Here is a 112,833-nt window from a genome sequence, read left to right on the forward strand (position 1 = left end):
GCATCAGCGCATTCAGCGATGCGCCGGAGACCGCGCGTGACTTCCTCGAGTTCATGCAGACGCGCCAGTCGCAGCTGTACTACGCCGAAGCCGGTGGCGCTCCCGTCCTCGCCGAGGTCTACGACGATGCAGCGATCATCGAGCAGTACCCGTACTTCACCACGCTGAAGGAAGTTCTCGAGGCTGCCAAGCCGCGTCCGGCGTCGCCGTACTACTCGGCCGTGTCGAAGGCGATCTCGGACAACTCCTACGCCGCGATCCGCGGTGAGAAGACCGTGCAGCAGGCGCTGGACGACACCCAGGCCGGCATCGCAACCGCCGGCAACTGATGCTCTAGGAGCAGTACATGGCAGAACCGCAGGTCGGTATTCCCGCGGATCCGCCACACGACACCGCGGTCGGGACCACATCAGGTTCCGACCGCGGGCATGTCGGTGGGCGGCATCGTGTGCCCAACGCGCCGATACCCGTGGTGAAGAAGCGACGCACGATCCCGATCTGGATGTTCGTCGCTCCGTCGATGATCGTCCTGGCCGTCATCATCCTGTATCCGCTCGGACGAGCGGTGTGGATGTCGGTACACGGTGACGCGAAGACCCTCGATCCCGAGACCGGTCGATTCGTCACCGGCGGCTTCGTGGGGATCGACAACTACACGCGCTGGATCACCCAGACCTGCGGGACTGCCACCGGCACGATCCCGTGTCCCCCGGGGACGCTCGGCTCCCAGTTCTGGCAGTCGATCTTCAATACGTTCTTCTTCACGGTCGTCACCGTCTCGCTCGAGACCGTCGTCGGTTTCGCGATGGCGCTGGTGATGGCCAAGTCGTTCCGCGGCCGCGGCCTGCTGCGCGCGTCGGTCCTGGTGCCGTGGGCGATTCCCACGGCCGTCACCGCCAAGCTGTGGTTCTTCATCTTCGCCAACGACGGTATCGCCAACAAACTGCTCGGCACCGACATCATGTGGACGGCCGATCCGTGGCCTGCCCGTTTCGCCATCATCGTCGCCGACGTCTGGAAGACCGCGCCGTTCATGGCGCTGCTCATCCTCGCGGGTCTGCAGATGATCCCGTCGGATGTGTACGAGGCGGCGAAGGTCGACGGAGCCAATGCGTGGCAACGATTCACGCAGATCACGTTGCCGCTGGTCAAGCCGGCATTGATGGTGGCGATCCTGTTCCGCACCATGGACGCGCTGCGTATGTACGACCTGCCGGCGATCATGATGGGCTCCAATCCCGCGACATCGACGATCTCGGTGCTCGTCGTGGATCAGATGCGGCAGGGTGCGAACTCGGCCTCGGCGCTGTCGACGATCACATTCCTCATCATCTTCGCGTGCGCATTCGTCCTTGTCCGGTTCCTGGGGGCCAACGCCGTCGATACCCAGGAGAAACAGCGGAAGGGAGAGGTCGCATGACCGCCGCGCGCACGTCCAAGCCCCGGTTGCGCTCGATCGGCACCTACGTCGGGGTCGCGATCATCGTGGTGTGGGGCCTCGCTCCGTGCTACTGGATGGTCGTCACCGCATTGAGGGACCCGCGGGAGACGTTCAGCACCTCCCTGTGGCCGTCGAACCCGACGTTGCAGAACTTCGCGGACGCACTCGACCCCGCCGCCAAGGTCAATTTCTCGCGCGCACTGCTCAACAGCGTGATCATCGCGGGTGCGACCACCGCGATCGCCCTGCTCATCGGCGTGTTCACCGCCTACGCGCTGTCGCGGTTCGACTTCCGTGGCAAGTACTTCGTCACGGGCATCATCCTGGGTGCGTCGATGTTCCCGGTCGTCGCACTCGTCACGCCGCTCTTCCAGTTGTTCACCGACATCGGCTGGATCGGCAGCTATCAGGCTCTGATCATTCCGAACATCTCCTTCGTGCTGCCGCTGACGGTGTACACCCTCACGTCGTTCTTCTCCGAGCTTCCCTGGGAACTCGAAGAGGCCGCCCGGATGGACGGTGCCACCCGCGGACAGGCCTTCCGCCTCGTGATGCTGCCGCTGGCGGCCCCCGCGCTGTTCACCACCGCGATCCTCGCGTTCATCGCCACGGTCAACGAGTTCCTGTTGATGTCGCAGCTCTCGAGCGAACGCACCGCACCGGTTACGGTCGCGATGGCCCGATTCACCGGAACCGACCCGTACGTCACCCCGTACGCGTCGATCATGGCCGGCGGCACACTCGTGATGGTGCCGCTCGTGATCATGGTTCTGCTGTTCCAGCGCCGGATCATCTCGGGTCTGACCGCAGGTGGCGTCAAGTCGTGAAACGTCTTCCGAAACGGCAGCGACTCGAGATGCTCCTGGGCTTTATCACCGTCTTCACCGTGCTGGCGGTGGTCGGCGCGGTGGCCGAGATGCGTTCTCCGGAGCCGGGGATCGTGCCGTCGCTGGTGCTCCTCGGTTTCGCGGTGGCGTGGTGGTTCGTGTTCCGGGCGTGGCGGCGCACCGGCCCCTGATCTGCTCGTAGATCATCTGTGCCGGGCACTTCCGTACCATTCCTAGGCGGGTGCGATTTGCCCTGCCCGCCCGGATTCCGGAGAAAGTGATACGAGTGACTTCCTCGAACAGGCACACAACCGGCAGGAACGGTTCTACAAAGTCCGCCGCGCGCGCAGGTGGGTGGCGGATCGCGCGGTGGGTAGTGCTCGCCGTCGTCGCGCTTCTGGTGATCGTGCCCGCGGGGTTCTTCATGTCGTCGTACACGGCGACGGAGGTTCCGCGTCCGGCCGACCTGAAGACGAACCAGATCGCGCGGATCTATGCCGCCGACGATACGACCGAGATCACGCGGGTCGTGCCGCCCGAAGGGAACCGCGTCGAGATCACCATCGACGAAGTGCCCGTGCACGTCCGCAACGCGGTGCTGTCGGCCGAAGATCGCAACTTCTACACCAACCCGGGTTTCTCGATCACAGGCTTCGCCCGCGCGGCCCGCGACAACGTCATGGGTAAGGAAAGCGCGGGTGGCGGTTCCACGATCACGCAGCAGTACGTCAAGAACGTCCTGGTCGGGGCGGACCGCACCCTCGACCGAAAGATGCGCGAACTCGTCATCTCCACCAAGATGGCCCGCGAATGGTCGAAGGACGAGATCCTCGAGGCCTACCTCAACACGATCTATTTCGGGCGCGGTGCATACGGAATCGCGGCGGCGTCGCAGGCATATTTCGGCAAGCCGGTCGGTGAGCTGTCGGTGTCCGAAGGGGCCGTGCTCGCGGGCGTGATCCAGACCCCGTCGACTCTCGATCCCGAGTACAACCGCCTCGCCGTCGAGGAACGGTGGAACTACGTGCTCGACGGCATGGTCGGTATGGGCGTGCTCGACGAAGGTGAGCGCGCCACACAAGTCTTCCCGGACACCGTGCCGTCGAACTCGCTGGCGCTCGCCAGCCAGGCGACGGGACCGGAGGGACTGATCCGGTCCCACGTACTGCGCGAACTGTCACAGGCCGGGATCAGCGAGCAGGTTCTCAACACCGAGGGCCTGCGCATCACCACGACCATCGACCCCGTCGCGCAGGAGGCTGCCGTCGGCTCCGCGCGCAGCACGCTCGAAGGCGAGAACCCCGACCTCCGCACCGCGGTCGTGTCGATCGACCCCCGTTCGGGTGCCGTACGGGCCTATTACGGCGGCGAGGACGGCGCCGGGTTCGACTACGCGCAGGCACCCCTGCAGACCGGTTCGTCGTTCAAAGTGTTCGGCTTGCTTGCGGCCCTCGACGAGGGGATCGGGCTGAACGCGAAGTTCGACAGCTCACCGCTGAAGATCGGGAACCTCGAGATCGGCAACGTCGAGGGCGAATCGTGCGGGCGGTGCACCATCGCGGAAGCACTCAAGCGGTCGCTCAACACCAGCTTCTACCGGCTCATGATGTCGATGAAGGACGGGCCGCAGAAGATCGCCGACATCGCACACCGGGCGGGAATCCCGAAGACCATTCCCGGCGTCGAAGGCACCACGCTGGGAACGACGAACGGGCCGCCGGAAGGCGGCATCGTGCTCGGCCAGTACGAGTCGCGGGTCATCGACATGGCATCGGCGTACGCGACGCTCGCGGCGTCCGGGACGTACCGTGCGCCGTACTTCGTGCAGAAGGTCGTCACGGCGGACGGTGTAGTACTTCTCGATCGGCCCGCCTCCCCCGCCGAGCAGCGCATCGATCCCGCCGTCGCCGACAATGCCACGCAGGCGATGCTGCCCATCGCGGCACACTCGCGCGGACATGCACTGGCCGGGGGACGCCCCTCGGCGGCGAAGACCGGCACCACGCAGCTCGGTGACACCGGGCTCAACAAGGACGCGTGGATGGTGGGGTACACCCCGTCCCTGTCGACAGCGGTCTGGATCGGAACGCCCGACGCCGGTCCCATCACCAACAGCTGGGGCGGATCGATCTACGGGTCGAGCCTGCCGGCGGACATCTGGAAGGGCACGATGGACGGCGCCCTCGCGGGCACCGAAGTGGAGAGCTTCCCGTGGCCGGAACCGATCGGCGGTCAGGCCGGTGTGCCGGCCGACGCGGGAATCGAGGCGCCCGAGCCGGAAGCCCCCGTCCCCGGGTTCCGGCTTCCGGATTTCTCGAACCTTCCGCCGATCACGATTCCGGCACCGCCGGTTCAGCTGCCCGTCCCCGTCCCGCCGCAGATCGAGGTGTTCCCCGGGGTCACGATCCAGATTCCGGGGCTGTGACCGCGCCGTCCGGTGTGAGGACGGCCGGTAGGAGCGTGCTGACGTAGTCGACCACGGCGTCGATGGAAAGCCCTGGGTCGACGGTGAGCCCCGGCTCGTGCAGCCGGTCGATCGCGAGGGATTCGACCAGCGACCACCATCCCCGCAGCCGCATCCGGGTGAGCGGGCTGTCCGCGCACCCGAGCGCGGAGATCACCCGATCGACGAGGGTGTTCTTCATCGACCCGTGGATTTCGCGGATCTGCGGATCGGATCCGTATCCGCCGTGGAAGAAGGTCTGGTAGTTGTCGCCGTGCCGGTCGATGAACGACACGAACGCATGCAGAATCGCTCGTAGCGGATCGGGGTCACCCGGTGCGGGTACCGCCGCGCGCAGCAGGCGGCGCGAGGCGGATCCGACGATCGCCACGTAGTAGTCCTGTTTCGTCGGGAAATACCGGAACAACAGGCTGCGGGAGATTCCGGCGATGTCGGCGACACGGTCGATGGAGAGTGCATGGATGGGTCGCGTCGCGAGTTCCTGCAAACCGATCGCGACGAGTTGCCGACGTCGTTCCTCGGGTGGCAGCCGTCGGCGTTGACCGACCTCTTGTCGCGGGGTACTCATCCGGTTAGCCTAACTGAGCATTGCTCATTACCGTTCCTACGGAAGGCGCACATGGATTTCGGACAGTCCGACCGCAGCCGCGACTATCTCGAGCGGCTCCGCACGTTCATCGCCGACGAGGTCGCGCCGGTGGAAGCCCGCCTCCACGCCACTCGCGGCGTCGCCCAGGCCCAGCGTCAGGACACTTCCGGCGCAGACGCGTGGGCGGTGAGCGACGAATTCCGCGAACTCCAGCGCGCTGCCCGCGCCAAAGGACTGTGGAATCTCTTCCTTCCCGACGCGGAACTCGGCGCCGGTTTGTCGAACGTCGAATATGCCTCGCTCGCAGAGGAAATGGGGCGATCACCGTTCTACTCCGCGGTGTTCAACTGCGCCGCACCCGATACGGGCAACATGGAGGTGCTGTACCACTACGGCAGCGCAGCCCAGAAGGATCAGTGGCTCCGCCCCCTGCTCGACGGTGAGATTCGCTCCGCGTTCTGCATGACCGAACCCGGCGTCGCCTCGTCCGACGCGACCAACATGGCCGCGACCGCCGTGGTGGAGGGTGACCAGGTGGTGCTCAACGGACGCAAATGGTGGAGCACCGGCATCGGACATCCGGACTGCAAGGTCCTGATCTTCATGGGCCTGACCGATCCCGAAGCTCATAAGTACCAACGGCATTCGATGGTCCTCGTTCCTGTGGACACCCCGGGTGTCACGATCGAACGCATGTTGCCGACCATGGGGTTCTACGACGAGCCCGCAGGGCACGGCGAGGTGTCGTTCACCGATGTGCGGCTGCCGCTCGACGCGATCATCGCCGGTCCCGGCCGGGGATTCGAGATCGCCCAGGGCAGACTCGGACCCGGCCGTATCCACCACTGCATGCGTCTCGTCGGCCTCGCCGAGCGCACTCTCGAACTCGCGTGCCGTCGCGGCCTCGAGCGCACCGCGTTCGGCAAACCCCTCATCGACCTCGGGGGTAATCGCGAGCGCGTCGCCGACGCCCGTATCGCGATCAATCAGCTGCGGCTGCTCGTCCTCCACGCGGCATGGCTGCTCGATACGCAAGGTCTCGCCGGTGCCCGGTCGGCAGTCTCGGAGATCAAGGTCGCGGCGCCTCGCGTGACGCAGCAGATCGTCGATTTCGCAATACAGATCCACGGTGGCGCAGGGCTATCCGATGATTTCCCCCTCGCCGGTGCCTGGACGGCGGCGCGGTCGTTGCGTCTCGCCGACGGGCCCGACGAGGTCCATCAGGGACTGATCGCGCGTGGCGAACTCGGTAAGTACAAGCAGGACGGGGTGCGGCAGAAGTGACGGTTCTTCCCGACAACGCGCGCGATGTTCGTGAAGAGGATGCGTTCGACGTCGCCGCGGTGGCGTCGTGGCTCTCCGAACATGCCGGCATCGACGGCGTTCCCGCTGTCCACCAGTTCGCGGGTGGCGCATCGAATCTCACCTATCTGCTGCGGTACCCGGACCGTGATCTAGTCCTACGGCGACCGCCGGTGGGCGCGAAACCGTCCTCGGGCCACGACATGGTGCGCGAATACCGCATCCAGTCGCTGCTCGCACCTGTCTACCCGTGCGTCCCGGCGATGATCGGCCTGTGCACCGACCACAGCGTTCTCGGCAGTGATTTTTACGTCATGGAGCGCGTACCCGGAACGGTCCTGCGCGCGAATCCGCCGTCGGACCTCGCACTCACGCCCGAACAGACCCGCGACCTCTGCTTGCGGATCGTCGATCTGCTCGTCGAATTGCACAGCGTCGACCCGGTCGCGACCGGACTGGACGAATTCAGCCGCGGCACCGGATATGTCGCCCGCCAGGTGGCCGGGTGGTCGTCACGGTACGAGAAGGCCCGCACCGACAATGTTCCCGACTTCGACCGGGTGCGGACATGGCTCGATCGAGCACAACCCGCCGACGTGGCGCAAACGGTCGTCCACGGTGACTTCCGCCTCGACAACGTCGTGCTCGACGAGAACGATCCGTGCACACCGCTGGCCGTTCTCGACTGGGAACTGGCCACCGTCGGCGACCCGCTGATGGATCTCGGTTCTTCCCTGGCCTATTGGGTGCAAGCCGACGACGATCCGATGCTGCTCGCGACCAAGCGACAACCCTCCGACCTTCCCGGGATGCTCACCCGGCAGGAGATCGTCGACTACTACTCCGAGAAAACCGGATTGCCGGTGGACAATTGGGGTTTCTACGAGGTATTCGGCCTGTTCCGGCTCGCCGTCATCGCGCAGCAGATCTATTACCGCTACCACCACGGCCAGACCACCAACCCGGCGTTCAAGGATTTCTGGGTCATCGTCGGCTATCTCGATACGCGCTGCAACGCGCTGATCGACCGAATCGAAAGCGAAGTGCGATGAGCCGACCGGAACGCCGCAACATCCTGATCACCGGTGCCAGTTCCGGCCTCGGTGCCGGGATGGCGCGCGAGTTCGCGGCGAGAGGACGGAATCTCGCCCTCGCTGCGCGACGCGTCGACCGGCTCGAGGCACTGCGTGCCGAGTTGCTCACCGAACACCCGCACATCACGGTGACGCTGCGTGCTCTCGACGTCGACCGGCACGAGGACGTCTTCACCGTCTTCCGTGAGTTCGACGAGGAACTCGGGGGTATCGACCGGGTGATCGTCAACGCGGGTCTCGGCAAGGGACAACCGTTGGGGACGGGCTATTTTCGTGCGAACGCGCAGACGGCCAACACGAACTTCCTCGGTGCCCTCGCCCAGAGCGAGGCCGCGCTCGAACTCATGCGGCCACGCAATGCGGGGCACATCGCGCTCATCTCCTCGATGAGCGCTCTACGCGGAATGCCGAGGAACATGACCACGTATGCGGCCTCGAAGGCCGCGGTGGCGTCGCTCGGCGAGGGGATGCGGGCGGACCTGGCGGACACCGGAATCGGTGTGAGCACGATCTACCCCGGCTTCATCCGGTCGGAGATAAACGAGAAGGTCGAGAACGTGCCGTTCATCGTCGACACGGAAACGGGATGTCGCGCACTGGCGGCGGCGATCGAGAGAGAGCCTGCCCGCGCCTACGTGCCTGCGTGGCCCTGGGTTCCGCTGGGCTTCGCGATGAAGGTGCTGCCGTTGTCGGTGGTCCGCCGGATGGTGTGACGCTCCTCCGGCCCCGAAAAGCAGAATGTCACATTCGGGCAGTGGTAGTACTGCCCGAATGTGACATCCGGTAGAGCGTGCGAATCAGGCGTCGGCGCCGATGATGAAGGCCTCGAGCTCGGTACGAGCCTTGTCGTCGGCCATCTGGACCGGCGGCGACTTCATCAGGTACGCGGAAGCCGGAAGGATCGGTCCGCCGATGCCGCGGTCCTTGGCGATCTTCGCCGCACGGATGGCGTCGATGATGATGCCGGCGGAGTTCGGCGAGTCCCAGACCTCGAGCTTGTACTCGAGGTTGAGCGGAGCGTCACCGAAGGCGCGGCCTTCGAGGCGCACGTACGCCCACTTGCGGTCGTCGAGCCACTGCACGTAGTCGGACGGACCGATGTGCACGTCGCGGTCGTGGACCTTGCCGGCGAGCGGACCGGTGAGGTTCGACGTGACGGCCTGGGTCTTGGAGACCTTCTTGGACTCGAGACGCTCACGTTCGAGCATGTTCTTGAAGTCCATGTTGCCGCCGACGTTGAGCTGGTACGTGCGGTCGAGCACGACGCCGCGATCCTCGAACAGCTTCGCCATCACGCGGTGGGTGATGGTGGCACCGACCTGCGACTTGATGTCGTCGCCGACGATGGGGACACCCGCGTCGGTGAACTTCTTCGCCCATACGGGGTCGGACGCGATGAACACGGGCAGCGCGTTGACGAACGCCACACCGGCGTCGATGCAGCACTGTGCGTAGAACTTGTCGGCCTGTTCCGAGCCCACCGGCAGGTAGGACACGAGGACGTCGACCTCGGCGTCCTTCAGAACCTTCACGACATCGACGGGCTCGGCCTCCGAGATCTCGATGGTCTCGGCGTAGTACTTGCCGATGCCGTCGAGAGTGTGGCCGCGCTGCACGGTCACACCGGTCGGCGGTACGTCGGCGATCTTCATGGTGTTGTTCTCGCTCGCGAGGATCGCCTCGGACAGGTCGAATCCGACCTTCTTGGCGTCCACATCGAATGCGGCGACGAACTGGACGTCGCGCACGTGGTACGAGCCGAACTCCACGTGCATCAGGCCGGGGACGGAAGCGGTGGCGTCCGCGTCCTTGTAGTACTCGACGCCCTGGACCAGGGACGAGGCACAGTTCCCCACGCCCACAATGGCCACGCGCACCGCGGTGCTGTTCTCACCCATGGTCGGGTTCTCCTTCTTTGTTGCGTGCTGCTGTCGACTGCTCGGCGGCGATCAGTTCGTTGAGCCACCGCACTTCGCGTTCGCTCGATTCGAGGCCGAGCTGATGGAGTTGACGGGTGTAGCGGTCCAAGGTGCCGCCGGCCCGTCCGATCGCGTCGCGGAGCGCTTCCCTGCGCTCCTCGACTTGGCGGCGCCTGCCTTCGAGAATTCGCATCCGCGCCTCGGCGGGGGTGCGACTGAAGAAAGCGAGGTGCACACCGAATCCGTCATCGGTGTAGTTCTGGGGTCCCGTGTCGGCGACCAGTTCGGTGAAGCGTTCACGCCCCGCCGGAGTGAGCCGATACACGCGCCGGGCGCGTCGCTTGACGGTCCCGGGAACTCCCGAATCCTCTTCGATGCGCCCGTCCGCCTGCATGCGTCGCAGAGTCGGATAGAGAGACCCGTAGGAAAAGGCACGGAACGGCCCGAGGAGCCCGGTGAGGCGTTTACGCAGCTCGTACCCGTGCATAGGCGACTCGAGGAGGAGACCGAGAATAGCCAGTTCCAGCACGAGTCACCTCCTTGTCCGAGTGAACCAACCGATGGATACGACACAAAACTATATCGCGCCGATATAAACGACGATACGCCTTGGTGAAATCGTCCGGAACGTCCGTCCCAGGTGGAAGCGGTTCCCGGACGGCGTTCGGTTGTTGCGGACACCTCCGGCGGGGCGAAGATTGCCGCGCGTCACAGGGTTGCTGATACCACTCCGCCCCCACCTGTCGCCCCGGCGCACGTACTCTGGGGTCCGTGCGAATTCAGCGGCAGGTGGTGGACTACGCGTTGCAGCGTCGGTCGCTGCTTGCCGAGGTCTACTCGGGGCGGCGCGGTGTGGCCGAAGTCTGCGACGCCGGCCCCTACCTGTTACGGGCGGCAAAGTTCCACGGCAAGGGCAGCGACGTCACCTGCCCGATCTGCCGCAAGGAGCAGGTGACCCTCGTCTCGTGGGTCTTCGGGGAAAAGCTCGGCCCGGTGTCCGGGTCGGCCCGAACGCCCGAAGAGCTGACCCGCCTGGCCGCCAGCCAGGAGGAATTCTCGGTCCATGTGGTCGAGGTATGTCGCACGTGTAGTTGGAATCACCTGGTGCAGTCGTACGTCCTGGGGTCGCAACCGGCCCCGAAACGCCCCCGTCGCCGGACGACGGGGCAGGACCGTCGCACCGCGAGCGAGTGAACGGGCGCCGGACGACGTGAGCGAACGCTGCCCGATGAAGTTCCTTCCCGCATACCGCCCGCACGAACGAATCCTCGCGTGCCCGTCTTCGGACGGGCATTCGAAGATGCGGCGTCACGCGTCGCGCAAACAGTTGGAGATGAGTACGTGAGTTCCCCCGACAACGAACCCGAGGGCAACAGGTCCAATCCGCCTCACCGGGACAACCCGGCAGGTCCGCCGCCGCAGCAGCGACCGGCGCCGCAAGGGGGACCCGCCCAGGGACGACCGTTGCCGCCTCAGCCGCGCCCCCAGGGCCGGCCCGGCCGGCCTCAGCCGCCGCAGTTCGGCGGCCGTCCGCCGTACCCTCCCCAGCCGTTCCCACAGGGCCGGCCGCAGCAGCCTCCGCAGGGACAGCCGTATCCCCCGCGCCGGGGTCCCGCGCCGTCCAACCCGAACGCCCAGAACCCGAACGCCCAGAACCCGAACGCCCAGAACCCGAACGCCCAGAACCCGAACGCGCTGCCGCCTCGGGGACCGGGCGCAGGTCCGGTGCCGCCGGGAGCGAATCCTCCGCAGCGCACCCAGCAGTTCCCGCCGGCTCCCGGCAACAACACTCCCCAGGGACGTGGACCGCAGCGGCCGCCGCAGGGTCCCGACGCGGCACGCGGTCCCCACGCCGGTCCGTCCGACCCGGGCGCGGCCACCCGCCGCGTGGCGTCCCCTGCCGGTCCGCCGTCTCGTTCTCCGCAGGACTCCCGGCCGACGACCGCTGTCGCGGGCGGTCCGCCCGGAACGCCGCCGCCCGCCCGTCGCGGCAAGGGCGGTGGCGGTCGTGGTGGCGACGGAAGCGGCGGCGGCAAGAACACCCGCTGGCGCACCATCCGTCGCATCGGTTACGGCGTCGTGGCCGCGGGCATCCTCATCCCCCTGCTCGCCTTCATGCTGGCGTACGTGGCGCAGGACGTGCCGCGTCCGGGTGAGCTCGTCACCAACCAGGCTGCGACGATCTACAACTCCGACGGGACCGGCGTCATCACCAAGGTGATCCCGCCGGAAGGCAACCGCCACGAGGTCGAACTCGACCAGATCCCGGTCCACGTCCGGAACGCCGTGCTCGCCGCGGAAGATCGTGACTTCTACTCCAACCCGGGATTCTCGGCGACCGGTTTCGCGCGGGCCGCGCGCGACAACATCCTCGGCCGCGAGAGCGCCGGTGGTGGTTCGACCATCACGCAGCAGTACGTCAAGACTGCTCTGGTCGGCAACGAGCGCAGCCTGACCCGCAAGATGAAGGAACTCGTTCTTTCGGTCAAGATGGCGAATCAGTGGTCGAAGGACGACATCCTCGCGGCCTACCTCAACACCATCTACTACGGTCGCGGCGCCTACGGCATCTCCGCCGCCTCGAACGCGTACTTCGGCAAGCCGGTCAACGAACTGACCGTCGAGGAAGGTGCGGTCCTCGCGTCGTCCATTCAGCTGCCGTCGCTGCTCGACCCCGAGCAGAATCCCGAGGGCGCCAAGTCGCGCTGGACCTACGTGCTCGACGGCATGGTGGCCGCCGGCACGCTCAACTCCACCGACCGCGCAGGCATGGAGTACCCCGCGTACGTGCCGCTGGCGGAACTCGACAACGGCGACCAGTCCTCGGGTCCCGAAGGTTTGATCAAGAACCAGGTCCTGCGGGAACTGGCATCCGAGGGAATCGACGAGACCCTGCTCAACACCGCGGGACTCGAGATCACCACGACGATCGATGCGAAGGCACAAGCCTCGACACTCGACGCCGTGCGATCCAACCTCGAAGGCGAACCGGAGGAATTGCGCACGGCCGTCGTCTCGGTCGATCCGCGGTCCGGTGCGGTGCGTGCCTATTACGGCGGTGAGAGCGGTATCGGTTACGACTTCGCCAACGCGGGCCTGCAAACGGGTTCGTCGTTCAAGGTGTTCGGTCTCGCCGCGAACCTCGAGCAGGGTGTGCCGCTGTCGAAGACCTACGACAGCGGTCCGCTGACCGTCAACGGCATCAAGATCGGCAACGTCGAAGGCCAGTCGTGTGGTGAGTGCACCATCGCGGAGGCGCTCAAGCGGTCGCTGAACACGAGTTTCTACCGGATGATGCTCGAGATGGACGACGGCCCGCAGGCGATCGCCGACATGGCGCACAAGCTGGGCATCCCCAAGGAGGTTCCGGGTATCGGTGAGACACTCACCGAGCCGAACGGAGCCGGCCCCAACTACGGCATCGTGCTGGGCCAGTACCAGTCCCGCGTGCTCGACATGGCATCCGCCTACGCGACCCTCGCAGCCTCCGGCCGTTACCACGAGCCGTACTTCGTGCAGAAGGTCGTCACGTCCGAGGGCGAGGTCCTGCTGGACCGCGGCAGCCCGGTCGGCGAGCAGGTGGTCGACGAGGTCGTCGCCGACAACACCACTGCCGCGATGATGCCGATCGCGGCCCACTCCAACGGGCACGCGCTCGCCGGGAGCCGCCCGTCCGCATCCAAGACCGGTACCGCGCAGCTCGGCGATACCGGGTCGAACAAGGACGCATGGATGGTCGGTTACACGCCGTCGCTGTCGACCGCCGTGTGGATGGGAACCGAGGAAGGTCTCCCGCTCGAGAACAGCTGGGGCGGGATGATCTACGGTTCGGGGCTTCCGTCGGACATCTGGAAGGACACGATGGACGGTGCTCTCGAGGGCACCGAGGTGGAGTCGTTCCCGAAGCCCGGAGCGATCTCGGGTGTCGCGGGTGTGCCCTCGTGGACGGCGTCGGAAACGGCGAAGCCCACCACGACCGCGCCCGAGACCACTCGCACCATTCCGACCATCCCGGAGATCCCGGAGATCACCACCCAGAACGTGGAGATCTTCCCGGGCGTCACGATTCCTGTACCGGGAGTCGCGCCGCAGACCACACGCCCGACCGTCCCCTCACGTCCGGGTTCCGGCGTCGAACAGGAAGAGGATGATTCCGGCGGAAACGTCGAGGACGACGCTCCTTCCGAGCCGACGACGCAGAACCGGGTACCGGGACAGAACGGGGCGGGACAAAACGGGCAAGCGGTTCCCGGCGCGCAGGCACAACAGCCCGAACTCGCGCCCGCACGGTAAAAAAGTCGCGTGACGGTCGAAGGGGAGCGCAAGAACCGGGAACCGGTGTCTCCGGTCCCACTCGCCGAGGACCGCCGATCGGTGGATTGGCGCGATACCCCGGGTCGCACAGACCCGATGGTGTCGCGCCTGACCACAGTGATCGGCGGTCCGGTGGGCCGGCACGCCATGATCGGCCGGACCCGCTTCTTCACCCCCGTGCGCGCGATGCTTCTGCTCGCCGTGGTGTTCCTCGCGTTCGGCTGGTTCACGAAAGCCGCGTGCATCCAGCAAGCGCCGATGGGCCCGGACGGCGCGCCGGGTCTCGACTGGAGCAACAACCGCCAGTACGTGGCGATGTGTTACTCCGACATCGTTCCCCTGTACGGCGCGGAGCGCCTCAGTGAAGGTGCCTTCCCGTACAAGACGTCCTGGGAGGAACCGGGTCCCGACGGGCAGATGCAGACCCGGTACATGGAGTACCCGGTCGTCGCGGGCATGTACCAGTACGCGTCCATGCGCATCGCGAAGGCGTGGGATGCGACGCCGTGGCTCCCCGGTGGTCTCCAGGTCGCGATCTACTTCAACGTCGTCGCGTGGGGGCTGGCGCTGGCGTGGCTGGCAACCGTCTGGGCGACCGCCATGTCTGCGGGGCGACGGGTGTGGGACGCCGCGCTGGTCGCGGCCTCGCCTCTCGTCATCGTTCACGCCTTCACCAACTTCGACGCGCTCACCACCGCGTTCGCCGCCGGCGGACTGCTCGCCTGGGCGCGGCGCCGGCCCGTCCTCGCAGGTGTGCTGCTCGGCCTCGGGGCCGCGACGAAGTTGTATCCCCTGCTGCTGCTCGGCCCGTTGTTCGTGCTGTGTCTGCGTACCGGGAAGCTTCGGCCGTTCGCGAAAACCGCCGGGGCGACGGCGGCCACGTGGCTGGTGGTGAACCTGCCGATCATGCTGCTGTATCCGGCGGGCTGGGCCGAGTTCTTCCGTTTGAACTCCGATCGGGGCGCCGATCCCGATTCGATCTACAACGTGCTGCGTTCGTTCGTCGGCTGGCCGAACTGGGCACCGTCCACCCTCAACTTCGTCTCGCTGGTGCTGTTCGCCGCAGCATGCGCCGGTATCGGACTGGTGGCGCTCACCGCCCCGCGCCGCCCGCGCCTCGCTCAACTGTGTTTTCTGGTCGTTGCCGCGTTCCTGCTCACCAACAAGGTGTGGAGTCCGCAGTACTCGCTCTGGCTCGTCCCTCTCGCGGTGCTCGCCATCCCCCAGCGCCGTGCGCTACTAGCCTGGATGACCGTCGACGCGCTGGTGTGGGTACCGCGCATGTACTACTACCTCGGTCCCGCGGAGAAGGGGCTTCCGGAACAGTGGTTCACCGCAACGGTGTTCCTCCGCGATGTCGCTGTGGTCGCGCTGTGCGCCGCGGTGCTGTGGCAGATTCGGCGGCCCGTCGGCGATCCGGTGCGATACGGATTCATCGACGACCCGGTGGGAGGCGTCCTCGACCAGGCACCCGACAAGCCGCCCTCCTGGCTCCCCGACCGATTGCGGCCGTCCCACCAACGTGTGGGAAAGCCGAAATCATCCAAATGGACTACGTCGCCGGTCGCCTCCGGGTCCTAGGGTCGGAGGGGAAGTGAGGAGGTTCTGTGACGACGGGCGGACGAACACCGGCTGTGGAAGTCGGTGGTACATCTTCGAACTTCACGGCGTGCGATCTGGCCTGGTCGGTCGCCGCAGGTGACGCGGCGGCGCTTCCCGTGCTGCTCCGGGAGTTGCACCCGGCCGTGTCGGCGTACAGCCGGGCGCGGGCGAAGCACGTGGGCCATTCCTTCTCGGACGCGGACCGGCTCGCCCTCGAGGCGTGCCGTTCGATTCTCGCCGCACTGTCCGCGCCGTCCGGTGCCGACCGGCCGTTCCTGCGTCTCGCGTACTCCCTGGCGGCCGAGACTGCCGACACCCGCTTCGCGGTCCGGCGCGACGCGCCCCTCACGCGCCTCCAGCACGACATTCTGATCCTCCGCACGATCGTCGGCCTCGATCCGGAACAGACAGCGGTCGCCATGGCTCTCAGCCCCTGCCGCGTCCGCGTCGAGCAACACGCTGCGCTGTCGTCGCTACGCGCGGCATGACGCTGCCAGCTCGCTTCGGACAGGTCAGATCCGCAGGGCGGTGAACGGCGCGACCGGAATGTTGCGCACCACGAACCACAGTGCGATCACTCCGAGTGCGAGGTGCGGAGCCCATCGGAACCTGCTCCAGCGCGGTCCCGGTGCGGTCCCGCGAATCCGGCCGACGGTCCACACCGCGAACGCCGCCAGTAGGCCCGCCACCGCGACGACACCCAACGCGTTGTAGTGCAGCGCCGCCGGGATATCCAGGTGCACCAGCGAATACAGCATTCGCGAAATCCCGCATCCCGGACAGTAGATCCCGAAGATCGTGTAGGTGGGGCACGGCGGGATCACGCCGCCCGGTGTGGTCGGGTCGGCCCATACGACAGCCGCGCACGCACACACCGCACCCGCCGCGACGAGTGCCGGCGCGGTCAGGCGTGCGAGCGCGGGTCGCAGGGTGTCGCTCATGCCGAGTCCGCCGGGGGTCGATCGGACCGCGCGAGGCTGTGCCCCTTCGGACGGTAGGTCCGCCCGAAACTACGCGGACTGTCCTCGTAGATGTCGATCAACTCCCAGTCGAGTCGTCGACCGCCCGGCACGTCGAAGATGCGGGTGCCGTCGCCGAGAAACGCCGGGGCGACGAAAACCTGCAACTCGTCGATCAGATCGTGTTCGAGCGCCTGCCGGGCGATATCGGCGCTGATGATCTGCACGTCCCGATCACCGGCGATCTCCTGAGCGCGACGAATCGCTTCCACGATGTCGCAGTTCATCGCGACGACGGCCGGATCGTCGGCGAGTTCCTCCGGCCGGTGCGTGAGGATGAATTCGGTTCCCGACCAGGCGCCTCCGTAGGCCTGGGACGTCATCTCGTCGCGTTCGTCCTGCTGCTCCTTCGCCGCGTCGTAGCCGGCGCGGCCGGAGACGATCACCGCAACATCCCCCGCCATGCGTTCCGTCGTGCCCTCGGCCGATGGTTCGGCCGCGGACAACCAACTCATGTCGTGTCCGGGACCGGCGATGAAGCCGTCGATCGAGGACGTGAATCCCCAAGCCACCTTGCCCATCTCTACTCCTTCCCGGTCGACGGTCCGGAGGTCACCGGGTCGCCCGCGCTTCCAGCCTCGCCCGCGCGACGGGCCATTCGTCGTCCGTCATCGAGAACAGCGCGGTCGTACGCCACGAGCCGTCACGGCGCCGGCGGTGTTTGCGCAGCAATCCTTCGTGCCGGGCACCGAGACGCGCGAGTGCCTCGCGCGAGCGACTGTTGAATTCGTCGGTGTGCCACTCCACGCGCACCGCACGAAGATCGTCGAAGGCGTGCCGCAACAACAGCAGTTTCGCTTCCGTGTTGACGTGCGTGCGCTGTGCCGACGTCGCCAACCAGGTATGGCCGATCGTGAGTTTGCGGTGTTCCGGTTCGAGCAGGTAGTACGACGTGGAACCGACGACGGCGCCCGTGTCCTTGTCGATCACCGCGTAGGGCTGCCGATCCGGATCGTCCACCGCACTGCGGACGAACGAGTCCGCGTCCGCGGGATTGCGGATCACGGCAGCGGACCAGCGGAAGATCTCGTCGGGATCGTCGGCCGCGTCGAGTAGTCGCGGCGCGTGCGCGACCGTGAGCGGATCGAGCCGCACGCGCGCGCCGTCGAGAGACGGGTGGTCGGACCAGATGTCGCTCATCGGACGCTTTCCGTGCCGAGGGCTTCCCGACCTCGCTCCGCGGGTGGAGTATCGGGCGGCGGACGCCGCGGTGCGCGCAGGAAGACGAAGAACAGTACGACCAACAGTATCGCGCGTCCCCACACACCGATCGTGGTGAGAAGGAGAGGTAGTTCGATCTCGATCGCGCCCCCGGTCGCGTAGAACCACCGGAAGACACCGATGCCGATCGCGAGGTCGACGACGAGGTAGGCCGCGACGAGCCGCCACGGAACCTGCAGCAGGACCAGCAGCGGCAACAACCAGAGCGTGTACTGGGGCGAGTGGACCTTGTGGAAGAGCATGAAGCCGCACAGCATCGCGGCCGCGACCGGCAGCCACGGATACGGGCCCCCACGGAGATACCGCCGGCGGCCGAGCCACAGGGCGAGGAGGAACGACGTGGCGATGAGCAGCGGAGACGCGACGGCGACGACCTCGTTGAATTCCGGTGTCACGCCCGTGCCCTCGTAACCCCCCAGCAACGGACGCAGCCCCCAGAACCAGACCGAATTGCTCGTTCCGTCGGCGGCGCGGTTCTGCTGGAACGTGAACGACGCACGCCAGCCCTCGTATCCGAGGACGGCGAACGGAAGGTTGATCGCGACAGTCGTCGCCACCGCGGCGCCGGCGACCGCAAGCGCGCCCCGCACGTCGCGCACCGTGCCGGCCGCACGACCGCCTGTGAACACGTAGATCATCAGCGGCAGGACGAAGATGCCCGGATAGATCTTCAGGCAGAACCCGACCGCGAGAAGCACGCCCGCAACAACGCCGCGCGTGCGCAACGACCAGCGTTCGAAGCCGACCACCGCGATCGCCAGGACGGTGACCGCGACGACCGGGAGATCCCAGTTGAGGAACGCGTAGAGCACCAGTGGCGGTGTCGCCGACCACGCCAGGGCGGCCCACCCGGCGAGGCGTGCGAGCAGCCACGCCGTGAGGAGACCGAACGGCGCCAGGAGCAGTGCGGACCGCAGCAGGAATTCGGCGTCGGTATGGACGCCGATCGCGCCCAGCCACATCAGCAGACCGCTGAGTACGGGATATTCGACGGTGCTTCCGACGAGATTCCCGGCCGCGTCGATGCTGCCGTCGACGAAGGGGAACTGGTGGAGATTGATGCCACGTCCGAGCCACAACTGCTGGATGTCGGAATAACAGACGTGCGCGTCCTTGATGTCCTCGAAGCGGATCGTGCGACCGAGTTCGTCGAACGGCGCACCCGCGCAGCGGGCCTTGTTGAGGTATCCGAGCCAGAGCGCGAACGCGCACGTCAGGACGGCGACGAGCGAGATCGTCCTGGGACTCGTGCGCATGTCCTCACCCTAGGTCAAATCCGCTGCCCGGGACGGAGGTCGATTTCCCTGGTCAGGGATGGCTCATGTACCCTTCTTGGGTTGCTGACGCAACGACCCTCCTGTCACGGATCGTCCGTGACCGTTCACAGTCCATAGGAGGTGATGAGGTCTTATGCGTCATTACGAATTGATGATTATCCTGGACCCCAGCCTGGATGAGCGCACTGTTGCTCCCTCGCTGGATACGTTCCTCAATGTTGTTCGCCAAGAAGGCGGCAAGGTCGACAAGGTCGACGTGTGGGGTAAGCGTCGTCTCGCATTCGAGATCGCGAAGCAGAGCGAAGGCATCTACGCGGTTATCGATATCAGCGCGACGCCCGCCACGGTTGCAGAGCTGGATCGCCAGCTCGGCCTGAACGAGTCGGTGCTTCGCACCAAGGTTCTGCGCCACGGCAAGTGAGCCTGTCGGCGCCTGGCCGTAGGCTCTGGCGCATCAGGTCTCCACACACAGCAGGAGGAACCACATGGCAGGCGATACCGTCATCACCGTGGTCGGCAATCTGACCGCCGATCCCGAACTGCGTTTTACCCCGGCGGGAGCTGCGGTCGCGAACTTCACAGTCGCGTCCACTCCCCGCATCTTCGACCGTCAGTCCAACGAATGGAAAGACGGCGACGCTCTGTTCATGCGCTGCAACATCTGGCGCGAGGCAGCGGAGAACGTAGCCGAAAGCTTGACCCGGGGCTCGCGCGTCATCGTGCAGGGCCGGCTCAAGCAGCGCAGCTACGAAACGCGTGAAGGCGAAAAGCGCACTGTCGTGGAGCTCGAGGTCGATGAGATCGGCCCTTCGCTCCGCTATGCCACCGCCAAGGTCAGCAAGGCCGGTCGTGGCGGCGGTGGCGGAGGCGGCTTCGGTGGTTCTTCCGGCGGATCGGGCGGTGGACGCCCTAGTTCCAACGCGAACGTCGGCGGCGACGACCCGTGGGGCAATGCCCCGCAGGCCGGCTCGTTCGGCGGTTCCGGGGACGACGAGCCCCCGTTCTGATCCGACCTTCGATCGGAACATCCAGAAGTACGGAGAAAGACCATGCCTAAGTCGCCCGCGCGCGAGAAGGTTTTGAAGAAGAAGGTCTGCGCTTTCTGCAAGGAAAAGAACACGCAGATCGATTACAAGGACACAACGCTGCTGCGTAAGTACGTCAGCGATCGCGGCAAGATCCGCGCTCGCCGCGTCACCGGCAACTGCGTGCAGCACCAGCGCGATATCGCTGTTGCTGTCAAGAACTCCCGTGAGGTCGCTTTGCTGCCTTACGTCTCGACGGCTCGCTAGGAAAGGGAGGGAACACGATGAAGCTCATCCTCACCGCTGACGTGGACAACCTCGGTGCGCCTGGCGACACCGTTGAGGTCAAGGACGGCTACGGCCGCAACTACCTGCTGCCCCGCGGCCTGGCGATCGTTGCCACCCGTGGTGCCGAGAAGCAGGTCGAGGGCATCCGCCGTGCACAGGAAGCGCGCGCTGTGCGCGGCCTGGAGCACGCCAAGGAGCTCAAGACCGCTATCGAGGGTCTCGAGAGCGTCTCGCTGAACGTCAAGACCGCCGGTGACTCGGGCAAGCTGTTCGGCTCGGTTACCGCGGCCGACGTTGCCGGCGCCATCAAGGCTGCCGGTGGCCCGGTTGTCGACAAGCGCCTCGTCGAGCTGCCCAAGGCTCACATCAAGGCGACCGGCAAGCACCAGGTCGTCGTGAAGCTGCACCCGGACGTCGTCGCGAAGTTCACGCTGGACGTCGTGAGCGCCTGATTTCCGGTTCGAGGAGCCCCGCGCGATGGTTGCGCGGGGCTCCTCGGCGTCTGTGCACAACCTGTGGATTGCGGGTGTGGGTAAACGCACCGGTGTGACTCGGGTCATATCGTTTCGGGAACGAACAGATGAACACGCCCGGGCGGCATTGTTACCGCGACACGCCGAAAATTCCTTCTTCCACAGGGCTGAACAGCCATTTTCCCTAGTTAACCTGCATCGTTATCGAATGTGAGATGCGTTCTCCCCAGGTTATCCACATCAGGTGCACAACCCTGTCCACCTGATTCCACAATCTATCCCCAACTGTGTGCACAACCCGATTTGGTCGCCCTCGAAATCCTCCCTAACGTCGAGCGCGCAACTCTCCCTCGTGGGGAGCGGCAGCCCCCTGCGGTGTCGGTGGGGACGAGTAGAACGTGAAGTGTTTCCCGGTGGCGCCCACCGGGAGTCGGTACGGGTCAACGGCCGGCGAACCACCGGGCGACGGTATTTGGATGGGGAAGGCGGCATCACGTTGGCTGTTGTGGACGATCGTGGCCATTCCGACTATCCGGGGTCCCCCGACGAAGACTCCGGTGGTGACTTCGGCCGCCAGCCCCCTCAGGACATGGTTGCCGAGCAGTCCGTCATCGGCGGCATGCTGCTGAGCAAGGACGCCATTGCCGACGTTCTCGAAGTGCTGCGCCCCGGCGATTTCTATCGCCCCGCCCACCAAGCCATCTACGACTCGATCCTCGACCTCTACAGCCGGGGCGAACCTGCGGACCCCGTCACCGTGTCGGCCGAACTCGACCGACGAGGCGAGCTCAAGCGCATCGGTGGTCCCGCGTACCTCGTCACCCTGACCCAGACGGTGCCTACTGCCGCGAACGCCGGTTTCTACGCGGAGATCGTCGCGGAGAAGGCCATCCTGCGGCGGCTCGTCGAAGCGGGCACGCGCATCGTCCAATACGGATATGCCGGCTCGGACGGTCAGGATGTCGCAGAAGTCGTCGACCGCGCGCAGGCCGAGATCTTCGATGTGTCCGAACGGCGCACCACCGAAGACTTCGTGGCCCTCGAAGAACTGCTGCAGCCGACGATGGACGAGATCGACTCCATCGCCAGTCGCGGCGGCATCTCGGTCGGCGTGCCCACGGGGTTCGCCGAACTCGACGAACTCACCAACGGACTGCATCCGGGACAGATGATCATCGTCGCCGCCCGCCCCGGCGTCGGCAAGGCTCTCGCCCTCGACACCCCACTCCCCACACCCACCGGATGGACCACCATGGGTGAGGTCCGCGTCGGCGACGAACTGCTCGCTCCCGACGGAAAGCCCACCCGCGTGCTCGCGGCCACCGAGATCATGCGCGACCGGCCCTGCTTCGATGTCGTGTTCTCCGACGGCACGGTGCTCGTCGCCGACGAACAGCACCAGTGGCGCACCGCCGACGGGGTGGTTCGCACCACCGGCGAACTCGCCGCATCCGTCGACGCCGCTCACGCGGTCCCCCACACGGATCCCTTGGCCCTCGCCCCGGCCGATCTGCCGGTGGCGCCGTTCACCCTCGGTGCGTGGCTCGGCGGTCCGCCCTCCGACGCAGAAGTACACATGCGGGTGGAGGGGGAAGGTGGGTTCACCGAAGAATTGATGTCGCTCGGGGCGCACATTCCCGTCGAATACCAGCGCGGATCGATCGTGCAGCGCCGCGACCTGCTCGCGGGCCTTCTCGACGCCGGCGGTCGCATCGACGACGACGGCACCATCCGCTTCTCCACCGGGTGCGAGCGCCTCGCAGACGACCTCGCCGAACTCGTTGCGGGCCTGGGCTACGCGTGCACCATCGACGACGGAGTGGTGTCGTTCACCGCCGACGACGACGTCTTCGTCCTTCCGAGCAAGGCAGTGCGCCACAAGGAATGCCGCACCGCCGTGGCTCGCGAACGGCGCATCGTGGCCGTGCGTCCGGTCGCGTCGGTGCCCGTCCGCTGCGTGGAGGTCGACGGCGACCACATGTACCTCGCGGGTCGTGCGATGGTGCCCACGCACAATTCGACTCTCGGCATGGACTTCATGCGGTCGTGCTCGATCAAGCACGGAATGGCGTCGGTCATCTTCTCCCTGGAGATGGGAAAGACGGAGATCGTCATGCGACTGCTCTCCGCGGAGGCGAAGATCAAGCTCGGCGACATGCGTTCGGGTCGCATGACCGACGACGACTGGACGCGTCTCGCCCGGCGCATGAGCGAGATCAGCGAAGCGCCCCTCTACATCGACGATTCTCCGAACCTGACGATGATGGAGATCCGCGCGAAAGCACGGCGTCTCAAGCAGAAACACGACATCCGCCTCATCGTCGTCGACTACCTGCAGCTGATGACCTCCGGTAAGAAAGTCGAGTCGCGCCAGCAGGAAGTCTCCGAATTCTCGCGTAGCCTCAAGCTTCTCGCGAAGGAACTCGAAGTTCCTGTCATCGCGATCTGTCAGCTCAACCGTGGTCCCGAACAGCGCACCGACAAGAAGCCGATGGTCTCCGACCTCCGCGAGTCGGGGTCGCTCGAGCAGGACGCCGACATGGTGATCCTGTTGCATCGCCCCGACGCATTCGAGCGCGACGACCCGCGCGGTGGTGAAGCCGACCTGATCGTCGGTAAGCACCGTAACGGTCCGACGGCGACGATCACCGTGGCCCACCAGCTGCACCTGTCTCGGTTCGTGGATATGGCGCGAGGCTGATTCGCCTGTTGTCGTGCCGCGTCGATCGGCCGCGTCAGAGACGCGTACGACAATGCTCTGGCCGAGTGCACGATCGGGTTGTTCAAGAACGAAGTGATCGTCAAGGGAAACCCGTTCCACCCGGGTCCCTACAAGTCCGTTGAGGACATCGAATACGCCACGATGGAGTGGGTCGACTGGTTCAATCGCAGTCGCCCGCGCAGCCGTCTCGGATACGGGCCGCCCGAATTCGAGGCGGCGTATTACGCTCACGTGTCGACTCAACAACCGGAGATGTCACCGATATAGGAGCGGCAAGAGACCCGAGACGGTTCAGTAATAGCGTGTTCTCTCGCCAGCCCAGTCGGTAGCTGTTCCGAAGAATCACGCGATGGCCTTACTTCGTTCGGTCTCTACGCACCTGCAAGCCCATTCAGCTGCAGCGCGTACACCACTTTGATGGACTCAATCCCGACGGCATGGAAGACGAACTACCCCTGGCGGTAGATTGCTATAAGTTGCTCGAATGACTAAAGCCGATCCGGTCGCGACGATAAACAAGTTTGAGCAGACATTGAGGGCGTCGGCTCAGATGCCGGGCGTGCAGATCAACCGAGAAGCATACCTCCGAAGCGAGTTGAAGCGATTCTGCTCCCAGGACCAGATCGAGCGAGCGATTGCCACAACGCCCGCCGAGGCGGGCGTGTCTCTCGCCGTGGTCGACAAGATCGCGAACAGCGTGATCAGGTACGAGACAAGCAAGGTCACCGCGATCTCGACACTAGCCGGCATCCCTGGAGGTATCGCTGCATTTGGCACAGTGCCGGCCGACATCGCGCAGTACTACGGGCACGTACTGCGCGTCGTCCAGAAACTCGCCTACATCTACAGCTGGCCTGAACTCTTCGACAGCAACGGCGACGGACTGGACTCCGCGACCGAGAGCATGCTCACTCTGTTTATCGGCGTGATGGTCGGGTTGAACGCGGCCCAGGTCGGTGTGGCGCAGGTGTCCGCGATGATTGCCAAGGAACTGACCAGAAAGCTGCCGCAGAAGGCCCTAACGAAGGGTGCCATCTACCCGGTGGTCAAGAAGGTGGCGTCACTGCTGGGCATTCAAATGACCAAGCAGGTCTTTGCGAAGAGCGCCGCAAAGGTCGTGCCGCTAGTGGGTGCGGCCGTCTCGGGGAGCCTTACCTTCGCCACCTTTAGGCCGATGTCGAAGCGGCTCCAGAAGCACCTCGCGACACTGCCGCTGACCAAACTGCGACACGAAGACCTGCCGACGAGCGTTTGGGACCCCCGGGACTGCCTTCCCAAACCGCTGTAAGCATGTCACCCGCGGCACGACAAGGTCCTCATCGCCGACCACGTACACTTCGCTCTTCACCGAGACTCAGGGCAGCTTGCCGTCGAAGATGGGCCGCATGAAGGTGCGTTCGTAGCGGAGCACGCAGCCGCTCCGGTCACGAATCGCGTTGGCTGCGCGAAACTCGTCGTCGGAATCGAACAACGCGCGGTACCGCTCGTAGGCGGCGAGGGACTCGAACGAGAAGAGAGCGAGCGCCCGGTCGCTGGCACCCTCACCGGGCAGAAAATACCCGTGATGGGTACCGCCGTGTTTGTCGACGAGCGCGATCCATGCGCGAGCGAACCGTTCGAACTCGTCGGTTTTCGCCGGGTCGATCGTGTACTCCACAACGCACGTGATCATGACGCGAGGGTAGTGCCGCAGGGGTGTACTCGGGCGGACGAATCACAATCTGGGCAGCGGCTTCCACATAGGCGCACCGGCCCGTCACCACGCAGATGCTCTCCGGCCGTACCGGGCGACGTAGTGCCACACTTTCTTCAGATCCTGTGGATCGACGCTCACCCGAGCTGGTCCGAGCGAATACGGCGTGATCCACCCCTGCCGGGCGACCGAGCGAGCCACCTCGACCACCGCATTCCCTCGGTACTCCGGATGAGTCTCGACTTGCTCTATCGCCAGTCTGTAACCGTCGTGCCACAGAACAGCACAGGGCATCGTCCTTGCGACATCCTCGAACCGAGTACCTCGGTAGCTCGGGTCCAGAACGAGTGCCTCGACGTCACATTCGATGTTGATGGGCCCGTGCACATGGGCCTCGATGTAGTGGTCGAGCGGATCGTCGAACTCGGTAACCGCCGCCGCCTCCAGCAAATGACTCGACGTCTCCGCGGTCCCGAACAACTGTGGCTCGTGCACGCTGTCGGGAAAGCAGAACGTTGTGCGCTCGAGAGTGCGTTCAGCCAGCACGAAGTACGACGACCCGAACCGCGGCGAACCCCCGTAACCGTCGCAATGACGGTCGAGGGAACCGTACTTGGGACGATCCGACGCCGGCCGTGCGTCGTAGACACCGCCGAACATCCGGCTTTCCCACCGCCACCGGTCACCGCCTGCGAACGCCGTGAGTCCACCGTTGCCCGTATTCGTCTCGAACTGCGAGAGATAGGCACCCCGATCGGCGATCGCGGACAGTGTCGACCGCCCACGGTACGGAGAATCCGGATGAAAATGCATCGTCACCCGCATCGAGCCGCCGATGCTCTCCCCCACAGCCAACGCGCGCACGTGGGCAACCGCAGCCTTGGCCGAATCCACCAACCCCTCCATCCCCCACTCTCCCGCCTTACGACGCAACAACTCCAACGACGCCGTCACCACACCGCATTCTGCCTCGAACTGCCGCCCGCACCTCGATGAACAGTGAGTTCTGCGACCGCGGTGCACGCCGGTCCGGGAGTAGCCGTCGATCCGAAATGAAGATCGGATGCCGGCACGATCTCGCGCACGGTGCGAGACCCGATGATAAATCAGAGAATCGTCTCGACCGCGCGTTGCAGGGTCTGTGCGCTGGCTTCGAGTGCGGTGCGCTCTTGTTCCGTCATCGGGGGCTGATGCATCTGGCTCACTCCGGCGCGACCGAGCACCGAAAGCAACGACATCGTGACTCGGTACTCCGGGTGGTATCCGGCGACGGTGAAGACGGCCTGCTCGTCGCGCAGAACCGCTTCGGCCAGTCGCGCGCTCACCGCGCCGATACCGTACTGGCTCGCGCCGATCCCTTCGATGATGTTGATGTTGGCATAGCGGATTTCTGTCTCCACCTGGTCGCGAATCTGCTGACCCTGCTCGGCAAGCAGGTCGAGTACCGGCACCCCTGCGGCGGTGGCCGACGACCAGAGCAGCACCTCGCTTGTGCCGTGTTCGCCGATCACGAAGGCCTGGATATCGCTGGGACTGACTCCGAGATGATCGCCGAGGTGGACACGGAAACGCAGACTGTCGAGCACTGTGCCGGTGGAGAACACCCGGTCGTGCCCCGCCAGCACACGGGTCAGGTCGGCCAGGGGGTCCGGCGGGTCGGTGACCACCATGATCGTGGCGTCCGGTGCTGCCGCGACAAGTCCGGGGATCAGCTCCCGATATACCCCGGCATTGTGTTCGAGCAGTCGCAGTCGGCCCGCCGGGTCGCTCCGGTCGGTCGCGCCACCGGCAGCTTCGTTCTCGCCGGCCGTGATGATCAACAGATCCGCGCCGTCGAGATCGTCTCGGTTACCGGCGCGCACATCTACCGGCGGAACCAGCGGCGTCCCGTAGCGCATGTCCAGCGCCACTGCCTGTGCCCGCTTCACGTCCTTGTCCACCAGTACGATTTCCCGGGCCGATCCCCGGCCGAGGAGGGCCAGGGTGGTGGCCGATCCGACCGCGCCGACCCCCACCACACCGATTTTCACGCCCGTCACCGAGGCTGAGGCGGATAAATTGGAGCCAGTGTGCAGCAATGTGTTTCGCGGAACTTGCGGATAATTTTCACGTTGTCGGTCCTTGCCGTAGGTCTGCGCCTTCAGCTTGTGCGGATATCGTCCGCTTGCTCGGCATCCCGTCGAGTCCAGTACACACCGTGGTCACCGGCTTCCGCAGTGAATCCCGCACGATCAGATCGACGCGGATGCCGGTCTTCCGGCTTGCCGGCACCCTGGGCGTGGATTCCCATACCTGCCCAATATGCGGAAGGAAGCGAATTCGCTTGTAACAACGTCGCGTTCGACCCCGATTTGTTCGGTGAAGGCTGTCACTACGACGTCAGGAGCAGGACATGGGATCGGTCGAGATCATCACGTGGCTTCAGGAGGGTGCGAGTCAAGGAGACCCCATCCGGGGGCCGCTCTACGTCGTCACCTTTATCGCCCTGGGCCTGTACAGCGTCCTTTTCGAGGGTGCCATCATCTGAGCCCGGCGGTGTTGCCGACCTCAGGCGCAGCAGTTCGGGTCCAGCACGACGCGCAGCGCTTCGAGTGCATCCGTTCGTACGCGGTGGTAGACGTTCATTCCCTTGCGGGTGGATTCCACCATCCCAGCCTTGCGTAGCTGCCCGAGATGGTGACTGACGGTGGATTCCGCGAGGTCGACGGCCGTGGCGAGGTCGCATGTACAGACTTCGCCGTCGGCGGCGGTGAGCAGGATGGACATCAGCTGGATGCGGGTCGGATCGGCCAAGGCTTTGAGGCGCAGTGCCACTTCGAGTGCGGCGCCGGTGCTCATCGGGGCGGCGGACACCGGGTCGCAACAGATCGGTGTGGTGATGTCGACGACGGGCAGAGCCTTGGGCATGGGGCTATTCTGCCGACCTCCTTGACATATGTCAAAAAGGTGGACCACACTGGAGCCCGCTAATTCGATGTATGTCTCACACGTGGAGGTTCTCATGTCCCGCGCTCAGCTAGCCCTCAACGTCGACGACCTGTCCGAGGCCGTGGCGTTCTATTCGAAGTTGTTCGGCGCCGAACCGAACAAGCTCAAGCCCGGTTACGCGAACTTCGCCTTGTCGGAACCGCCTCTCAAGTTGGTGCTCCTCGAGAATCCCGGCAAGGGCGGCTCGCTCAATCACTTGGGTGTCGAGGTCGAATCCAGCGAAAAGGTGCACGAGGAGATCGCCCGGCTCACCGACGCCGGGTTGTTCACCGACGAGGAGATCGGCACCACGTGCTGTTTCGCCACGCAGGACAAGGTGTGGGCCACCGCTCCGGACGGAGAGAAGTGGGAGGTCTACACCGTTCTTGCGGACAGTGAGACCTTCGGCACGAGCCCCACGTTGCTCGCGGACGAAAACTCCGGTGGGGCAGCGTGTTGCGGGACGGCAGCCTCGTCTGCCGCAACCGAGCCCGACGGCGACAACCGCACGGCTGCGGAGCAATCGACTTCGTGCTTCTGACACCTCAACCCCGTCGACCTCCCGGGTGGATATCCGGGAGGACGGGGGGCTCGGTGAACTGCCGATTTCCGTCGCCGCTCAGGATGCGGTGGAGGTGGACGCTCGGGCGAACCGCTTTCGCAGCGCGAGCGAGACGTACACGAGGGCAACGAGTACGGGCACCTCGATCAGTGGGCCCACCACTCCGGCCAAGGCCTGTCCCGAGGTGACGCCGAACGTCGCGATCGCCACCGCGATCGCCAGCTCGAAGTTGTTGCCGGCGGCGGTGAACGCCAGGGTCGTGGTGCGCTCGTAGCCCAGGCCCATGGCGGCACCGAAAAGGTAGCCACCGCCCCACATGAGAGCGAAGTACGCCAGCAACGGCAACGCGATCCGCACGACATCCCAGGGCTGCGACGTGATCCGGTCGCCTTGGAGCGCAAACAGAATCACGATCGTGAACAGCAGACCGTACAGCGCCCACGGGCCGATCTTCGGGATGAAGGCGTCCTCGTACCATTCGCGGCCCTTGGCCTTCTCGCCGAAGTATCGCGTCAGGAAACCGGCGACCAGCGGGATACCGAGGAAGATCAATACCGATTTGGCGATCTGCCACGGCGAGACATCGAGAGTGGTCTGCTCGAGTCCGAGCCACCCGGGCAGCACCGACAGGTAGAACCAGCCGAGCACGGCGAACATGATCACCTGGAAGACGGAGTTGATCGCGACCAGCACGGCAGCGGCCTCACGGTCACCGCAGGCGAGGTCGTTCCAGATGATCACCATCGCGATACACCGCGCCAGTCCGACGATGATCAAGCCCGTGCGGTACTCGGGCAGATCCGGGAGCAGCAGCCACGCAAGTGCGAACATCAGAGCCGGGCCGAGCACCCAGTTGAGGACCAATGACGAGATCAGCAGCTTGCGGTCGCCGGTGACGGTGTCGAGGCGGTCGTAACGGACCTTAGCCAGCACCGGGTACATCATGATCAGCAGACCCAGCGCGATCGGCAACGAGATGCCGTCGATCTCGATGACACTCAGCGCGTCCCCGAGTCCGGGGATCATACGGCCCAGGAGGAGGCCGGCGACCATGGCGACGCCGATCCATACGGGCAGGAATCTGTCGAGGGTCGACATCTTGCCGACGACTGCCGGATGGTCGGAGGTGGTGGTCACGAGAGTGTCTCCTGGGAGATTGCGTCCGGGGCACAGTACGAGGCGGGCAGTACTCCGGATTCGATGGCCAGCACTGCGGACAGTTCTTCGAGCGCGGCGGGGACGACTCGGTAGTACACCCAGGTGCCGCGGCGCTCGCAGTCGAGCAGCCCTGCTTCGCGCAGCACTTTGAGATGGTGCGAGATGGTGGGTTGCGTCAGATCGAATGCGGGGCTGATGTCGCATACGCAAGCCTCGCCACCCTGGTGGCTCGCGACCATGCTGAGCATCCGCAAGCGCATCGGATCCCCGAGGGCTCTGAACATGCGGCCCAGGTCGGTCGCTCGCTCGGCGGACAACGGCTCACGCGAGATCGGAGGGCACCACGGCTCGACCCGGCCCGACAGCTGATTCGACATACGTCTATATTGACGCTTGTCGATACAACGCGTCAAATGGGCCTCACCTGAAAGGACCACCTACCTTGTCAACTCCTTCGGTGCTGTTCGTGTGTGTGAAGAACGGCGGAAAGTCCCAGATGGCCGCCGCGCTCATGCGTAAGGCCGCCGGTAACCGCGTCACCGTTCATTCGGCCGGAACGGCCCCCGGATCGTCCCTCAACGCCCTGTCGGTACAGGTACTCGAGGAAGTAGGTGCGTCGGTCGCCGGTGAATATCCCAAGCCGATCGACCCACACTTGATGAGTGAACTCGACGTGGTGGTCGTCCTCGGTGACGAGGCCCGCGTCGATGCGCCTCCCGGGGGCGTCGTGGAGAACTGGAACATCGACGAACCGTCGGAACGCGGTATCGACGGGATCGAGCGCATGCGTCTGGTTCGCGACGACATCGCCGCCCGCGTCGAGGCACTCGCCGCCCGGATGGGTGGATGAAGCGGACGGCCGGTCGGCGGTGAGCTATCTCTCCCGCCTGTCCGGGGTCGGAGATATTAGGGTTCGGCTGTGCGCCGCATCCGCAGAACAGCACCGCCCGCTCGTTCGATCCGGGTAGACCCATCCATGTTCGACACGGCCGCAGCAGAACTGGGATTCGCGCTCGACGACGCGCAACGTCGTGCCGTAGCCACCCTCGCGGACGTCGATCGCAATGTCTATCTCTGGGGTCCGGCGGGCCGCGGCAAGAGTTGGCTGATGGCAACGTATTTCGACGCAGCACCGACCGACCGGAAGAGACGCGTCCACTTCCACGAGTTCTTCCGCGATCTGCACCTCGCCATCCGGCGACACCGCAGCAACCTTTCGGCTGCCGTGGACGAACTGCTGAGCGACGTGGACCTGCTGTGCTTCGACGAATTCCATGTCCACGATCCGGCGGACGGAAAATTCATCGCTCGGTTGATGCCCGCGCTTCTCGACCGGCACATCCGGGTAGTCCTGACCTCGAATTACCCGCCCCGGTCCTTGCTCCCCAACCCGCTGTTCCACGACGACTTCCTCCCCACGATCGAATTGATCGAGCGTTCCCTGACGGTCGTCGAGATCGACGGTGCCCTCGACTACCGCACCATGTCCCGTCACGGGGACGGATTCGCCGCCGGTTGGTGGGTCACGCCGGGCACGGCCGAACAACGTGCTCGTCTCGGGCTCCGCTCACCACATCCCGACGAACGGAAAATCCTCACCCCGGCCGGCTATCCCGTGCACGTCCGCCGGGTCGCGGACCATTCCCTCTGGTTCGACTTCGGTGAACTCTGCGGAACATCCACCGCCCCGGTCGACTATCTCGCGCTCGCGCGACGCCATTCCGAATGGGTGATCGAGGGTGTGCCGGATCTTCGCACCGCGGGGCGGGAACCGGCTCAACGTTTCGCCAACCTCGTCGACGTGTTGTACGACCGGGATGTGACGCCGTTTTTCCTCGCCGCCACGTCGGTGGACGTCGTCGCCGACGGCGCTCGGCTTCCCATCGATATCGCACGGACCGTGAGCAGGCTCGGCCTTCTCGGAAATCTCCGCTCCGAGCACGAGGACCACTGAAGACAGCGCCGAGATTATCGATGGACGAAAGTTATGTACTCGGTCGAGCGACCGCATCGACTCTCTCGGGCCTCCGGTGGGCTACGAGATGCTCGACGACGGTTCGTGCGTCTGCGCCGGCGCCGCCGACGAGCATCGAGCGGAACGACGATTGGAACGCGAGCCCCGTGAAATACAGCCCGGGCATGCTCGGCACCGCACCGCGCTCTTCGAGAGGCCAGCCGTCCGCCCCGATCACCGGAAGGTCGATCCAGTTGTAGGACTGCCGGAACCCGGTGCACCACAGCACATTCGTGACATCGACGACGCGGCCGTCTCCGAGTACGGGGAGTCCGCCGTCCACACCTGTCATGCGATCGGTGACCCGTTCGACACCGAGCGCCGCGAGGTCCTGCCGTGTGACCCGTAGGAACGGGGCGCCGTGGTTGCGCTCCTCCTCTCGAAGCTTCCGGCCGATCGGGGTACGCAGCGACATGATGTGGCCCGCTGCGAACCACAGCATCGGCAGCAGCAACCGCATCCGGCGCGATTCCAATCGCATCGGAATCTGACCGGTGTCGCGGCCGCACAGGATGGTCGGATGGGTGCCGCCCACTTCGAGTGCGATGTCACCGCCGGAGTGGGAGGCGCCGACGACCAGTACCGGACCGTCCCGCAGTTGGGCCGGATTGCGGTATTCGCTCGAATGCAGTTGGCGGATCGCGGGATCCAGCTTGCACGCGAATTCGGGAACAGCGGGTGTGCGTCCGAAGGTGCCGGTCGCGACTACCACGTTGTGTGCGACGAGCCGTGTAGGTGTGCCGTCGTCACCGCTGCACTCGATCACATAGTGGTCGTTGTCCTTCGACAGTTGCCGGACGTGCGTCGAACCTCGCACCGGCAGAGCGAAACGCGCTGCGTAGTCCTCGAGGTAGTCGGCGACATCGTCCTTGCCCGGGAACGAGTATTCGGGGGCGGGGAAGGCCATGCCGGGGAGGCCGTCGTAACGGGCGGGGCTGTACAGGCGCAGCGAATCCCAGTGGCAGCGCCAGTTGTTGCCGATGCGGCGGTTGGCGTCGAGGAGTACGAAGTCACGGCCGTTGCGGGCGAGGTGGTATCCGGCGGACAGGCCTGCCTGCCCTGCTCCGATCACAACGGTGTCGACGTACTCGGTGCTCGAGGGGTCGCCCGAGAGTGGGGTGGTGGTCATGCGTCGACGGTATGGCCGGCGGCACCGCCGTCGCATCGGGGGAACTGTGCAGATCGCGGTGTATCCCGATATGGGTAATTCTCTGTAGTGCCGTCCGTCAGACGAGGTGATGCTCGTACGCGTAGGCAGTCGCGCCCGCCCGGGAGGTCACCCCGAGCTTCGCGTAGATGTTGCTCAGGTGCCGGGCCACCGTCTTCTCACTGATGAACAGCGCGGTCGCGATGTCCAGATTCGTTCGGCCTCCCGCCAGTTCGCGCAGCACTTCGATTTCGCGGGGGGTGAGACCTGCCGGACGCGGGACATCCGTGGGTTGTGCGAATGCGCGCAGATCAGGCTCCGCCCCCAACTCCCGGAATATCGCAGTGGCCGAATCGAATTCCATGCGGGCCGCTTCGTGATCGCCGAGTGCGGCACAGCAGCGCCCCTGCAGGATACGGATCTGTGCGCACGGGTAGGGCGCGTCGAGGTCGTGCCACAGCCGCCACGCGGTGCGGAGACAGTCCAGGGCAGTACACGGATCACCGTCGGCGAGTTGAACCGCGCCGCGCGCCTGCGCTGCCATCGCCGTCAGCGCGGTCGAGTCGTACTTCTGCGCGAGGGCCGTCAGTTCCTCGGCGCGGAATCGCGCGAGCGCGACGTCGCCGCACGACAATGCGATCTCCACCGCTGCTTCGAGCATGCGCGGACGCAGTAGCGGGACCGTCTCGGCGAGAGCTCGCTCGATACCGGCGCGGGCGGAGCCGGTATCACCCTGTGCGAGCCGCAGGCGCGCCAGGCCCGGTTGCGTCTCCTGCCCGTAGCCGGCAGCGCGCCGGTACGCGGTATCGGCGGCGTCGTATTCACCGTGCAAGCGGTGCAGTTCGGCCAGTTCGTACAGGGCCATCCCGATGGCCGGTCCTCCCGGTGGTTCGGCGAGTTTCCGGCAGGCGAAGCGTGCCTGCTCCATTGCGTCCTTCCACGCTCCGCGCAGCTGCAGCATTTCCGCGCGGTGCACGAGGCATTGACCACGGAACGGCACGAGATCGGCCTGCGCGTCACACCAAGTACCCAGCGCGCGCGTCCACTCCACGGCGCGACGCAGTTGGTAGGTCTCATGGCAGGTGATGATCACGGCGCAGTACACGATTCCGGCCGCCACCTGGGAGACCTCCCCGGACGTCACCGAAACCATCACTTCGTCGAGGATGGAGAGACCCGCTTTCGGATCGCCGAGGAGAATTCGCGCCTGCCCGACGCCGAGACCGCTCAGTGCCGTGAGGTCGCGGTGGCCGGCCTCCAGACCGATGTGATGGGCTTCGGTGAGTGCAGGCAGGGCGAGCGCAGCGTCGCCTTGCATCAGCATGGCTATCGCCGGACCGAGGATGAGCAGTCCGTGAGCCGCGCACACCGGATCGTGTTCCGCGCGATGGACAGGAGTGAGCAGGCGCTCGGCGCGGGCGAGCCACCCGGCTGCGAGCGCGGTCTCGCCGCGGTTCATCGTCAGGGTGAACGAGAGCCAGAATGCGCTCTCACCGGCTGTGTCGACGCGGCCGTCCGCAGCATGTGCGGCGAAGGCACGCTCGAGCAACCGGATGCATTCGTCGTCGTGCCCCAACAGATAGGCACAGCGCGCGGCTCGGTCCAGATCGGTTGCGTCGAGGGCCTCGTGTCGGTCGGCCAGCCGGAAGCAGTCGAATGCGGGCTTCCAGGACTGTTCCCGGAAGCTTTTTCGTGCCAGGTCGAGCACATCGGTCGCGTTCATACGCTCCCCTCGGCCCGGATGGGGCGGAGATGTGGACCGAGGAGAATTCTACGCTCGGCCTGCCCCGGCAAGCGGATTCCGGCAACGATATGCGAGTTCCGACCGAATTTCCGGATCGGGGCGACCGCTGACCGTGCATCGTTTACCGTCGAGCGATGAACGCCGACACGAAGCGATCCACTGCGGTCCGGATCCGGGACGCATTCGAAAACATCCTGGGTATTCCAGTGCCCGTGCAGGTTCGGTGCTGGGACGGTTCCGTGAGCGGGCCGGACTCGCCCGCGACGGTCGTGTTCCGCAACCGCCGCGCGATCCGCAGAGTGTTGTGGTCGCCGGGCGAACTGGGACTGGTGCGCGCATATATCGCCGGTGACCTCGACATCGAGGGAGACGTGTACGCGCTGCTGTCGCTTCCGGGCCTCGTGACCCGCGTCGGGGCGTTCGACGTCCGAGACGCCCGCCGGGCACTCGGCGGAGTGTGGGAGTTGGCCCGTCTCGGTGGCGTCGGGCTGCGGCCGCGACCGCCCGCGGTCGAGGTCCCTCGCCGGCGCGGCATCAAGCACAGTCGCGCCCGCGACGCGTCGTCGGTGTCACATCATTACGACGTCGGCAACGAGTTCTACCGGATCTTTCTCGGGCCGAGCATGGTGTATTCGTGCGCGTACTGGGACGAGACGGCGAAGGACCTCGATGCCGCCCAGCATGCCAAGCTCGACCTGGTGTGCCGCAAACTCGGACTGCGTCCGGGAATGCGACTGCTCGACGTCGGCTGCGGGTGGGGGTCGATGGCGATCCACGCTGCGCGCCACTACGGCGTCGACGTCGTCGGAGTCACCCTGAGCCGCGAACAGGCCTTGTGGGCACGAAAAGCCGCGGCGGAGGCGGGCCTGTCGGATCGGATCGAAATCCGCGTCCAGGATTACCGCGACGTCCATGACGGTCCGTTCGACGCGATCTCGAGCATCGGGATGTCGGAGCACGTCGGTGACGCCGCGTTGCCCACCTACGCCGCCACGCTGCAGGGTCTGTTGCGGCCGCAAGGTCGGTTGCTCAACCACGCGATCGCCGCCGTTCGGACGCGAGATCCCGACGACGGCGACAAGCCAGGCCTGATCCAGAACTACATCTTTCCCGACGGCGAGATCCTGCCGCTGAGCCGCACCGTGGACGCCTTCGAGCAGGTCGGTCTCGAAGTGCGCGACAGCGAGGCATTGCGTGAGCACTATGCGCTGACGCTCCGCGAATGGGTGCGCATGCTGCAGGAATCTTGGGACGATGCCGTCGCCTCCGTGGGCGCGGAACGAGCCCGCACATGGTTGCTGTATCTCGTGGCCAGCGCGCTCGGATTCGAGGAACCCGGCAGGCTCACCATCCACCAGGTGCTCGCCGTGCGCCCCGCAGACGACGGAGCGAGTGGTGTTCCCCGAACGCGATCACAGTGGCTCGCCCCCCGCGTCGAAGACGCGTGAGCCGGAAGCCGCCGAAGCCCCCTGACCGCGTCCGGGACGGTTCGCAGGGGTTACGCAGGCGGAAACCCTCCGGTTGCGACCGGTCCCCAGCGCTCGATGCGGATGCGGATCAGCGACTTGTTCTGACGGGCCATGGCCTCGCGATATTCGTTCCAGTCCGGGTGTTCCCCCGCGATACCCCGGTAGTACTCGACCAGTCCGTCGAGGGCCTCCGGCATGTCCAGGACCTCGGCATGGCCGTCGACCTGCACGTACGGCCCGTCCCAGTCGTCCGACAGCACACAGACCGACACGCGGGGATCCCGCCGGACATTGTGCGACTTGGCTCGTTGCGGATAGGTGGAGACGACGATGTTTCCCTCGGCATCGAGGCCGCAGGTGACGGGCGATATCTGGGGACTCCCGTCCGCGCGGAACGTGGTGAGTACCGCTCGGTGCCGTGAACGGAGGAACTCCCGGAGTTCGTCGCGATCGACCTTGTCGGCTGTGGCTGTGCGGGGCATGTCGGACCTTTCAGTCGGGTGTCGTCACACCGTGAATTCTGTGCCGAAAGTATTGATAGGCAAGTAGGTGCTTGCCTATAGTGGGGACGTGGTCACCGTCTATCGTGCGCTCGACGACGAGACGAGGCGCATCATTCTCGACGAATTGGCCGCGAGCGACGGCAAGACACTGTTCGAAATCTGTTCCCGGCTCACGATGGAGTACGGACTCGGCCTTACACGCCAGGCGATCTCGCAGCACCTCGGCGTTCTCGAGTCGGCCGGACTCGTCGTGACCGAGCGACGGGGCCGGTCCAAGTTCCACTACTTCAATTCGGAGCCACTCACCGAGATCACCAGGCGATGGCCCATCGGCGAAGGAAGAGAACCATGAGACTCGAAATGATGAGCGTGTATGTCGACGACCAGAGGGCAGCCCTCGCGTTCTATACCGAGGTGCTGGGGTTCACGAAACACCACGAGATTCCACTCGGTGACGACTGGTGGCTCACCGTCGTCTCTCCCGATGCTCCGGATGGTCCCGAACTGCTGCTCGAGCCGTCGCATCACCCCGCCGTGAAGCCCTACCGGGATGCACTGGTCGAGGACGGAATTCCCTTGGCGCAGTTCACCGTCGACGATGTCGACGCCGAGTTTGCGCGGCTGACCGCACAAGGGGTGGTGTTCACGCAGCCGCCGACCGATCTCGGCATGGTGGTCGTCGCGGTCTTCGACGACACCTGTGGCAATCTCATCCAGATCGTCGCGCCGAAGCCGGATCCGGTGGGCGAGACATCTCTTTCGCAGTGATCACAGGGCACCCAGGCGCATGTTCACCGGCCAGGTGATCCGCCGTCTCCGGGTCGGCTCTCCCCAGATGCTGCGCAGGTCTGCCGCGAAGGAGTGGAGCATCGGTGTCCGCTGGGCTGCTTCGACTGCACGCACGGCAGACCACGTCGAGATATAGCCGAGTGTTTCGTCCACGGTCCACTCTTTGTGGATCTCCATGGGTGGTGCCGGGATCTCCGTGAACGGAAACTCGATATCGGCGTATCCGCTGTCGACGAGTCGCCGTTCCGGAGGCCAGTACGGTCCGATCTCGAATCGGTAGAAATGCCGGAATCGCGCGTCGAGGTCCGGTTCGAACTGCATCACGCCGTAACTGACGAGCGCGAGTACCGCCTGATCCGCCGCGACCCGGCGCACTTCGGAATAGAACGCAGGACGATCGAACCAATGTGCTGCCTGCGCCGCGGTGATCAACGCGGTGCTCCGGTCGAGAATCGGCATGTTCTCGGCGGCAGCGACCATATACCGAACGCCTTCGGCAGCATGCGCGTTGCGGATTTGATCGACGCTGGGGTCCGATCCGATGACCGTGTCGAAGTGCGGCGCGAGTTGTGTTGTCAGCTGGCCGTTTCCGCAACCGACATCGACCGCGAGCCCGCAAGACGGAGCGAGGGACGCCAGGAACCTCGCCAGGTCGGCGGGGTACTCGGGACGGAACCGTGCATACGCCTCGCCGCCCCGATCGAACCAGTTCTTCGGCGGCCCGTCCTCTGCCTCGGACACGCTCTCCCCTCCCGCAGATGTCCGGCATGCCACCTGCCCATAGTCGAGCAGCCGGGTTGTACGCCGTTAGGAAAACGTTAGGAACGGTACCTCGCAGCGTCAGGATTCCGCATGGATCCACGTCGCCGGCCCGGAGGAGTGCCAGCGTGGCCTGCGGGCGCCGACCGGCGCTCACTGCGCCGACGACAAGGGAAGACGAAATGGCAGACACCGCGTATGTGGTGCTGATCCTCGCGGGATTCGTGGTGTGCGCGCTGGTGCTGCGCGCTCTGCGTTCGGATGGTGAGAGCCGATGACCTGGGCAGGAGCGACGAGCGTCTTGCTGGTTCTGATCGTCGCGGCACTGGTGATCTATCTGCTCGCCGCGCTGCTCGACCCCGAGAGGTTCTGACCGTCCGATGAATCCTGCTATTGCCGCGGGGCTGCAAATCGCCCTCGTCGTGGCTGTTCTTGCACTGGCATACGTTCCGCTCGGTGACTACATGGCACGGGTGTACACCACCGATTCCGATCTTCGTTCCGGAGACGGGAGGGTGGAGTCGCTCATCTACCGTTTGGGCCGGATCGATCCGCGCGCCGAGCAGACCTGGTACGGGTACGCCGGCAGCGTGCTCGGGTTCTCGCTGGCGAGCGTGCTGGGCTTGTACTTGCTACAGCGCATCCAAGGTTTCCTGCCGCTGGACCACGGCCTTTCCGGGGTCAGCCCCGCGGTCGCGTTCAACACTGCGATTTCGTTCGTCACCAACACCAACTGGCAGTCCTACGTTCCGGAAACCACGATGAGCCCCGTGACCCAGTCGGTCGGGCTCGCCGTGCAGAACTTCGTGTCGGCCGCGGTGGGCATGGCCGTCGCGATCGCCCTCATCCGCGGCATCGTGCGCGCCGCACGGGGTGGCGAAATCGGGAACTTCTGGGTCGATCTCACCCGGGGCACACTCCGCATTCTGTTGCCGCTCGCGTTCGTCATCGCTCTGATTCTGCTCAGCCAGGGCGTCATCCAGTCCTATCGCTCCGGTTTCGACGCGGTCGGTGTGGACGGCAACGGGTTCATCACCGCCCTCGCGCCCGTCGCATCGCAGGAAGCGATCAAACTCCTGGGCACCAACGGCGGCGGCGTGCTCGCGGCAAACTCGGCCCATCCCTTCGAAAATCCCACTCCGGTCAGCAATATCGTCCAGATCATTGCGATCCTGCTGATCCCGGTGGCGCTCACCCGCACCTTTGGAACCATGGTCGGGAACCGGCGTCAGGGATTGACGGTCCTGGGGGTGATGGCGCTGTTGTTCGCCGCGATGCTCGCGTTGGCTTCTGCTGCCGAGTCCGCTACCCGCGGGGCCGCTGCCACCGCGGCCAGCGCAATGATGGAAGGCAAAGAGGTCCGGTTCGGTATCCCCGGATCTGTCCTGTTCGCGGTATCGACGACCGGTACCAGTACCGGCGCAGTCAATTCGGCACACGACAGCATGTCGCCTCTCGGCGGCGGCACCGTGCTGTTGAACATGTTGCTCGGGGAGATCGCGCCCGGCGGGGTGGGCAGTGGTCTCTACGGGATCCTGGTTCTTGCGGTGATCGCCGTATTCGTCGGTGGTCTGCTCGTGGGCCGTACGCCGGAGTTCCTGGGCAAGAAACTCCGCAGGCGCGAAATCACACTCGCCGCTCTGACGGTGCTGGTGATGCCCGCACTGGTGTTGACCGGCACAGCCGTCGCCGTGATCCTGTCGTCCACCACCGGCTTCATGGGGAACTCCGGCGAACCGGGAACGCCCGGGGCGATTCACGGATTCGGGGAAGTGCTGTACGCCTACGCATCCGCAGCGAACAACAACGGCAGTGCCTTCGGCGGTCTCACCGTGACCAGCGATTGGTTCCAGGCCTCGCTCGGGATGTGCATGCTGTTCGGGCGATTCCTCCCCATCCTGTTCGTGCTCGCTCTGGCCGGGTCGTTCGCGGCGCAACGCCGGGTTCCCGCGGGCGCCGGAACACTTCCCACCACCGGCGTCGCGTTCGCAGGGCTGCTCACCGGCACGGTGGTCCTCGTCGCGGCACTCACGTTCTTCCCGGCGCTGGCGCTGGGGCCGATTGCCGAAGCCCTGCAATGAGTTCGGCGTCCCATCCATCCTGCTCCACCACGACTTACACCCTGGAGATGTCTCGGTGACCATCGAACTTCGACGCCCTCGGGAGGACGACGTAACCGCGCCCGCCCCCCGCATTGCCGGCGGTATGTTCTCGCCCCGGCAATTGATCGAGTCCCTGCCCGGTGCAGTGCGCAAACTCGATCCCCGGCACATGGCACGCAACCCGGTGATGTTCGTCGTCCTGGTCGGTTCGGCGATCGCGACCGGTGCGGCGGTCGTGGAGCCCACCGTGTTCTCCTGGCTGATCGCGCTGTGGCTGTGGTTCACGGTGTTGTTCGCGAACCTGGCCGAATCGGTCGCCGAGGGGCGGGGTAAGGCGCAAGCGGCGAGCCTCCGGAAAGCGAAGCAGAACACCGTCTCTCGTCGTCTGCTGCCGTCGGGCTCGGAAGAGTCCGTGCCGGCCACCGAATTGAAGGTCGGAGATCTCGTCGTCGTGGAGGCCGGTGAGACGATCCCCGGCGACGGCGACGTCATCGAAGGAATCGCGACCGTCGACGAGTCCGCGATCACCGGCGAATCCGCGCCGGTCATCCGCGAGTCGGGTGGGGATCGCTGCGCGGTCACCGGAGGCACCACTGTGCTGTCCGACCGTATCGTCGTGCGGATCACCGCTCCCGCGGGCCACACGTTCGTGGACCGCATGATCGCTCTCGTGGAAGGCGCGTCCCGGCGGAAGACCCCGAACGAGATCGCACTCAACATCCTGCTCGCAGCACTGACGATCGTGTTCCTGTTCGCCGTCGTCGCCATCGGCCCCATGAGTGCCTACGCCGGCGCAGAGCAGGGCCCGGTCGAGTTGATCGCGTTGCTGGTCTGCCTGATCCCCACCACGATCGGTGCGCTGCTGTCGGCGATCGGTATCGCTGGGATGGACCGCCTCGTGCAGCGCAATGTGCTGGCGATGTCCGGGCGCGCCGTCGAGGCCGCAGGAGACATCGACACCCTGCTCCTGGACAAGACCGGGACGATCACCTTCGGCAACCGTCGCGCGACCGCACTGCACCCCGCACCCGGGGTGACGGAGGCGGAGGTGGCCGGCGCCGCGCGACTGTCGAGTCTTGCCGACACAACGCCGGAGGGGCGCAGCATCGTCGAACTGTGCGCCGAGCAGTACCACCTCGATCCCGAACCCACCGGGGTCGGCGCCGACGCGGAGTTCGTGGCGTTCAGCGCGCACACCAGAATGAGCGGACTCGACCTCACCGAGGCGGACGGCACGGCGGTGCGTATCCGCAAGGGTGCCGCCGACGCGGTCGGCCGCTGGACCGCACAATTCGGGACGACGGTGCCTGTCGCGGTCACCGATCTCGTGACGGACATCGCCCGCCGGGGCGGCACTCCCCTGGTCGTTGCTCGCGTGTGGGGCACGAGCGCATCGGTGCTGGGTGTCGTCGAACTCTCCGACGTGGTCAAACCCGGTATGGCGCAAAGGTTCGCACAGCTCCGCGCGATGGGTATCCGCACCGTGATGGTCACCGGCGACAATCCGCTCACCGCGAAATCCATTGCGGCAGAAGCGGGCGTCGACGACTACCTCGCCGAAGCGACCCCGGAGGACAAGCTCGCGCTGATCCGATCCGAACAGGAAGGGGGCCGACTTGTTGCGATGACGGGCGACGGCACCAACGATGCTCCTGCGCTCGCCCAGGCGGATGTGGGCGTGGCGATGAACACCGGCACCTCCGCTGCCAAGGAAGCGGGGAACATGGTCGACCTCGACTCCGATCCCACCAAACTGATCGACATCGTCGAGATCGGCAAGCAACTGCTCATCACCCGCGGCGCTCTGACGACGTTCTCGCTGGCCAACGACCTCGCGAAGTACTTCGCCATCCTGCCGGCGCTGTTCAGCGGCATCTACCCGCAGTTGGCTGCGCTGAACATCATGGGGCTCGCTACGCCCCAGTCCGCGATCCTCTCGGCGGTGATCTTCAACGCGCTCGTCATCGTCGCGCTCATCCCGCTCGCACTCAAAGGCGTGCGGTACCGCCCCGCCGCCGCCTCGTCGCTGTTGGGGCGCAACCTGCTGGTCTACGGCGTCGGTGGTGTGGTGACACCCTTCGTGGGCATCTGGCTGATCGACCTCGTCGTGCGTCTCGTTCCGGGAATCGGGTGAATGTCATGAGTCAAGGAAATTTCGTGCTCGGTTTCGTGCGGCAACTGAAGGCAGGTGCGATCGTGCTGGTGGCCCTCACCGCGATCGTCGGCTTCGCGTACCCCGCAGCAGTATGGGCGGTGAGCCGGATCGACACCCACGCCGCGGAAGGATCACCGCTGACGGATTCGGCCGGGTGCGTTGTCGGCAGCGAACTCGTCGGAGTCGATCCGCAGGTGGCAGCCGGGGAACCCGATCCCTTCTTCCACCTGCGTGTCGTCGGGTCGGTCGCGGACGACGATCCGTTTGCTCCCGGCGATCCGGCGGCGGCTCTGCCGTCCAATCAGGGACCCAGCAGCGAGGTGCTGGCGCGGTTCGTGGAGGAACGACGCGCTGCGATCGCGGTCCGCGAGGGAGTTGCTCCCGAGGACGTCCCGGTCGATGCGGTCACGGGTTCGGGTTCGGGCGTCGACCCGCACATCTCCCCCGCGTACGCCGCGATTCAGATACCGCGGGTTGCTGCCGCGCTCGGCATGCCCGACGGTGACGTCCGGCGCCTTGTCGCCGAGCACACCGAGGGCCGTCAACTCGGGTTCCTCGGCGCCGAGCGCGTCGATGTTTCCGGGCTCAACGTCGCGCTGGGCTCGACCGCCCCGGACTGTGCCGGTGGCACCCCGGGTGGATGATGGCGAGATGACAGGTTCGGACCACGCAGCATTCCCCGCCGCATCGCGCCGGGGAATGCTGCGGATCTACCTCGGTGCCGCTCCCGGTGCCGGCAAGACCTACGCGATGCTCGGTGAAGCGCAGCGGAGACTCGCGCGCGGTGGTGATGTGGTGGTGGCGATCGTCGACACGCACGGGCGTGCGTGCACCGCCGAGAGGCTGGCAGGGCTCGAGATCGTCCCGCCCCGGCGGATCACGTATCGCGACACCGAATTCGAAGAACTCGATCTCGACGCCGTGCTGGCGCGCCGGCCCGCTGTCGCGCTCGTCGACGAACTCGCCCACACCAACGTGCCCGGTAGCCGGCACACCAAGCGCTGGAAGGACGTCGAGGAACTGCTCGATGCGGGAATCGACGTGCTCTCGACCGTCAACATCCAGCATCTCGAGTCCCTCAACGACGTCGTCGAGCAGATCACCGGTGTGGTGCAGCGCGAAACCGTGCCGGACGACGTCGTCCGCCGCGCCGACCAGATCGAACTCGTCGACATCACTCCACAGGCACTGCAGCGGCGGCTCGCACACGGAAACGTCTATGCGCCGGAGAAAGTCGATGCCGCACTGCACAATTACTTCCGCGAGGGCAACCTCACCGCGTTGCGGGAGCTGGCACTGTTATGGCTCGCCGACCAGGTCGATCTCGCCCTGGCGAAGTACCGGGGTGAGCACGCGATCACCGCCACGTGGGAGGCACGCGAGCGGGTCGTGGTGGCCGTCACCGGGGGTCCGGAATCCGAAACCCTCGTGCGACGCGCCAGCCGCATCGCGGCGAAGTCCAGTGCCGCACTGATGGTGGTGCACGTCGTGCGGGGCGACGGCCTGACCGGTGTGTCCGCGCCCAGGATGGGACAGGTTCGTGAACTCGCCGCGAGCCTCGATGCGAGCCTGCACAGCATCGTCGGAGACGACGTCCCGAGCGCACTACTCGACTTCGCCCGCGAGGTGAACGCGACCCAACTGGTGCTCGGGACCTCCCGCCGCCCCAGGTGGGCGCGCATTCTCGACGAGGGTATCGGCGCCGCAGTGGTCCGGGATTCCGGAAAGATCGACGTGCACATGGTCACCCATGAGCACACCTCGTCGGCACCGGGACTGGCACTGGCCGGCCGGCACGACCGTCGACTTCTGTCATGGGTCGCGGCCCTGTTCATCCCACTGGCCGCCGCGGGCGTGATGGTGGTATTCGATCGGTTCACCGGGTTCACCGACCAGAACATCCTGTTCTTCGTCGTGGTCCTGGCAGTCGCGCTGTTCGGCGGTATCGGCCCGGCGATCGTCGCGGCGTTGCTGTCCGGTCTGCTGCTGAACTTCTTCTTCACCGACCCGCGTCACAGTCTTCTCCTCGCGGATCCGGGGAACTTCGTCACCACCGGCGTGTTGCTCGTCGTCGCCGTAGCAGTGGCGGCACTCGTGGATGCGGCCGCCGCGCGCGCCAGGGAAGCACGCCTCGCGTCCCAGGAGGCCGAACTCCTCGCATCGTTCGCCGGTGCTGTGCTGCGTGGTGCCGGTGTGCCGACGCTGCTCGAGAAGGTTCGGGAAACCTATGCGCAGCAGGGCGTCGGATTCGTGCGCAGCGACGGGGACGGCTGGGAGGTGCTCGGATCTGCGGGAGCAGCGCCCCCGCTGTCGATCGATGATGCCGACACCATCTGTCGCATCGACGACAAGCCGTACGTGCTGCTGCTGTCCGGCCCACGCCTCCGCGCGCGCGACCGCAGGATCCTCACCGCTGTGACGGCTCAGGCCGCGGGCCTGGTGCGGCAGGAAGAACTCGCCGTGGAGGCTGCGCAGGCGGCGACGCTCACCGAAACCGACCGCCTGCGCCGGCTGCTGCTGTCCGCAGTCAGCCACGACTTGCGCACTCCGCTCGCGGCGGTCAAGGCGGCGGTGTCGAGTCTGCGCAGCACCGATGTTGCGTTCTCACCCGACGACACGGCGGAGCTTCTCGCGACCATCGAGGAGTCGGCCGACCAGCTCACGCGCCTGGTTACGAACCTGCTGGACTCCTCCCGGCTCGCCGCCGGCGTGGTGGCGCCGGCGTCCGAGCGGGTGTATCTGGATGAGGTGGTCCATCGAGCACTGGTCACTCTCACGAGCAGTGGCCCCGACACCGCCCGCTCGATACGTGAGCGCGTCGAAGTCGACGTGGACGACTCGCAGGTGCAAGCAGATTCCGCGCTTCTCGAACGTGTCCTGGCCAACCTTCTCGACAACGCGCTGCGATACGCACCGACCGGCCCCATCCGGGTCGGTGCCGGCGGCGCGAACGGCCGGGTGACCGTGACGATCGCCGACAGTGGGCCGGGGCTCGCCGACAGCGAACACGACGACGTCTTCTCCACGTTTCCGCGGTCCGGCGACCAGCGGGCGGCCGGCGGCGCGGGGTTGGGGCTGACGGTCGCCCGCGGTCTCGTCGAGGCGATGGGCGGGACCGTCACCGCAGCCGACACTCCGGGGGGTGGCACCACGATGATGGTCGAACTCGCGGCGCCACACGAGGACCACCGGTGACCCGCATCCTCGTCGTCGACGACGAGCCCCAACTGTTGCGCGCCCTGCGCATCAATCTGACGGCACGGGGATACGACGTGATCACCGCCGCCGACGGACGCACCGCCCTGCTCGCGGCGTCCCGTCATCATCCGGACGTGATCGTCCTCGATCTGGGGTTGCCGGATCTGGACGGTATCGAGGTGCTGGCGGGCCTCCGCGGCTGGAATACCGCACCCGTCATCGTGCTTTCGGCCCGGACCGATGCCGCCGACAAGGTGGCCGCTCTCGATACCGGTGCCGACGACTATGTCACCAAGCCGTTCGGAATGGAGGAGTTTCTCGCCCGCATCCGCGCCGCCGTCCGACGCGCCGCGACGCTGCCCGACCTGCCCGAACCGGTCGTCGTGACCGATGCGTTCACTGTCGATCTCGCGGCGAAGAAGGTCGTACGAAACGGGGCCGACGTCCATCTCACCCCCACCGAATGGGGCATGCTCGAAATGCTGGTACGCAATCGGGGAAAGCTCGTGGGCCAGCGTGAGCTTCTCACCGAATTGTGGGGGCCTTCCTATGTCGGCCAAAACCACTATCTGCGTGTCTATCTGACGCAACTACGGCGCAAGCTCGAAACGGACCCAGCTCGTCCGCGGCATCTGATCACCGAATCCGGACGGGGCTACCGGTTCGAGCCTTGACCTGCCCGGCCGGGCAGGCTCCGAGCAATGCAACCGTTGACCGGGACAACGCTGTTGCCGGGATGTGCCGTTCGGTTAGCGTGGCCGGTATGACACCTGACCACATCGAAGGGCGCGGACCGCGGATGGCGGCCGCCGGACGCCTCCGATGACTCTGCGCCTCGGTATCACGAGCCCGATCGTGACCCGGGTGCCCGGAGTCGCCGGGGATTGGGAGGGCGACGCGGGCGTCGAGGACCTCGTCGCGATCGCCGAAGCCGCCGATCGCCTCGGATTCGACCACCTGACGTGCAGCGAACACGTCGCTGTACCGGTAGATGTTGCTGCACAACGCGGTGCGACGTACTGGGATCCGCTGGCAACCTTGGGATTCCTGGCGGCGCACACGAGCAACATCCGACTGGTCACGCAGGTGCTCGTGCTCGGGTACCACCACCCCCTCGAGATCGCGAAGCGGTACGGGACCCTCGATCGAGTCAGCGGTGGACGATTGGTCCTGGGTGTGGGAGTCGGTAGCCTCGCAGAGGAATTCGATCTCCTCGGTGCGCAGTTCGCGGGACGTGGGAAGATCGCCGACGACGCGCTCCGCGCTGTGCGCGCAGCCTGGGGACGCGAGCGACCGTCCTACGCCGGACCCCACTTCGAGTTCTCCGACATGGTGGTGGATCCGCACGGTCTCCGTACCGAGGTTCCCGTATGGGTCGGAGGCCGTACACCCCGGTCGTTGCGACGCGCGATCGAACTCGGCGACGGCTGGGTCCCTTTCGGCCTCGACCTCGACACTCTCTCCGAGATGCTGTCGCGCGCAGACCTTCCGGCCGAGTTCGACGTCGTGCTCGGGACCGGCCGGCCCGTCGACCCGCTGGGCGACCCGTCCCGCACCAGGGATCGGCTGAGACGAATCGGCGAGGCGGGTGCCACCGTGGCAGGGGTGACGATCGCCGCCACCTCGGCCGAGCACTACGTCGAGCAACTCGAAACGCTCGCCGCACTCGACCTGCAGGGCTGAACTCTCACAGGCCGAACGACTCGCGGACTTCTTCTGCCTTCGAGAGAAGCACGGAGCGTTCCCGTTCGTTGCCCGTGAGACGTGCTGCCTCGAGCAATTCGCCGCGAGCCTCCACGGCGCGGCCGAGGCGGCGTAGCAGTTCGCCCCGCACACTGGGCAGCAGGTGGTACCCGGCCAGTGTGCCGGACGCGACGAGTCTGTCGATATCTTCGAGCGCGGCGGCCGGACCGCGCGCCATGGACAACGCCGCCGCGCGGTTGAGATCGACGACCGGTGAGGGAGCCACTCGGGCGAGTATGTCGTAGATCAGGACGATACGATCCCAGTCCGTGTCGTCGAATATAGCTGCGCGGGAATGGCATTCGGCTATCGCTGCTTGAAGGCCGTACGGTCCCCGGCCCCGCCCTATCGCATCGGCTCTCGCGAGTGCGGTGAGACCGCGGTTGATCTGGGCGCGATCCCAGCGGGTGCGGTCCTGGTCGGCGAGCAGCACCGGCTCACCGGACGGCGTCGTGCGGGCGGCGAACCTCGACGCGGTGAGTTCCATCAGTGCGACGAGCCCGTGCACCTCGGGTTCGCCGGGAAGAAGTTCGGCGAGGACGCGGCCCAGCCGCAAGGCCTCGTCGCCCAGATCCTTCCGGATCCATTCCTCACCCGAACTGGCGGCGTAGCCTTCGTTGAAGATCAGGTAGACGACTTTCAGTACGGCACCGAGCCGGTCCGGAAACTCCTGTCGCGCCGGAACTTCGAAGGGCACCCGTGCGGCGGTGAGGGTCTTCTTGGCCCGGACGATCCGTTGCTGCACAGCGGTGGTGCGAGTGAGGAACGCTTTCGCGATCTCGTCGGGCGTGAGTCCGCCGACCACCCGCAGGGTCAGCGCCACTTGCGCGTTCCGGTTCAGGACCGGGTGGCACGACACGAACATCAACCGCAGCACGTCGTCGTCGATGCGGTCGGGATCCCACGCGTCGGTGTCGAACCCCGATGCGTCGTCCCTCAACTCGCGTGCCAGATAGGCATAACGCTCGTCGAGCCGGTCCCGGCGCCGCCACCCGTCGATGGCGCGCCTGGTGGCCACGGACGTCAGCCACGCCGCCGGATTGCGGGGTACCCCGGTGTCCGGCCACTGCTCGAGCGCCTCGACCAGTGCCTGCCCGGCGAGGTCCTCCGCGAGATCGAGATCACGGACGGTGCGCGTCAGCGCCGCGACGATCTTGGCCGACTCCATGCGCCACACGGCGTCGACAACGCGGCGGGCGTTGTCGAGGCCGTGCGACACGGTTCCGTTCATCGCGGTCAGCCGACCACCGGCTTGTCGGTGCCCAACTGCTCGCGCCATTCGGCTTCCTTGCGGACGTATTCGTTGTCCTGATCGAACTCCTCGGCCGCGTTGACCCGGCGCACCTCGAGCTTGGACCCCGGTCCGAGCGGGCAGCGTTTCGCCCACTCGGCGGCCTCTTCCTTGCTCGACGTCTGGATGATCCAGAACCCGTTGAACAGTTCCTTGGTTTCCCCGTACGGGCCGTCGGTGACCAAGGGCGGATCGGAGTCGAAATCGACGACGAATCCTTCCTCCGGGTCGGACAATCCTTCACCCGCGAGGAGGACGCCGGCCTTGATCAGAGACTCGTTGTACCGGCCCATCGCGTTGAGGATCTCGTTGAAGTCGATATTCTTCGACGCTTCGATGGCGGCGTCGGTGTCGCGCATTACGAGCATGTATTTCATGGGATTCTCCTTCGACTCGGAGACCGCGTGTCGATCTCCTCAACCTATACGTCGAACAGGCCGGTTATCGATCGACAACACCGTGGATTTTTTCGGGCACCTTGCGTTCGTGGGCGGTTGTCGCGACGCGGACGACCCCCGTCACACCGTTGCCGGGAGCGGGGCGGACGATCGGATCGGCGAGGATGCGCGACGATGGACCGATGCGTTCACCTCTGCCGGATTACCTGACCGAAGTTCTCTCCGTGTGTTCCGAGGGAAAGGGCGCGACGTCCGATCACATCCCCGAGCTGAAAAATGCGGATCCCGACCGCTTCGCGATTTCTCTGGTCACCGCGGAGGGCGTGACGTATTCGGTCGGCGACGACGACACCGAGTTCAGCATCCAGTCGATCTCCAAACCCTTCGTCTACGGCCTTGCTCTCGAGGAGCGTGGCTTCGAGCGGGTACTCGACGCGATCGGCGTCGAACCGTCGGGTGAGGCTTTCAACGAAATCTCGCTTCAGCGAGATACCGGACGTCCACTCAACCCCATGATCAACGCGGGGGCGCTCACCGCTCACGCACTGGTGGGCGAGAACAAAACGCCCGAATACCGCATTCGTGCGATCCGCGATCTGCTGTCGTCCCTTGCGGGGCGCGATCTCGAGGTCGACGACGACATCGCGGCGTCCGAACTGGGCGCATCCTTCCGAAATGTCGCAATCGCGAACCTCTTGCGCAACTACGAGATCTTCCCGGACGACCCGGACGACATCGTCGCCGGATACGTCGGGCAATGCTCCGTGAAGGTCACCACAGCCGATCTCGCGATGATGGCCGCCACGCTCGCGGGCGGAGGAGTCCAGCCACGGACGGGCGAGCGGATCTTTTCCCGGTCCGTCGTCCGGCAGGTGCTCTCCGTGATGGCGACGTGCGGAATGTACGACGCGGCCGGCGACTGGCTCTCGACCGTCGGTATCCCCGCGAAAAGCGGTATTTCCGGCGGAATCATCGGAATTCTGCCGGGGCAGTTGGGCATTGCGGTGTATTCGCCGCGACTGGACGAGCACGGCACCAGTGTTCGCGGCGTCGAAGCCTTCGAACGTTTGTCGCACGATATGAATCTGCACCTCATGGAGGCGCCGATCGTCTCGCGCTCGGTACTGCGGCGCCGCGCCGTCATAGGTGAGGGCAGTGAGGCTTTCACCTTTCTCGAACTCCACGGTGACATCCATTTCACGAACGCGGAAGGCGTCGTGCGGGCACTCGTCGAGGAACCCGTCGAGACGCAGCGCGCGGTGTTCGATCTCACGCTGGTACGTGCCGTTCTCCCGGTAGGCCGCAGGATGCTGCTCGAGGCGATCCGGCGACTGCACCTCGACGGAATCGACGTTGCGCTGGTAGATCCCGAGGAGCAGTTGCCCGATCCCGACGCCGGCGACGGCTACCGTCCGCGGGTGTTCACCTCGCTCGACGAGCTGCGGCAGGAATCCGCCGCCTCCCCGGAGTGAACCAGAGGGACCCGAGGGGCATATGAGATCGCGCCGGAAGGAATGTCCGTGCCGATGGTGGCGTGGACGCTGAGGAGTGAGCTACGGTGTCGTCCGGTGTGCCGCAAGGTCGGCGAAGAGATGTCGTGCCTACGAGAGAAGATTCAGCCAATGCTGTTCACCTGTGAACATGTCGTCGTGCCCGGCTCAGCCGGGTTGGGCGGGTGACTCGGATGCTCACCCGATCCCCGTACCGTTGCCCCGGTGACGACAGTGTCATCCACTCCGCGTGCGCAGGCATGCTGTCGCACTGGTCCCGGCCGGTCGACGAACATATCGCGCGCACGTCCCTGGGCGAGACGTACATCCTGAGCGTCGGCGCGCCCACCGCGCGGCCGATCATCGTTCTGGCCGGCGGGGACCTTCCGGCTGCCGGCCTGCGTGTCCTCGCCGAGCAACTGGACGACTCACGCCGGGCCATCCTCGTCGATCTTCCCGGCCTGCCCGGCGGGAGTGCCCGTACCCGGCCCGCGGCGGAGATCCACGCGGCGTACGGCCGCTGGCTGATGGAGGTCTTCGACGCGCTCGGAGTAGCGAGCGCCCCGGTTATCGGCCTGGGCTGGTCGGCATCTGTCGCGGCAGCCGCAGCCGACGTGGACCGAGTGGAGAAGCTGGTCCTCGCGGCGCCCCTGGGACTGGTGCCGCGCGCCCGGTGGCATCGCGCGCTCATTCCCGGGTTGCAGTGGCGGAACGAGCCGAATCTCGAGAACACCCAGCGTTACCTACAGGCCCTGGCCGGGGGCGGCTACCAGCCCGACGATCCGACTTTGCGCTGGTCGTGCCGCGTCGGTGCGTATTGCACCTCGCTGACCGGCCTGCCGCGGATAGGACGGTCGGTACTTCAGCGCTGGCGCGGCCGCGCGGTCGAGATCGTGGTCGGCGAGCAGGATCCGCTGATCCAGCTGTCGTCCCTGCGCAAGCTCGCCGAGGATATGTCGATCGACCTTCAGGTGGTTCCCGGTGCCGGGCATCTCCTCGCGGTCGAAGCGCCCGCTCGGCTCGCCGAAGGGGTCTTTGCCCCGCGCTCGTGAGCATCGGGCACGAAAACAGCGAAGTGTGATCTACGTCGCGTTCAAAAGTGTGCGGGCCGGTGGTACACCCATTGAGGACCCACGGCACGGACGGAAGGTCGATCATGCTGTTTTCTTCGCTGTTTCCCGTAGCGGGCCGTGTCAAGCCCGATTCGGGCGGGGCCGAGCCCGCGAACCCGGCAACCTCCGAGGATTCGCTTCGCGTCACCGTGTCCGCGCTGCGCGCGTGGGGTGACGAGGGCGATCACGCAGGAGGTCTCGCCGGTCGCGCCTAGCATCGGCCCGAATCGTCACGGTGGCTGATTCGGTAGCAAAGTTGCGGCGCCGGACTGCCCCCGACGGGCGTGCCTCAGTCCGGCGCCGCAGCTAGCAACACGACACGTCGTACCACGATGTGAGTGTCCCCGCTCTGCGGGCTGTATAAACCGTAATGGAAGATCACGAAAAGTCACGCGAAAGCCGCTAGACCGTTTCGTGCGGTATGAGATGTCGCCGTACGGCACGTGTCGGGTCCGGTCAGAAGTGGGCGCTCGCACACGTCACAGCCACCGACTGGGCACCTGTACGGGCCAGCAAACTGCGCAGAGGGCCACCGTCGAGAAGTTGGCGCGTCAGCTCTCGGTCGTCGAGGTCGTCGTCCTCCGCGCCCACCAGAATCTCCGGACCGAGGTCGCTTCGGGGTCCGTGCAGCAGTAGCCGCTCTTCTTCTACAACCCGGACCGGTACGTCCTCACCGCCGTCCACCTCGCCGACGGCGAGCGCGACGTACTCCCTCTCCTGTTCGACATCGCGGCAGGCCATCAGGCGGGACCCCGGGAGCATCCGATCCAGTGTCACGCCCGACGCATCCGGCGCCACGTCGGAACGGCCGTGCCCTTCATCCTCCGGGAGCATCACGCGCCGCGATGTCCAGCTGAAATGCGCTTCACCGCTCGTATACATCGCAACTGCGCCTCCTCGACGACGCGGCGGGGCGAAGGTCCCGTTCCTGTCTCCGTGTCTGTCCGGAAAGTGTGCACCCGGAGTCCGACACGGCCGGCGGCACCCGCAGCCGCGCGGACGGCCCGCGATCATCCCGTCGAGGCCCGCACGCCCTCCGAGACCAGCACGCGGTACAACACCGCGAAAATCCCGAGGACGACGAGAGAACACACGGCGGCGAGGGCGGCGCCTCCCACGACGAGTGCATAGTCGCTCCGGGCGAGGCCATCCACGATCGGCCTGCCGACGCCACCGAAACTCACCGATGCCGCAATGGTCGCGGTCGCGACGATCTGGACCGCTGCGGTGCGCATGCCCACGAGGATCAGAGGCAGCGCCACCGGTAGCTGCGCACGGAGGAGCACCTGCATCCGGGTCATGCCCATCCCCCGCGCCGCATCCGTGAGAGCGGGGTCGACACCCCGGATCCCCTCGTAGGAGTTGAGCAGCACCGGCGGCACCGCGAGCGCGACGAGCGGAACCAGAATCGGGACGAGCCCGATGCCGTAGAGCACGACCAGCAGCACGAGCAGCCCGTACGTCGGAAGTGCCCGCGCGGCATTGGCGAGGAGGGTCATCAGGATTCCGCCGCGACCGGTGTGCCCGGTCCACAGCCCCAGGGGCAGCGCGAGCAGGACGGTCAGGACGAACGCCAGGAACGTGTAACCGAAGTGTTCGAGGAGACGGGCAGGGATCCCGGACGGCCCCGACCAGTTCGCGCCGTTACCGAAATAGTCGACGAGGTAGTACCACAGCGTCGTCACCGGGTCGCTCCTGCCGATCGGTGCAGCCACGGGGTGGCGAGCCACTGTGCGAGTACCAGTACCGCGTCGGCGACGAGTGCCATCACGACGATCACCGCGATCCCGATCAACGCGAGATCGAGTCGGTCGAGTTGCACGGAGGCGGTGAAGAGCGACCCGAATGCGCCCATTCCGATCAGCGCCCCGACACTCACCATGCTGATGTTGGCGACCACCGCGACCCGTAAGCCCGCGATGACCGCCGGCAGCGCGATCGGCAGGTCCACAGTGAGCAGCCGGCGGGGGCCTGAGAATCCCATCGCGATCGCGGATTGCCGCACACTGTCGGGGATCCCGCGTAGACCGTCGACCACGTTCGGAATGAGCCCCGCGAGGGCGTACACGGCGAGCGGCAGGATCACGGTCGTGCGGCTGATGCCGGTGAATGCGATGAGCAGGACGAAGAACGCGAGCGACGGAATCGAGTACAGCACACTCGAAATCGCCAGAACCGATGGGTACGACCGTGGCCACCGCACGCATACCAGGCCGAGCGGGAGCGCGACCACCAGTCCCAGGAAGGACGCACCGAGCGCCATCACCAGGTGATCCGACAGCAGTTCCCAGAACGTGCCGAGGTAACCCGGGATCCGGAGACTCACGGCTGTTTCCGTACCGGCGAGTCGGTGCGCTGCCGGTGTTCCCGGCGCACGACAGCGGTCACCTCTTCACTGCTCACGACGCCCAGCGTCCGCCCGTCCTCGTCGACCGCGACTGCGAAACCACAGGGCGACAACACCGCAGCGTCCAGCGCCACGCGCAGAGGGTCCTTTCCCGGCACGAATCCCCGTCCGGCCGGCACGAGGGTGGCGGAGGAATCGGAGGTATGCGGATCGCGCCAGCCGACCGGTCGTTTCTCGTCGTCGACGACGAGCATCCACCGGCCGTCGCCATCCCGCATCGGCATGTCTCCGGTGGACGTGATCCTGTCCGTCTGCAGCGGCAGACCGGCCGTGGAAAAGAACGACAGCAACCGAACCCCGCGGTCGACGCCCAGGAAGCCGGCAACGAAGTCGTCCGCCGGGTCGCCGAGAAGTTCTTCGGGAGTCGCGTATTGGGCGAGCACCCCACCCGGTCGCAACACGGCGACCCGGTCGCCGAGGGTGATGGCTTCGTCGATGTCGTGGGTGACGAGGACGATGGTCTTGGCGAGTACCGATTGCAGGCGCAATAACTCCTGCTGCAACTCCTTCCGGACGACCGGGTCCACCGCCGAAAAGGGCTCGTCCATCAGGAGAATCGGCGGATCGGCAGCGAGTGCGCGGGCCACGCCGACCCGTTGCTGCTGGCCCCCGGACAGTTGCGCCGGGTAGCGGCGCGCCAACTCGTCTCCAAGTCCGACGCGGTGCAGGACCTCCATGGCGGTCGCCTGGGCCTGCTTCCGTGACGCCCCCATCAGTCGCGGCACCGTCGCGACGTTGTCGACGACGGTCCGATGCGGAAACAATCCGGCGTGCTGAATGACGTACCCGATCCCGCGCCGGAGGGTCTGCGGATCCTGGGATCGCACGTCCTCGCCGTTGACCAGGACGCGTCCGGCGGTCGGATCCACCATCCGGTTGATCATGCGCAGCGAGGTGGTCTTACCGCATCCGGACGGACCCACCAGCACAGTGAGCGTGCCGGTGGGCACCTCGAGGGACAGTCCGTCGACTGCCACGGTCCCGTCGGGGTACTGCTTCTGCACATTATCGAAAGTGATCACGGAGCACCCGGCCTTCAGTTGATGCCGTTGTCCTGCAACCACTCTTCGGCGACGACGTCGATGTCGCGGCCCTCGGTGACAACCTGGCCCACCAACTCGATGAGAACGTCGGTGGTGAGGTTCTCGGACACAGCGTCGAGCGTGGCGACGTTCTCGTCGGTGAGATCTTCCCGGTGGACGAGCGGCGTCACGTTCTGTGCTCCGAATACGGATTCCGGATCCTCCAGCGCCACAAACGGTTCGGTACTGAGAGACGGATCGGTGGTGAAGATGTTCGCAACCTGGATGGTGTTGTCTCCGAGCGCCCGGATGGTGATCGGCCCGCCCGTGTCGGTCGGCACGAACTTCTGGAACTCGACGCCGTAGACGTCCCGGAGACCGACGACTCCCTGCCGTCGTGTCTCGAACTCGGGCGGTCCGCCGAGGGCGAGTTCGCCTGCAACCGGGGCGAGATCGGCGATGGTCGTCAGGTTGTAGCGATCCGCGGTCTCCTCTGTGACGACGAGCGCGTCCTTGTTCTCCCCCGGCGCCGACGCGAGGATGGAGAGACCTTCCGGAAGTGACTCGGCCAGAGCCGTATTGACATCCTCTGTGGTGGCCGCAGTGCTCTCGGGATCGACGCGGGCGAGTAGTGCTCCGTTGTACTCGGGCAGTACGGTGATGGCTCCCGAAGCGACCTGGTCGTAGTAGATCTCGCGGCTACCGATGTTGAACTGGCGCGTCACCTCGGCGCCACTCCCCTCGAGCGCCTGCGCGTAGATCTCCGCGAGGAGCACGTTTTCGGGAAAGTTCGCCGAACCGACGACGATGGTGCCGCCCTCGCCGGACTCGGACGCGAGCGGATCGTCGGCATTGTTCCCGGAACATCCGGTCACCGCCAAGGCGGCGGTGGCGACAACTATGGCAGTGCGAACGAAAGCTTTCACGTGGGTCTCCTCGGCGGTCGGCGTGTCGACTCTAACGCGCTCCCCCGCGGCACTGCCTGATTTGTCACCGATCCGGGCCTCGTGGCTATCGAAGAGAAAACGCCGGGCGACCGAATGGTCGCCCGGCGTCTCTCGCCGTACTGTGTCCCACCGTTCAGGTGGAGTGTCCGTCTCTCACGATGGAAGCCACCGCGCGGGATCACTCACCGTTGTTTCGCGAGACCCATCGTTCGTGCAGTTGTCCGCGCCGGATTCCGGGACTCGTACCGGGTGCGGAACCGGGGTTGCCGCTCGGCGGTAACGGGCGCTCCCACGGATTCTCCACCGGCGCGCCGGAGTACGTGTCGTTGTTGTTCTGGTCGTACCCGGTGTAGTTGTCGTTGTTGTTCTGTTCGTATCCGGAGTACGTGTCGTTGTTGTTCTGGTCGTACCCGGTGTAGTTGTCGTTGTTGTTCTGCTCGTATCCGGAGTACGTGTCGTTGTTGCTTTGCTCGTACCCGGTGTAGTTGTCGTTGCTGGGCGCTTCGTATCCGGCGTACGAGTTGTTGCCCGCCCTGGATACCTCGTTGCCGTTCTGGGTGGCACCGGTGTACGCCTCGCTGCCGTTCCTGCCCGCCGACGCATACGCTTCGTCGCCGTTCTGAGTTGCTCCGGCAAACGCCTCGCCACCGTTGGGATTGTGGGAAGGACGCTGGTCGTACTGATCTGTGTACTCGGTCGTCGTCTCTCCGGCCGGAAGAGGAAGTCGGCGCGGGCGGTCGATCTGGAACGGGTCGGACTGGTTGCCGACACCCTTGAGCAGACGGAGCGGCAGGTAGAGGCTCGCGGTGACGCCGGAGTTGGTCGAAGAGTCGAACGTCGGACGCAACCGCACGGTGATCCCGTGACGGTGAGCCAGTCGCGCGACCACGAACAGGCCCATGCGACGAGCCGCGCCGGAGCCGGCTTCACTGTCCGTCGCCAGCCGCTCGTTGATCTCGGCGAGTTCGTCCGCGGGGATACCGATTCCGCGGTCGGCGATCTCGAGCAACAGGCCGCCGTCGACGGCACGCGAGAACGCGAACGCCACGGTGCTTTCCGGCGGTGAGGCTCGCAGTGCGTTGTCGAGGAGTTCGGCAACCATGTGGACGACGTCCGTCACGGCGGTACCGAGGAGCGAACCCTCCGGTGCGTTTCCGACGTTCACGCGCTGGTAGTTCTCGACCTGCGAGACTGCGGCACGGAGCACGTCACCGAGCGGGGTGTCCGGGATTCGTCCCATTCGCTGCCGGGTGCCTGCGAGGACGAGCAACGAGTCGCCGGTGCGACGCATACGGGCCGCGAGGTGGTCGAGCGCGAACAGGTTCTGCAGACGCGTGGGGTCACGTTCCTCGTGCTCGAGCGAGTCGATGAGCGACAGCTGCTGCTCGACGAGGGTCTTGTTGCGACGCGCCAGCGTTTCGAGCATCTCGTTGACCTGCCGGCGCAACTGGGCCTGCTCACCGGCAAGCCGCAGCGCGCCCTCGTTCATGGTGTCCACGGCGCGGGCGACCTCGCCGATTTCTTCCTTCGAGTGAACGCTGACCGGAGGGAGTGACACCGTACCGATTTCTGCGCCGTCCTTGATGGCGGCGATGGCCTCGGGCAGGCTTTGCTCTGCGGCAAGAAGCGTGTCGTTTCGGAGGCGGCGAAGCGGGCGCACGATCGAGAAGGCGACCATCACGGCGAGGCCCAAGGCGACGGCCAGCACGATCGCAATTCCGATGGCGTTCTTGAGTGCTTCGGTGCGAGCTTCGCTGGCATGGTTGTCGAGGAGGCTGACGATGCGGGCGGCGGAGTCGCGGACTTCCTCGATGTAGACCATGAGGCTGGTGAAGATCGAGTTGCGGAGCGCTCCGGTGTCACCGCTGGCGCTGTCCAGGTTCGCCGTCAAGTTGCGGCGATTGTCCAGTTCCGCGACGAGCGCGTCGAGCGAACTCGTGTCGGCAATGTTGGGGTTGGACTCGACGGTTTCCCGGAGGATCGACATCTGAGCTGCGTCGACGCCGAGTGCGTTCGTCCACATCAGGAGGGCGCCTTCGGTGCCGGTGCCCAGTGCGGAGTACGCGACGACCTGGTCGAGCAGCGTCCACTGGGTCGTCCACATGTCGAGGAGGGTGGCGCTTTCCTGGAGGACATCGGGTTCGGGCGCGGTGGAGGACGCGGCACGGAACACCGAACTCACGCGGCTGATGAACGCCTGTGCGCGCTCGCTGGCGACCACGGGTGCCATCGATCCGGCGACAGCGCTGTCGAGCAGGCTGTTTCCTTCGGCGAGCACCTTGTTCAATGCTGCTTTGATCTCGGGCTCGAGGCTGATGTTCGCGATCTGGTCGGTGAGGACCGCCTCGGCTTCCCGCGCGATCGTCGCACCGTTGTCGGTGGGCAACCCGATGATCGTCGCGGCCGCGGCACCCGCGACGCCGGTGCTGTATTCGGCGAACATCGGCAGAATAGACACCTGCTCCGCAGCAGTGCTGAAGTGGCGGGAATCCTCGAACAGGCTGACGACGCGGAGCGATCCGAAAAGCGCGGCGGCGATGATGGGGACCGCCACGACGGCGGTGACCTTGCGCCAGAGGCGCCAATTCTCGGGGGAATACTGCTGGAACTGCTGTTTGAGACTCATCGTGTTCGGCCCGAACCTCTCTTGTACGTACACCGGTCGGCCGGCCGAAGCAAATGACAAATCACATGGGCCAGGGCGAAACACGGGTCCGCCGCCGTCAGGACGTGGGTCAGCGTAAGTGTCGTACGACCGGCTTACAAGATCGAAAAGTAACTCGGATAGCTGCTATACATCTTTAGATATAGGCAACGGTGGTGGGTTACGATCCCGCCGGATATTGCCGTTACGCCGGGTTTCGGAAAGGGGGGTGACGAGTGGACTTGAGGCGGGTGGATCTCAACCTGCTTGTCGTCCTCGACGTGCTGCTCTCCGAGTGCAACGTGACCCGCGCGGCCGAACGACTGAACATGTCGCAGCCGGCGACGAGCACGGCGCTCGCCCGTCTGCGGAAGCAGTTCGACGACCCACTGCTGGTGAAGAACGGCCGCACGTTGCGTCTCACTCCGCGGGCGCAGGCCCTCATCGGGCCCCTGCGGAGCGTATTGCACACGCTGGAACGGTCGGTACTCTCCGAACCGACCTTCGATCCGACCGTGGATTCACGCGTGTTCACGCTCATGACAGGCGATTACGCCGAGGTCACGTTGCTCCGCATGCTCATGCGGCGGGGGCACCCGGCCAACGTGCGATTCGATCTGCGCCCCCTCACCAAGGCTTCCCTCGCAGCATTCCACCGGCACGAAACAGACCTCGCGGTGCTGCCGGACCACCTTCTCGACGCACCCGAGTTCGAACGATGCCGGCGCACCGCCGTCCTGACCGACAGATACGTAGGCGCCGTCTGGTCCGCGCATCCGTACAGCGGGACGGAACTGAACCGCGACGTGCTCTCCCACTATCCGTTCCTGTCGTATCTGCAGTACGACGACGACACGGCTCTGGCACGGGCGTTGTTGCGCGCCGGGATCGTGACACGGACGGGGGCGTCCACGACGAGCATCGCGGTGCTCCCCTTCGCGCTCGAACACACCGTGTTCGTCACGCTCCTGCCCGAAAGAATGGCCGAACGAATCGCGGGGGCCGCGTCCCTGCGGATTCTCGAGCCCGCCTTCGAACTGCCTCCGCTCTGCGAATATGCGGTCTGGCACGAGGAATCCGAATCCGATCCCGCCCACGTGTGGCTTCGTGCCCAAATCGACGCGTCGCAGCGACTACGTGTTCCCGTCGGGGCACCGGCCTGATCGAGGCCCCCGGCCACGAATTCTTTCCCCCCGATCCCCGTTTGTCGGATCGTCCAAACGACTCGAGACCACGTCTCGGGAAGTTTGTAGCGCGTACGGCACCGCCGGCTCCCTCCATCCGCGATCGTGGTGGCGAGAGAGAGGAGTGCCGTGCCGTACACCTGTGCCGACTTCGATGCGCTCTGTGCCCGTGACGCAACCGCAGCCCTGTCCGAGTGCTGTTCCAGCAGGACATGGACCGAGCGACTTGTGCAAGGGCGCCCCTACCTGAATCGCGCCGCACTGCTGCGCGCATCAGATGAAGTGACAGCGGCGCTTACTCGGGACGACCTCGCCGAAGCTCTCGCGGGACACCCACGGATCGGTGAACGCTCGGACCACGCCTCGTCGAAGCGCGAGCAGGCATCCGTGGCTAGCGCCGATTCACATATCCGCGATGCGCTGGTGGCAGGTAACCGCCTGTACGAGGAGCGTTTCGGGCACGTGTACCTCGTGCGTGCCGCGGGGCGATCCGCGGACGAACTCCTGTCGATTCTGCAGCGCCGCCTCACTCACGATTCCGAGACCGAGTGGCGTGAGACGCGAGCGGCGCTTGCCGAGATCAACCGATCGAGACTCGAGTTGCTCGTCACCGACGACTCCGTCGAATCAGGAAAGGAAGGTGTGCGGTGAGCACCGTCAGCACCCACGTTCTCGACGCTACGCGCGGAGCGCCGGCCTCCGGAGTCGAGGTAACACTCTCGTCCGCCGGAGCGGAACTCGCGAGAATACGCACCGATGACGACGGGCGCATTTCCGAATTCCCGGTTCCGACACTGGAACCCGGTACGTACACGCTGACCTTCGCGACCGGCGAGTACTTTGCGCGTCGGCACACCGAGACCTTCTACCCGGAAGTTGCCGTCACTTTCCGGATCGGCGGAGCAGGCAAAGTCCACGTGCCACTGCTGCTGTCGCCCTTTTCCTACTCCACCTATCGAGGGAGCTGACCCGTGAGTGAACTGACCGGAAAGATCGTGCTGGGCGAAAACCGCTACGGCAAGGCGGAGAACCGCGTCGTACGGATCTATCGGGACACCGCCCGCCACGAGATCCGCGACCTCAACGTATCGACCTGCCTACGCGGAGACTTCGACGCGGCACACCTCGAGGGCGACCAAGGGGCGGTGCTGCCGACCGACACGCAGAAGCAGACGGTGTACGCGTACGCGAAGAGAAAGGGCGTCGAGTTCGTCGAGACCTACGCGCTCGAACTCGCGCGGCACTTCGTCGCCGACGTCGAACCCGTCCGCGCCGCCCGCGTCGAGATCGACGACTACGCGTGGCAACGGGTGACGATCGACGGTGTCGAACACGATCACACGTGGACCCGCACCGGCCCGGAGGTCCGCACGGTTTCGGTGACGGTCGAGGGAACCGGGCCGGAGCGACGGGAGTGGGTGATCGGCGGAGTCAAGGATCTCGTCGTACTCAAGTCGACCGGATCCGAATTCTCGGGATTTCTCACCGACCCGTACACGGTCCTGGAACCGACTGCCGACCGTGTGATGGCAACCAGTCTGGTCGCGCAGTGGCGATTCACGACCGACGACGTCGACTGGGACGTCACCTACGCAGGTATCAAGGCCACGATGCTCGAGCGTTTCGCGAACCTTCAATCGAAGGCACTGCAACAAACTCTGTTCGAGATGGGCCGGGCAGTGCTGGAAAAGTACCCGGTGATCGCGGAGATTCGCATGTCGGCGCCCAACAAGCATCATTTCGTCTACGACCTCGAACGGTTCGGTGTCACGAACTCGAACGAGGTATTCCACGCCGACGACCGGCCCTACGGCCTGATCCAAGCGACGGTTCAGCGGGAGGACGCACCCGGGGCGGGAAGCGCGTGGGAGCGGTTCGTCGACTGGATGTGACGACGTGAGGGTGTCACGGAGTGGCGGTGGGTGCCGGTAATCGCGGCACGCACCGTCACTTTTCTTTGTCACCGGGCGGCCGGGGGGCTTTTTCGGGTGCGTACCCATCCGTTCGTCCCCCGGCTCCGAATCGCTGCCAGACGGTACCGGACCGTCTCCGTTCCGAAACGCGTCGGCACGGTGGCAGCGAGGCGAGGTGGCCCACATGCGCGCACTGGTAGAAGCCGGTTTTCCGGCAGTTCACACCCCGCCGGTCGAGTTCGACACGTCGTCGCTCACCGTCGTGCCGGCGTGAGATGAGGCCTCTCATGTCCCCTTCGGCCTCCGGTTCCCCCCGGCATCACGGCCCGTACACGTCGGGTATCGGATTTCTGCAAATGTTCATGGACGCCCAACGGGTGGATCCCGCCGCGTCGGCCGACCCTGTCGAGGACTCGGGTCAGGACGCGAATACCCCGGACGAGCGGCGGCAGCAATGAGCGTGGTCCTGCCGCATCGGCCCGACGGTACGGGGAGCGCCGTCGGGGTGAACCACACGGACGTGCGTGAGGACGAGTTGACCGGCGTGCTTCGATGAACCGCGTCGTGTGGGGGATCGTCGCGGGCGCGCTGCTCGCCCAGATCGCCTATCCCCTCGTGTCCGGCACGTCGAGGGATGCCGTCACCGTGGCGGTGGTGCTCCTGCTTGCCGCCGCATCAGTGGTGCATGCGGCCTTCACGCGGGGTCCCGTGTGGGCCGTTGTGCTGGTCGCCTCGACCGCGGGACTCGGTCTCGTGTCCGAGATCGTCGGCACTGCGACAGGGTTCCCGTTCGGAAGCTACTTCTACGCGACGGGACGGCTCGGGCCCGAGATCGTGGGCGTTCCGGCGGTGGTCCCCTTGGCGTGGACCGCCGGCTTCTATCCGATCTGGTGTGCGGCGTCCTACGTCCTCCGGCATTCCCCGGTGCCGCCGGACAGGCGAGCGTTCGGGCGGGTCCTCATGGTGGCCGTCGGGATGGTGGGGTGGGATCTGTACCTCGACACCCAGATGGTGACCGACGGTCAGTGGACCTGGACCTCGGGCAACGTCGGGTTGCCCGGCATTCCGTTCATCCCGTACACCAATTACCTCGGTTGGTTCGCTACCGCCCTGATCATGGCGATCGTCGTCGACAGGGTCGGAGGACGGGCCGAGTCGCCCCGGTCGAGTGGTCGGCGTATCTCGGATGCGGCACCGCTGGTGCTGTTCCTCTGGACCTGGCTCGGATCGGCATTCGCGCACGCGTTCCTGCTCGCGGGCGACGAACTGCGCTATTCCGCGCTCTACGGGTTCTGTGTCATGGGGGTCGTGGGTGTCCCGTTGGTGGCCATGCGCATTCGACGATCCGGAAAAGCCACGGTGAAGACATGATCGCAACGACTATGCCCGCTCCGGGAGAGAAGAGCCGAGGAATGACCAGCGCGATACCCAGCCGAATCGATACCGTCGTGCCGACGGGTGGCCGATCATGAAGACGATCCCCGGGCCCGTCGATTCCGTGGTCGTGGTGGGGGCAGGACTCTCCGGTCTCGCTGCGGCACTGTACCTTACGGGCGCGGGTAAACGCGTTACCGTGCTCGAGCGCGACGACACGGTGGGTGGGCGGGTCGGTACCTACCCGGTGTACGACGACTCCGGCAGGCCCCTCTACACCATCGACAACGGCGCCAGTGTGCTCACGATGCCGGACCTGATCTCCGATGCTCTCGCCGCGGTCGGCGAATCGTTCGATTCCACGACGCCCACAGTCGAACTGAGCGCACTCTCTCCCAGCTACCACGCTCGCTACGCCGACGGCAGCGCTCTCGACGTGTACGCCGATCCCACGGAGATGTGCGCCGAAGTCGAAAAGGTCTGCGGCCCGGGTGAAGTCGACGGGTATCGTCGGCTGCGACGCTGGCTCGCCACCATCTTCGATACGGAGTTCGATCGGTACATCGCGTCGAACTTCGATTCACCTCTCGATCTCGTCGGGTCGCGCGCGGCGCTGCGTGACACCGCCAGATTGGCATTGATCGGCGGTTTCGGCCGCCTGGGCTCCCGAATCGCCTCGTTCGTCCGGGACGATCGGCTACGCCGGATCTTCACCTTCCAGTCGCTCTACGCCGGAGTCGCCCCGTCGAAAGCGCTCGGTGTGTACGGCGCTATCGCACACATGGACACCTCGCTCGGGGTCTACTTCCCCGCGGGCGGAATGTCGGCTGTCGCAGAGTCCATGGCGGATGCGTTCACCCGTCACGGCGGTGCGCTCCACACCTCGGCCGAAGTGTCGGAGCTGGAGATCCGAAACGATCGGGTGACGGCGGTCCTGACGTCCGACGGTCGCCGTTTCGAGTGCGACGCACTCGTCCTCACCCCGGACCTCCCGGTGGTCGACCGCTTGCTCGATCGGGCCGGTGTGACGAGCAGCGGCAGAAAGCGGGGCTATTCCGTCGTGTCGCCGTCCGCGGTCGTATTCCACGGCACCGTTCCCACCGAGGTCACGCAGTCGTGGCCGTCGACCGCACACCACACCATCGACTTCGGCGAGCAGTGGGCCGAGACCTTCGCACGTATCACCGCCGGGCGTGGCCGTGGACAGTTGATGGAGGACCCGTCGTTGCTGATCACGCGCCCGGCGGTGACCGACCCCGCCTTGCGGATGGTGCGTAACGGTGTCCCCAGCGAGCCGGTGTCGATCTTGGCACCGTGCCCGAATCTCGCGTCCGCCCCCATCGACTGGAACCGCCGCGCCGTGCCCTACATGCGTGAGATCCAGATCGTCCTGGAGCAGCGGGGTTACCGCGGCCTGACCGCCGCGATGTTGGTCGACCACCTCGATACCCCCCAGACGTGGCGCGACAAGGGCATGCTCGAAGGCAGTCCGTTCTCCTCGGCCCATGTGTTCCGCCAGACCGGACCTTTCCGGCGCAAGAACATGGTCAGCGGCGTGGACAATGTGGTGCTGGCGGGTTCGGGTACCACTCCCGGCGTCGGAGTACCCACCGTCCTCGTGTCGGGGCGCCTCGCGGCCGAGCGGATCGCCGGATCGGCGACGAGCGAGCAGCCCCGTCGGGCCGCGGTGACACAGTCGGTACGCTCCGAGGAGGTCCTCGAGCATGGGTGAACTCGCCGGAATCGATCCCGGACTGCATGAGGCGTACCGGGTGTGCCGCGAACTGAACGAGCGCCACGGGAAGACCTATTTTCTTGCGACAAGGCTCCTTCCGGCGTCCAAGCGCGCGGGCGTGCATGCGCTCTACGGGTTTGCGCGGATGGTCGACGACGTCGTCGACGTCGAGGTCGACTCCGATCGGGCGGCCGCCGCGAAGGTCGATGCCTTCGAAGATCGGATCCGGGCTGCTTTCGGTGGCGCGCCCCTGGGACTGAGCCGGCCAGATCTTGTGCTCGGAGCGCTGGTGGATACCACTGCGCGGTACGACATTCCGCACAGCTACTTCTATGCCTTCCTGCATTCGATGCGCATGGACATACCGGGGACCGTGATGTTCCGCCCGCGCTACCGCACGATGGACGAGTTGTCGGAATACATGTACGGATCCGCGGCGGTCATCGGCCTGCAGATGCTTCCGATCCTGGGTACGGAGACGGATCGGGACGAAGCCGCGCGGCCGGCCGCCGCACTCGGCGAAGCCTTCCAGCTCACCAACTTCATCCGGGATATGGGCGAAGATCTCGACCGCGACCGGATCTACCTGCCGACAGACGAGTTGAAGGCTTTCGGTGTCGACGAGGATCTCCTCCGATACTGCCGGACGACCGGCCGGAACGATGCCAGGCTCGAGCGGGCACTCGCGCACCTGATAGCGCACACCCGGTCGGTGTACCGCGAGGCAGACCCGGGGATCGACATGCTCGATCGATCGGTACGCCCGGGGATGCGCACAGCGTTCGTGCTGTACCGCGACATTCTCCGGGAGGTGGAGGACGGCGGATATCGTGTACTTCATCAGCGGGCACGCGTCTCCCGGCGGAGGCGTCTCGCCGTCGCCGCGCCACGATTGGCGGAGGCCGGATGGGCCACCTTCCGCACGCGGGCGAAGACAGCGAAGAGTGCGGGTTAACCGTCGGTGCCACCAGGGCGGACCCACCCACGACGAGAAACGGACAGACAGGAACACCATGGAGCATGTAGTGCTGCTCGACGAGGCGGGGCGCGCCGTCGGCACCGAACCGAAGGCAACCGTCCACACCGCGACGACGCCGTTGCATCTCGCTTTTTCGGCGTACGTATTCGATGAGAACGGACATCTGCTCATCACTCGGCGCGCCATGGAAAAGCGGACGTGGCCCGGGGTATGGACGAACAGTTGTTGCGGTCACCCGGCGCCGGAGGAGCCGCTCGAACTGGCCGTCCGCAGGCGGTTGGACCAAGAACTCGGTATCGAACTCGACGACGTCGGCGTTGTGCTCCCGTCCTTCCGGTACCGGGCGGTGATGGACAACGGGATCGTCGAGAACGAAATCTGCCCGGTCTACCGGGCTCTGTACCGGGGATCGCACCCGGCCCCCGATCCGGCCGAGGTGTGCGGCGTCGAATGGGTGGAGTGGACCGCCTTCGCGGACGCGGTGGTGGACGGAACCCGCGACGTGTCGCCGTGGTGCTACGAGCAGGTGCAGCAACTCCGGCAGCTCGGCGCCGACCCGCTTCGGTGGCCGGTTGCACCCGCCGCAGATCTGCCGCCCGCTGCACCCGACCGCCTGAGCGGGGATCTGCCGCGTCTCGCCTAAGCCTCCTGCACCTGCAGCGTCCGGAGCGCCAGGTATACGTCGAGCCTGTCATCGATCTGGGACAGATCTCGCCCGGTGAGCTTCTCCACCTTGCCGATTCGGTAACGGACCGTGTTGAGGTGCACGTGAATTCGCTCTGCTGTGCGTCGCCACGAGCCGCTGCATGCGAGGAACACCTCGAGGGTGGAGAGAAGCCCACCGTCGGTGGACAGGTCGTGATCGAGCACCGGGCCGAGGACCCGTTGCGCGAAATCGTGGCGCAACCTGTCCGGTACCGCCGAGAACAACTCTGCTGCCGAGTCCATTGCTGCCGTGCGCACCGACACCGGTTCGCGGATGTCACCGTCGTCTGCGGCGAGCGTGGTGGCGGTGGCGACGGCACCCGCCAGCGAGCCGAGCGTGCACGTGGCGCTCGTGCCCACCCGCAATCGTGTGCGCTCGAGCGCCGGGACGACCCGGGCGAGCCGACGACGAAGCAGCGTGTGCACCTCGTCGGCGTCACCGGCGACGGTCAGGACGACCCGGTCCCCGTCGAGCGCGCTCACGCACCCCGGCAGTGCGTCGCAGAGCGTGTCGCGAAGTGCCCGTAGCCGTTCGGCGGTGGCCGCAGCGGCCCGGTCGTCGAGGGACACCCGGCGCGCGACCACCGCGACAAGTGGACATCCTGGATCGAATGTTGTTGCGGCAACGGACACCACCCCGGCCCTGTCCCCGGTGTCCCAGGCGGTGCGCCGACGCTCGTCTCGGCGAACCCGGTCGAGTGCCGCCACCGTCGCGAGTTCTCGGAACGCCTCGAGGCAGTCCGCTCGCGCGTCGCCCGTGTGCCGTACCACCAGCAGCCAGCAGGATGTGCGGTCGCGCAGACCGCCGCCCACGGAGAGCACCGTGTAGTCGCCGGTCGTGTGGGGAAGGCGCTCGGCGGACAAGGCGGCGACGACGAGTCGGTCCACGATGTCGTCGTCGAGGTGTGCCTCGCCGGCGAGAGGCACTCCGGTGGCGGTGAGCAGCCACGCCTGCGCGCCGAATTCCTGGGCGGTGCGGTCGAGCAGGTCGCCGATGCTGCGACCGTCGGCGACCGCTTCGAGCAGGCGCCGCTGCCGCGCGAGTCCGTTCTGCAGACGGTCCATACGCGCGCCGGACATGCGCGCCGTCATCCGCTCGATGATCCGGCTGAACGGCATGTCCGCGGGGACCGACAGCAACGGCAGTCGGTGCCGGGCGCACGCGGCCACCACGTCCTCGGGCACCTCGCCGAGCAAGGCCTCCCCTGCGGCGAGCGCGGTCACGCCCACGCGCGCGAGGTGTTTGACGAACAGGTCCGAGTCCTCGGCAGACGCGCGCCACACCAGCCCCGAGAACACCAACGACCCCGCGCTGACGTACCGGGTGGGGTCGGGCATATCGGTGGTACAGGTTCGGAGTACCGGCCGTTCGAGCATGGCGCGGTCGCCGTGGAGAACCCGGATTCCGAGTTCGGCATCGTCGAGTACATCGTGAAGAAGCACTGCACCACCTCCGTGCGCGGGCCTTTGGACGATCGCACAATACGAAGCGGGCATTTCGTTGCGGTTTCGTACACGGTGCCCGGGGTGTTGCGTCTCGAGCAGGAGTTCACTGGTAGGTGCCCGCCGACGTGAGGAGCAACCGTGCACACTCGCCCTACCACCCGACCGATCGTGATCCGTGGTGCGCACGTGGTCACGATGGATGCCGGTCGCGCCGAATACCGCAGCGGTCACGTCGTGGTCGAAGGAAACAGGATCGTCGCGGTCGGCGACGGCGAACCGCTCGGGTACGACGATGCGCAGATCGTGGACGGTGCCGGGTGCATTCTGACTCCCGGACTCGTCAATACCCACCACCACCTGTACCAATGGATCACGCGCGGTCTGGCCGTCGATCACACGCTGTTCGAGTGGCTGACCACGCTCTATCCGATCTGGGGTGGCATCGACGCCGATATGGTGCATGTCGCGGCGAAGGGCGCCCTGGCGCACCTGCTGAAGACCGGATGCACCACCAGCACCGACCACCACTACGTCGTCCCCCGCGACGGGGGCGACGTCTTCGGGGCCGAGATCGCCGCGGCGGCAGAGGTCGGTATCCGCTTCCACCCCTGCCGCGGTTCGATGGACCTGGGCGCGAGCGCTGGGGGACTCCCGCCGGATCACATCGTCGAGGACCTCGACGCGATCCTCGCCGGCAGTCAGGACGCCGTCCAGCGGTGGCACGATCCGTCGTTCGATTCGATGCTCCGCGTCGCGCTGGCCCCGTGCTCCCCGTTCTCCGTCACCGGGGAACTGTTGAAACAGTCCGCGGTGCTCGCCCGCGATCTCGGCGTCCGTTTGCATACACACCTTGCGGAAACCCTCGACGAGCAGGACTTCTGCCTCGAGAGGTTCGGGTGCAATCCGGTCGAGTACATGGAATCTCTCGGCTGGACGGGGCCGGACGTCTGGTACGCGCACGCGGTGCACCTCGACGACCGCGACATCGGGGTGCTCGCGGCGTCGGGCACGGGTGCGGCGCACTGTCCGACATCCAACGCGCGTCTCGGTGCGGGCATCGCGCGTGCGGCCGATCTCTACGCGGCGGGAGTTCCGCTCGGACTCGGGGTCGACGGCGCGGCGAGCAACGAATCGTGCTGCATGCTCGAAGAGGCCCACCACGCCGCGCTGTTCGCACGCGCACGGAGCGGACCGCGGGCGATGACGGTGCGGCAGAGTCTCGCGCTCGCGACCATCGGCGGTGCGCGAGTCCTGGGTCGTGAGAACGAGATCGGCTCTCTCGAGGTGGGAAAGCTTGCCGATCTCGCTCTGTGGCGGCTCGACACGCTCGCTCATTCCGGGATTTCGGATCCGGTCGCGGCGCTCGTACTGGGGTCGCAGCCTCCCCTGGATCTGCTTCTCGTCAACGGACGCGAGGTGGTACGCAACGATCGGGTTCTCACCGTCGACACCGACGTCGTCGCTCGCGGCGTGGCGGACGCGCACACCCGGCTCGTCTCCAAAGCGGGGTAAGGCCATGGATCTGCACACCGTGACGAACTACACCGTTGCGCGGGCGCGTGAGGATCTCACCTGGGGACCGGGCACGGCGTTCGTCGGAGGCGGGACGTGGCTGTTCTCGGAACCGCAACCCCACGCGCGTCGCCTCGTCGACCTGTCGGGGTTGGGCTGGCCCGCGACGGTGATCGACGACGCCGGCCTCGAAGTGGCCGCGACCTGCACGGTCGAGGAACTCTCGAGGCTCTCCGAGACCACGACGTGGCCGGCGGCACCGCTGTTCAGGCAGTGCGCCGACGCCCTGCTCGCCTCGTGGAAGATCTGGAAGCGTGCCACCGTCGGCGGCAACATCTGCCTGTCGCTGCCCGCCGGTGCCATGATTTCTCTCGCGGTGGCGCTCGATGCCGACGCGGTGATCTGGTCCCGAGGGGGCGGTGAGCGGCGAATGCCAGTGGTGGAGTTCGTCACCGGCGTCGGCGACAACCTCCTGCACGAGGGAGACGTTCTGCGCAGTATCCGTATCGAGCCACCAAAGCTCGACTCGCGCACCGCTTTCCGGAAGATCGCCTTGTCTCCGCTGGGCCGGTCCGGCGCCGTGGTCATCGGTCGGCGCGACGCCGACGGTGCGTTTACCCTGTCGGTCACCGCTGCCACCACCCGTCCTCACGTGCTGAGGTTCCCCGATCTGCCCGCTGCGGCGGACCTCGACGCAGCACTGGCCTCGACCGTCGCCGCGGACGCCTATCACGCCGATGTACACGGAACGCCCCAGTGGCGCAGGGCGGTCACAGCCGTTCTGGCACAGGAAGTCCGGGAGGAGTTGTCATGAGGCTGACGGTCAACGGTGACGAGGTCGACGCCGCTCCCCGACCCGGGCAGTGCCTGCGCACGATGCTGCGGGAGCACGAACACTTCGAGGTCAAGAAGGGCTGCGACACAGGTGACTGCGGCGCGTGCTCGGTGCTCGTCGACGGTGAGGCGGTGCATTCGTGCGTCTATCCCGCCGTCCGGGCCGAGGGGTGCGCGGTGACCACGGTGACCGGTCTGGGCACGCCCGACGACATGCATCCCCTGCAACAGCGGTTCGTCGACGCCGCCGGGTTCCAATGCGGATTCTGCACCGCCGGCATGATCGTCACGGCCTCGACGTTCACCGAAGCCGACCTCGACGACCTCCCCCGCCGGCTCAAAGGAAACTTGTGCCGCTGCACCGGATATCGTTCCGTCGACGATGCGTTGCGCGGCGTCGGCAACGTCGGGAAGACATGCGGAAAGGCTTTCGGCGCGTCCCATCCCGCACCTGCGGGCCCGCGGGTCGTCACCGGTACGGAGCCGTACACGTTCGACACCGTCGTCGACGGTGTGCTGCATATCGCGACGCTCGGCAGCCCGTACCCGCACGCCCGGATCGTGTCCATCGACAGCGACGCCGCGGAACGACTGCCGGGTGTGCACGCGGTCCTGTGCTGGCGCGACGCCCCCGAGTTCGCGTATTCGACAGCGAGACACGAGAACCGGGAAGAAGATCCGGACGACACCTACCTCTTCGACCGGACAGTTCGGTACGTCGGGCAACGGGTTGCGGCGGTGGTCGCGGAGACGGAAGCGCAAGCGCAGGAGGCCTGCCGACTTCTCCGCGTGGAGTACGAGGTCCTGCCGTTCGTGCTCGACCCGGACGAGGCCGCGGCCCCCGGCGCTCCCCTGCTGCACGGTGACAAGGGGCCGGAAGCGCGGATCGCCGATGCCTCCCGCAACCTCATCGGAGAGGTGCACGGCGGGTGTGGTGACGTCGAAGCCGGCATCGCCGCGGCTGCGGCCGTGGTGCGCGGACGCTGGCAGACGCAGCGCGTCCAGCACACCCATCTCGAAACACACGGCGCCGTCGGCTGGCTCGACGACGACGGACGGCTGGTGATCCGCAGTTCCACCCAGGTTCCGTTCCTCGTCCGCGACGAACTGTGCCGGATCTTCGGTCTCGAACGTCACCGCGTCCGGGTGTTCACCGCCCGCGTGGGTGGGGGATTCGGCGGCAAACAGGAAATGCTCGTCGAGGACGTCGTCGCGGCGGCTGTGCTGCGCACCGGACGCCCGGTGCGGTGGGAGTTCACCCGGGCGGACCAGCTGACGGTCGCACCGTGTCGTCATCCCATGCGGGTCGACGTCACCGTGGCCGCAGACGCCGACGGAATCCTCACGGCCCTCGCCATCGACGTCCTCAACGACGGCGGCGCGTACGGCAACCATTCGGCGAGCGTGATGTTCCACGGGTGCGGCGAATCGGTCGAGGTGTACCGGTGCCCGAACAAGCGCGTCGACGGCAGGTCGGTGTACACGAACAATCGGCCGTCGGGCGCGTTCCGCGGCTACGGTCTCGGACAGGTGGTGTTCGCGGTCGAGTCCGCAATGGACGAACTCGCCGTGGAACTGGACCTCGATCCGTACGAGTTGCGGCGCCGCAACGTGGTGGTTCCCGGCGATGAGCTGGTCGCCGCCCATCCCGAGGGCGCCGACCTCGGGTTCGGAAGCTACGGCCTCGACCAGTGCCTCGACCTCGTCCGCAGCGCGATGTCGCGTGCGGACGGACCGCCCGTGCCGGAGGGGCCTCGGTGGCGGGTCGGCGAGGGAATGGCGCTGGCGATGATCGCGTCGAACCCGCCCGGCGGGCACATCGCCGACACGTCGATCGAACTCCTGCCGGACGGAACGTACGTCGCCCGGGTCGGCACCGCGGAGTTCGGGAACGGTACGACCACCGTGCACACACAGATCGCCGCATCGGTGCTCGGGACCGAGCCCGACCGGATCCGCGTCGAACAGTCGGATACCGATGTCACGACGCACGATACGGGCGCGTACGGATCGTCGGGAACGGTCGTCGCGGCGAAGGCCCTGCACGCCGCGGCCCACGCGCTGCGCGGCGACATGGCGAAATGGGCGGCGGAACTGACCGGGGAATCACCCGACGAGGTGGAGTTCACCGCCGGCGGAGTCCAGGTGGGCGGCACAGAAGTGCCCTATGCGGACCTCCTGGAGGCCGCAGGTGGGACCCTGCGCGCGGAAGGCAGCCACGGCGGGCTCCCCCGCTCGTTGTCGTTCAACGTGCAAGGGTTTCGCGTCGCGGTCGACATCGGCACCGGCGAGGTACGCATCCTGCAGTCCGTACAGGCAGCCGACGCGGGGGTCGTCGTCAACCCCGAGCAATGCCGGGGTCAGGTGGAAGGTGGTGTCGCCCAGGCCATCGGCGTCGCGATGTACGAAGAACTCGTCACCGATCCCAGCGGCACCGTCGTCACCGCGACGCTGCGGAACTATCACATCCCGCAGTACGCGGATGTGCCCCGCACCGAGGTGTACTTCGCGGACACCTACGACACCATGGGGCCGATGGGCGCCAAGTCCATGAGCGAGGCGCCGTTCAATCCCGTCGCCCCCGCCTTGGCCAACGCGATCCGGCGCGCGGTCGGAGTGCGGCCGCACGAACTACCCCTGTCCCGGGACCGGATCTGGTCACTTCTTGCGGCACCCACGGCACCCTGAACGGTTCCGGCTCCGACGGCGGGAAGTCCGGTTCAGGATCACCCCGGCCACCAGCGCCACCGCGGCCACCACCGCAACCGGAACGAGTCGCTGGATCACAGAGCCCCGCGCGAACTCCATGAGATCGAGAGCCTCGGCCTCGGGTTGCGGGTCGGCGGTCGCGTGCGCCGCGCCCGAGCCCCCCTGCCCGGTGACGGCTGCCGCGGGCGGTGCCGGAGCGACTGCACCGGGCGTGGCCTCGGGTGCCGGTGTGGCGGTCTGTGCGGCGTCACCCGCCACGGGTGCGACGAACCCTGCACCGGCAGGCGTCGTGTCGTTAGGTGTCGGTGCCACCGCCGGCGCGCTGGACGGTACCGATTCGTTGGGAGCCGATTCGCTCGGCGTCGAGTCCGCGGCCTCGGGTCCCAGTTTCTTCGACAGGCAGGACGCGAACTGCTCGAGGATCTTCCCGCCGACGTCGGAGATCATCCCTCGGCCGAACTGAGCAGGCTTGCCCGTGACCGTCATGTCGGTGTGGACCGTGCCGTCCGTACGGTCACCGTCGCCGGTGAGAACGATCGTGATGGTCGCGCTGACCGTGCCGTTGCCCCGCGCGTCCTTCGCGTTCGCCTCGATCACCGCCTTGCGGGCCTGCTCGTCCTTTTCGACGTATTGTCCGGTGCCCTTGAAGGTGAGCGCCACGGGCCCCAGCTTGACCTTCACCGTTCCCGTGAAGGTGTCCCCCTCGGTCCCGGTGAGCTTCGCCCCGGGCATGCACGGTGCGACCTTCTCGGGGTCCAGCAAGGCGGTCCACACCACTTCGACGGGTGCGGGAACGGACAGGGTGTGATCGAGTTGCATTGCGTCCTCTCGGATAGTGAAGGTGTTGGAAACGTCAGATTCCCGTTGCTGTCGTCACTGCGCGACGGGTGAGTACCTGCGCCAGATGGCTGCGGTATTCGGCGTCGGCGTTTCCGTCGGTCATGGGGTCCGTGCCGTCTGTCGCACGCTCCGCAGCCGCCCTGATCGTGTCCGCCGTGGCGGGCTGCCCGACGAGCGATTCTTCGACACCACGCGCCCGGACGGGCACCGCCGCCATGTTGGTCAGAGCCACCTTGGCGCGCTCGATGGTGCCGCTCGCGACCGACACGGTCGCCGCGACGCCGACGATCGACCATTGTTGTGCTGCGCGATGGAACTTTTCGTACCGCGCGGCCCACTCGGTGTGCTTCGGAATGCGGATCTCCGCAAGGATTTCCCCGGCGTCCAGCGCTGTCGTGAAGTAGTCCTGGAAGAACTCTTCCGCCGTCAGGGTGCGAATGCCCGCGGGGCCGACCACCCGGAGCGTCGCGTCGAGGGCCACGGTCGGAGCGGCGAGGTCACCGGCGGGATCGGCGTGCGCCAACGACCCGCCGAGCGTTCCCCGATGCCGGATCTGTGGGTCCGCGACGGTGGCCGTGGCCTCCGCGAGCAGTCGTGCGTGCCGCGCGACGAGAGGGTCGTGCAGAACTTCGTGGTGCGTGGTGGTCGCGCCGATCACGATCTCGTCGCCCTCTTCGCGGATGCCGCGCAGTTCGGCGACGCGACCGAGGTCGACGAGCGCCGACGGTGCCGCCAGACGCAACCGCAGGACCGGCATCAGGCTTTGACCGCCTGCGATGATCTTCGAGTCCTCGCCTGCATCGCGCAGTGCCGTGACCGCCTCCTCGAGGCTGGTGGGCCTGAAATATTCGAACGCGGACGGAATCATTGCGTGCCTCCCTGTGTACTCGTCCCGTCGCTGCGGGCAGAACGAATGGCATGCCACACCCGCATCGGAGTACACGGCATCGTGATGTCGCGGACCCCGAACTGCCGCACGGCGTCGAGTACCGCATTCACCACGGCCGGCGTCGACGCGATGGTGCCGGCCTCACCGACTCCTTTGACGCCCAACGGGTTCCCCGGAGCCGGTGTGTCGGTGCGGTCGGTGGTGAACGACGGCAGATCCACGGCCGTGGGAAGCAGGTACTCGGCGAACGAGCCGCTGAGCAACGTGCCCGACTCGTCGTGTACCGCTTCCTCGTACAGTGCCTGGGCGATGCCCTGCGCCAGACCTCCGTGCACCTGGCCCTCCACGATGAGGGGATTGACGACGTGCCCGATGTCGTCGACGCAGACGTATTTCCGGATGCGGGCGTGACCTGTCTCGGTGTCGACCTCGATCGCACACAGGTGCGTGCCGTGTGGGAACGAGAAGTTGTCGGGGTCGTAGGTCGCCTCCGAATCGAGGTTCGGTTCGATCCCGTCGGGCAGGTCGTGTGCGGCGAACACGGCGAGCGCAATGTCCGTAAGGCCCACCGACTTCTCGGTTCCCTTGACCCGGAACTGTCCCTCGGTGAAGTCGAGATCGTCCTCCGCGCACTCCATCAGGTGTGCGGCGATCGGCCGCGCCTTGGCCACCACCTTCTCGGCAGCCTTCACTACTGCGATTCCGCCGACGGCGAGGGACCGCGAACCGTAGGTGTCGAGACCCCGTGGGGAGGTCTGAGTGTCGCCGTGCAGGACCTCGATGTCCTCGAACGGGATTCCGAGTCGATCGGCAACGATCTGGCTCCACGCCGTCTCGTGTCCCTGGCCGTGCGCGGATGCGCCGGTGACCACCTCGACCTTGCCGGTGGGCAGCATGCGGATCGCTGCGTGCTCCCATCCTCCCGCCCCGTACGACAGCGAACCGAGGACGCGGGACGGGGCGAGTCCGCACATCTCGGTGAACGTCGATACCCCGATGCCCAGTTGCACCGGGTCCTTGCGCTCCCGGCGCTCGGCCTGTTCGCGTCGCAGGCCGTCGTAGTCCAGCAGTTCGAGCGCTCTCGCGGTGGCCGCCTCGTAGTTGCCGGAGTCGTAGGTCAGGCCCGCGACGGTGTCGAACGGGAACTCCTCGTGCGCGATCCAGTTCTTCTTCCGGAGTTCGATCGGGTCCATCGACAGTTCGACGGCGAGCTCGTCCATGATGCGTTCGATCGCGAAGGTGGCCTCGGGCCGGCCCGCACCCCGGTAGGCATCGGTGGGCACCTTGTTGGTGAACACGTTGGTGCAGGTGAATCGGTAGGCGTCGAACTTGTAGATGCCGTTGAACATGAACGCCCCGAGGATCGGGACGCCGGGCGTGACGAGTCGCAGGTACGCGCCCATGTCCGCCAGCAGGTCGACCTTCAGGCCCGTGACGGTGCCGTCGCGTCTCGCCGCGATGGTGAGTTTCTGGATCTGGTCGCGGCCGTGATGTCCGGCCATCATCGATTCGCTGCGCGTCTCGGTGTACTTGAGAGGCTTGCGCAACCGGCGCGAGATCAGCAGGGTGAGCACCTCTTCCGGTGTCACCTGGAGTTTGCCGCCGAATCCGCCACCCACGTCGGGGGCGATCACCCGCAGGGTGTGCTCGGGGATACCGAGTGTCATCGCGAGCATCAGTTTCAGAATGTGCGGGACCTGCGTGGCCGACCACATCGTGGTCTGGGGGGCGGTGGGGTCGACGACCACCGAGCGCGGTTCCATGAATGCCGGGATGAGCCGCTGCTGGCGGAAGGTCCGCTCCACGACGACCTCCGCATCGCGGATGGTGTCGTCGACGTTGCTCCCGCTGCCGGCTTCCGCCGAATCGAACACCCACGTCGCGCTGCGGTTGGTGCCGAGGTCGGGGTGGAGCACGACGGTGTCGTCGGCGGCGGCCGCGAGGTCGAGTACGACCGGCAGGTCGTCGTAATCCACGTCGATCACATCGAGTGCGTCGTGTGCTTCGTAGTAGGTGCGGGCGACCACGACCGCCACGGCTTCCCCCGCGAACCTGACGGTGTCGACGGCGAGCGCGGGTGCGGGCGGCGTCAGCATGTCCTCGGTGATCTGCCAGGCACACGGCAGGCTGCCCTGTTCCTCCGCGAGATCCGCGCCGGTGTAGACGGCGACGACGCCCGGTTGCTTCTTCGCTTCGTCCACGTCGAGGTGGGTGATGCGTGCGTGTGCGATCGGGCTACGCAAGATCGCCGCGTGCAGCATGCCGGGAAGCACGATGTTGTCGGTCCAGTGGGTGCGGCCCGTGACGAGGTGCTCGTCTTCCTTGCGGCGGCGTGCCTTGCCGAGTTCCGATTCGGTACGTGGTTCGGCGGTGCTCGTCATCGTGTGCCTCCCTGCGTCGTAGCCGGTGCCTCGCGCAGACGCTGTGCGGCGTCCTGTGCTGCTGCGACGATGTTCTGATATCCGGTGCAACGGCAGAGGTTTCCCTCGAGGCTGTGCCGCACCTGTTCGTCGTCGGGATCGGGGTTGTCCGCGAGCAGGTCGATCGTCGCCATGATCATTCCCGGCGTGCAGAACCCGCATTGCAGAGCATGTTTCTCCCGGAATGCCTCCTGGACGGGATGCAGGGAACCGTCGACGGACAGTCCTTCGACGGTCGTGACCTGCTGCCCGTCCGCCTGTACCGCGAGCACCGAGCACGACTTGACGCTCTGCCCGTCGAGCAGGACGGTGCACGCGCCGCAGTTGCTCGTGTCGCAGCCGACCACCGTCCCGACTTTGCCCAGCCGGTCTCTGAGGTAGTGCACGAGTAGAAGGCGGGGTTCCACGTCGTCGGTATATGGCGTTCCGTCGACGGTGACAGTGATGCGCATCGAACCTCCAGTGCATGACGCAAGCGACTCCGGTGATACAGATCACTGCCACTTTGCTTCACCGGAGGGGCACGATGGCCCGAATCGACGAAATCGGTCGCCGCGGTTCGGGTGGACCATGAAGACGAGGGGCTCGCAGATGGGCATCGCAGCGGTAATCGTCCCCGAACGGGCGCTGTCGGTGACCGAAGTGGACCGCGCGCCCGTTGCGCCGGGTGAGGTCCGCATCGACGTGGCGTACTGCGGAGTGTGCGGGTCGGATCTGCATCTGTTCTTCGACCCACCGGACCCGCTCACCGGGCACGTGCTGGGCCACGAGTTCTCCGGAGTGGTGAGCGAAACCGCGGCCGACGTGCGCGGATGGACGGTCGGCGATCGGGTGGCGATCCGGCCGATCGACGAGTGCGGCGACTGCACAGCGTGCCGGAGCGATGACGGGGTGTGTCTCACCGGCGTGGTTCGAGGGCCGGGCCTGGGCCGGCCGGGAGGCCTCGCGGAATCGGTCACGGTCCCGTCCCGAATGCTGCACCGGATCCCCGACACCGTGTCCTTGCGCGACGCGGCACTCACCGAGCCGCTCGCGGTGGCGGTCCGCGCGGTCGTGCGGGCCGAGGTCGCGCCGGGCGACGGGGTCGTGGTGTTCGGTGCCGGTCCGATCGGCCTGCTCGCCGTCGAGGTTCTCCGTGCCAGGGGCATCACCGACGTGCTGGTGGTCGAGCCCCACGATGCGCGCCGTGCGCTCGCGAGCGGATCGGGCGTACGGACGACGACGCCCGACCGGGTGCGTGAGGAAGCCGCCGCGTTGTTCGCCGACGGTCCCCGGGCGGTACTGGAGTGCAGCGGAAATCCGAGTTGCGCACAGGATGCCGTCGACATCCTCGGATATCAGGGGCGTCTGGTGATCGTGGGGATTTCCGGAGTGCCGTCCGAACTCCTGCTGATGCAGGTGGCGGTCTCCGAGATCACCATCGTCGGCTCGACCGCGTACAGCGAGCGCGACTTCGGCGAGGCGCTCGCGCATCTTGCCGCCGGGCGGATCAGGGTCGACGCGCTGGTGACGTCCGTTGTCGGTCTCGACGGTGCCGATGCGAAGCTGCGCGAACTGTCCGGCGGCACCGGTTCGGACATCAAGGTCTTGGTGCAACCAACCGATCGTGGGTCACGCGACCCGCGAAATTCGACCTGAGGAGAAGTCTGTGAGCCGATTCGAGGGCAAGATCGCTTTCATCACCGGTGTGGCCCGAGGTCAAGGGCGGGCACACGCAGTCCGGCTTGCGCGTGAGGGCGCGCGAATCGTCGGCGTCGATATTGCGGGCCCGCTGCCCGGAGTGCCCTACGAGTCCGCAACGCTCGACGATCTCGACGAAACGCGCCGTCTCGTCGAGGCCGAAGGCGGGAAGGCGCACTTGGTGCAGGGCGACACTCGTGATCTCGAGGTGCTGAAGGAGGTCGCGCAGGAGGGCGTGGCACGATTCGGTGGCCTCGATGTCGTCGTCGCCAATGCCGGAATCTGCATCCCGGAGACGTGGGACGAGATCAGCCCCACCAGTTTCCGCGACACCCTCGACATCAACGTCACCGGTACGTGGAACACCGTCACGGCGACTGCACCTCACCTCATCGAGCGTGGCGGTGGCTCGATCATCCTCATCAGTTCACTGGCCGGCGTGAAGATGCAGCCGTTCATGGTGCATTACACGACCAGCAAGCACGCGGTGACCGGGATGGCCCGTGCCTTCGCAGCCGAGCTGGGCCGGCACAACATCCGTGTCAACAGTGTTCATCCGGGTGCGGTGAACACGCCGATGGGCTCCGGCAGCATGCGCGAACGGATCGCCGAAACCGCGGCGACCAACCCCAAGCTCGCGTCGATGACTACCCCGTTCCTCGAGAAATACATGGCGGAACCCGAGGAGGTCGCGGATATGGTGGCGTTCCTTGCCTCCGCCGATTCGACGTTCGTCACCGGACAGCATCTCGGCGTGGACGGCGGTGCTCAGTACTTCTGACCGGCACCACCGGTTCGAACATCAAAGTGCTCGTGGGACCGGGTGGGCGCGCCCTATGACGCCTCGCGCATCGTGAGCCCGCCGAGTTCGATCGAGTACGTCTGCGTCGCTTCGTCCCACCGCACGGCATAGGTGGTCGGGTAGAGGCCCGCGCGCTGGTACGCGGCGGGCTGAGGCAGTGGTTCCTCGATCGTGGGCCGGGACGCGAGCCACTCCCGGGTCATCATGGGTTCGATGAACGCCTGCTTGCCGTCCCACGACCCGTAGAGCACCCTCTCGGTGAAGTGGTGCTCCGTCTCGGTGGTGTCCAGCCAGTGCAGTCCCATGCCGGGGACAGTCGCTGTCAGCGGATTCCCGTCCGGTGCGTACCCCTGGGGCAGATACCGGGGGTCCGGCAGACGGGGGGCGGCCTGGAAATAACCGGGGGCAAGCGGGTGGATTGACTCCACGGTGGCCCTGTCCAGCAGATAGAAATGCACGTCGAAATGCGGTACGTCGAAACCGTGTTCGGGGTTGTGGCCGCGAGAATTCCAGTCGACCGTGACATGGTCGAACGGCGTGGCATTCGCCTCCTCGGGCAGGTCGAGCACGTACGCCTCGGTGACGGGCAACACGCCGTCGGGCAGGCCGTCGAGTGCGGCCGCGTCGAGTCGCACCCCGACGGTGGCAGGCGTGCCCTCCGCGTCGAGGGTGACATAGGTGCGGGCGCTGCCGGCACCGACCGGGCGCGCCGGCCCCTCGGCCGAACCAGGGATGCCGTCGCCCACCGCGGGCGCGGGGGCGACGACCAATCCGACGAATCCCACGGTGACGATCACGGCAAGGTGGCGAACACGCGGCCGAATACTCATCCGGGGCCCTCGATTTCGGTCGTGGGGCGGCATCGTGTGGATCCTACCGAGGTGCCGATGACGACGAGACGAAGTAGACCGATTCGTGATGCGCGGGCACGGTGGGTTTTCGGCGCACATTATGCCGGTGGCGGTGATGCGCCACATGGCCGTGGGCGGGAACGCGGTGCGAAGTCTATGATCTGGCCGACAGTGCCGCCGGCAGTGGTGGTTGGTTCCTCGTACCGAATACCTGAAGGGCGCAATGCAGTCCGATAACGAGACTCGACCCACCGCAGCCGAAGTCCCGCCGCTCTCCGATGCCCGATTCCGCCGGTTTGCGGCAGGAAACGTGATCAACAATATCGGTGAGACTGCTTTTGTCGGAGTCGCTCCCCTCCTTCTGGTCCAGGTCTACGGTCCGACCGCAGTAGCGCTCTCGGTGGTGGCAACCGCGGTGTCCGGTCTCCTGTCTCCCTTCATCGGTGCGGCGATCGACATGCGCGGCTGGCGCATGTTCTTCTATGTCGGTCTGGCAGTCCAGTCCGCCTCGATTCTCGCTGTTGTCACCTCGCTGGCCGTCGGCCGGCTTCCGCTCGCTCTGCTGGGCATCCTCCTGGTCGTGAACGCAACTGCGAGCATCAGCTATCTCTCGGCGTGGAAAGTGGGCCTGAACGAACTCTTCCCGGATTTCCGCCGTCGTGCCCGAGGCACACTGAACACGCTCTTCTACATGACAGGCGTGATCGGCCCTCTAGCGGCGTTCGGCATCATTTCGGTGAACGGTGTGACCCTGTTCCTCGTCTTCTATGTCGTCACGTCCTGTGCCCCCGTTGTGGCTCTCCTACGGATCGACCGGGGACGGCCACGTACCGTGTCTCGCGCCGACGGGACCGCCATGGCCGCACTGTCGGCAGGCGTGACGGCTATCCGAGGATCAACGGTGCTGCGGCGGTTGCTGCTTCTCAGGTGCCTGGCTTCGGCGCTGCCCACGACGCTCATCGGCGCGCTCATCGTGCTCCGGTTCGAGTCGTATGCTGCCGCGCCCCTGCTGATATTGGCTGTCTCCAACGTCACGGTCTATGTGGGGAATCAATACGTCAGCCGAATGGCGGACTTTCCGGAAGCCAAAATTGTGCTGGTGTACGGCACGCTGGGTCTTGCCGGAATAGCGATCCTGAACATCGACAACCTGTATGCATTCGTGATCGGGGTGGCCATTTTCGGAATCGCGACCGGAGTCGGACTCTCGCATTACGTCCTTGCCGTCGTCGTGTACTCGCCCACTCAGGTGTACGGATCGATAGGTGGCGTATTCGGTCTTGCGTCGAGCGTTCTCGGTATCGCAGTCGGACTTGTGCTGTCTATGGTCGACATGATCGGCCTCAGGGCGTTCTACCTCATCCTGACGTTGCTGGCACTGGCCACTTTCGCAGCGGCAGTCCGCTACATCCGTACCCCGGAAATCTCCTCGGCGGCACTCGTGAGCGAACAATAGGACACGATTCCGGGCGTCAACCGAATACCAGCGTTGGCGCGCACTCCTGCATCACTTCTATGATCCGTTCCCTGTCGTCCAGCACTTTCGGCCCGTGCAGACCACCGGGGAAGTTCAGAGCCCCTGAGCGGCGCCACCTGCGGAGCGGACGGGTTCCTCGTGGGTATGGATCGGTCCGTCGGTCTGCCCGAGTCGCTGCCCGCCGCCACCCCACCGCAGTGCGATGATCTCGGCAGCGATCGACACCGCCGTTTCCTGAGGTGTCCGGGCCCCGAGATCCAGCCCGATCGGTGAGGACAGGCGTGCGAGATCGCCGTCCGTCATCCCCGCTTCACGCAACCGGGTCATCCGGTCGTCGTGCGTCCGGCGCGAACCCATTGCACCGACGTACGCCACGTCGAGCCGTAGCGCCACTTCCAGCAACGGAACGTCGAACTTGGGGTCGTGGGTGAGAACTGTGATCACCGTGCGCTTGTCGATCCGTCCGGCGTCGGCCTCGGCGGCCAGATAACGGTGCGGCCAGTCCACGATCACTTCGTCCGCACCGGGGAACCGCGCTTCGGTTGCGAAGACGCCGCGCGCATCGCACACCGTGACCCGGTACCCGAGGAAAGTTCCCAGATCTGCCATCGCTGCGGCGAAATCGATTGCGCCGAACACTATCAACCGAGGTGGGGGCTGGAAGACGTTGACGAACACCGACATTCCCTCGCCGCGACGCTCACCGTCGGTGCCGTAATGCAGTGTCCCGGATCGTCCGACGTCGAGCAGACCACGTGCGTCGTCGGTGACGGCATCGTGCATCCGGGAGGACGGCAGCGTCCCGGCGTCCCGGTCCGGCCACACCACGAGGCGTCGCCCGAGGACCGACGGATCGGGATGTTCGGTGACCGTCGCGACCGCTACCGGTTCGCCACCGCGTACCGACTCGACGACGTCGGAGAAGGAGGGAAATTCTGTGGTGTCGATCCGTTCGACGAAGACGTCGATGATTCCACCGCACGTCAACCCCACGCTGAACGCGTCGTCGTCGGACACCCCGTACCGCTGGAGCACCGGCGTTCCGTCGCCGATCACGTCCTGAGCCAGTTCGTATACCGCGCCCTCGACGCAACCGCCCGACACGCTGCCGGTCACCGTGCCGTCCCCTGCGACCAGCATCGACGCTCCCGGCGGGCGCGGCGCGGACCGGAACGTCGACACGACGGTGCCTACCGCGACGGTCTCGCCCGCCCGGTAGCGGCGGTCGAGTTCGTCGAGAACCTCACGCACGATGAACCTCCTCGAGCAGTGTTTCCAGTGTCGCGAGGCTGTGTCCCGCGAGCAGGCGATCGATGTGTGGCAATGCCACCGAGATACCCGATTGGATCGGTTCGTACCCGGCGTGGCCGGCATGCGGATTGACCCACAGGACCGCGTGCGCGAGCCTGCGCAGTTGTGCCATCTGCTCTCCGAGCAGTGCCGCGTCGCCGCGCTCCCAGCCGTCGGAGAAGATGACCACGACCGCGCCGCGGGCCAGTCCACGCCGTCCCCAGTGGTCCAGGAAGGCGCGCAGTGTGTCGCCGAGCCGAGTGCCTCCGGCCCAGTCGGGCACGGTGCGCGCGGCAGCGGCGAGGGCATGCTGGGGGTCGCGGGCGCGCAGTGCCCGGGACAACCGGGTCATGCGTGTGCCGAGCGAGAACACCTCGGTTCCGCCGGGGTGGGAACGGGTGACGACGTGCGCGAACCGCAGCAGCGCGTCGGCGTACGGAGTCATGGAGCCCGACACGTCGATCAGCAGCACGACCCGGCGCGGCCGCGTCGCCCTGCGGTGTCGCACCGGCCGTACCGCCTCGCCACCCGCCGCGAGCATCGCCCGCAGGGTGCGTCGCGGGTCCACCTGCCCGGCCCGGGAGGGACGCCTCCGCGCGGCGGCCCGCACAGGAAGACGGGGCCGCAATCGTGTCAGCATCTCGGTCAGGTGAGCGCGTTCGGCGGGCGTGAGTTCCGCGATGTCGCGATGCCGCAGCACTTCGGTGTCGGTGGCCGCGACCTGCAACTGGGGAGCGTTCTCTCCCGTGCCGTCGACTGCTCCCGGTGTCCGGGTCAGCGCGGCGATCCGCGCGGTGCGGGTGCGCTGTCCCCGGGTCCGCGACAGGCTCGGCACGGCGCCTCCGAACCAGCTGCGGAAGGCCGCGTCATAGCGGTGCAGATCGTCGGGGTCGCGGCACAACGTCGCCCGTCCTGCCCAGTAGACCTGCGCCGGATCGCCGATGTCGAGCTCACCGAGCGCGCGGACGTACGTGTCGGTGGCGTCCGGAGTCACGGGCATGCCGGATTCCGCGAGTGCGCGGGTGAACCCGGCGAAACCCACCAGAGTGCCGTGCCCCGCGGTCGTCATCCTGCGAGAACCCGGTCGAGACCGGCACGCGTGACGCGCTCGATGTCTTCCCGGTATTTCAGGACTGCACCGAGTGTCGCGGCTGCCGTCGCGGCGTCGAGCACGTCACGGTCGAGTTCGCGCAGCGCGCGGGCCCAATCGAGGGATTCCGCCACCCCCGGCGGCTTGAGCAGGTCGTAGTCGCGCAGCGCGTGGACCGCGTGCGCGACCTGCGCGGCGAGGGAAGCGTCGATATCGGGCAGGCGGCGCCGGAGGATGGCGATCTCGCGGTCGAGGTCCGGGTGTTCGACCCAGTGGTACAGGCAGCGGCGTTTCAGCGCGTCGTGCACCTCGCGGGTGCGGTTGGAGGTGAGCACCGTCAGCGGCGGCACCGCCGCGCGGATCTCTCCGAGTTCAGGAATCGTCACCGCGTTCTCGTCCAGCACCTGGAGCAGCAGTGCCTCGAATTCGTCGTCTGCACGGTCGATTTCGTCGACGAGCAGCACACAGGGTGCGCCGGTGAGGGCTGCCAGCAGTGGCCGGGTCAGCAGGTAACGCTCGGTGTACAGGGAGCGTTCGGCGGTGTCGGCGTCCAGGGCGCCCCCGCTCGCGGCCTCGAGGGTGCGCAGGTGCAGCAACTGCCGGGGGAAGTCCCAGTCGTAGAGTGCCTGCGACGCGTCGATGCCTTCGTGGCACTGCAACCGGACGAGCGGCAGGTCGAGTGCCTCGGCCAGTGCCGTCGCGAGGGAGGTCTTCCCGGTGCCGGGTTCGCCCTCGCAGAAGAGTGGCCGGCCCATCCGCATCGCCAGGAACGCCGTGGTCGCGAGTCCGTCGTCGGCGAGGTAACCGGTCGATTCGAGCGCCGTCACCAGGTCCTCGGGGGACCGTACCTCTGTCACCGCACCTGCCATGGGCTGAGCCTAGGACACCTCGGCGCGCCGCGACGGTGACTCGGAGTCACGGGGTGAGGCCCTGGTCCACGAGGCGACCGTGCACGCGTAGCCGTGAGATCCCTCCGTCCGGATATACGTCCAAGCGTACGAACGACAGCGGCATGCTCGCATCCACCCGGAACCGGTGCCGGCAATCGGGGAGCAGCGCAGTCTTCGGGAGCAGTTCGACGAACGCCGATGCGTCGGCCGGGTCCGAGCCGTCCGGGAGGCCCGACAGTCGTGCCCACCCGGGCGCGTTGCCGACGTAGTACGACGTGTCGATCTCCACGTGGTCGACCAGTGCGGTGCCGGCCAGGCGTACCACGACGTAGTCGTTCCCGTCGTCGCGCCGTCGCGCGTTCTCCCAGCCACCACCCATGTTCGCAGCCCTGCCGGGAGCGATGATGTTGCGCGGCGACGAGTAGAAACGGTTCGAGCAGTCCGCGATGTCGCCGCCGTTCTCCAGTGCTGCGAGATCGATCGTGCCGGTGAGGAACATCGGGTCCGGGCGAACCTCTCCGTGGACGCGGAAGCGGGCGACGCCACCGTCGGGAAAGATGTTGAGACGCACGTGGGTCCAGCGTCGCTCGCTGTCCACGGCAAAGGCGTTCGGGGTGTCGCCGAGCAGGGCCACCTTGTCGACGACGGGTTCCCAGGGGGCATCGAGAAGGTCGGCGACACCGGGATATCCCTCGAGGCATACCGCGTCGACCGACGCGAACGGTGGGAAGTTGCCGGTGAACCACGCCGTGTCGATCACCACGCCGCGGATCACGCCCGGGGTACCGAGACGCACGATGGCGAAGTCGTGTCCGGGTTCGCGCCGCCTGCGGGTTTCCCAGCCGTCGTACACCTTTCCCTTGTGTCCGAACGCGGACAGATCGTGCAGCGCCGGGCCGGGTGCGATGAGATTCTCACGCTGGGCGAACAACTCGTCGTTGGCGTACATCACCGAGCCGGTCAGTTCACGGGAGGCGAGATCGGGAAGTTGCCGGAAATCGGGCGATGTCATCGAATGTCCTTCCGGGACAGCAGTCGTGCGCGAGGAGCAGGGTCGTTGCGGCGATCACCGGTGACCGTGAGCGGTTCGCCGGCAAGCCATGTCCGGCGCACCACACCCGCGAGCGCCATTTCGGCGTAGGGGGTGACGGCGTTGCGGTGGTGGAGTTTGTCGGGGAAGACCACGAACGCGTCGTCGGGGGCGAGGACACACAGGTCGGCCGTGTTGCCGACTGCGATGTCGCCGCGGTCGGCCAGTCCGGCCACGGCGGCGGTGTTGCGGGCCATCCACCGCGTCACGTCCACGAGGGAGTGTCCGCGCCGCCGTCCTTCCGACCACACGATCGGTAGTCCCAATTGCAGCGAGGAGATTCCGCCCCAGGCTTCCCCGAAGTCTCCGATCCCCAGTTTCTTCAGTTCGGGGGTGCACGGCGAATGGTCGGACACGACGCAGTCGATCGTGCCGTCCGCCAATCCTCGCCACAGACCCTCGCGGTTGGTGGCCTCCCGGATAGGTGGGCAGCATTTGAAATGTGTCGAGCCGTCGAGGATTTCCTCACTGAACAACGTCAGGTAATGCGGGCACGTCTCTACGGTGATGCGGACTCCCGCGTCTTTCGCTGCGGCGACGAGCGGCAGGCTACCGGCGTCCGAGAGGTGCAGAATGTGTACGCGGCACCCTGTTTCGGCGGCACCGTCGATCACCTGCGCGATCGCCCGCGCCTCGGCGACGGGCGGACGCGAGTGCAGGAAATCGGCGTAGCGGCGACCCGACGGGGCGGGCTGGGCGTCGAGCGTGGGGCCGTCCTCCGCGTGGACGATGAGGAGGCCGTCGAATCCGGCGATGACGCGCATCGCTGCGATCATCTGGTCCCGGTCCAGTGGGGGATATTCGTCGAGGCCGGAATACGCGAGGAAACATTTGAATCCGTATACACCGGTCTCCCAGAGGGGTTCGAGATCCGCGAGATTGCCGGGGATCGCGCCGCCCCAGAACCCGACATCCACGGTCACCTGGTCAGCGGCGACTTTCTGCTTGACGGCGAGCGAAGCCACGTCCACGGTCGAAGGAATGGAATTGAGCGGCATGTCGATCAACGTGGTCACCCCGCCGGCGGCGGCGGCCCGGGTCGCGCTCGCGAATCCTTCCCATTCGGTGCGGCCCGGGTCGTTGACGTGCACGTGGGTGTCGACGAGGCCGGGGAGCAGCGCTTCGTCGTCGGCGAGAATCACCTCGCGTGCTCCGGGCACCGGTGCCGCATAGTCCTCGACGGCGGCGATCCGCCCGTCCCGGATGATCACGGCACATGCACGCTCATGGTCGCCGACGACGGCGCGGCGGGCCCGGATGACGGTGGTCACTCGAATCGTCCTTCCTGAGGGGCGAACCCTGCCAGTGCTCGTAGTTGCTCCGCCGTGACGCCGGCGTGCTCGTGTACTTCGGCGGCGGTGAGGGCACCGCACCCGAGGCCACGATGGAGGAACGACGCGAGTGCCCTCGCGGTGGCGGGTTCGTCGAGGAAACCGCCGTCGGTGCGTGCCGAGTACGCCGCGATCCGTTCCGCTGCGGACGGGAAGGACCGGCGATAGAACGCGAAGGTGCTGCATAACGGGTGGGCAATTGTGCGGGATGGAGGTCCCAGCCCTGGTAGAAGCCGCGGCGCAGCGAGCGATCCACGAGCCGGGCGTGCAGGGCCCACGCGGCGCGAACCTCGTCGGCGGTGCCGACGGGGATCCGGTTGGTCGAGCCGTCCGACAGGTGCACGCCGGTACCGGCCGCGGCGACCTGCATGGTCGCCTTGGCGTGGTCCGCAACCGGGTGATCCATCGCCTGGTATTCGGCGGCGATGCCACATGCCGCCGAATAGTCGTAGGTGCCGTAGTGCAGCCCGGAGCATCGCCCCTGCGCGGCGTGGATCATCGGCGCCACCTGCGCGGTCCCGTCGGGTCCGCAGACGGCTTGCGGCGTCTCGATCTGGATCTCGAAGCGCAGCGGTGAGGTGAGCCCGTGCGTGGTCTCGAGATATTCGCACACGGTGACCATCGCCGCGACCTGTTCCGGTGCCGTCACCTTCGGCAGTGTGACGACGAAACCGTCAGGGAGACAACCGTCGTCGGAAAGTTCTCCGATGAACATGTCCAGGGTGCGTACCGCACGTGCCCGGACGGCGGGTTCGAGGCATTTCACGCGGATGCCGGAGAACGGCGTCGGGTCCGGGGTGGTCCGCAGCGCTTCGGCGGCGCGCACGAGATGGGCGTCTTCGTCGGTGTCACGTGCGCCGCGTGCGATGCCGGATTGGGGGAAACCGTCCTCGAAGTCGATTCGCAGGTCTTCGATCGGTTCCGTGGCGAGTTTTGCTTCGACCAGGGGCAGGACGGCGCGGGCGAGAGCGGGTTCGACACCGATGAGTTCGGCAAGGTCGTCTGCTCCGGAGATATACCGGGAGAACGTTTCTCGCGCCTGCGAGCCCCAGGAGCGCACCGTGCCGGCGTCGTACCGATCGACGGGCACGTACACGGTGTGTACGGGTTGCCGAGCGGATCCGAGTCCCGGATAGGCCGCCGCGTACCGGGCATCGACGGCGCCCAATGCAACATCGAGCGAGTCGAGCAACCGCTCGCGTCCGTCTGCCATCCGGTCTCCCGTGTCTGCTCGGGTGTATCCACCCTTGTATACGTGCTCCGGGCGCAGACGGTAGTGCTCTCGGATCAACCGTTCGATTACCCCGGGTAACGACTGCGTTACGGGCCTTCCGGTGTGCCGGGACGCACGGTGAGGATCTGCGACATCGTGCCGATCGGACCGGACGTGTCGTGCAGCACGGTGCTCGTCAGGCCGATCCCGTCGGCTCCGAACGAGACCGAGGTGTCGAAACCGATCCAGTCGCCGCGGGGTTCGGCGAACAGGTGAACGGTGAGGTCGAGGTTGGGGAACGCGACCTTCTGCGGATCGGCCCGCACCGCCATGCCGTTCGCGATATCGAACAGTCCTGCGGCAGCGGCGAGGGTGCTCACCTTGTCGTCGTCGACCAGCGCGATCGGTGTGCGAACCCAGAAGGACGCGCGCCCGGGCCCGGTGCTCGTCCGGCGCACCTCGACCGACTCGATGAAACCGCCCGGCCACACGGTGGTGGGATCCCAGGGTTCGGTGTCCTCGGGCGGTGCGATGTGCGAGAGCGTCGAACCTGCGAGTTCGGCGGTGGGCCGCGGCTGCATGAGCCATGCCCGCGCCCGCACGACGGTGCGTCCTCCGTGGTTCAGTGCGGCCTCGACCAGTTCGATCGTGCGTCCCGGCCGCAAGACCTCCACGGCGGTGTCGACCGGGCCGACGGGCACGGTTCCCAGGATGTCGTACGACAGGCGGGCGATCACCAGTCCGTCGTCGCGCCGGGCGTCGCGGTCGGATTCGATGACGTGGGCGAGCAGGCCCAGCGCGGGGGCAATGTGCTGTTCGGCCTCGTTCCAGGCGCCGCTCACATGGCGGGTCGCGCGAAAGGACGCGGGGCCGAGTCGTTCGAAGTAGCTCATGAGTCCTTCGTGAGTGTCGTCGGTCGGAGGAGCGGGGCGGCGTCGAGCGCCGAGAGGGCCATCAGGCGCAGGACGGCACGGGTGCCTTCGGGCGAGCGCGGGTCGGCGCTGTGCGGCGTGGAGTTGATCAGGCCGAAGGTCGCGTGGGCCATCGTGCGCGCATCCGACTCCGCCAGGCCCGGTGTGATGCGGCAGAGAATCCCCACCCAGATCTCGACGTAGCGGCGCTGGGTGACGCGCACTTCGCGTCGCGCGTCGTCGGGAAGCGAATGCAGTTCACGGTCCTGGACGCGGATGAGGTCGGGGTCCCCGAGGGCGAAGTCGAGATGGAAATCGACGAGTCTCTCGAGCGCGTCGCGCGGGTCCGTGGTGTCGGCGACGACCGCGGTGCCGCCGGCGAGCAGCCGTCGGCTGATGTCGACGAGGAGTTCGACGAGCAGGGCGTCCTTGTTGGGGAAGTGCCGGTAGACGGCCGGGCCGCTGATGCCCGCGGCCGCGCCGAGGTCCTCGAGCCGGACCCCGGCGAACCCGCGCTCGGCGATCAGGCGTGCCGCGGCACGGAGCAACTGCGCACGGCGCTCGGCTTTGGCGAGGCTCCGCCGGGTCGGCGCGGGAGGCGCCGCTTCTTCGGCAGGCTCAAACATGGCGGGAAACTCCACTCGTCTGTGATCTGGACAACTCGGTTAATCATAACTAACCTAGATTTCAGTTAATGGCGATTAGTTCAAACAACCGAGGATGGTGTCCGTGACGACCGCTCAGGCGATCTCGACAACCAGCCGCGACCAGCACGAACAGCTGGTCGGAGAGCTCCGCGACAGGCTTGCCGCGGCAGCGCTCGGCGGCAACGAAAAATCCCGTGAGCGGCATGTCTCCCGCGGCAAACTGCTTCCCCGCGACCGCGTCGACGGCCTCCTCGACACCGGCAGTCCGTTCCTGGAACTCTCACCGCTCGCCGCCACCGGCATGTACGGCGACGAGTGCCCCGGCGCCGGCATCATCACCGGAATCGGCCGGGTGGCCGGGCGCGAATGCGTGATCGTCGCCAACGACGCGACCGTCAAGGGCGGCACGTACTACCCCGTCACGGTGAAGAAGCACCTGCGGGCGCAAGAGGTGGCGTTCCAGAACAAGCTGCCCTGCCTCTACCTCGTCGACTCCGGCGGCGCGTTCCTTCCCCGGCAGGACGAGGTCTTCCCGGACCGCGAGCACTTCGGCCGCATCTTCTACAACCAGGCGACGATGAGCGCCAAGGGCATTCCGCAGATCGCCGCGGTGCTCGGGTCGTGCACCGCGGGCGGCGCCTACGTGCCCGCGATGAGCGACGAGGCTGTCATCGTCCGGAACCAGGGCACGATCTTCCTCGGAGGCCCCCCGCTCGTGAAGGCCGCGACCGGTGAGGTGGTCACCGCAGAGGAACTCGGCGGCGGCGACCTGCACTCGAAGGTCTCGGGTGTGACCGACCATCTCGCCGAGGACGACCGCGACGCCCTCCGCATCGTGCGCGACATCGCCTCCACATTCGGTCCCCGCACGGAGCGGCCGTGGGACGTCGAGCCCACCGTCGAACCCGAGAAGTCCCCGGAGACCCTGTACGACGTGGTCCCCACCGACTCGCGCATCCCCTACGACGTCCACGAGGTCATCTCCCGTGTCGTCGACGGCGCCGGCGGTGCCAACGGTGCCGGCCGGGGGTCCAGCAGCTTCCACGAGTTCAAGGCGGAGTACGGCAAGACGCTCGTGACCGGATTCGCGCGCATCCACGGGCACCCGGTGGGCATCGTCGCAAACAACGGTGTGCTCTTCGGCGAATCCGCTGTCAAGGGAGCGCATTTCATCGAACTGTGCGACAAGCGCTCGATCCCGCTGGTGTTCCTCCAGAATATTTCCGGCTTCATGGTCGGCCGCGACTACGAGGCCGGTGGCATCGCCAAGCACGGTGCCAAGATGGTCACCGCCGTCGCGTGCGCCCGGGTTCCGAAACTGACCGTCGTCATCGGCGGCTCGTACGGCGCCGGCAACTACTCGATGTGTGGCCGTGCGTACTCGCCGCGATTCCTGTGGATGTGGCCCAACGCGCGCATCTCCGTGATGGGCGGCGAGCAGGCCGCGTCGGTCCTCGCGACCGTACGGTCCGACCAACTCGACGCCTCGGGCAACCCGTGGACCGCTGAGCAGGAAGAGGAATTCAAAGCGCCGATCCGCGAGCAGTACGAGGAGCAGGGCAACCCCTACTACTCGACCGCCCGACTCTGGGACGACGGCATCATCGACCCTGTCGATACCAGAAAAGTTCTCGGACTGGCACTTTCGGTGTGCGCCAACGCGCCCCTCGAGCCGGTTTCCTACGGCGTCTTCCGGATGTGAGCGACATGAGCGATACGAATCGGATCGATACGGTCCTGGTAGCCAACCGCGGTGAGATCGCCGTGCGCGTCATCCGGACCCTGAAGGATATGGGACTGCGCTCGGTCGCGGTCTTCAGCGAAGCCGACCGCAACGCGCGGCACGTGCGTGAGGCCGACACCGCGGTTCTGCTCGGCCCTGCGGCGGCACGCGAGAGCTACCTGGCGATCGACAAGGTCATCGATGCGGCCGTCGCGACGGGAGCGCAGGCGATCCACCCGGGATACGGGTTCCTTTCGGAGAACGCGGCATTCGCCGCCGCCTGCGCCACAGCGGGTATCGCGTTCCTCGGCCCGTCGGCGCACGCCATCGAGACGATGGGCGACAAGATCACCGCGAAGAGCGCGGTCTCGGAATTCGGGGTTCCCGTCGTGCCCGGCATCTCGCGGCCGGGACTGACCGACGCCGACTTGATCGCCGGAGCCGACGAGGTCGGCTATCCGGTGCTCGTCAAGCCGTCCGCCGGCGGCGGCGGAAAGGGCATGCGCCTGGTCACCGATCCGGCAGATCTGCCCGCCGCGCTCGCGTCGGCCCGTCGAGAGGCCGCGTCGTCGTTCGGTGACGACACGCTGTTCCTGGAACGGTTCGTCCAGCGGCCCCGCCACATCGAGGTGCAGATCCTCGCCGACACGCACGGCAACATCGTCCACCTCGGCGAGCGCGAATGCAGCCTGCAGCGCCGCCACCAGAAGGTCGTCGAAGAGGCGCCGTCGCCGCTGCTCGACGCGGTCACGCGCGCCCGCATCGGTGAAGCGGCCTGCAACACCGCCCGCAGTGTCGACTACACCGGTGCGGGCACCGTCGAGTTCATCGTCTCCGCGGACCGGCCCGACGAATTCTTCTTCATGGAAATGAACACCCGCCTGCAGGTCGAGCACCCCGTCACGGAAATGGTCACGGGCCTCGACCTCGTCGAATGGCAGGTCCGGATCGCCGCCGGTGAACCGCTGGGGTTCGGCCAGGACGACATCACCCTCAACGGTCACGCCATCGAAGCGCGCATCTACGCCGAGGATCCGGCCCGCGGGTTCCTGCCGACCGGCGGTCACGTCGCCGACGTCGTCGAGCCCTCCGGGCCGGGAGTGCGGGTCGATTCCGGCGTGCAGGCCGGCACGATCGTGGGCAGCGATTACGACCCGATGCTGGCCAAGGTCATCGCCCACGCCGCCGACCGGGCGGGCGCACTGCGCCGCCTCGACCGGGCACTCGCCGACACCGCCGTCCTGGGCGTGGTCACCAACATCGACTTCGTGCGTTTTCTGCTCGCCGACGACGAAGTCGTCGCCGGTGCCCTCGACACGGGCCTGCTCGACCGGCGCCTCGAGGACTACGCCGCCCCGGGCACGTCGGACACCACGTTCGTCGCCGCTGCCGCACACCTCTGGTTGAAGCACTGGTCGGCCGCAGACTCCGACCCGTGGTCGGTACCGGACGGCTGGCGCGTCGGTACCCACCTGCCCACGAGCTTCCGTCTCACCTCGGGCGATCGCACCGTGCACGTGGGGCTCAGCGGAACGCCCGCCGCCGGATTCTCGAGTGTGGAAGACGGCGAACGTAGTTCGCTGTCCGTGACGCTCGACGGATCTGTGCTCGCCGTCGTGGTCGACGGACGCCGCCACGTCTTCCGTGTGGCCGAGTCCGACGGCGCGATCTGGCTCGCCGACGGCCACGGCAGTGTCTCGGTCCGCGAAGTCGAGGAGGCAGGGGTACGCGGGGACGACGCGCACGCCGGCAACGCCGACATCACCAGCCCGATGCCCGGCGCCGTCATCGCCGTCGCTGTGGAATCCGGCGCCGAAGTCGCTGCCGGAGAGACGATCGTGGTCGTCGAAGCCATGAAGATGGAGCATTCGCTCACCGCGCCGGTCGCCGGCACCGTAGAACTCTTCGCCGCTGCGGGTGAGCAGGTCAAGGTCGATCAACTTCTCGCGCGGGTCACCCCGCACGCCGATACGAAAGAGGCAACGGAATGACGGAATACCTGGCAACCGGGCAGCTTCCCGACGAGTACGAGCAGCTGCGCAAGACGGTCGCCGACTTCGCACGCACCGTCGTCGCGCCGGTCGCGGCCAAGCACGACGCCGAGCATTCGTTCCCCTACGAAGTGGTCGCGGGCATGGCGGACATGGGGTTGTTCGGTCTGCCTTTTCCCGAGGAGTACGGCGGGATGGGCGGGGACTACTTCGCTCTGTGCCTCGCCCTCGAGGAACTCGGCAAAGTCGACCAGTCGGTCGCGATCACGCTCGAGGCCGGCGTGTCGCTCGGTGCCATGCCGATCTACCGGTTCGGTACCGAGGCGCAGAAGCAGGAATGGCTTCCGCAGCTCGCGAGCGGCCGGAACCTCGCGGCTTTCGGCCTGACCGAGCCCGGCGCGGGTAGCGACGCGGGCGGGACGAAGACCACCGCGAAGCTCGACGGCGGCGAGTGGGTCATCAACGGCAACAAGCAATTCATCACGAACTCCGGCACCGACATCACTTCGCTCGTCACCGTCACCGCGGTCACCGGGGTGCGGGACAACGGCAAGAAGGAGATCTCCACGATCCTCGTTCCGGCCTCCACTCCCGGTTTCACCGCCGAGCCCGCCTACAACAAGGTGGGGTGGAACGCGTCCGACACCCATCCGCTGACGTTCAGCGATGTGCGGGTGCCCGAGGAAAACCTGCTGGGCGAGCGCGGTCGCGGGTACGCCAACTTCCTGCGGATCCTCGACGAGGGCCGCATCGCGATCGCTGCGCTGTCCACCGGTGCCGCGCAGGGCTGCGTCGACGAGTCGGTCAAGTACGCCAAGGAACGTGAGGCATTCGGCAGCCCGATCGGCAGCAACCAGGCAATCGCGTTCAAGATCGCCCGGATGGAGGCGCGCGCTCACACCGCGCGCACCGCGTACTACGACGCCGCCTCGGCGATGCTCGCCGGCCGACCGTTCAAGAAGCAGGCCGCGATCGCGAAGCTCGTGGCGTCGGAGGCGGCGATGGACAATGCCCGCGACGCCACCCAGATCCACGGCGGCTACGGATTCATGAACGAGTACGCCGTCGCGCGGCACTACCGCGACAGCAAGATCCTCGAAATCGGGGAAGGCACCACCGAAGTGCAGCTCATGCTCGTCGGACGGGAACTGGGACTGTGAGCGACACGGCGCCCGCGGAGAACGCGAAACGCATCACGCAGCGTGGACTGTGGTTCGAAGAATTCGAACTCGGCGCGATCTACGAGCACCGGCCCGGCCGCACCATCACCGAAGCCGACAACGTCCTGTTCACCACCCAGACCATGAACACTCAAGCGCTGCATCTCGATGCCGCGTACGCGGCGGGTAGCGCGTTCGGGGAGCGGCTGGTGAACTCGATGTTCACCCTCTCCACCATGATCGGTCTCTCCGTCGCGCAGTTGACCCAGGGAACGATCGTCGCGAACCTCGGTTTCTCCGAGGTCTCCTTCCCGAAGCCGTTGTTCCACGGCGACACGCTGTATGTGGAGACGAAGATCCTCGACAAGCGTGAATCCAAGAGCCGCCCGGGCGAAGGCATCGTCACCCTCGAGCACACCGGGCGAAACCAGCACGGTGACGTCGTCGGGATCGCAGTCCGCCAGACCCTCGTACAGAAGAGGCCTACGACATGACATGGACACTTCCCGGCCCGGCGTGGCTGTTCTGCCCCGCCGACCGACCCGACCGCTACACCAAGGCTGCCGCCCGTGCCGACGTGGTCATCATCGACCTCGAGGATGCCGTCGCGCCGGCCGACAAGCAGTCCGCCCGCGACGCACTCGTCGCCACGCCGCTCGATCCCGAGCGCACCGTGGTGCGGATCAACCCGGTCGGCACCGAAGATCACGGACCCGACCTCGAGGCATTGAGCCGCACCCCGTACACGCGGGTGATGCTGCCGAAGTGTGAGAGCGGCGATCAGGTGCGTTCCCTCGCGCCGCTCGAGGTGGTCGCTCTCGTGGAGTCTCCGCTCGGCGTGCTCGCGGTCGAGAGTATCGCGAAGGCCGAGAACACCATCGGAATGATGTGGGGCGCCGAGGATCTCGTGGCGGGGCTGGGCGGCAACTCCAGCCGCGGGCCGGACGGGCTCTACCGTGGGGTCGCCCAGCACGCTCGGGCGGTCACGTTGCTCGCGGCGAAGGGCTACGCGCGCTGGGCACTCGACTCGGTGTACCTGAACATCAAGGACACCGACGGTCTGCACGACGAGGCGCTCGACGCCGTGGCGGTCGGATTCGACATCAAGGTTGCGATCCACCCGGGCCAGATCGGCGTGATCCGCCGCGCCTACGCACCCACACCGGACGAAGAGGCATGGGCGCGACGGGTACTCGACGCGGCCCGATCGGAGCGCGGGGTGTTCGATTTCGAGGGCAAGATGGTCGACGCCCCGGTATTACGCCACGCCGAACGCCTGCTTCAGCGTGCCGCCGCGAGTACGCCGTCGTGATCCGAGGGCGTCAGCGCGTGCGGTGACGCAACAGCTGGGTGAGGCGGTGTGCCCCACCGAGCAACAGAGCCCCGACGTCGGGTGTGCGATCGGCACGGAAGCGACTTTCCACGCCGGTCAGGCTCAACGCCCACGTCGGGGCTCCTCTGTGGTCGAAGACGGCCGCGCCCATCCCCCAGCTGCCCTCGACGATCAGTGCGGGATTGACGGAGTAGCCGGCCAGACGGGTCGCGGCGATCCGTTCTTCGACGGCGGCGCGCGAGTGCTGCGCACCCCACGTGGCCGTCAGGTCCACGCGGGAGAGGTAATCGCCGATGTCCTTGTCGGACATGTGGGAGAGGATGGCGAGCCCGGCGGACGCGACTCCGAGCGGAAACCGGATTCCGATGTGCAGCACGTGCGAACGCAACGGGAAGCTTCCTTCTTCGCTTGCCACACATACCGTTTCGTCTCCGCGACGGGCGGACAGAAACGCGCTTTCCCCCGATTCACGGGCGAGGTCGCGAAGTACGTCTCCGGCCAGGTCGGTGATGTCGTATCGGGTGGCTGCCACCGAACCCAGCAGATACAGCTCGGGCCCGAGCGACCATCGGCCCGACTTCGGATCCCGGTCGACCAAGCCTTCGTCGGCGAGCGAGCTGAGGAGCCGGTGGACGGTCGGCCGGGCCAGATCGGTCGCCCGGGCGAGGTCCGAGGTCGAGGCTCCGTCCGGTTCGTACGACGACACGGTCCGCAGCAGCGTGCTCACTCTGCCGATCAGCTGTCCTTGGGCGGTCACGGCCTCACTCTACGTCCACTGAATGAACGAATTCTTTCCGTGCGTTCGGATAGCGAGCAATTGCCGCATTATCGGCGCGCTCACTTGTGATTCTCACCTGCAGCAACTTTATTGGTGGGACGAGACAGACGACGTTCATTCAATGGACGTCGGCGGCCCGGCAAGGTCGCGAATCCCCTGACCCGAGAGGTGTGCGTTGGCAACGAAAGTGTTCCGGTCCGCGGTGGAGGCCGTCGCGGACGTGACAGACGGTTCGTCCCTTGCGGTGGGCGGGTTCGGCCTGTGCGGCATCCCCGACATTCTGATCCGGGCGCTCGCGGAGTCGGGCGTGACCGACCTCGAAGTGTTCTCCAACAACTGTGGGGTCGACGGCCACGGACTGGGAATACTTCTCGGTGACAAGAGGATCCGCCGGGTGACCGCGTCGTACGTGGGCGAGAACAAGGAGTTCGCCCGCCAGTACCTGTCGGGGGAACTCGAGGTGGAGTTGACGCCGCAGGGCACGCTCGCGGAGAAGTTGCGTGCCGGCGGCGCGGGCATTCCCGCGTTCTTCACCCCGGCGGGCGTCGGAACCCCGATCGCGCTCGGCGGGCTGCCGTGGCGGTACGACGCCGACGGTGGCGTCGCGGTGGCGTCACCGGTGAAAGAGGTCCGTGAGTTCCGGGGCAAGAAGTATGTACTCGAGGAGTCGATCACCGCGGACTTCGCTCTGGTGCACGCGCTGAAGGGGGACACCGAAGGAAACCTGGTGTTCAACAAGGCGGCGATGAACTTCAACCCGTTGGCCGCCATGGCCGGACAGGTGTGCATCGCGCAGGTCGAGGAACTCGTCGAGCCGGGCGAGATCGATCCCGGCGAGGTGCACCTGCCGGGCATCTTCGTCGACCGGATCGTGCATACCGGGGCGCAGGACAAGCAGATCGAAAAGCGGACCGTCAAGGCAGGAAAGGTAGCGGCATCATGAGCGTCGAAGTCGAACGGGCGGTGGGCTGGACGCGCACGCAGATGGCGGCCCGCGCCGCGCAGGAGTTGGAGCCCGGCGAGTACGTGAACCTGGGGATCGGGCTGCCCACGCTGATTCCGAACTACCTGCCCGACGGCGTGCGGGTCACCCTGCACAGCGAGAACGGCATCCTCGGTACCGGCCCGTACCCCGAGGAAGAGGCGATCGATGCGGATCTGATCAATGCCGGCAAGGAGACCGTCACGGTCAACGCGGGCGCGGCATTCTTCGACTCCGCGCTGAGCTTCGGGATGATTCGCGGCGGGCACATCGACACCGCGGTACTCGGCGGGATGGAGGTCTCGGTCACCGGAGATCTGGCGAACTGGATGGTGCCGGGCAAGATGGTCAAGGGCATGGGCGGCGCGATGGATCTCGTGCACGGCGCCCGCAAGGTGATCGTGCTGATGGAGCACACCGACAAGACAGGAAACCCGAAGATCGTCGAGCGGTGCTCGTTGCCGCTGACCGGCGAGGGTGTGGTCCAGCGGATCATCACCGACCTCGCGGTCATCGACGTGACGGACGCCGGATTGGTCCTGCGCGAATGCGCACCGGGCGTGACCGAGGAACAGGTGGCCGCCGCGACCGGCGCGCCGCTCACCGTCGACCTCGCATGACATCGCCGGTGGTTCCGTTGCCGATCACCCGGCGCGGAACCACCGGAACAGCGACCGCCTCCGTGCCGGTCGTGCGCGGCTGGACGGCGGATCCGAACGGCCTTCCTGCGCAGCGAGGAGGGCGCGCCGGGCTTCTTCCCGCCGTGCCTGCCTCCCGGCCCGCCACGTTTCGACCACTGCGTCGGCGTCCGCCTTGTGGACCGGAATCGGTAGCTGACCCGGATGCAGCATGTATTCCACCACCCGCCGGTTGAGCCCCGCGACGATCTCCCGGACCGACTGTTCGGACGGCACGTTCGCCACGGTCTCGGGTAGTCGCTCGATTTCCCGGCGCAACTGCAGGGGCAGGGGCAGCAACGCCTCCGTCGAGAGCCCCTGCCGGGCGAGGTACGCCTTCACCCACCACAATTCGTCGTCGCCGTGATCGGGGATGGGTTTCCCCGCCCCCGGCAGGTCGTCGAAATCACCGCGCTCCTGCGCGGCGCGGATCTGGCGTTCGATCCACGTCTCGAAGGAGATGTCCGGTCGTTTCCGCTCGGTCACCGGTCCAGGATGCCACCGCGACCCGGCACCGCACGGACGATGCGCTGTGGTTCGGTTTCGGCGGTGGCATACCCTGTGGCACATGGAAGGACAGCGGCCGACGCGCCGGGCGGCCGACCCGCCCGTGGACACTTCGACCGTGCTCGGCAAGGTCGTCACCGTCCTGCACGCCTTCACCGCCGACGACCACGGAGTGACGCTCGCCGAACTCGGCCGTCGCACGGGTTTGGCCAAGGGCACTCTCCACCGCGTGGTCAACGATCTGATCGACGTCCGATTGCTCGACAAGGATGCGTCCGGGTATCGGCTCGGCGGCCGGATGTTCGAACTCGGCATGCGCGCGTCGGTGGAGCGACGACTGCTCGAGGTCGCCATTCCTTTCATGGAAGACCTGTACGAGCGCACCCATGAAACCGTGCACCTCGGAGTTCCCGAAGGCACCGAAGTCGTCTACGTCTCGAAGATCGGCGGCCATCGCCCGGCACCGGCTCCGTCACGGGTAGGTGGTCGAATGCCCATGTACTGCACTGCGATCGGCAAAGCACTGCTCGCGTTCTCGTCGCCGGCACTGTTCGTGGACGTCGTGGATGCCGGGCTCGCCCGCAAGACACCGCGCACGATCACCGCGCCGGGCCGGTTCCGTGACCATATCGATCGCATCGCGAGCACGGGCGTCGCCTTCGAGCACGAGGAATCGGCGGTCGGGTTGGTGTGTGTCGCTGCTCCCGTGCTTCTGGGAGACGAGGACCCGGTCGCCGCGATCAGCGTCACCGGGCCCGCCACCCGGTTCCGGCCCGAGAAGCACGCGGCGGCGGTGAAGGCGGCGGCAGCGGGCGTGGCATCGACCCTTGCCCGTCGTGCGGCCCTGCGGACCCTGTGAGCGGGTCTCGGATCTTCTGCGGCCACGCGTTCCACTGAGCGGAACCTACGGCTAGGTAAGCGGTACTCGTACCCGCACGATGGAGTTACCCATCGATCGACGAGGACCTGATGACCATTACTCCCCATTCCGCGGGCGATGCCGCACCTCTCGACACCGTCGGCGCAGCGGCCGGGCGGCTCATCGATGCCGCTCGCACCGCCGTGCCGTGTGCGCCGGTGCGAGATCTGCTCGGTGAAACCGATATCGACCTGGCCTACGCGGTGCAGCAGCACCTGACCGAACACAAACTCGCCTCCGGTGCCCGCATCGTGGGGCGCAAGATCGGTCTCACATCCCCCGCAGTCCAGCAGCAACTCGGTGTGAACCGCCCCGATTTCGGGGTGCTGTTCGACGATATGGATGTCTCCGATCTCGACGAGGTCCCCAGCGACCGGTTGCTCCAGCCGAAGGCCGAGGCGGAGATCGCGTTCGTGCTCTCCGCGGACCTCGACGATGACGATCTCGACCTCGGCAAGGTGCGGGACGCCGTGGACTATGCGGTCGCCGCGCTGGAAATCGTCGACAGCAGGGTTGCCGGATGGGACATCAAGATCACCGATACGGTCGCGGACAATGCGTCGAGCGGTCTCTACGTGCTCGGCTCCCACCGCGTGTCCCTGGCCGACTTCGAGCCGATCGACACGACCATGCGGATGTACATCGACGACGAACTCGTCTCGGAGGGCACCGGCGCAGCCTGCCTCGGGGATCCGTTGAACGCCTTGCTGTGGCTTGCCCGCACCGCACGCGAATTCGGGCAGCCTCTCACCGCCGGCCAGGTGGTGCTGTCCGGCGCGCTCGGACCGATGGTGTCCGCCCCTCCCGGGGTCACGGTGCGCGCCGAGATCTCCACTCTCGGCTCCGTCACCGCCCCCTTCTCGACCTCACCGTCTTCGGCACAGGAGAACTGACATGACCACGACCAAGGTCGCCATCATCGGGCCGGGCAACATCGGCACCGACCTGCTCATCAAGATCAAGAGACTGGCGGACAGCGAACTCGAGACGATCGCCCTGGTGGGCATCGACCCCGAGTCCGACGGCCTGGCCCGCGCGAAGCGGCTGGGTATCGACGCCATCGCCACCGGAGTCGAAGGCCTCATCGAGCATCCCCGGTTCGGCGAGATCGAGATCGTGTTCGACGCGACCTCGGCGAAGGCGCACGAATACAACGAGAAGATGCTGCGCCCGCACGGCAAGATCCTGATCGACCTCACGCCCGCCGCGATCGGCCCCTACGTGGTGCCGCCGGTGAACCTCGACGAGCACCTCGACGCTCCCAACGTCAACATGGTCACCTGCGGTGGCCAGGCGACCATCCCGATCGTCGCTGCCATCTCGCAGGTGACGCCGGTGTACTGGGCCGAGATCGTCGCATCGATCTCCTCCAAGTCGGCCGGCCCCGGCACGCGCGCCAACATCGACGAATTCACCGAGACCACGTCGCAAGCGATCGAGAAGATCGGCGGCGCCGCCCGCGGCAAGGCGATCATCATCCTCAACCCGGCCGAACCCCCGATGATCATGCGCGACACCGTTCTTGCGCTGGTCGGCGAAGACCGCAAGGACGAGATCGTCGCGTCGGTCGAGGCGATGGTCGCGAAGGTGTCCACCTACGTGCCCGGATACAAGCTCAAGCAGGAAATCCAGTTCACCCCGATGACCGAGACCGTCGGAACGCTGACCGATCACACCGGACCGATGTGGAAGGTCGCGGTGTTCCTCGAGGTCAAGGGCGCAGCACACTACCTGCCCGAGTACGCGGGCAATCTCGACATCATGACGTCCGCGGCCCTGCAGGTCGGCCGGGCAGTCGCGGCACGCAAGAAGGAGCAGGTTTCGGCATGAGCGAGACGACCACCAACGACGCCGGACAGCGCGAGTACGCGAGTCACGGCACAGCCCTGTACATCCAGGACGTCACCCTGCGCGACGGCATGCACGCCATCCGCCATCGCATCACCCCCGACGACGTCGCAGCGATCGCGGGCGCACTGGACCGTGCCGGCGTGGACGCGATCGAGGTCTCCCACGGCGACGGGCTCACCGGCCATTCGCTGACCTACGGCCCCGGCAGCAACACCGACTGGGAATGGCTCGAAGCCGCAGCGGGAGCCATCAATTCGGCCATCCTCACCACGTTGCTGCTGCCGGGTATCGGCACCGTGCACGAGCTGAAGCGCGCCTACGAACTCGGCGTGCGATCGGTGCGTGTGGCCACCCACTGCACCGAGGCCGACGTGTCGGCTCAGCACATCGCCGCCGCGAAGGAACTGGGCATGGACGTGTCCGGCTTCCTGATGATGTCGCACATGGCACCCGCGGAAGAACTCGCTCGCCAGGCCAAGCTCATGGAGTCCTACGGCGCCGACTGCGTCTACGTCACCGACTCCGGTGGGCGGCTGACAATGGACGGTGTCCGCGAGCGTGTCCGCGCCTATCGCGACGTTCTCGAGGAGAGCACGCAGATCGGTATCCACGCCCACCAGAACCTGTCGCTGTCGGTCGCCAACTCGGTCGTCGCCGTCGAGGAAGGCGTCATCCGCGTCGATGCGTCACTGGCCGGGCAGGGCGCGGGCGCGGGCAACTGCCCGATCGAACCCTTCGTTGCGGTCGCCGATCTGCACGGATGGAAGCACTCGTGCGATCTGTTCGGCCTGCAGGATGCTGCCGACGACCTCGTTCGTCCGTTGCAGGACCGGCCGGTCCAGGTCGACCGCGAGACGCTCACCCTCGGCTACGCCGGTGTGTACTCGAGCTTCCTCCGTCACGCGGAGACCGCCGCAGACATCTACGGCCTCGACACCCGCGACATCCTCGTCGAGATCGGACGCCGCGGACTGGTCGGCGGCCAGGAGGACATGATCACCGACGTCGCACTCGACCTGCGCAACCGCGCGGGGCACTGACCGGCGCGTGTGAGGCGGGTCGTACCAGGACCTCTCAGGCGACGAGGTCCTGGTATTCGGGATGCTTGTCGATGAAGCTGTCGACGAACGGGCAGATCGGCACGACCCGCTTTCCGCGTTCCCGCACGTCGTCCAGTGCGAATCGGACGAGCTTGCCGGCGAGGCCCTGACCGGAATAGGCGTCGTCGACCACGGTGTGGTCGAACACGAGTTGAGTGTCGTCGGCGGGGTGATAGTCGGCGTAGCCGATGACGGAACCGTTGTCGTCCAGTTCGTATCGCTGCCGGTCGGGGTTGTGGACCACTTTTACGGACGAATCACTCACGGTGTTTCCTCACTCTCGAGAGCAGATGACCGAGCACGTCGAAGATACCTGCAACGTAAAGACGGGCCGCGACACCTGTCGCGGCCCGTCTTCACGGCGGGGTGCTGCGTGCCCCCGCAGCTGGTCACTCCGGAGGTGAGATGTGCTGAGCGATGTAGAGCGGTTCGCCCAGCTGCTCGAGCAGATCGAGCTGGGTTTCGAGGTAGTCGATGTGTTCTTCCTCGTCGGCGAGGATCGCCTCGAAGATGTTCGCGGACGTGATGTCGCTGACCGACCGCATGTACTCCGATCCCTTGCGGAGCCGGTCGCGCGCTTCGATCTCGACCTGGAGATCCGCTTGGAGCATCTCCTTCACGGTCTGTCCCAGACGTAACGAACCGAGCCGCTGGTAGTTGGGCAGTCCGTCGAGGTAGAGAATGCGATCGGTGAGAGTCTCGGCGTGGCGCATTTCGTCGAACGACTCGGCACGGGTGTGCGCCGCGAGCTTCGACCAACCACGGTCTTCCTGCATCTTGGAATGCAGGAAGTACTGATTGATGGCGGTGAGCTCCGCCGTCAACTGCTCGTTCAGGTATTCGATGACCTTCTTGTCGCCCTTCATGGCACCTCCCGGGGTGAACCATCAGGTTTACCGCCGGGCAGGGGCTGGCTACACGGCGGTCTCGAGCTCGATCGTCTCATTCTGGACGCGCGCTTGCCGGATGATCGCCGAGATGTTGCGTACGCAGTTGCCGCAGTCGGTTCCCGCGCGGCACGCGGCGCTCACTTCGCGGGTGCATCGTGCGCCCGCGGCCACCTCTGCTTCGATGTGGTGGTGCGTGAGGGCGTGGCAACTACAGACGATCATGTGAGCCACCATCCTGAGGTTGTTAGGTTGCCCAAACCTTACCTCTGGTTAGGCGTGCCTATCCTGTGAGCGTAGTCACAATTCGATCTACTTTGCTCCGCGCTTTACTTGGTCTCGGACCAGGGCCCGGTACCGGTGTTAGTTCTGTTGCATCTGTTGCGCAACGACTTGGTTGATGCGGTGCAGTCCCCCTTGTGAGAGGCCGGGAATTTGATGCTCGAGGGTGCGCACCAGCGATGAGTCGTCGATCACCTTCTCGCTCGACTGGATGAGCACCGTCCCCGCGCCGGTGAAGTCGAACTGGCGTTCCTCCCCCGACTGCACCCCGAACCGGCGCGCGCCGGCGGAGACGAATCCCGTGATCCACGATTCGTCGTAGTGGTGGCTCGGGGACGGACAGTCGGCCCAGCCGACCAGTGCCTCGGGGTCGACGCGCAGCGGCGGTTCGGCGAACATCACCGGCCCGTTCGACGACGCGAGGAACCGGCCCGTCCCGATCAGGGTGAGGAATCCCGGCACGATCGACTGGTTCAGCGACAGGCCCGGCTCGAAGGCCAGCAGGTTCGACTGCCGGATCGTGAGGTTGCCGTCGTCGAGGTCGTAGGAGTTGATGTCGTAACCGCGGTCCCCGAGGATCAGCTTCCCGAAGCCGTCCGCCACCACGTAGTCGCCGAGATACATCGGTGCCGAGAACCGCCGGGCCACCATGTCGAGCAGGCCGCCCTGCAGTCCGTGGGTGAGAGCGGAGAACCGCACCTGCCCGTAGTACGCGATCATCGCGCCTTTCGATAGGAACCACGGCGTCTGCAGATCGATGCAGTAGGCGTAACTGTTTCCGGGAACGTTGTCGCTCTCGGTGAAACTCGAGGGATTGAGGACGACGCTCACAGTTTCTCCTCCGATGCCTGCACGTAGACGATGCCCTGACCGGTGCACTCGAGTTGCATGGCCTCTCCGCCGCTGCGGCCGACGGTGCGCCAGCTCATCGACGATTTCAGTTCGGTACGGACCGCACCGCTCGCCGCGACGAAGGCCTGGGGATCGACGATCACGGGCGCAGGTCCACCCACGCGGAGTTCGAAGACGCCGCCGTGCGCGAGCAGCACCGCGGCGCCGTACCCGGACAACTGGGTCGTGAACATTCCCGTGCCGGTCACCGCACCTGTCGCGGCGCCCCGGAGTGCGCCCAGCAGGCCGCCGCCGCCTCCCCCGCCCGCCTGCGCGGCGCCCGAGGACACCACCGCGCTCTGCAGCCCTGCCGTGTGTGCAAGCAGCCGTGACGCATCCACGCGGAGCTCCCCGCCTGCGGACATGTCCACCACATGGGTTTCCAGGCCGCGGAATCCGTAGTGCACAGTGCCGTCACCCTGAGCGAGCATCGTCGACTCGTGCTCGCCCTGCATCATCCGCCCGGCCATGCCGGCGAGCCCGCCGAGTCCGGGAGCGCTTCCTGCCCCGCCGGGCACACCGTGGGGAGCGAAGCGGACCTCGCCGGTGTAGAAGAGCATCGCGCCGCGACGAGCGACGACGGGTCCCGACCGGCTCAGGTCCACGCTGACGACCTTGCTGTTGACCTTGGTGAAAGTCACTCTCGCCCCTACCGTTCCGCCGGCTGGATGGACACCACGCCCGTACCGTCCCATTTGAGGGAGAAGGCTTCGCCACTGCCCTGTCCGACCACCGATCGCCACGACACATCGGTGACGAAGGACTGCGTCAGTTGTCCCTTGGCGCAGACGAACGCGTCGGGATCGACGACGAGGGGATACTGCGGCGACACCTCGAGATGGATCAGCGGACCGCCCGCGGACAGCAACGCGACCTGACCCGTGCCCGAAACCGTCGTGGTGAACAGGCCCTGCCCGCTCATGCCGCCTCGCAATCCTGCGAACGTCACGTTGGTGTTGAGGTTGCCGTTCAGCGCGAGCAGTTGCTCGGACTCGACCTGCAGGGTCTCGTTGTTCAGTTCGAGAATCGTGACGTCCTGCCCCTGATGTGCGAGGTAGACGACGCCCGTCCCGGTGCACTCCATCAGCGACAGGCCCTCACCCGTGGCGCGCTGGCGCAGACCCGCGAGGACGCCTTCACCGCCGCCGAAGCCTGCCGATTTGAACGCGACCTGTCCCTCGTAGGCCACCATCGAGCCCGACAGGGCCCGAATCCCGGAGTTGCTCAACTGGGCCTCGATGACCCGTTTCGATTTCACGAGCAGTCGCATGTCGCGAACGATATCGGGTGGGCGAGCGCACCGTGCAGCCGCATTCGCGAACGACGGCGCCGCCCACTCCGAGAGCGGGCGGCGCCGTCGCGGCAGTCGTCCTACAAGCCCAAATCCTTCGCGATGATCGTCTTCATGACCTCGCTGGTACCGCCGAAGATCCGGGTCACGCGCGTGTCCGCGTACAGGCGCGCGATCGGGTATTCGGTGATGTAGCCGTAGCCACCGTGCAACTGCAGGCACTTGTCGATGATGCGACCGGCCGCTTCGGTGGAGAAGAGTTTCGCCCGCGCTGCGTCGGCCACCGACAGTTCGCCGCGGTCGTTGAGTTCGATCGCGTTGTCCACCATGATCTGCATCGCCTGCAACTCCGTCGAGCATTCGGCGAGCACGAACTTCGAGTTCTGGAACGAGGCCACCGGCTTGCCGAACACCGTGCGTTCCTTGGTGTATGCGATCGCATGATCGATCGCCGCGGCTGCCGTCGCGGCCGCGCCGAAGGCGATGGTCAGCCGTTCCTGCGCGAGATTCTGGGTCAGGTACGAGAACGCTTCGCCTTCGTTGCCGAGCAGGTCGGTCACGGGGACCTTCACGTCGTCGAACGACAACTCGGCTGTGTCGGACGTCTTCAGCCCGATCTTGTCGAGTTTGCGCCCGACTGCGAACCCTTCGCTCGTGGTGTCGACGACGAGCATCGACAGGCCCCCACGGCGGTTCTCCGGGTCGAACGGCGAGGTCCGGCACACGAGGAGGATCCGATCGGCGAGTGCGCCGCCGGTGATGAACGTCTTGGAACCGTTGACGACGTAGTGGCTACCGTCGTCCGAAAGTTTCGCCGTGGTCGAGATGTTCGCGAGGTCGGACCCGGTGCCGGGCTCGGTCATCGCGATCGCGAACATCAGGTCACCCGAGGCGAATCCGGGAATCCACCGCTGCTTCTGCTCTTCCGTCGCGTGCTGCATGATGTACGGCAGGATCAGGTTCGAATGCACCGAGTACGAGCCGAACGTCACGCCCGCAGCGGCGGTCTCCTCCGTCACCACGACGTTGAACTTCAGCGACGACTCGCCGCCACCGCCGTATTCCTCGGGCGCCTGGATCCCGAGAATTCCGAGGTCACCGAGGCGGTTGTAGAACTTGCGGGGAGGATGGCCCTCGATCTCCCACTCGTGGTAGACGGGCGTGACCTCTTTGGCGATGAAATCGCGGACCGTCTGACGGAACGCTTCGTGGTCTTCATCGAACACCGTACGCTGCACGCGGATTCCTTCCGGAGATGAAGTGGGGCAGACGGTTACAGGGAGTAGTCCCGGAGGATGCCTTTGCTGATGATCGTCTTCTGGATTTCGCTGGTGCCTTCCCCGATGAGCAGGAAGGGTGCCTCGCGCATGAGGCGCTCGATTTCGTATTCCTTGGAGTAGCCGTACCCGCCGTGGATGCGGAAGCTGGCCTGGGTGACTTCCGAGCAGTACTCGCTCGCGAGATATTTCGCCATCCCTGCCGCGACATCGTTGCGCTCGCCCGAATCCTTCAGGCGCGCGGCGTTGACCATCATCAGGTGCGCTGCTTCGACCTTGGTGGCCATCTCGGCGAGCGAGAACGAGATCGCCTGGTGTTGTGCGATGGGCTTGCCGAAGGTACTGCGCTGCTGCGCGTACCGGGCTGCGAGCTCGAACGCGCGGATCGCCACACCGCAGGCGCGGGCGGACACGTTCACGCGACCGACTTCCACTCCGTCCATCATGTGGGAGAACCCGCGACCCGGGATGCCGCCGAGGATCGACTCGGCCGGGGCCTCGTAGTTGTCGAAGACGAGTTCGGTGGTGTCGATGCCCTTGTACCCCATTTTGTCGATCTTGCCGGGGATGGTGAGACCGGGAGCGATTTCGCCGAATCCCGCCGGCTTCTCGATGAGGAAGGTCGTGAGGTTCTTGTGGGGTTTGTCGGCGCCTTCCTCTGTCTTCACGAGTGCTGCGACGAGTGTCGAGCTGCCGCCGTTGGTCAGCCACATCTTCTGGCCGTTGATGATGTAGTTGCCACCGGCGTCGCGCTTGGCTTTGGTCCGGATCGCCGCGACATCCGAACCGAGTTCGGGCTCGGACATCGAGAACGCCCCGCGCACCTCGCCGGTCGCCATGCGGGGAAGGAAGTGCTGTTTCTGCTCCGGTGTGCCGTGCTGGCGGATCATGTACGCCACGATGAAATGCGTGTTGATGACCCCGGAGACACTCATCCATCCCCGAGCGAGTTCCTCGACGCACAAGGCGTAGGTGAGCAGCGACTCACCGAGTCCGCCGTACTCCTCGGGAATCATCAAGCCGAACAGGCCCATCTCGCGCATCCGGTCGACGATCGCCTGCGGATAGGTATCCGAATGCTCGAGTTCCTGTGCATTCGGGATGATGTCGCGCTCGACGAACGTGCGGACGGTGTCGAGTATCTCGGACTGGAATTCCGTGAGTCCGAGGGTCTGGGCGAGGCGGGTCATGCGGGGTCCTTCTGCTGGGTGCGGACGGCGCCGGCGGCGGCGAGCGCATCGATTTCGTCGTCGGTCAGACCGAGATGCTCGGACAGGACGGCGGCAGTGTCGTCACCGTTGGCGGGTGCGGGCCGGACGGTCGGGTGAACTCCGTCGAACGACATCGGTGTACTCGGCGCGAGGTGTTCGCCGATGCGTGGCTGGTCGAGTTTCTGGAACATCGGGTTGTCGGTCACGCGCGGGTCGCGCGCCAGTTCGGTGAAGGTGCGGTACCGCTCGTGCAGGATCGAGGTGGCACCGAGAGCCGCCTCGACCTCGGTGGCGGTCCGCTTGCCGAACCACGTGCCGAACAGGCTGTCGAGCACGTGGCGATGCTCGAAGCGGGCGCCTTCGTCGCGGAAGTCCACTTCGAGCGCGGCTTCGAGTGCGGTGACGGCGGCGGCGGTCCCGGTGAGTTCGGTGAGGTCGCGGAAGTGCCGGGGCGTCAGGGCGACAATCATGAAACGGGCCCCGTCGGCGGTGGCGAAGTCGCACCCGTAGGTGCCGTAGACGGCATTCCCGACTCGGGTGCGACCGGATCCTCCTAGCTGGGCTTCGGCGAGGTAGCCCAGGTTTCCTACGGTCGCGAATGCGACATCCTCCAGCGGAAGCACAATCTTCGTTCCGGCGCCGGTGATTTCGCGGCGGTACACGGCGGACGCGATCGACAGGGCTGCATAGAGACCACACGCGACGTCCCACGCCGGGAGGACGTGGTTGACCGGATCGGACAGGTTCTCGGGACCGGTGACCCGAGGGAATCCCGCCGCGGCATTGACGGTGTAATCGACGGCGCCGGTGCCGTCGGCGCGACCGAGTACCTGGACATGGATGAGATCGGGTCGGATCGCGGCGAGTTCGTCGTACTCGAGCCACTGCCGGCCCGCGGCGTTGGTGACGAGGATCCCGGCATCGATCACGAGATCGCGAATCAGTTGCTGAGCGTCGGGATTGCGGAAGTCTGCGGCGAACGAGCGCTTGCCTTTGTTGAGACCGGCCCAGTAGATGGACTCGTTGTCATCGGTGAGGGGCCAGCGCTTGTAGTCGGCAGCGCCACCGATCGGGTCGACGCGGATCACGTCGGCCCCGAGATGCGCAAGCGTCATGCCGCACAGAGGCGCGGCCACAAAGCTCGATACCTCGACCACACGCACGCCCGCGAGGGGTGTGGTGGACGAGGGCAGCCCGTCGGTGGAAGCGGTGGAGTTCATGCCTGCTCGCCTGTCCTGGTCGCGGTCGTTCGGGCGCGCCGCCCGAACCTGATGCCCAGTCAGCATGCAACAGGGATTCACCGGGGACCAGAGCGGTTCGGCTATCGATCGGTTAGCGCAGACCAATACCCAGCCCATCGCGGCGTCGAGGCACCGCGACTCGAAGCATCGAGCGTCACAGTGAGCTCGCCATCAAACGCGAGCCAGCATGGCGCGCATCAGGGCTGGTTCGTCGACATACACGCTGATGCGGCTGACCTCCTCGGTGATTCTTCGCGAGGGCATGAGAGCGGGCAGCCGAGCGACGACCGGACGGGCAAGGGCCAGATCGACGTTCGTCCCGTCCGCGTTCGGGAGATAGAGGCGATCGTCCTTGATCGTCGGTGCGGTCTCGGTGAATCGGGGGCCCAAGGCGATCGACTCGATGTCGGCCCGATCGATGACAGCTACGACGGCGCCGGATTGGCGGAGCACGAGAGACCTGTCGGTCAGGTAGTGCGGGTTGGTGCGATGAATCGCCAGGTATCCGAACAGTGCGACCATCGACCAGACCGAGACGACCGCGAGGCTCACTCGAAGCCACATCCACGGTAGAAGTAGATGCAGCACCATGATCTCGACGACGGTCGCGATCGCGAACGCCACCGGCATCACGAGCGTTCCACGGTGCGCACCGAGAACGATCGCGCCCGGTGTGACTCCGGAATGGTGTCCACGGATCCACTGCCACAGCGCCCGGTAAGCCCTGATCTCGGCGCGGACGAGCGGCCGGAACGGAGAATGGCCGAGCGTGGTCACGACCGCGTCCCGAAGCCCAGCACCATGGCGGCACTGCACCACGATCGCGAGGAGAAAAGCGATGAGCACCGCGCACGCCAGAGGAACCTCGACCGCGATGAACAACACCACCGCCTGACGCGCATTCATCACGCCGGCCAGCAACAAGGTGGCATTGACGACGAGAACAGCCGCCGTGACCACTTGGGCCACCCGTTCGAATCGTCGAATCAGTGTGAGCACCATCAGACATCCCCAGGATTCGAAAGTCGGGCGACCAACTCTCGTTGAACCCGCAGAACGACCTCACGCTGTGCGGGGTCGGGGATCAGATCTTCGAGCGAAAAGGCCCCGGAAAGTTCACCGCCACCGTCTGACGCCTCCGCGAACGCCTCGATGATGCCCATCTGTCGTTGATCGAAGAACTCGAGCAGTCGAGATGCGAGTGCATCGATCTCCGACTCCGCCGAGTCCGGGCTGCGCCCTTCGAGATCCGACCATTCGGCAAGCAACGCCAGGTACCGCTCGCGCTGGAGGCCGTCGGTCATCGTCGCCTCGTAGCCGGCGAGCAGGATTTCCGGTGCGTTCCCCGACATCGCGAGGGCGTCGACGAGGTCCCGGTCGAGCTGAACAGCCGAACCGACTTCGACCGAGGGAGCGCTGTCGATGGCGTCGGCCAGGGCTGTCGCCAACCCCGCCGGCAGTGCAGAGATCGTGTTCCCACGTTCGGCCTCGGCGAGCATCGCGGTGAGCTGGGCTCTTCGGCGGGCGAGCACGGTCTGTTCCTTCTCGATGCCGGCAATCAACGCTCGAAGGTCCGCCGCTACGTCGCGATCGTCTTCACTCGACCTTTCCTCGGCGAGGATTGCGGCGACCGAACCGAGAGGAACCCCGCTGGTCGCCAGCCAACGGATTCGCATCAAGCGGACCGCATCGGTGACGGTGTAGTCGCGATAGCCGTTGGATCGACGTTGCGGCTCTTCCATCAGACCGAGTCGGTGGTAGTGACGCACGGTTCGCGTGGTCGTGCCGGCAAACTCGGCGAGCTGACCTATACGCATGAAATCAGTCTCAACCATGACCTAGCGTCAAGGTCAAGGTTGATGATCACTGGCGCGACACATCGGGAGTCAGCTGTACCGTTTGCTGAGATGCTGGATCTTCGCGTGCGGCGGTCGCGCCGCTTCTCTCACTGCTCGATTTCACACAGCGGAGCGGACGCCCGTGACTCCCCGGCTGCACCGCATTCCGCCCACCGATCCGGCATAGCTTC

General features: G+C 66.3%; 113 protein-coding genes and 1 pseudogene (1 of these 114 cut by a window edge). 62 read left to right on the forward strand and 52 right to left on the reverse strand.

Features of this window, described 5'->3' with window-relative positions; genetic code table 11:
* The 5 genes from ACFWU2_RS01405 to ACFWU2_RS01425 form a co-directional block, all read left to right on the forward strand.
* Window positions 1–329: the 3' portion of an ABC transporter substrate-binding protein gene (locus ACFWU2_RS01405; RefSeq protein WP_378599160.1), read on the forward strand. 946 nt of this gene lie to the left of the window's left edge; 329 of the gene's 1,275 nt are visible here — the last part of the coding sequence; the start codon falls outside the window, past its left edge; it ends in the stop codon at window positions 327–329.
* Window positions 330–346: 17 nt separating this feature from the next.
* Window positions 347–1,420 (forward strand): carbohydrate ABC transporter permease, encoded by a 1,074-nt coding sequence (locus tag ACFWU2_RS01410; protein WP_378599163.1) that lies wholly within the window; start codon window positions 347–349, stop codon window positions 1,418–1,420.
* A complete protein-coding gene (locus ACFWU2_RS01415) occupies window positions 1,417–2,268 on the forward strand; it encodes a carbohydrate ABC transporter permease (protein WP_378599166.1) in 852 nt (283 codons plus the stop codon). The genes ACFWU2_RS01410 and ACFWU2_RS01415 overlap by 4 nt, the downstream gene beginning before the upstream one ends.
* On the forward strand, window positions 2,265–2,459 hold the full coding sequence (locus tag ACFWU2_RS01420) for a hypothetical protein (protein ID WP_378599169.1): 195 nt from the start codon (window positions 2,265–2,267) through the stop codon (window positions 2,457–2,459). Before ACFWU2_RS01415 ends, ACFWU2_RS01420 begins: the two co-directional genes overlap by 4 nt.
* 86 nt (window positions 2,460–2,545) lie before the next feature.
* Window positions 2,546–4,693, forward strand: coding sequence for a transglycosylase domain-containing protein (locus tag ACFWU2_RS01425; protein WP_378600200.1), 2,148 nt, complete (start codon window positions 2,546–2,548; stop codon window positions 4,691–4,693).
* On the opposite strand, the gene ACFWU2_RS01430 is transcribed toward ACFWU2_RS01425, so the two are convergent.
* On the reverse strand, window positions 4,668–5,300 hold the full coding sequence (locus tag ACFWU2_RS01430) for a TetR/AcrR family transcriptional regulator (protein ID WP_378599172.1): 633 nt from the start codon (window positions 5,298–5,300) through the stop codon (window positions 4,668–4,670). The two genes, ACFWU2_RS01425 and ACFWU2_RS01430, sit on opposite strands and share 26 nt — an antisense overlap.
* A gap of 51 nt (window positions 5,301–5,351) precedes the next feature.
* On the opposite strand from ACFWU2_RS01430, the gene ACFWU2_RS01435 reads away from it, so the two are divergent.
* From ACFWU2_RS01435 to ACFWU2_RS01445, 3 genes are read left to right on the forward strand one after another with little or no spacing between them, the layout of a single operon-like run.
* On the forward strand, window positions 5,352–6,605 hold the full coding sequence (locus ACFWU2_RS01435; protein ID WP_378599175.1) for an acyl-CoA dehydrogenase family protein: 1,254 nt from the start codon (window positions 5,352–5,354) through the stop codon (window positions 6,603–6,605).
* A complete protein-coding gene (locus ACFWU2_RS01440) occupies window positions 6,602–7,675 on the forward strand; it encodes a phosphotransferase family protein (protein ID WP_378599179.1) in 1,074 nt (357 codons plus the stop codon). The genes ACFWU2_RS01435 and ACFWU2_RS01440 overlap by 4 nt, the downstream gene beginning before the upstream one ends.
* Complete coding sequence (locus ACFWU2_RS01445) at window positions 7,672–8,430, forward strand: SDR family oxidoreductase (protein WP_378599182.1); 759 nt, start codon at window positions 7,672–7,674, stop codon at window positions 8,428–8,430. Before ACFWU2_RS01440 ends, ACFWU2_RS01445 begins: the two co-directional genes overlap by 4 nt.
* Before the next feature lie 84 nt (window positions 8,431–8,514).
* Here ACFWU2_RS01445 and ACFWU2_RS01450 read toward each other — a convergent pair whose 3' ends face one another.
* Both ACFWU2_RS01450 and ACFWU2_RS01455 read right to left on the reverse strand, forming a co-directional pair.
* Complete coding sequence (locus ACFWU2_RS01450) at window positions 8,515–9,615, reverse strand: inositol-3-phosphate synthase (protein ID WP_378599185.1); 1,101 nt, start codon at window positions 9,613–9,615, stop codon at window positions 8,515–8,517.
* Complete coding sequence (locus ACFWU2_RS01455) at window positions 9,608–10,165, reverse strand: PadR family transcriptional regulator (protein ID WP_378599188.1); 558 nt, start codon at window positions 10,163–10,165, stop codon at window positions 9,608–9,610. Before ACFWU2_RS01455 ends, ACFWU2_RS01450 begins: the two co-directional genes overlap by 8 nt.
* A 242-nt stretch (window positions 10,166–10,407) precedes the next feature.
* Here ACFWU2_RS01455 and ACFWU2_RS01460 point away from each other — a divergent pair, with 242 nt between their 5' ends.
* The 4 genes from ACFWU2_RS01460 to ACFWU2_RS01475 all read left to right on the forward strand — a co-directional run bounded on the left by ACFWU2_RS01460 (window position 10,408) and on the right by ACFWU2_RS01475 (window position 16,040).
* Window positions 10,408–10,830 carry a DUF5318 domain-containing protein gene (locus tag ACFWU2_RS01460; protein ID WP_169620962.1) on the forward strand — a complete coding sequence of 141 codons (423 nt, stop codon included), beginning with the start codon at window positions 10,408–10,410 and terminating at the stop codon, window positions 10,828–10,830.
* A gap of 861 nt (window positions 10,831–11,691) precedes the next feature.
* Complete coding sequence (locus tag ACFWU2_RS01465; RefSeq protein ID WP_378600203.1) at window positions 11,692–13,929, forward strand: transglycosylase domain-containing protein; 2,238 nt, start codon at window positions 11,692–11,694, stop codon at window positions 13,927–13,929.
* Between the two features lie 9 nt (window positions 13,930–13,938).
* Window positions 13,939–15,531 carry a glycosyltransferase family 87 protein gene (locus ACFWU2_RS01470; protein WP_378599191.1) on the forward strand — a complete coding sequence of 531 codons (1,593 nt, stop codon included), beginning with the start codon at window positions 13,939–13,941 and terminating at the stop codon, window positions 15,529–15,531.
* A gap of 26 nt (window positions 15,532–15,557) precedes the next feature.
* A complete protein-coding gene (locus ACFWU2_RS01475) occupies window positions 15,558–16,040 on the forward strand; it encodes an RNA polymerase subunit sigma-24 (RefSeq protein ID WP_378599194.1) in 483 nt (160 codons plus the stop codon).
* Between the two features lie 24 nt (window positions 16,041–16,064).
* On the opposite strand, the gene ACFWU2_RS01480 is transcribed toward ACFWU2_RS01475, so the two are convergent.
* Genes ACFWU2_RS01480 through ACFWU2_RS01495 form a run of 4 tightly spaced genes read right to left on the reverse strand, consistent with a single transcriptional unit; the run spans window position 16,065 to window position 19,048 of the window.
* Window positions 16,065–16,493 (reverse strand): DUF2752 domain-containing protein, encoded by a 429-nt coding sequence (locus ACFWU2_RS01480; RefSeq protein ID WP_378599197.1) that lies wholly within the window; start codon window positions 16,491–16,493, stop codon window positions 16,065–16,067.
* Window positions 16,490–17,092 carry a dihydrofolate reductase family protein gene (locus ACFWU2_RS01485; RefSeq protein ID WP_378599200.1) on the reverse strand — a complete coding sequence of 201 codons (603 nt, stop codon included), beginning with the start codon at window positions 17,090–17,092 and terminating at the stop codon, window positions 16,490–16,492. Before ACFWU2_RS01485 ends, ACFWU2_RS01480 begins: the two co-directional genes overlap by 4 nt.
* Before the next feature lie 31 nt (window positions 17,093–17,123).
* The gene (locus tag ACFWU2_RS01490) at window positions 17,124–17,711 is read right to left on the reverse strand and encodes a GNAT family N-acetyltransferase (RefSeq protein WP_378599203.1); all 588 of its coding nucleotides are present in this window, start codon (window positions 17,709–17,711) and stop codon (window positions 17,124–17,126) included.
* Window positions 17,708–19,048: a glycosyltransferase 87 family protein gene (locus tag ACFWU2_RS01495; protein WP_378599206.1), complete on the reverse strand. Its 1,341-nt coding sequence runs from the start codon at window positions 19,046–19,048 to the stop codon at window positions 17,708–17,710. Before ACFWU2_RS01495 ends, ACFWU2_RS01490 begins: the two co-directional genes overlap by 4 nt.
* A 154-nt stretch (window positions 19,049–19,202) precedes the next feature.
* Here ACFWU2_RS01495 and rpsF point away from each other — a divergent pair, with 154 nt between their 5' ends.
* The 7 genes from rpsF to ACFWU2_RS01530 all read left to right on the forward strand — a co-directional run bounded on the left by rpsF (window position 19,203) and on the right by ACFWU2_RS01530 (window position 24,865).
* Window positions 19,203–19,490: a 30S ribosomal protein S6 gene (gene rpsF, locus ACFWU2_RS01500; protein ID WP_072700991.1), complete on the forward strand. Its 288-nt coding sequence runs from the start codon at window positions 19,203–19,205 to the stop codon at window positions 19,488–19,490.
* A 64-nt stretch (window positions 19,491–19,554) separates the two neighbouring features.
* Entirely contained in the window at window positions 19,555–20,076 is a 522-nt protein-coding gene (locus tag ACFWU2_RS01505; protein ID WP_169620969.1) for a single-stranded DNA-binding protein, read from the forward strand.
* Window positions 20,077–20,118: 42 nt separating this feature from the next.
* Window positions 20,119–20,361 (forward strand): 30S ribosomal protein S18, encoded by a 243-nt coding sequence (gene rpsR, locus ACFWU2_RS01510; RefSeq protein ID WP_169620970.1) that lies wholly within the window; start codon window positions 20,119–20,121, stop codon window positions 20,359–20,361.
* 17 nt (window positions 20,362–20,378) lie between these two features.
* A complete protein-coding gene (gene rplI, locus ACFWU2_RS01515; RefSeq protein WP_169620971.1) occupies window positions 20,379–20,834 on the forward strand; it encodes a 50S ribosomal protein L9 in 456 nt (151 codons plus the stop codon).
* A gap of 517 nt (window positions 20,835–21,351) precedes the next feature.
* Window positions 21,352–23,556, forward strand: coding sequence for a replicative DNA helicase (dnaB, locus tag ACFWU2_RS01520; RefSeq protein WP_378599211.1), 2,205 nt, complete (start codon window positions 21,352–21,354; stop codon window positions 23,554–23,556).
* 24 nt (window positions 23,557–23,580) lie between these two features.
* Entirely contained in the window at window positions 23,581–23,844 is a 264-nt protein-coding gene (locus tag ACFWU2_RS01525; protein WP_378600208.1) for an integrase core domain-containing protein, read from the forward strand.
* 217 nt (window positions 23,845–24,061) lie between these two features.
* The gene (locus ACFWU2_RS01530) at window positions 24,062–24,865 is read left to right on the forward strand and encodes a hypothetical protein (RefSeq protein WP_378599214.1); all 804 of its coding nucleotides are present in this window, start codon (window positions 24,062–24,064) and stop codon (window positions 24,863–24,865) included.
* A gap of 66 nt (window positions 24,866–24,931) precedes the next feature.
* Here ACFWU2_RS01530 and ACFWU2_RS01535 read toward each other — a convergent pair whose 3' ends face one another.
* The 3 genes from ACFWU2_RS01535 to ACFWU2_RS01545 all read right to left on the reverse strand — a co-directional run bounded on the left by ACFWU2_RS01535 (window position 24,932) and on the right by ACFWU2_RS01545 (window position 27,300).
* Window positions 24,932–25,249, reverse strand: a complete 318-nt coding sequence (locus tag ACFWU2_RS01535) for an NIPSNAP family protein (protein ID WP_378599217.1) — start codon at window positions 25,247–25,249, stop codon at window positions 24,932–24,934.
* A gap of 84 nt (window positions 25,250–25,333) precedes the next feature.
* Window positions 25,334–26,224, reverse strand: a complete 891-nt coding sequence (locus ACFWU2_RS01540; protein ID WP_378599220.1) for a DUF3626 domain-containing protein — start codon at window positions 26,222–26,224, stop codon at window positions 25,334–25,336.
* A 152-nt stretch (window positions 26,225–26,376) separates the two neighbouring features.
* Window positions 26,377–27,300, reverse strand: a complete 924-nt coding sequence (locus tag ACFWU2_RS01545; RefSeq protein ID WP_378599223.1) for a lactate dehydrogenase — start codon at window positions 27,298–27,300, stop codon at window positions 26,377–26,379.
* A 362-nt stretch (window positions 27,301–27,662) separates the two neighbouring features.
* Between ACFWU2_RS01545 and ACFWU2_RS01550 the strand changes: the two genes are divergently transcribed.
* Window positions 27,663–27,797 carry a hypothetical protein gene (locus tag ACFWU2_RS01550; protein WP_378599225.1) on the forward strand — a complete coding sequence of 45 codons (135 nt, stop codon included), beginning with the start codon at window positions 27,663–27,665 and terminating at the stop codon, window positions 27,795–27,797.
* Between the two features lie 20 nt (window positions 27,798–27,817).
* Here ACFWU2_RS01550 and ACFWU2_RS01555 read toward each other — a convergent pair whose 3' ends face one another.
* Window positions 27,818–28,177 (reverse strand): Rv2640c family ArsR-like transcriptional regulator, encoded by a 360-nt coding sequence (locus ACFWU2_RS01555; protein WP_378599228.1) that lies wholly within the window; start codon window positions 28,175–28,177, stop codon window positions 27,818–27,820.
* A 94-nt stretch (window positions 28,178–28,271) separates the two neighbouring features.
* On the opposite strand from ACFWU2_RS01555, the gene ACFWU2_RS01560 reads away from it, so the two are divergent.
* On the forward strand, window positions 28,272–28,778 hold the full coding sequence (locus ACFWU2_RS01560; RefSeq protein WP_378599231.1) for an ArsI/CadI family heavy metal resistance metalloenzyme: 507 nt from the start codon (window positions 28,272–28,274) through the stop codon (window positions 28,776–28,778).
* Window positions 28,779–28,856: 78 nt separating this feature from the next.
* Here ACFWU2_RS01560 and arsB read toward each other — a convergent pair whose 3' ends face one another.
* Both arsB and ACFWU2_RS01570 read right to left on the reverse strand, forming a co-directional pair.
* Window positions 28,857–29,936, reverse strand: coding sequence for an ACR3 family arsenite efflux transporter (arsB, locus tag ACFWU2_RS01565; RefSeq protein WP_378599235.1), 1,080 nt, complete (start codon window positions 29,934–29,936; stop codon window positions 28,857–28,859).
* Window positions 29,933–30,334 (reverse strand): ArsR/SmtB family transcription factor, encoded by a 402-nt coding sequence (locus ACFWU2_RS01570; protein WP_378599238.1) that lies wholly within the window; start codon window positions 30,332–30,334, stop codon window positions 29,933–29,935. Before ACFWU2_RS01570 ends, arsB begins: the two co-directional genes overlap by 4 nt.
* A 65-nt stretch (window positions 30,335–30,399) precedes the next feature.
* On the opposite strand from ACFWU2_RS01570, the gene ACFWU2_RS01575 reads away from it, so the two are divergent.
* Complete coding sequence (locus ACFWU2_RS01575) at window positions 30,400–30,807, forward strand: low molecular weight phosphatase family protein (protein WP_378599241.1); 408 nt, start codon at window positions 30,400–30,402, stop codon at window positions 30,805–30,807.
* Between the two features lie 126 nt (window positions 30,808–30,933).
* Window positions 30,934–31,911, forward strand: coding sequence for a cell division protein ZapE (zapE, locus tag ACFWU2_RS01580; RefSeq protein WP_378599244.1), 978 nt, complete (start codon window positions 30,934–30,936; stop codon window positions 31,909–31,911).
* Window positions 31,912–31,942: 31 nt separating this feature from the next.
* On the opposite strand, the gene ACFWU2_RS01585 is transcribed toward zapE, so the two are convergent.
* The gene (locus ACFWU2_RS01585) at window positions 31,943–33,100 is read right to left on the reverse strand and encodes a flavin-containing monooxygenase (protein WP_378599247.1); all 1,158 of its coding nucleotides are present in this window, start codon (window positions 33,098–33,100) and stop codon (window positions 31,943–31,945) included.
* Window positions 33,101–33,197: 97 nt separating this feature from the next.
* Window positions 33,198–34,841, reverse strand: coding sequence for a LuxR C-terminal-related transcriptional regulator (locus ACFWU2_RS01590; protein ID WP_378599250.1), 1,644 nt, complete (start codon window positions 34,839–34,841; stop codon window positions 33,198–33,200).
* A gap of 155 nt (window positions 34,842–34,996) precedes the next feature.
* Between ACFWU2_RS01590 and ACFWU2_RS01595 the strand changes: the two genes are divergently transcribed.
* On the forward strand, window positions 34,997–36,310 hold the full coding sequence (locus tag ACFWU2_RS01595) for a class I SAM-dependent methyltransferase (protein WP_378599253.1): 1,314 nt from the start codon (window positions 34,997–34,999) through the stop codon (window positions 36,308–36,310).
* A gap of 50 nt (window positions 36,311–36,360) precedes the next feature.
* On the opposite strand, the gene ACFWU2_RS01600 is transcribed toward ACFWU2_RS01595, so the two are convergent.
* Window positions 36,361–36,813 carry a PPOX class F420-dependent oxidoreductase gene (locus ACFWU2_RS01600; protein ID WP_378599256.1) on the reverse strand — a complete coding sequence of 151 codons (453 nt, stop codon included), beginning with the start codon at window positions 36,811–36,813 and terminating at the stop codon, window positions 36,361–36,363.
* Window positions 36,814–36,901: 88 nt separating this feature from the next.
* Between ACFWU2_RS01600 and ACFWU2_RS01605 the strand changes: the two genes are divergently transcribed.
* Together ACFWU2_RS01605 and ACFWU2_RS01610 are read left to right on the forward strand one after the other, a co-directional pair.
* Window positions 36,902–37,186, forward strand: coding sequence for an ArsR/SmtB family transcription factor (locus ACFWU2_RS01605; protein WP_378599259.1), 285 nt, complete (start codon window positions 36,902–36,904; stop codon window positions 37,184–37,186).
* Window positions 37,183–37,602, forward strand: coding sequence for a VOC family protein (locus ACFWU2_RS01610; protein ID WP_378599262.1), 420 nt, complete (start codon window positions 37,183–37,185; stop codon window positions 37,600–37,602). Before ACFWU2_RS01605 ends, ACFWU2_RS01610 begins: the two co-directional genes overlap by 4 nt.
* Here ACFWU2_RS01610 and ACFWU2_RS01615 read toward each other — a convergent pair whose 3' ends face one another.
* Window positions 37,603–38,364, reverse strand: coding sequence for a class I SAM-dependent methyltransferase (locus ACFWU2_RS01615; protein WP_378599266.1), 762 nt, complete (start codon window positions 38,362–38,364; stop codon window positions 37,603–37,605).
* A gap of 292 nt (window positions 38,365–38,656) precedes the next feature.
* Here ACFWU2_RS01615 and kdpF point away from each other — a divergent pair, with 292 nt between their 5' ends.
* The 7 genes from kdpF to ACFWU2_RS01650 all read left to right on the forward strand — a co-directional run bounded on the left by kdpF (window position 38,657) and on the right by ACFWU2_RS01650 (window position 47,520).
* Window positions 38,657–38,755: a K(+)-transporting ATPase subunit F gene (gene kdpF, locus ACFWU2_RS01620; RefSeq protein ID WP_378599269.1), complete on the forward strand. Its 99-nt coding sequence runs from the start codon at window positions 38,657–38,659 to the stop codon at window positions 38,753–38,755.
* Window positions 38,756–38,762: 7 nt separating this feature from the next.
* A complete protein-coding gene (gene kdpA, locus ACFWU2_RS01625) occupies window positions 38,763–40,463 on the forward strand; it encodes a potassium-transporting ATPase subunit KdpA (protein WP_378599272.1) in 1,701 nt (566 codons plus the stop codon).
* Window positions 40,464–40,587: 124 nt separating this feature from the next.
* Window positions 40,588–42,618, forward strand: a complete 2,031-nt coding sequence (gene kdpB, locus ACFWU2_RS01630; RefSeq protein ID WP_378600213.1) for a potassium-transporting ATPase subunit KdpB — start codon at window positions 40,588–40,590, stop codon at window positions 42,616–42,618.
* Window positions 42,619–42,623: 5 nt separating this feature from the next.
* Window positions 42,624–43,283, forward strand: coding sequence for a potassium-transporting ATPase subunit C (locus tag ACFWU2_RS01635; protein WP_378599277.1), 660 nt, complete (start codon window positions 42,624–42,626; stop codon window positions 43,281–43,283).
* A 7-nt stretch (window positions 43,284–43,290) separates the two neighbouring features.
* On the forward strand, window positions 43,291–45,834 hold the full coding sequence (locus ACFWU2_RS01640) for an ATP-binding protein (RefSeq protein WP_378599280.1): 2,544 nt from the start codon (window positions 43,291–43,293) through the stop codon (window positions 45,832–45,834).
* A complete protein-coding gene (locus tag ACFWU2_RS01645; protein WP_378599283.1) occupies window positions 45,831–46,511 on the forward strand; it encodes a response regulator in 681 nt (226 codons plus the stop codon). The genes ACFWU2_RS01640 and ACFWU2_RS01645 overlap by 4 nt, the downstream gene beginning before the upstream one ends.
* 154 nt (window positions 46,512–46,665) lie before the next feature.
* Complete coding sequence (locus ACFWU2_RS01650) at window positions 46,666–47,520, forward strand: LLM class F420-dependent oxidoreductase (RefSeq protein WP_378600216.1); 855 nt, start codon at window positions 46,666–46,668, stop codon at window positions 47,518–47,520.
* A gap of 4 nt (window positions 47,521–47,524) precedes the next feature.
* On the opposite strand, the gene ACFWU2_RS01655 is transcribed toward ACFWU2_RS01650, so the two are convergent.
* Window positions 47,525–48,811, reverse strand: a complete 1,287-nt coding sequence (locus tag ACFWU2_RS01655) for an RNA polymerase sigma factor (protein ID WP_378600221.1) — start codon at window positions 48,809–48,811, stop codon at window positions 47,525–47,527.
* A gap of 5 nt (window positions 48,812–48,816) precedes the next feature.
* Window positions 48,817–49,248 (reverse strand): YciI family protein, encoded by a 432-nt coding sequence (locus tag ACFWU2_RS01660; RefSeq protein WP_378599286.1) that lies wholly within the window; start codon window positions 49,246–49,248, stop codon window positions 48,817–48,819.
* A 203-nt stretch (window positions 49,249–49,451) separates the two neighbouring features.
* Between ACFWU2_RS01660 and ACFWU2_RS01665 the strand changes: the two genes are divergently transcribed.
* From ACFWU2_RS01665 to ACFWU2_RS01675, 3 genes are all read left to right on the forward strand, one after another.
* A complete protein-coding gene (locus ACFWU2_RS01665; protein WP_378599289.1) occupies window positions 49,452–50,741 on the forward strand; it encodes a glutaminase in 1,290 nt (429 codons plus the stop codon).
* A gap of 212 nt (window positions 50,742–50,953) precedes the next feature.
* Entirely contained in the window at window positions 50,954–51,811 is an 858-nt protein-coding gene (locus ACFWU2_RS01670) for an alpha/beta fold hydrolase (protein WP_378599292.1), read from the forward strand.
* Window positions 51,812–51,915: 104 nt separating this feature from the next.
* Window positions 51,916–52,086 carry a hypothetical protein gene (locus ACFWU2_RS01675; RefSeq protein ID WP_378599295.1) on the forward strand — a complete coding sequence of 57 codons (171 nt, stop codon included), beginning with the start codon at window positions 51,916–51,918 and terminating at the stop codon, window positions 52,084–52,086.
* A 241-nt stretch (window positions 52,087–52,327) separates the two neighbouring features.
* On the opposite strand, the gene ACFWU2_RS01680 is transcribed toward ACFWU2_RS01675, so the two are convergent.
* From ACFWU2_RS01680 to ACFWU2_RS01705, 6 genes are all read right to left on the reverse strand, one after another.
* The gene (locus ACFWU2_RS01680; protein ID WP_378599298.1) at window positions 52,328–52,753 is read right to left on the reverse strand and encodes a hypothetical protein; all 426 of its coding nucleotides are present in this window, start codon (window positions 52,751–52,753) and stop codon (window positions 52,328–52,330) included.
* Window positions 52,754–52,881: 128 nt separating this feature from the next.
* Window positions 52,882–53,556, reverse strand: coding sequence for an ABC transporter permease (locus ACFWU2_RS01685; protein ID WP_378599301.1), 675 nt, complete (start codon window positions 53,554–53,556; stop codon window positions 52,882–52,884).
* Entirely contained in the window at window positions 53,553–54,197 is a 645-nt protein-coding gene (locus ACFWU2_RS01690; RefSeq protein WP_378599305.1) for an ABC transporter permease, read from the reverse strand. The genes ACFWU2_RS01685 and ACFWU2_RS01690 overlap by 4 nt, the downstream gene beginning before the upstream one ends.
* On the reverse strand, window positions 54,194–55,300 hold the full coding sequence (locus ACFWU2_RS01695) for an ABC transporter ATP-binding protein (protein ID WP_378599308.1): 1,107 nt from the start codon (window positions 55,298–55,300) through the stop codon (window positions 54,194–54,196). Before ACFWU2_RS01695 ends, ACFWU2_RS01690 begins: the two co-directional genes overlap by 4 nt.
* A 14-nt stretch (window positions 55,301–55,314) precedes the next feature.
* A complete protein-coding gene (locus ACFWU2_RS01700) occupies window positions 55,315–56,226 on the reverse strand; it encodes a glycine betaine ABC transporter substrate-binding protein (protein ID WP_378599311.1) in 912 nt (303 codons plus the stop codon).
* A gap of 199 nt (window positions 56,227–56,425) precedes the next feature.
* The gene (locus ACFWU2_RS01705; protein WP_378599315.1) at window positions 56,426–58,873 is read right to left on the reverse strand and encodes an ATP-binding protein; all 2,448 of its coding nucleotides are present in this window, start codon (window positions 58,871–58,873) and stop codon (window positions 56,426–56,428) included.
* A gap of 254 nt (window positions 58,874–59,127) precedes the next feature.
* Between ACFWU2_RS01705 and ACFWU2_RS01710 the strand changes: the two genes are divergently transcribed.
* The 9 genes from ACFWU2_RS01710 to idi all read left to right on the forward strand — a co-directional run bounded on the left by ACFWU2_RS01710 (window position 59,128) and on the right by idi (window position 66,719).
* Window positions 59,128–60,054 carry a LysR family transcriptional regulator gene (locus tag ACFWU2_RS01710; RefSeq protein ID WP_378599318.1) on the forward strand — a complete coding sequence of 309 codons (927 nt, stop codon included), beginning with the start codon at window positions 59,128–59,130 and terminating at the stop codon, window positions 60,052–60,054.
* Between the two features lie 150 nt (window positions 60,055–60,204).
* On the forward strand, window positions 60,205–60,726 hold the full coding sequence (uraD, locus tag ACFWU2_RS01715; RefSeq protein ID WP_378599321.1) for a 2-oxo-4-hydroxy-4-carboxy-5-ureidoimidazoline decarboxylase: 522 nt from the start codon (window positions 60,205–60,207) through the stop codon (window positions 60,724–60,726).
* Window positions 60,723–61,043: a hydroxyisourate hydrolase gene (gene uraH / locus ACFWU2_RS01720; RefSeq protein WP_378599324.1), complete on the forward strand. Its 321-nt coding sequence runs from the start codon at window positions 60,723–60,725 to the stop codon at window positions 61,041–61,043. Before uraD ends, uraH begins: the two co-directional genes overlap by 4 nt.
* A gap of 3 nt (window positions 61,044–61,046) precedes the next feature.
* Window positions 61,047–61,967 carry a factor-independent urate hydroxylase gene (pucL, locus tag ACFWU2_RS01725; RefSeq protein WP_378599327.1) on the forward strand — a complete coding sequence of 307 codons (921 nt, stop codon included), beginning with the start codon at window positions 61,047–61,049 and terminating at the stop codon, window positions 61,965–61,967.
* Between the two features lie 308 nt (window positions 61,968–62,275).
* Window positions 62,276–62,446, forward strand: a complete 171-nt coding sequence (locus ACFWU2_RS01730) for a hypothetical protein (RefSeq protein WP_378599330.1) — start codon at window positions 62,276–62,278, stop codon at window positions 62,444–62,446.
* 94 nt (window positions 62,447–62,540) lie between these two features.
* Window positions 62,541–63,359, forward strand: coding sequence for a carotenoid biosynthesis protein (locus ACFWU2_RS01735; protein WP_378599333.1), 819 nt, complete (start codon window positions 62,541–62,543; stop codon window positions 63,357–63,359).
* Between the two features lie 97 nt (window positions 63,360–63,456).
* The gene (gene crtI, locus ACFWU2_RS01740) at window positions 63,457–65,094 is read left to right on the forward strand and encodes a phytoene desaturase family protein (RefSeq protein WP_378599336.1); all 1,638 of its coding nucleotides are present in this window, start codon (window positions 63,457–63,459) and stop codon (window positions 65,092–65,094) included.
* On the forward strand, window positions 65,087–66,052 hold the full coding sequence (locus tag ACFWU2_RS01745; RefSeq protein WP_378599339.1) for a phytoene/squalene synthase family protein: 966 nt from the start codon (window positions 65,087–65,089) through the stop codon (window positions 66,050–66,052). Before crtI ends, ACFWU2_RS01745 begins: the two co-directional genes overlap by 8 nt.
* A gap of 58 nt (window positions 66,053–66,110) precedes the next feature.
* Window positions 66,111–66,719 (forward strand): isopentenyl-diphosphate Delta-isomerase, encoded by a 609-nt coding sequence (idi, locus tag ACFWU2_RS01750; protein WP_378599342.1) that lies wholly within the window; start codon window positions 66,111–66,113, stop codon window positions 66,717–66,719.
* On the opposite strand, the gene ACFWU2_RS01755 is transcribed toward idi, so the two are convergent.
* The gene (locus ACFWU2_RS01755; RefSeq protein WP_378599345.1) at window positions 66,716–68,224 is read right to left on the reverse strand and encodes a PucR family transcriptional regulator; all 1,509 of its coding nucleotides are present in this window, start codon (window positions 68,222–68,224) and stop codon (window positions 66,716–66,718) included. The genes idi and ACFWU2_RS01755 overlap by 4 nt on opposite strands.
* 141 nt (window positions 68,225–68,365) lie before the next feature.
* Between ACFWU2_RS01755 and ACFWU2_RS01760 the strand changes: the two genes are divergently transcribed.
* From ACFWU2_RS01760 to ACFWU2_RS01770, 3 genes are read left to right on the forward strand one after another with little or no spacing between them, the layout of a single operon-like run.
* On the forward strand, window positions 68,366–69,739 hold the full coding sequence (locus ACFWU2_RS01760; RefSeq protein WP_378599348.1) for an 8-oxoguanine deaminase: 1,374 nt from the start codon (window positions 68,366–68,368) through the stop codon (window positions 69,737–69,739).
* Window positions 69,740–69,743: 4 nt separating this feature from the next.
* Complete coding sequence (locus tag ACFWU2_RS01765; RefSeq protein WP_378599351.1) at window positions 69,744–70,553, forward strand: FAD binding domain-containing protein; 810 nt, start codon at window positions 69,744–69,746, stop codon at window positions 70,551–70,553.
* Window positions 70,550–73,261, forward strand: a complete 2,712-nt coding sequence (locus ACFWU2_RS01770; protein ID WP_378599354.1) for a molybdopterin-dependent oxidoreductase — start codon at window positions 70,550–70,552, stop codon at window positions 73,259–73,261. The genes ACFWU2_RS01765 and ACFWU2_RS01770 overlap by 4 nt, the downstream gene beginning before the upstream one ends.
* Here ACFWU2_RS01770 and ACFWU2_RS01775 read toward each other — a convergent pair.
* Genes ACFWU2_RS01775 through ACFWU2_RS01790 form a run of 4 tightly spaced genes read right to left on the reverse strand, consistent with a single transcriptional unit; the run spans window position 73,232 to window position 77,883 of the window.
* The gene (locus ACFWU2_RS01775) at window positions 73,232–74,101 is read right to left on the reverse strand and encodes an SRPBCC family protein (RefSeq protein ID WP_378599356.1); all 870 of its coding nucleotides are present in this window, start codon (window positions 74,099–74,101) and stop codon (window positions 73,232–73,234) included. The genes ACFWU2_RS01770 and ACFWU2_RS01775 overlap by 30 nt on opposite strands.
* Window positions 74,102–74,135: 34 nt before the next feature.
* Entirely contained in the window at window positions 74,136–74,990 is an 855-nt protein-coding gene (locus tag ACFWU2_RS01780; protein ID WP_378599361.1) for an FAD binding domain-containing protein, read from the reverse strand.
* Window positions 74,987–77,392 (reverse strand): xanthine dehydrogenase family protein molybdopterin-binding subunit, encoded by a 2,406-nt coding sequence (locus ACFWU2_RS01785; protein ID WP_378599364.1) that lies wholly within the window; start codon window positions 77,390–77,392, stop codon window positions 74,987–74,989. The genes ACFWU2_RS01780 and ACFWU2_RS01785 overlap by 4 nt, the downstream gene beginning before the upstream one ends.
* The gene (locus tag ACFWU2_RS01790) at window positions 77,389–77,883 is read right to left on the reverse strand and encodes a (2Fe-2S)-binding protein (protein WP_378599367.1); all 495 of its coding nucleotides are present in this window, start codon (window positions 77,881–77,883) and stop codon (window positions 77,389–77,391) included. The genes ACFWU2_RS01785 and ACFWU2_RS01790 overlap by 4 nt, the downstream gene beginning before the upstream one ends.
* 118 nt (window positions 77,884–78,001) lie before the next feature.
* On the opposite strand from ACFWU2_RS01790, the gene ACFWU2_RS01795 reads away from it, so the two are divergent.
* Together ACFWU2_RS01795 and ACFWU2_RS01800 are read left to right on the forward strand one after the other, a co-directional pair.
* On the forward strand, window positions 78,002–79,069 hold the full coding sequence (locus ACFWU2_RS01795; RefSeq protein WP_378599370.1) for an alcohol dehydrogenase catalytic domain-containing protein: 1,068 nt from the start codon (window positions 78,002–78,004) through the stop codon (window positions 79,067–79,069).
* A 10-nt stretch (window positions 79,070–79,079) separates the two neighbouring features.
* Window positions 79,080–79,892 (forward strand): mycofactocin-coupled SDR family oxidoreductase, encoded by an 813-nt coding sequence (locus ACFWU2_RS01800; RefSeq protein ID WP_378599373.1) that lies wholly within the window; start codon window positions 79,080–79,082, stop codon window positions 79,890–79,892.
* A 53-nt stretch (window positions 79,893–79,945) separates the two neighbouring features.
* Here ACFWU2_RS01800 and ACFWU2_RS01805 read toward each other — a convergent pair whose 3' ends face one another.
* Entirely contained in the window at window positions 79,946–80,743 is a 798-nt protein-coding gene (locus tag ACFWU2_RS01805) for a DUF5602 domain-containing protein (protein ID WP_378599375.1), read from the reverse strand.
* A gap of 331 nt (window positions 80,744–81,074) precedes the next feature.
* Between ACFWU2_RS01805 and ACFWU2_RS01810 the strand changes: the two genes are divergently transcribed.
* Window positions 81,075–82,220, forward strand: coding sequence for an MFS transporter (locus ACFWU2_RS01810; RefSeq protein WP_378599378.1), 1,146 nt, complete (start codon window positions 81,075–81,077; stop codon window positions 82,218–82,220).
* Window positions 82,221–82,334: 114 nt separating this feature from the next.
* Here the strand turns inward: ACFWU2_RS01810 and ACFWU2_RS01815 are convergent, their stop codons facing one another.
* The 8 genes and pseudogenes from ACFWU2_RS01815 to ACFWU2_RS01850 all read right to left on the reverse strand — a co-directional run bounded on the left by ACFWU2_RS01815 (window position 82,335) and on the right by ACFWU2_RS01850 (window position 90,682).
* On the reverse strand, window positions 82,335–83,492 hold the full coding sequence (locus ACFWU2_RS01815; protein ID WP_378599381.1) for an XdhC family protein: 1,158 nt from the start codon (window positions 83,490–83,492) through the stop codon (window positions 82,335–82,337).
* Window positions 83,485–84,600: a VWA domain-containing protein gene (locus ACFWU2_RS01820; RefSeq protein ID WP_378599384.1), complete on the reverse strand. Its 1,116-nt coding sequence runs from the start codon at window positions 84,598–84,600 to the stop codon at window positions 83,485–83,487. Before ACFWU2_RS01820 ends, ACFWU2_RS01815 begins: the two co-directional genes overlap by 8 nt.
* The gene (locus ACFWU2_RS01825) at window positions 84,597–85,490 is read right to left on the reverse strand and encodes an AAA family ATPase (protein ID WP_378599386.1); all 894 of its coding nucleotides are present in this window, start codon (window positions 85,488–85,490) and stop codon (window positions 84,597–84,599) included. Before ACFWU2_RS01825 ends, ACFWU2_RS01820 begins: the two co-directional genes overlap by 4 nt.
* 46 nt (window positions 85,491–85,536) lie before the next feature.
* Window positions 85,537–86,523, reverse strand: a complete 987-nt coding sequence (gene alc / locus ACFWU2_RS01830) for an allantoicase (RefSeq protein ID WP_378599389.1) — start codon at window positions 86,521–86,523, stop codon at window positions 85,537–85,539.
* Window positions 86,520–87,872 (reverse strand): allantoinase AllB, encoded by a 1,353-nt coding sequence (gene allB / locus ACFWU2_RS01835; RefSeq protein ID WP_378599392.1) that lies wholly within the window; start codon window positions 87,870–87,872, stop codon window positions 86,520–86,522. The genes alc and allB overlap by 4 nt, the downstream gene beginning before the upstream one ends.
* Window positions 87,869–89,145 (reverse strand): annotated as a pseudogene (locus tag ACFWU2_RS01840) (DUF6986 family protein). Before ACFWU2_RS01840 ends, allB begins: the two are co-directional and overlap by 4 nt.
* Before the next feature lie 107 nt (window positions 89,146–89,252).
* Window positions 89,253–90,038: a thioesterase family protein gene (locus ACFWU2_RS01845; protein ID WP_378599395.1), complete on the reverse strand. Its 786-nt coding sequence runs from the start codon at window positions 90,036–90,038 to the stop codon at window positions 89,253–89,255.
* Window positions 90,035–90,682, reverse strand: coding sequence for a TetR/AcrR family transcriptional regulator (locus ACFWU2_RS01850; protein WP_378599398.1), 648 nt, complete (start codon window positions 90,680–90,682; stop codon window positions 90,035–90,037). The genes ACFWU2_RS01845 and ACFWU2_RS01850 overlap by 4 nt, the downstream gene beginning before the upstream one ends.
* A gap of 94 nt (window positions 90,683–90,776) precedes the next feature.
* On the opposite strand from ACFWU2_RS01850, the gene ACFWU2_RS01855 reads away from it, so the two are divergent.
* The 5 genes from ACFWU2_RS01855 to ACFWU2_RS01875 are packed head-to-tail and all read left to right on the forward strand — an operon-like array spanning window position 90,777 to window position 96,889.
* On the forward strand, window positions 90,777–92,405 hold the full coding sequence (locus ACFWU2_RS01855) for a carboxyl transferase domain-containing protein (RefSeq protein ID WP_378599401.1): 1,629 nt from the start codon (window positions 90,777–90,779) through the stop codon (window positions 92,403–92,405).
* A gap of 5 nt (window positions 92,406–92,410) precedes the next feature.
* Window positions 92,411–94,417, forward strand: coding sequence for an acetyl-CoA carboxylase biotin carboxylase subunit (locus ACFWU2_RS01860; protein WP_378599404.1), 2,007 nt, complete (start codon window positions 92,411–92,413; stop codon window positions 94,415–94,417).
* Complete coding sequence (locus tag ACFWU2_RS01865; RefSeq protein WP_169621032.1) at window positions 94,414–95,577, forward strand: acyl-CoA dehydrogenase family protein; 1,164 nt, start codon at window positions 94,414–94,416, stop codon at window positions 95,575–95,577. Before ACFWU2_RS01860 ends, ACFWU2_RS01865 begins: the two co-directional genes overlap by 4 nt.
* The gene (locus ACFWU2_RS01870) at window positions 95,574–96,071 is read left to right on the forward strand and encodes a MaoC family dehydratase (protein ID WP_378599407.1); all 498 of its coding nucleotides are present in this window, start codon (window positions 95,574–95,576) and stop codon (window positions 96,069–96,071) included. The genes ACFWU2_RS01865 and ACFWU2_RS01870 overlap by 4 nt, the downstream gene beginning before the upstream one ends.
* On the forward strand, window positions 96,068–96,889 hold the full coding sequence (locus ACFWU2_RS01875; protein WP_378599410.1) for an HpcH/HpaI aldolase/citrate lyase family protein: 822 nt from the start codon (window positions 96,068–96,070) through the stop codon (window positions 96,887–96,889). The genes ACFWU2_RS01870 and ACFWU2_RS01875 overlap by 4 nt, the downstream gene beginning before the upstream one ends.
* A 10-nt stretch (window positions 96,890–96,899) precedes the next feature.
* On the opposite strand, the gene ACFWU2_RS01880 is transcribed toward ACFWU2_RS01875, so the two are convergent.
* On the reverse strand, window positions 96,900–97,649 hold the full coding sequence (locus tag ACFWU2_RS01880) for an IclR family transcriptional regulator (protein WP_378600226.1): 750 nt from the start codon (window positions 97,647–97,649) through the stop codon (window positions 96,900–96,902).
* Window positions 97,650–97,863: 214 nt separating this feature from the next.
* Here ACFWU2_RS01880 and ACFWU2_RS01885 point away from each other — a divergent pair, with 214 nt between their 5' ends.
* Window positions 97,864–98,631, forward strand: coding sequence for a CoA transferase subunit A (locus ACFWU2_RS01885; RefSeq protein WP_378599412.1), 768 nt, complete (start codon window positions 97,864–97,866; stop codon window positions 98,629–98,631).
* Window positions 98,628–99,290: a CoA transferase subunit B gene (locus ACFWU2_RS01890; RefSeq protein WP_378599415.1), complete on the forward strand. Its 663-nt coding sequence runs from the start codon at window positions 98,628–98,630 to the stop codon at window positions 99,288–99,290. The genes ACFWU2_RS01885 and ACFWU2_RS01890 overlap by 4 nt, the downstream gene beginning before the upstream one ends.
* Before the next feature lie 24 nt (window positions 99,291–99,314).
* Here ACFWU2_RS01890 and ACFWU2_RS01895 read toward each other — a convergent pair whose 3' ends face one another.
* Window positions 99,315–99,833, reverse strand: coding sequence for a DUF1992 domain-containing protein (locus tag ACFWU2_RS01895; protein WP_378599418.1), 519 nt, complete (start codon window positions 99,831–99,833; stop codon window positions 99,315–99,317).
* An 82-nt stretch (window positions 99,834–99,915) separates the two neighbouring features.
* Here ACFWU2_RS01895 and ACFWU2_RS01900 point away from each other — a divergent pair, with 82 nt between their 5' ends.
* The 4 genes from ACFWU2_RS01900 (at window position 99,916) to dmpG (ending at window position 103,664) form a co-directional block, all read left to right on the forward strand.
* Entirely contained in the window at window positions 99,916–100,713 is a 798-nt protein-coding gene (locus ACFWU2_RS01900; protein WP_206036885.1) for an IclR family transcriptional regulator, read from the forward strand.
* A 110-nt stretch (window positions 100,714–100,823) separates the two neighbouring features.
* On the forward strand, window positions 100,824–101,666 hold the full coding sequence (locus ACFWU2_RS01905; protein ID WP_378599422.1) for a 2-keto-4-pentenoate hydratase: 843 nt from the start codon (window positions 100,824–100,826) through the stop codon (window positions 101,664–101,666).
* A gap of 1 nt (window position 101,667) precedes the next feature.
* Entirely contained in the window at window positions 101,668–102,603 is a 936-nt protein-coding gene (locus tag ACFWU2_RS01910) for an acetaldehyde dehydrogenase (acetylating) (protein WP_378599425.1), read from the forward strand.
* The gene (dmpG, locus tag ACFWU2_RS01915; RefSeq protein ID WP_378599429.1) at window positions 102,600–103,664 is read left to right on the forward strand and encodes a 4-hydroxy-2-oxovalerate aldolase; all 1,065 of its coding nucleotides are present in this window, start codon (window positions 102,600–102,602) and stop codon (window positions 103,662–103,664) included. Before ACFWU2_RS01910 ends, dmpG begins: the two co-directional genes overlap by 4 nt.
* A 34-nt stretch (window positions 103,665–103,698) precedes the next feature.
* On the opposite strand, the gene ACFWU2_RS01920 is transcribed toward dmpG, so the two are convergent.
* The 11 genes from ACFWU2_RS01920 to ACFWU2_RS01970 form a co-directional block, all read right to left on the reverse strand.
* Window positions 103,699–103,989, reverse strand: coding sequence for a GNAT family N-acetyltransferase (locus tag ACFWU2_RS01920; protein ID WP_378599432.1), 291 nt, complete (start codon window positions 103,987–103,989; stop codon window positions 103,699–103,701).
* A gap of 124 nt (window positions 103,990–104,113) precedes the next feature.
* Window positions 104,114–104,590, reverse strand: a complete 477-nt coding sequence (gene bfr, locus ACFWU2_RS01925; protein ID WP_169621042.1) for a bacterioferritin — start codon at window positions 104,588–104,590, stop codon at window positions 104,114–104,116.
* Window positions 104,591–104,638: 48 nt separating this feature from the next.
* Entirely contained in the window at window positions 104,639–104,836 is a 198-nt protein-coding gene (locus ACFWU2_RS01930; protein WP_378599435.1) for a bacterioferritin-associated ferredoxin, read from the reverse strand.
* Between the two features lie 138 nt (window positions 104,837–104,974).
* Entirely contained in the window at window positions 104,975–105,724 is a 750-nt protein-coding gene (locus ACFWU2_RS01935) for an AIM24 family protein (protein ID WP_378599438.1), read from the reverse strand.
* Window positions 105,721–106,425, reverse strand: a complete 705-nt coding sequence (locus tag ACFWU2_RS01940; RefSeq protein WP_378599440.1) for an AIM24 family protein — start codon at window positions 106,423–106,425, stop codon at window positions 105,721–105,723. Before ACFWU2_RS01940 ends, ACFWU2_RS01935 begins: the two co-directional genes overlap by 4 nt.
* A gap of 8 nt (window positions 106,426–106,433) precedes the next feature.
* Window positions 106,434–107,054, reverse strand: coding sequence for an AIM24 family protein (locus ACFWU2_RS01945; RefSeq protein WP_169621046.1), 621 nt, complete (start codon window positions 107,052–107,054; stop codon window positions 106,434–106,436).
* A 101-nt stretch (window positions 107,055–107,155) separates the two neighbouring features.
* Window positions 107,156–108,313, reverse strand: coding sequence for an acyl-CoA dehydrogenase family protein (locus ACFWU2_RS01950; RefSeq protein ID WP_169652831.1), 1,158 nt, complete (start codon window positions 108,311–108,313; stop codon window positions 107,156–107,158).
* 35 nt (window positions 108,314–108,348) lie between these two features.
* On the reverse strand, window positions 108,349–109,542 hold the full coding sequence (locus tag ACFWU2_RS01955) for an acyl-CoA dehydrogenase family protein (protein WP_378599444.1): 1,194 nt from the start codon (window positions 109,540–109,542) through the stop codon (window positions 108,349–108,351).
* The gene (locus ACFWU2_RS01960; protein WP_378599447.1) at window positions 109,539–110,783 is read right to left on the reverse strand and encodes a CoA transferase; all 1,245 of its coding nucleotides are present in this window, start codon (window positions 110,781–110,783) and stop codon (window positions 109,539–109,541) included. The genes ACFWU2_RS01955 and ACFWU2_RS01960 overlap by 4 nt, the downstream gene beginning before the upstream one ends.
* 192 nt (window positions 110,784–110,975) lie before the next feature.
* Window positions 110,976–111,806 (reverse strand): hypothetical protein, encoded by an 831-nt coding sequence (locus tag ACFWU2_RS01965; protein WP_378599450.1) that lies wholly within the window; start codon window positions 111,804–111,806, stop codon window positions 110,976–110,978.
* Window positions 111,806–112,621, reverse strand: a complete 816-nt coding sequence (locus ACFWU2_RS01970; protein ID WP_378599453.1) for a MerR family transcriptional regulator — start codon at window positions 112,619–112,621, stop codon at window positions 111,806–111,808. Before ACFWU2_RS01970 ends, ACFWU2_RS01965 begins: the two co-directional genes overlap by 1 nt.
* Window positions 112,622–112,833: the final 212 nt, after the last annotated feature.

This window comes from Rhodococcus sp. NPDC058639 (genome assembly GCF_042717545.1).
Taxonomy (GTDB): domain Bacteria; phylum Actinomycetota; class Actinomycetes; order Mycobacteriales; family Mycobacteriaceae; genus Rhodococcus.

What these genes read in the sequence shown, in the direction of transcription:
- ACFWU2_RS01410 (WP_378599163.1), top strand. Translation starts at nt 347, where the DNA reads ATGGCAGAACCGCAGGTCGGTATTCCCGCGGATCCGCCACACGACACC.
- ACFWU2_RS01415 (WP_378599166.1), top strand. Translation starts at nt 1,417, where the DNA reads ATGACCGCCGCGCGCACGTCCAAGCCCCGGTTGCGCTCGATCGGCACC.
- ACFWU2_RS01430 (WP_378599172.1), bottom strand. Translation starts at nt 5,300, where the DNA reads ATGAGTACCCCGCGACAAGAGGTCGGTCAACGCCGACGGCTGCCACCC.
- ACFWU2_RS01435 (WP_378599175.1), top strand. Translation starts at nt 5,352, where the DNA reads ATGGATTTCGGACAGTCCGACCGCAGCCGCGACTATCTCGAGCGGCTC.
- ACFWU2_RS01445 (WP_378599182.1), top strand. Translation starts at nt 7,672, where the DNA reads ATGAGCCGACCGGAACGCCGCAACATCCTGATCACCGGTGCCAGTTCC.
- ACFWU2_RS01450 (WP_378599185.1), bottom strand. Translation starts at nt 9,615, where the DNA reads ATGGGTGAGAACAGCACCGCGGTGCGCGTGGCCATTGTGGGCGTGGGG.
- ACFWU2_RS01480 (WP_378599197.1), bottom strand. Translation starts at nt 16,493, where the DNA reads ATGAGCGACACCCTGCGACCCGCGCTCGCACGCCTGACCGCGCCGGCA.
- ACFWU2_RS01485 (WP_378599200.1), bottom strand. Translation starts at nt 17,092, where the DNA reads ATGGGCAAGGTGGCTTGGGGATTCACGTCCTCGATCGACGGCTTCATC.
- ACFWU2_RS01490 (WP_378599203.1), bottom strand. Translation starts at nt 17,711, where the DNA reads ATGAGCGACATCTGGTCCGACCACCCGTCTCTCGACGGCGCGCGCGTG.
- ACFWU2_RS01495 (WP_378599206.1), bottom strand. Translation starts at nt 19,048, where the DNA reads ATGCGCACGAGTCCCAGGACGATCTCGCTCGTCGCCGTCCTGACGTGC.
- rpsF (WP_072700991.1), top strand. Translation starts at nt 19,203, where the DNA reads ATGCGTCATTACGAATTGATGATTATCCTGGACCCCAGCCTGGATGAG.
- ACFWU2_RS01505 (WP_169620969.1), top strand. Translation starts at nt 19,555, where the DNA reads ATGGCAGGCGATACCGTCATCACCGTGGTCGGCAATCTGACCGCCGAT.
- rpsR (WP_169620970.1), top strand. Translation starts at nt 20,119, where the DNA reads ATGCCTAAGTCGCCCGCGCGCGAGAAGGTTTTGAAGAAGAAGGTCTGC.
- rplI (WP_169620971.1), top strand. Translation starts at nt 20,379, where the DNA reads ATGAAGCTCATCCTCACCGCTGACGTGGACAACCTCGGTGCGCCTGGC.
- ACFWU2_RS01530 (WP_378599214.1), top strand. Translation starts at nt 24,062, where the DNA reads ATGACTAAAGCCGATCCGGTCGCGACGATAAACAAGTTTGAGCAGACA.
- ACFWU2_RS01535 (WP_378599217.1), bottom strand. Translation starts at nt 25,249, where the DNA reads ATGATCACGTGCGTTGTGGAGTACACGATCGACCCGGCGAAAACCGAC.
- ACFWU2_RS01550 (WP_378599225.1), top strand. Translation starts at nt 27,663, where the DNA reads ATGGGATCGGTCGAGATCATCACGTGGCTTCAGGAGGGTGCGAGTCAA.
- ACFWU2_RS01555 (WP_378599228.1), bottom strand. Translation starts at nt 28,177, where the DNA reads ATGCCCAAGGCTCTGCCCGTCGTCGACATCACCACACCGATCTGTTGC.
- ACFWU2_RS01560 (WP_378599231.1), top strand. Translation starts at nt 28,272, where the DNA reads ATGTCCCGCGCTCAGCTAGCCCTCAACGTCGACGACCTGTCCGAGGCC.
- ACFWU2_RS01570 (WP_378599238.1), bottom strand. Translation starts at nt 30,334, where the DNA reads ATGTCGAATCAGCTGTCGGGCCGGGTCGAGCCGTGGTGCCCTCCGATC.
- zapE (WP_378599244.1), top strand. Translation starts at nt 30,934, where the DNA reads ATGTTCGACACGGCCGCAGCAGAACTGGGATTCGCGCTCGACGACGCG.
- ACFWU2_RS01585 (WP_378599247.1), bottom strand. Translation starts at nt 33,100, where the DNA reads ATGACCACCACCCCACTCTCGGGCGACCCCTCGAGCACCGAGTACGTC.
- ACFWU2_RS01590 (WP_378599250.1), bottom strand. Translation starts at nt 34,841, where the DNA reads ATGAACGCGACCGATGTGCTCGACCTGGCACGAAAAAGCTTCCGGGAA.
- ACFWU2_RS01595 (WP_378599253.1), top strand. Translation starts at nt 34,997, where the DNA reads ATGAACGCCGACACGAAGCGATCCACTGCGGTCCGGATCCGGGACGCA.
- ACFWU2_RS01600 (WP_378599256.1), bottom strand. Translation starts at nt 36,813, where the DNA reads ATGCCCCGCACAGCCACAGCCGACAAGGTCGATCGCGACGAACTCCGG.
- ACFWU2_RS01610 (WP_378599262.1), top strand. Translation starts at nt 37,183, where the DNA reads ATGAGACTCGAAATGATGAGCGTGTATGTCGACGACCAGAGGGCAGCC.
- kdpF (WP_378599269.1), top strand. Translation starts at nt 38,657, where the DNA reads ATGACCTGGGCAGGAGCGACGAGCGTCTTGCTGGTTCTGATCGTCGCG.
- kdpA (WP_378599272.1), top strand. Translation starts at nt 38,763, where the DNA reads ATGAATCCTGCTATTGCCGCGGGGCTGCAAATCGCCCTCGTCGTGGCT.
- kdpB (WP_378600213.1), top strand. Translation starts at nt 40,588, where the DNA reads ATGTTCTCGCCCCGGCAATTGATCGAGTCCCTGCCCGGTGCAGTGCGC.
- ACFWU2_RS01635 (WP_378599277.1), top strand. Translation starts at nt 42,624, where the DNA reads ATGAGTCAAGGAAATTTCGTGCTCGGTTTCGTGCGGCAACTGAAGGCA.
- ACFWU2_RS01640 (WP_378599280.1), top strand. Translation starts at nt 43,291, where the DNA reads ATGACAGGTTCGGACCACGCAGCATTCCCCGCCGCATCGCGCCGGGGA.
- ACFWU2_RS01655 (WP_378600221.1), bottom strand. Translation starts at nt 48,811, where the DNA reads ATGAACGGAACCGTGTCGCACGGCCTCGACAACGCCCGCCGCGTTGTC.
- ACFWU2_RS01660 (WP_378599286.1), bottom strand. Translation starts at nt 49,248, where the DNA reads ATGAAATACATGCTCGTAATGCGCGACACCGACGCCGCCATCGAAGCG.
- ACFWU2_RS01665 (WP_378599289.1), top strand. Translation starts at nt 49,452, where the DNA reads ATGCGTTCACCTCTGCCGGATTACCTGACCGAAGTTCTCTCCGTGTGT.
- ACFWU2_RS01670 (WP_378599292.1), top strand. Translation starts at nt 50,954, where the DNA reads ATGCTCACCCGATCCCCGTACCGTTGCCCCGGTGACGACAGTGTCATC.
- ACFWU2_RS01675 (WP_378599295.1), top strand. Translation starts at nt 51,916, where the DNA reads ATGCTGTTTTCTTCGCTGTTTCCCGTAGCGGGCCGTGTCAAGCCCGAT.
- ACFWU2_RS01680 (WP_378599298.1), bottom strand. Translation starts at nt 52,753, where the DNA reads ATGTATACGAGCGGTGAAGCGCATTTCAGCTGGACATCGCGGCGCGTG.
- ACFWU2_RS01705 (WP_378599315.1), bottom strand. Translation starts at nt 58,873, where the DNA reads ATGAGTCTCAAACAGCAGTTCCAGCAGTATTCCCCCGAGAATTGGCGC.
- ACFWU2_RS01730 (WP_378599330.1), top strand. Translation starts at nt 62,276, where the DNA reads ATGTCCCCTTCGGCCTCCGGTTCCCCCCGGCATCACGGCCCGTACACG.
- ACFWU2_RS01735 (WP_378599333.1), top strand. Translation starts at nt 62,541, where the DNA reads ATGAACCGCGTCGTGTGGGGGATCGTCGCGGGCGCGCTGCTCGCCCAG.
- crtI (WP_378599336.1), top strand. Translation starts at nt 63,457, where the DNA reads ATGAAGACGATCCCCGGGCCCGTCGATTCCGTGGTCGTGGTGGGGGCA.
- ACFWU2_RS01745 (WP_378599339.1), top strand. Translation starts at nt 65,087, where the DNA reads ATGGGTGAACTCGCCGGAATCGATCCCGGACTGCATGAGGCGTACCGG.
- idi (WP_378599342.1), top strand. Translation starts at nt 66,111, where the DNA reads ATGGAGCATGTAGTGCTGCTCGACGAGGCGGGGCGCGCCGTCGGCACC.
- ACFWU2_RS01765 (WP_378599351.1), top strand. Translation starts at nt 69,744, where the DNA reads ATGGATCTGCACACCGTGACGAACTACACCGTTGCGCGGGCGCGTGAG.
- ACFWU2_RS01770 (WP_378599354.1), top strand. Translation starts at nt 70,550, where the DNA reads ATGAGGCTGACGGTCAACGGTGACGAGGTCGACGCCGCTCCCCGACCC.
- ACFWU2_RS01775 (WP_378599356.1), bottom strand. Translation starts at nt 74,101, where the DNA reads ATGCAACTCGATCACACCCTGTCCGTTCCCGCACCCGTCGAAGTGGTG.
- ACFWU2_RS01780 (WP_378599361.1), bottom strand. Translation starts at nt 74,990, where the DNA reads ATGATTCCGTCCGCGTTCGAATATTTCAGGCCCACCAGCCTCGAGGAG.
- ACFWU2_RS01785 (WP_378599364.1), bottom strand. Translation starts at nt 77,392, where the DNA reads ATGACGAGCACCGCCGAACCACGTACCGAATCGGAACTCGGCAAGGCA.
- ACFWU2_RS01790 (WP_378599367.1), bottom strand. Translation starts at nt 77,883, where the DNA reads ATGCGCATCACTGTCACCGTCGACGGAACGCCATATACCGACGACGTG.
- ACFWU2_RS01795 (WP_378599370.1), top strand. Translation starts at nt 78,002, where the DNA reads ATGAAGACGAGGGGCTCGCAGATGGGCATCGCAGCGGTAATCGTCCCC.
- ACFWU2_RS01805 (WP_378599375.1), bottom strand. Translation starts at nt 80,743, where the DNA reads ATGAGTATTCGGCCGCGTGTTCGCCACCTTGCCGTGATCGTCACCGTG.
- ACFWU2_RS01820 (WP_378599384.1), bottom strand. Translation starts at nt 84,600, where the DNA reads ATGACGACCGCGGGGCACGGCACTCTGGTGGGTTTCGCCGGGTTCACC.
- ACFWU2_RS01825 (WP_378599386.1), bottom strand. Translation starts at nt 85,490, where the DNA reads ATGGCAGGTGCGGTGACAGAGGTACGGTCCCCCGAGGACCTGGTGACG.
- alc (WP_378599389.1), bottom strand. Translation starts at nt 86,523, where the DNA reads ATGACATCGCCCGATTTCCGGCAACTTCCCGATCTCGCCTCCCGTGAA.
- ACFWU2_RS01845 (WP_378599395.1), bottom strand. Translation starts at nt 90,038, where the DNA reads ATGAGCTACTTCGAACGACTCGGCCCCGCGTCCTTTCGCGCGACCCGC.
- ACFWU2_RS01850 (WP_378599398.1), bottom strand. Translation starts at nt 90,682, where the DNA reads ATGTTTGAGCCTGCCGAAGAAGCGGCGCCTCCCGCGCCGACCCGGCGG.
- ACFWU2_RS01855 (WP_378599401.1), top strand. Translation starts at nt 90,777, where the DNA reads ATGGTGTCCGTGACGACCGCTCAGGCGATCTCGACAACCAGCCGCGAC.
- ACFWU2_RS01860 (WP_378599404.1), top strand. Translation starts at nt 92,411, where the DNA reads ATGAGCGATACGAATCGGATCGATACGGTCCTGGTAGCCAACCGCGGT.
- ACFWU2_RS01865 (WP_169621032.1), top strand. Translation starts at nt 94,414, where the DNA reads ATGACGGAATACCTGGCAACCGGGCAGCTTCCCGACGAGTACGAGCAG.
- ACFWU2_RS01875 (WP_378599410.1), top strand. Translation starts at nt 96,068, where the DNA reads ATGACATGGACACTTCCCGGCCCGGCGTGGCTGTTCTGCCCCGCCGAC.
- ACFWU2_RS01890 (WP_378599415.1), top strand. Translation starts at nt 98,628, where the DNA reads ATGAGCGTCGAAGTCGAACGGGCGGTGGGCTGGACGCGCACGCAGATG.
- ACFWU2_RS01900 (WP_206036885.1), top strand. Translation starts at nt 99,916, where the DNA reads ATGGAAGGACAGCGGCCGACGCGCCGGGCGGCCGACCCGCCCGTGGAC.
- ACFWU2_RS01905 (WP_378599422.1), top strand. Translation starts at nt 100,824, where the DNA reads ATGACCATTACTCCCCATTCCGCGGGCGATGCCGCACCTCTCGACACC.
- ACFWU2_RS01910 (WP_378599425.1), top strand. Translation starts at nt 101,668, where the DNA reads ATGACCACGACCAAGGTCGCCATCATCGGGCCGGGCAACATCGGCACC.
- dmpG (WP_378599429.1), top strand. Translation starts at nt 102,600, where the DNA reads ATGAGCGAGACGACCACCAACGACGCCGGACAGCGCGAGTACGCGAGT.
- bfr (WP_169621042.1), bottom strand. Translation starts at nt 104,590, where the DNA reads ATGAAGGGCGACAAGAAGGTCATCGAATACCTGAACGAGCAGTTGACG.
- ACFWU2_RS01930 (WP_378599435.1), bottom strand. Translation starts at nt 104,836, where the DNA reads ATGATCGTCTGTAGTTGCCACGCCCTCACGCACCACCACATCGAAGCA.
- ACFWU2_RS01945 (WP_169621046.1), bottom strand. Translation starts at nt 107,054, where the DNA reads ATGCGACTGCTCGTGAAATCGAAACGGGTCATCGAGGCCCAGTTGAGC.
- ACFWU2_RS01955 (WP_378599444.1), bottom strand. Translation starts at nt 109,542, where the DNA reads ATGACCCGCCTCGCCCAGACCCTCGGACTCACGGAATTCCAGTCCGAG.
- ACFWU2_RS01960 (WP_378599447.1), bottom strand. Translation starts at nt 110,783, where the DNA reads ATGAACTCCACCGCTTCCACCGACGGGCTGCCCTCGTCCACCACACCC.
- ACFWU2_RS01965 (WP_378599450.1), bottom strand. Translation starts at nt 111,806, where the DNA reads ATGGTGCTCACACTGATTCGACGATTCGAACGGGTGGCCCAAGTGGTC.
- ACFWU2_RS01970 (WP_378599453.1), bottom strand. Translation starts at nt 112,621, where the DNA reads ATGCGTATAGGTCAGCTCGCCGAGTTTGCCGGCACGACCACGCGAACC.